This is a genomic window from Vibrio sp. Scap24 (assembly GCF_013394185.1).
GTDB classification, from domain to species: Bacteria; Pseudomonadota; Gammaproteobacteria; order Enterobacterales; family Vibrionaceae; genus Vibrio; species Vibrio pomeroyi.
On sequence record NZ_CP041332.1, the window covers coordinates 3400793 to 3485889 of the forward strand.

Here is an 85097-nt window from a genome sequence, read left to right on the forward strand (position 1 = left end):
TTCGTTTTCATGTGCGAGGTTTTCTAGATTCAGCATGTACTCTTCTAAGCGACTCTCGTAAAACTCACGACAATGGTTCGCCCATTTCAGCTGCTCAGCTTCATCAAGTGTCCATGGGAAATGACGAGCGCGGTAACGGAACAACAGCGGCTTAATACGCTCGTCACTGAAAGTGATGTCCAAAGCAGCCAAGTTGTTCGGGTCAGTTTCACGAATGATGTTCATCGCGGTCTTATCTGCTGGAGAGAAGAAGCCATCGTAAAGGTGTGTGTCTACATCATCACTTTTTTCGTATTCACGTTCTTGTGAGTACAAGCCAATCAGCTTTTCACGAATCTCTGGGTGTTCACGTAATAGTGCAAGGTTCTTTAAGCACTGCTGACGGTCGATACCGATCGTTTCCGCGTTTTCAGCCGTGAGTGTTTTTGCTGGTGCGAGAATAGGGCACTTGTTGAGTTGTACCAGTTTAATCGGCACTGGCAACTCATCTTCATTTAGCTCGCTACGCTTGGTATAGAGTCTGTCTCTTAGCTCGTCGGTATCTAACTCAAGCAGTGGGCTAGGATCTTTCGCTAAGTCCACCACGATAACGGCGTTTTGGTTGGTCGGATGCCAAGCCATAGGAACAATCCAGCTTGTGTAATTGCAATCACGACCAAACATGCCTGACACGTGCATAAGAGGTGTCATGTTTACGATGTCGACTAATTCGTTCAACTTGCGCTTGTGGCGCATGTTGTAGAGGTAATCAAACATCTTAGGTTGTGCGGCTTTCAGCTTTTTCGCTAATTCGATAGTCGCAATAACATCGGCCATCGCGTCGTGCGCGTTTTCGTGTTCAATGCCATTTGCCACAGATAGGTGTTCCAGTTTGAAACTTGGGTAACCTTCTTCATTCTCTGGCCAAACAATACCTTCAGGGCGAAGTGCGTGTACGGCGCGCATCACGTCAAGTAGATCCCAGCGTGAGTTACCGTTTTGCCAGCTCCATGCGTACGGGTCTATGAAGTTGCGATAACAAGTGTATCGCGTTACTTCGTCATCGAATCGAATGCTATTGTAGCCAAGGCTTGTGGTGTTTGGCTTTGCAAGCTCTGCATGAATCTTGGCGATAAACTCAGGCTCAGGTAGGCCTTGAGACATGGCTTTTTGCGGTGTGATGCGAGTGATTAGCGCAGCTTCAGGTGCAGGAAGATAATCAGCAGGAGGTTGGCAGTAGATAACTAAAGGCTCTCCGATAACATTGAAATCTTGGTCGGTACGAACACCTGCGAATTGACTCGGACGATCTTTCGCTGGGCTCACGCCCCATGTTTCGTAATCGAAAAAGAAGTAGGTAGGCTGATTATCTGAACTCATTGAATTTCCTGAACAGTAAGCGGATTACGTTTACTGTGGCTGAAGGTTAGTTTTGTTCAGTATCTGATAGTATGCGGTACGCGTGCAACCCAGATCACAAATAAATTGCCGGAAAACGGTGCTTTACTATTCAATCGAGTCGACAAGGAAGCTTTTGAATCGAATTGTGGCGATTTCTTCGTAACGGTTCTACCTGTTTACGGTTTACATGAGCGGCGGTGGTGGAGAGTCAGGGTCACTATCAAGGTGCAGATGTTTAAGCTATCAGACGACCGTTTAAACCGTCATATCCTAATGTCTAATGCTCTCCCCAAATTAGTCGTCTTTCGGCAATATAATTCACTTAGTTTTGATGAGTCATTGGGTATTTATGATTGCAGGGGGAATTAAGTTGGATAGATCTACGTGTCTCATTTTTAATACTGTTTAAAGGCTATGTTTTAAACCCATGTTTAAATCTTAGGTTTAAAATTCTTAATACGAAAATCTATTATTTCACTTTTATTACAACTTAACATTAATACTGGTTTGTTTCATTTTTGAGACTATATTGCAACACGGTGATCTATATAGTGATTAATTTAAATGAAATGCTTGGTTGTTACTTTGGTTTATTTTACAGATATTTTAATAAAGCGGGTTTTATAAAAATAATGACGTATAAAATTAAAGGGATTAAGTGTAAAACCAGTTTTATATCTAATTAATAAAAACACCTAAATACCACTATTTTTGTTAGTGTTATTTATATCAATTTGCGTGATCTTATTCTCACTGCGCCTCATTTCTTTATAAATAAGTGTCAATATATATATTTTCTAAATAGGATTGTTGTTACTTAATTGTTAACTCTGATTGACTATTAGGTAACCCTAATAATAAAGCCGAATTTATATAAAGGATTAAAGAAATGAACAAAGTCTTTAAGGTTGTTGCGGTATCTGCACTTTCTATCTCTTCAGCGAACGTTTTCGCTGTGAGTGACACTTTTGATGCAACACTAGAAGTAAAACAAGCAATTACAATGACAAAAACCAGTGATTTGGACTTCGGTATCATCACTTCAGATAACACAACTGATGTTGTTATCGCTCAAGGTGATGCGGGAGCTGCGGCGTTTACGCTTTCTGGAGAGTCTGGTGATGCAGTAACAGTAAGTATTTCTAACACTAACTTAGTTAACGGTGCAAATACGATTGCGGCTGAATTCGACTTTAATAGCGCTATAACCCTAACGGGTGGTAATGCGAATCTTAATATTGGCGGCACTGCACGTACTTCAAGTGCAACATTAGTTGCTGGTACTTATACTGCAAACGTTGCAGTAGATGTGACTTACCAGTAATCAAATGAAACCAGTATAATATTATGGCTGTTGTAGAGCAGCCATTTTTACGATGAAGTTTCTATTCAAATACGCGATTTATATCGGTCTGACTTTTTATTCAAGCCCGTTTCATGCTCTGGAAATTATTCCTGAAAATATGGAGGTGAAATTTCCGGGTATGTATATCTCTGGATCGGGGCAAAATGCTGATGCTAATCCGGCTAATAGTCAGATTTACGTAGTTCGCTTTTATGTTGAAGGCGAACCGGGTAAAAAGATCGTGGTTTCGCTCCCCTCTAAGCAGTACCTCAACCATTCTCGTAAATCCAAACGTCTTCGTATTAAAAAGTTCTATTTTGGTTGCGGCTTATCAAAGCGAGGCAGAGCCAAGATCAAAGGCAATGGAAGAAGCAAATTACTGTGCATTGGTGCAAGAGTGAAAATCGGCGCTAATCATCCCGCTGGCGTTTATACCAGTACAATTCCTTTTGAGGTTAATTATAAATGAAGTTGTTTATCTCATGTGTTCTCGGCTTACTTTTCACGGCACAAGCCTCTGCTCAACTCCTAATCGCTCCAACTCGTTTTGTCTTAGATGCTGATACCTCTGTGACGGAAAAAATCGTGGTGGAGAACAATTCGGACGAACCGATTCGATTGGAGATCAAACCTATCTATCGACCAGTCAAGGCCAGTGGATTAGTTCGTACTGACGCAAACATCGCTGAGTCTGAAAATATAGCCGACTGGATTAAAGTGTCACCACCGATTATTCGTGAATTGAAACCCAACCAAAGACGCACCGTTCGCTTACGCATGAACGCATTGCCAGACGACATGCCAGATGGTGAATACCGAGCTTACCTATGGTTTTCACCTATTGCGAAGGCTGCTGAAGCTTCCCCGCCAGACTTATCCAGAAAGGTTCGTTCTAACAACGGTTCAGCGTTTCAACTCAACTTTCATATCAACAGTTATGTACCGGTTTACGTACAAAAAGGTGAGCAGGTACAAGATGTGAAGTTTCAATGTGATGAGCAGAACCTCAAGATCACGAATGACGGTAATTTCCAATTCAGCGCTAAATTGAATGTCGACGAACACAGCGAAAAGGTGGTGTTACTTCGCAATGCAGAGTTAACCAAACCGTTACCGAAGGGTTCAAAGATTTCATTGGTGCAAAACGACCAGCCTTTGTACGAATGTGTTCTGTAGCTTGAACTGTGTGTTAACAGTGATTGCGCACTCGACTGAGTGACGACAACATCCATGTTTCAACATTTGGTTTGTCGAGTTGCCTTGCTCTGTTCCTTGTTTCCATTTGTCGCTCATTCGCAGCCAGAAAGGGAAGACGAGGCGACTGAACTTTATCCAGCTCATATCGAAGTTCGAGTCGGGCAAGTTGGCGATAGTTTCTATCGTGTCATGATGGATGATTACGAAGAGCCGTTTATTTCGATATCAAATGCCGCGTTTTCTCTGTTAGAGATGAATGGGCAATGCGATGACAACGGCTATTGTGAGATCTACTTGCCGCAAGATGTTGGGCGAGAGTCTCCTCCTTATATTGTCGATACCGAGCAAGCCGTCTGTTATCGCGATGACAACAATATCCAGTTAATCAAATTTGAAGTGATTGACTCGGAAACCTACATTCATTGGTACAGCTTGCAAGCCTGTATTCCCGCCAAAGTCCGATGGGACATTGATGACTATCGGCTAACCGTTTCTCCTGAGTTCAGCTCGTTAACCGAGTTGGAAGCGGTGATCTCTAAGATCAAAAATGAATCCCGTAAAAAAGCAGAAGAGTTGAAGCGAGCCAGTAATACTCCGGCCATAGAGCCACTTGCGACCGTGGGTTTGGCAACAAGAGTCGCGGCTTCTGTTTACCACGACAGTGAAACCGGCGGCGATGTTTACGCCATTTCCGACACCATCCTAAGCACCGAACACTCCTTATCTCGCTTGTCTATTGATTCGCGAGAAGATCAGCCCATTGTCTATTACAACATTGCGGTTGAAGCACATGATAGAGAAGGTTCACTAGAAATTGGGCACGTGCTGTTAGATGGCAGCGTATTTACCGTCAATCAAACACTCGAAGATGGGCTTTATTACACCAACCGAAAACGTCAGCCAGAGTTTGGCAACTTACAACTGGAACGTACTACTCAGCCCAATATCAGCATCGATGTATTGGTTAATGGCATCTATCAAACTACGTATCGTTCTGATGAGTTTGGACGCTTTGTTGTTGAAGAAGACAACATTTCACCCGGTGACACCATTAAGTTTCGCTACTACCTATCGAAAGGTGTTTGGCAGGAAGAAGAGATTACCGTCGCCGGTTTAGAAGATGCTTTTTTGCCACGAAACGAGTGGGGCGTTGAGGTGGTTGGGAATGAAGGTGCAGACAGAGCGGGCGCTGTGTCTCTGGAGTATGGACTTGCTGATTACTTTACTGTGGGTAGCGCTTTTAGGAGGCAACATGGCAAGGACTTGGTTGGCTTTCAGGGACGATATTTACCGACACATTGGTTTGCAGGTCATATCGGTTGGTTGCCCGACTTTAATCGGTTTCCAATGGAATTTGATATCTTACTCGGCGGCGACCAATCTGCGTCAATCGAGCTCAATAAAACTGATGAACTGGATTCAGAGTCGATGGAGTATGACGTATTCAAATACAACTTGTCGCTTGCAAATCTCACGGCCTTTTTAACGGTGAGAGACGATGAAGACGAGCTTAGTGTCGAGCCAAAAGTGAACGCCAAAGTGTCGAGCAATCTGTTTCTCTCTTATGCAGGCGATTATCAATACGCAAAGGACAGCCATGAAGATACCTACTTACACACAGTCGAGCTCGCCAAAAGTGGTTTTTCTGATACCTCGTGGAACATCTCTGGCACGGTTAATGGCTCTGGTCATCATGAACGCACAGAGCTCTCTTTAAGAAATGCATGTAAAGAGTGTGTACTTGATCCTCTTAATGTATTCCAAGAACTCACCACCAACGTATCTGCTCGCTACCAGAAACAAGATGTATCTTTTACTGCCTCTTTAGAGGCGCGTGTGAATCCTTATCTGTTGTTTAAGTTGGAAGGAACAGAGGACCAATACGGCGTGGAAATGACGACGGAATTTGGGGCTAAAACCTACTTCGATGAGGACATCGGTGAGTTTGTCGAATGGAACCGATACAATCATTCTAAGTTGACTGGGGTTGTTTATGATCACCACAAGCAACCCATATCTGGAGTGAGCCTGCAGATACTCGACCAACGTGCGGTGAGTGATGCAAAAGGGCGTTTTGAATTTTCGAGTGTTCCCGCTCGAAGCAATCTGCCTATCTATATTGATGAAGGGGCACTAGACCTGAATCTCACACCGATTCAAAACCCTGTGTTTGTTAATACCAAGCAGGTTGGATTAACTCATGCGAACATCGAAATGGTGGTGTCATTTGGGGTCGATGGCACAGTGGAGGGCGCTATCGAGAGCAATGCGTATCTGCACTTCAAACATATTCAGAAAGGAACGGAATATTCGAGCGAAATCGAGAGTGACGGTTTTTACATGGTAGAGGGGCTGATCGCTGGAAAGTACATTATCACCTTAGAGATGGGCGACAAAAGATACGTTCAAGGTGCCGACTTGGATGGGGACTTTTGGGTAAGCGATCTCACCTTTAATTTTATCGACTTCCATAAAGTGTACTAGGATGAACAATCTATTTTATGTAGGCTATTTAGTCAGAAGGTGGTGAGAGCATTAATTTCACTTTCTGCTTCATGGTTAGCGTTTGGTTTCGCAGATCTTTGAATATGGTTTTCCACTCTTGAAAGGTCACCGTTATCGGGTTGAAACTCTCCACAGGCTTAGTGACGCCGTAACGCACTGTTTCCACTTCCGGTTCAAACGTCCCAAATAACTTGTCCCAGATAATAAGAACGCCCGCGTAATTTTTGTCAATGTATTGCGGGTTTCTGCCGTGATGAACACGGTGGTGGGATGGGGTATTAAAAAGGTATTCCAGAGGACCTAGGCTTCGTACCCACTGAGTATGCACAAAGAATTGTAACCCCAAATTCAGAAGTACCACAAAGATCACCCATTTAGGGTCGAAACCTATGATGACGAGTGGCACCCAAAATAGCCACATCCCTGCAAGTGGGTACATTAGGCTTTGGCGAAATGCGGTACTGAAGTTCATGCGTTCCGAACTGTGGTGGGCTACGTGCGCTGCCCACATCCAGCGTACTCGGTGGCTTGCTCTATGGAACCAGTAGTAGAAAAAGTCCTGTAGAACCATTAATACAATGAAGCTCAACACGCCCATTTCAATATCCATTAAGCGCCAACCAAACAACCACAGATAGAGCTGAACGATCAGCAGCCCGGTTAACAAATCGGAGAGTTGATGCATGCCTGCTAGCGTGAAGTTACACATGACTTCCGATAGCTTGTAACTTGAATTGTCTGGCAATTGGCCTTGCTTCTGACCAATGAAATATTCGGCCAACATACAGATCATGAACAACGGAGCCAAGACCAATAGTAGCCATTCTGGGTGATTGATTAATGCGTCGATGTTCATTTGTTGTTCCTATCTCCACTATCTGTATTTAAGAGCCAGCTGCATTTGAGAACCAGCACTGGAATGTATTACCAACGAGCGAAATGATCTTCGGTCAGGCCGAGAACATTATCGAGTTGGTGAGTGATGCCATTGTTGTCTTGAATCGAACCTGAAAAGTGACCGACAAACTGACGGAAGTTACTCTTCAGCAGCCATAAATTGAGTTTTTCACTGCGCTTGTTGAGAGGGGTGAAAGTCAGGTTAATACGACCATCTTGCGAGGTTATCTTCCAAGGTAGATTCGTGTCTTGGCGACTAAACGTAAACTGCACCGTATTGAGCAAGTGTCTGGTGCCATTTATCCACAATACGTTTTCACATCCTCCGGTTTCATTGACACCCGCTGCGAGATTGAGGCCAATATCGGTCTTATTGGATTGTGTGTTGATGCTTGCCCAGCGCCAGCTAGTTTCACGTCTCATGTATCCCGCTGAGAAATCATACCCAGCACGAGCTTGGTCTAAGGAAATAGGTTGTTGGTTAATCTCAATGCTGCCCGTTACTTTTAACGCGTTATGCTTTTGTGTGTAGGTCCACCCCGAGTAACCCGTTGGGCTGCACATCGCCATGGGTAAGCTGTCGCTTTCTGGCTCCAGGCAAACCTTGGCTTTGATAAGTTTCGTGTTGAGTGACACTTTCCATTTTCCGTCCTCAATATCAAACACAATGCTTTGCCCTGCGATGTGTGTGATGCCTTCTAACGGGGAGTTCGTTGCTTGTTTGTCAAACCCCAGTGGGCGTAACCATGAGCTCTCTTCTAACTCGTTATTCTCGATGTCGTAGACGTAACAAAACGCCGAACTCAGGTAACGAATGTCAGCAATGGCTACGCCGATTATGTGAGTCTCGGTAACAATGCTGACAAATTGAAATTGCTTGTAATGGAAGTGTTTTTGCCACGGGTTGGCTTTGGTATCCATGGTGTTTCGATAGTCGAACTTTTCTATGTTGAGATGTTTTGGGATGCCATCGAAATGCCCAATCGTCGGTTGACCATTAGAATTAATCAAACTGTGTGGAGACGGGATGGTTTTTATCATTGCGATGGTTCACATAAATTTAACAACTAGCAGCATTGTGCGACGAGTAGCGTAGAATTGGGAGGTCATAATCGGACAGGAGCAGGTTATCAATCACGATTTTGTTAGCTTGGGCTGTTGAAGCTGTATGGTCATGAATGTGGGAATAGGTTCAGTATAGGGGAATTTAATTGGAAGTTATCGCGGAGTACATGCCAACGGAGCATCGCCACCAATTGGGCACATTGGATGTCGCGTTGTTACTGAATACACTGGCGCAAAGAGGCGTGGATATTGAAACACTGCTTGCTGGTGCCGGGTTAGAAAGCTTAGATTGGCAAAACCCAAATGGGAAGCTAACTTACGCGGATAAACTGTCCATCTTCAGTGCGGCTAACCAGAGCTTTCCACACGATGGTTTGGGCTTATGGTTGGGAGAGCATGCCAGCTTGAGCCACTTCGGTGTTTTGGGTTACGCACTGTCGACCAGTCAGAATGTAGGCGAGGCTATTAAATCGGGCTTTAAATACCTGCGTTTAAACGGGCCTATCTTCTCGGTTAAGCTGATTGTTGATGATAAACACGCGGTAATTCAAATTGAAAACACCTTGGAGGTGGGGGATCTACTTCCGTTCTGCAACGAATATTTCTTAAGCTCAATCCTCTCTTTGTTCCAAGAATTAACTGGCGATGCATTGGCAATTAAAGCGTTGTCTTTCCCTTATGCTGAACCAAGTTATGCCAAGCTCTATGATGAACGCTTTCAGTGTCCGGTGACGTTCGGAGACAACGCTTGTGAGCTGCGATTTGACGCCTCGGTTTTATCACAAACATTAGCCACCCATGATGCCGCAACGCTAAAACGTTACCTCACTTCTTGTCAGTCGATAGTGGAGACGTTGGACTCTGAGCATCTAATAATGAATCAGATCAAAACGATCTTTTATCAAACTGCAGGTCGCTTCCCGACTATAGAGCAACTCGCAGTAGAGTTCGGTTGCAGTTCTCGCACACTCAGACGAGAACTGGTTTCTCATAATTCCAGTTATCAAGCATTACTTACTGAAGTTCGGGTCGAATTAGCCAAAGAGTTATTACTCGGCACAAGCATGAGTATTGATGACATCGGTGAAAGGCTTGGCTATAGCGATCCTGCAAATTTCAGAAGGGCTTTTAAAGGGTGGCTGAGTAAAACGCCCGCGCAGTTTCGTGACGGTCTAACTTAGGTTGATTGTCTGAACCTATATTATTCAAAGAACTGCTCACGAAATTCTGTTATTTGCTGTTGGTAGTAGTCGTTCCATTGTTGTGTATCCCAATTAGCATGATTTGCAGAACGTTGAGAGTCTAAGGTCGATTTCAATTGAGCCAGTAGTTCGTGATACGTCATCACAGTCTTCTGTTGTTGCGCCACTTGTTGTTCACGCGCGGCGATATTATCGGCCTGTGCTGCATCCAAATATGTTTCTTGAAGTTCAGCTTTGATAGTCGCTAATTCAGTAGAGCTATAGCTGTTAGGCAGCAGCGAGACAGCAAGCTCGTATTGTTGAGCTGGAGTTTCTGCGTTTAACGTTCCCGATTTACTTTCCCATTCCGAGAGCAAATCTTGGAAATGTAAGACAAACTCGGTGGGTTCGATTTCCTCAAGCGTGTTTGCGCTAAGCGTAAAATCCAAATGCGCAAATTGGTCGGCAAACAGCTGGTGGGCTAACTCTCCCCATACCTCTTGTGCAGACTGCTTAAACATCTCAACACGCGCTTCTAAAGAGTCTACAGATTCGAGTGGGATTGTGCTTTCCCTTGCTCGCCAATCGGCAGAAAGCTTTGGGTAATCACTTAATAGTTCAAACCATTCCATCGGTAACTCAGTTTTCAACTGCGCGAGTTGTTCAGTGCAATTGCCCACTTGTTGGCAAAGCATCCAAAACTCATTGAGCTCATCTAACAGCGCTTTACCTTCAAGGTCAATTAGGTTTTCTGCATACGCTTTTCCATGCAGGTTGTCAGCTTGGACTTGTTTGCTTTGCGAAACGCGATTGCCTGAAAAGCTTGCCGTATTTGGTGTGGGACTATCTTCATCAATCGTTTTAGAAACCCGCTGTTTTGCTTCTGTGTGTTGGACAGAAGATTGCGGTGTTTCAATCGATTTTGATGACCATGAGTAGCCAACAATGCTCGTCACAGCGACGAGCATTAGGATTAATATAACTCGATGCATTATCCGTTCACCGCGCTACTTGATGACAGCACTAACAGGGAAGTGGTCTGAAAGGTTGTAGTGCTTCCATAATTCACTGCTGGTAGAGCGAGGAACATCAACACGGTTATTGTTGTGAGCTTTTTGCGCGTATTCCGAGCTCACCACCACGTAATCTAAGTATTCGACGTTTTCCCCGCCAGACATAGGTTCACCAGCAAAGTTATTGATGCGAGGATCAAAGGTCGAAGCGGTATAACCTGAGTATTCAGGCTCAGTGGCTTGCAGGTTGGCGAACATCTGTTGGTAGTCACCTGGGAACTTAAGCTTGTTCACGTTGAAATCGCCGCTGTAAATCACCGTTTCAGAGGATGGTATGTTCAGCGATTGAGCGAGCTCACGCATCTGTTTAAATTGACGCTGACGGTAGTCGCGCGCCGTGTCCGTATCGAATGAGGCGGTGTGCGTACCAAACACATGGTAAGCCTGACCATTTTTGATGACCTCAGCGTAATTCACGCCTTTATCGGCAAAACAATCTGTGCCCGTACAATCAGGGAATACGTACTGTGCCTCGTTGACGATAGGGTAGCGGCTCACAATGATCACGCCGCCGTCATAGATGTTGATGCCATCTTTATCGAGCATTTTAGTTTGGTAAGGATACTCTTTTGCGAGTTCACGTAAGAACTCATCTCGCCCGTTGGCAAACACTTCTTGAAGCGCTAACACATCGTAGCCCTTAACGTATTGAGGGATGAGGTCGTAACGATCACCAATGTGAGAAGCGATAGCGGGGAGGGCCCAGATGTTGTAGGTCATGACTTTCAGTGTGTTGGCGTCTGGCTCTGGCTGTTCATCTACTTTTTGTGGAGTGATGGTGTAGTAAATATCATCGTAGCGAGCGGTGTTGTCAGCTTTGAAGGCAAGCTCAGTGTTTACATCAAAAGCATTGGTCGAGCTACGATGAATATTACGATCATCATGCAGTGTTAAGTCGACGTCTGCCGCGCTCAAACCGTGTTGTAGTGTTGAGTTGTACCAGTGCCCCTTCATGGTTTGATTGAGCGTGATGCTTTCGCCAATAGAGTTCGATATTACGGTGTCAAACTCGTACGTCTTGCCGGATTTTACGCCTGTCCAACGATTAAAACTGATCAGCTTCTTCGTTTCCCACGGGCCAATCTGCTCAACATGTTGTTGCCACTCGTCGCCAAGTTGAAGTAGATCAGTTCCAGTATGGTTGGCTTGAATCGTCATCACTTGGTTGGTGTTATTGGTCAGGTACACATCGGTATCTGCAATTGCCGAGGTTGAAATGAATGAAGCTGATGCAAGTAATGCACTCAGGCAAGTCCATTGAGTTTTCATTTTCACGTTATCCTTACTGATTGATTTAAAGAATAACGTAGTAAAGAGTTATGACATTGGAGTTATAACTCTATCAGAATTATCCAAATATTAGATATATGCCATGGTTTTATAAATTCCATTAATCATTGAAAACTAACATATTGCTTTGTCGGAATGATAAGTGATACGCGCGCACGCAAACAAAGGAGGAACACTTTCAAGCTTTAGGTTGGTTATTGGTGGTGTGTTCTTTGTGAAATCATAGGTCGGAAAGTAGTCACATGTGGATACTGTGATTTACGATAAGAGATAACGCTGGCAGCCTAGCTTTATCAATAGAAATTTTGCCATTGTTCAGTAAACAGATACCTCAAAAAAAGGTATGATGGTGCCGTTTTTAATCCTGAACTGGGAAAGTCATGGCAAAGTTAACACTCCAAGAGCAGATGCTTAAAGCTGGCTTGGTAAATGAGAAAAAATTAAAGAAGGCGAAGAAAGGCTCGAAAAAGTCTCGCGTTCAAGCTCGTGAAGCAAAAGCGGCAGCAGAAGAAACCAAACTGGCGCAGCAAGCGAAAGATAAAGAGTTAAACCAACAGCTGAAAGACCAACAGTTGAGCAAAGAAATCAAAGCTCAAGTGAAACAGCTGATTGAGATGAACAAAATCGAATCAAAAGATGGCGATATCAAATATAACTTCACCGATGGTACTTTGGTGAAATACCTATACGTAGAAGAGCTGACTCAAAAGCAACTAAGTAAAGGTATCTTAAGTATTGCACGTCAAGGCGAGAGCTATGTTGTTATCCCAACATCTGTAGCGAACAAGATTGCGATGCGCGATGAAGAGTCAATCGTTGATACTCAAGCAGCAACATCTGATGAAGTAGACGAAGATGACCCGTACAAAGATTTCGTGATCCCAGATGATCTAATGTGGTAATGGTTAACTAATTACTTCTGGATCCGCTGTACTTTATGGCGTAGAAAGATCATAAAAGGCCCTGATGGTAGTACCATCAGGGCCTTTTAATTTTAGCCGACATGTCAGTGTGCTTACGCTCTTTAATTGAGATGTGTTTTAAATTTTCTCTCGTATTAAGCGTTAATCAGCAATAATCTCGGCAGTATCGAACGCTGAATCTTGTGGGTAGTCTTTGAGCTGATGATATTCAATATGAGATTGCTCATACCCGTCAAAATAGCAGTCACCGATTTCGTTACGTGGACAAATGTGTACATCATCTCGTGAGATGAGCTCTGTTGAGCAACATGGACAGTATTTCATAGCTCCTCCTGTTAGGGATCTCTGTCTTTAGCCGGCTTCATTAACTCAAACTTTTGTGTCGTTGTGATTTCACTTTTAAGTCAGTGTTAACCCATTCGAGAACGTGATGATTAGACGCATGTTAGCCATTATTGAGTCATCAAGAGGAATCTAAAGCTTAATCCAACTATTGCTGAACAGGGTTAATCATCAGTTGAGCATCTTGGTACCCAAGTTGTGCTAAAGCTTCTGGGTCGAAGTCAGTCACGACCTCAATCTCACCAGCGTGGTAGGTTGTGTGGTCACCAAGCGTTGCTATAACATCAAATGAATCCACTGGGTGCTGCTCGCCAATATCGATCATACCTGAATATTGAGACTCAGCGCTAAACTGGCCTGTTACGTGAGTGCAGAAGGGGCGCACACTTGCTCCCGCGGCATATTGCATGCTGTTTAAGCCATTCGCGTTAATCGCCCAGCTCCAATCCCACCATTTCATTTCACCAGGAATATAACGGTGATCCCATTGATAGCGAATGTTCGCTTGTTCTTCGCTGTTAGCACCCATGGTGAAGGTGTGTGAGATTGTTGGGCGGTTTGTTGGGTGTGAACTTAGTGCATTGCCGCTATAGCGTAAGAAGCCGGTGAAATTGACGTCGTAGCTCACGTTCGCTTTGATGCGGTACGGGTAAGAGATACTTGAGCGATAAAACTCGACTCTAAACGGCAAAACAGAATTAGCAGGCACTGTAATGATGGCTTGTCGCTCTGTGGGTTCAGAGCGAGAACCATTGTTGGTGTCAGAGAAACGTTGGTCTTGTTCAAGCACTACCGTTACATCTGTTTTCCCAACCTGAGGCCAAGTAAAGTTCTCGTTGATCGTTACTGATTCTGAGAGGTCAAAGTTGTTGGTTTTGCGCCACTGGGTGGATTGCTCGAAATGAAGGTCAACGATGATCTGCTTTGGTTCATCGCCGTCATTAATCGCGTAAGCCGACACGGTATTAATCAGCGCTTGTTCTGGTTCGTTAACCTCACCATGCGAGAATGCTGTGCTATCAAGTGTGTAAGAGAAGTTATCCACCCTGATTGTTGTTTTTTCGTCACAGCGTTCGCCAGAGCATGAACCATCGCTGTTGCCCTTTATCTCCCAGCCATCGTTAAGTTGTTTGATTCCCATATCTTGGCCGACGTAGCGTCCGTTGTCGCCGCCAACCCAAGCGTAACCAAGGTTATGTGCTAAGTAACTTAATGGGCGAATAAAGCTCGCATTATCGCTGACTAAGGATCGTTGAACCTCAACGTTGTTGTGCTCTTCAATGGCCTGTTCTTGATAGTAAGGCAAACCTGCGTCTGGGTGGTTGGGATAACACCATGTGTCGTCGCTGTCTTGGTCTTGTTTAATGAGGCCGTGATAGCCTGAGCCCATGATTACCCAGTTATCTTGAAGGCCTGCTATATCCCACACGTTCATGCGAGAGATAAGCGCTGTTTTGTGCTCTTGTGCTTCGGTATGTGTTAGTGGGCGATAGTCGGAGCGACACACATCCTCCCCAAGTTTGTCTAAGACAATTTGGTCTGAATATATTTTTGAATGAGCCGTCAAAGGTATTAACGATAGGGCAGTGCTAAATAGAATGGTTTTACTGACGTTGAGCATGAATAAATTCCTAGGTGCCATTATTTGGCTATTGTTTTTAGATGCGATTTATATGTGTTGTTATGAGTATTGTTTAAAGCCGAGGATCTCTAGCGGGGTGTACTCTGTCATATAAAACAAAGCCAAAAGTACTGAAATGAATTGAAAATAAATACTTATATATATCAGAGGGTTGTACTGATCAACTTGTCGTTTGATAAAGACTTATCTTGATTGATTTCAATTACTTTCAACCATCCAATTAATGGGTGGTTAATTGTTGAACGTTTGTGTTTCTGTAACTTTGTTATTAAGTGTATGGCTTGGAAAAATAGGTCAGCAAGATTTATTAGAAAGAATTATTGTTTACGGGATGGAGAGTGGAGGCGTAAGCCTAAATAAGAAAGGATGTTGTGATAGGCAGGATCAAAAAATGCAGCAAACAACCTTTCGATTGTTGCTGCATTTTTATGTATCGATCGAGTTAAGTTAATTGGACGCGATTAAGCATCCCCTGGCTTTTCACGTTTGCTATTCCAGCCCATAAAGTTGTAGATGTTGTAGCGAGCAAACCCGATTTGTTCGTGCAGAGCAAAGTCTGTTACCGCAAAGTTATACCACAGTGGCAGCCATGAAATTTGAGCTGCCATGTAATCGGCTCTTACCGGAATCACGTTCAATCCAAAGTGGTTGAAGTAAAGTTCACTACGGCGAATGTGCAGGCCAGATGAAACCAGCACAATGTTGTCGAATTGGTGATGTTTCATCAGGTCGCTGGTCAGTTGCGCATTTTTCCAAGTGTTGACGCTGTTTGGCTCTTGGATAAGATCGTCCATTGGGACGCCAAGTCTAAGCAGTTGTTGCTCGTAAACTTCAGCCTCTGTGACACCGTTATTCTGAGCGTCACCACCACTGATGATCACTTTGCATGCATTTTGTGTTTTTGCACACTCTTTATATTGGCTTGCCGTTTCACTGATTCGGCCATAAGAGAAAAAGGCTGGCTCGAACTCTTGTGTACTTTTAATTAACTGCGTTCCTGCACCCAGAAGAACAATCGCATTATTATCTGACCATTGGATATTTGGCTTACTTTCGTAATTCGCTTGCAGGTCATCTAATAAATAGCGAGGGATAAAACCTGAACCAATCAACACAAATGACGATATGAGAACAAGAGACAAAAAAGTGGAAGTTGCTCGCCATTGAAGTAAGCGTGTTATGAAAACGAAGAGTAGAAGAAGTAAAAGTATAATAAAGCTCATGGTGATCCCGTTACCGAACTGGTGTCAATTTGATGCAGCATATTGAGGTGTTGCATCATATATCAATCATGATGATGCTTCATAGTTAACTCATTGTATTATTGAACAAATGCACGATTTATTACGATTAAATAAGATAACTAATCGGAGCACGACTAAAAGCGCTTTATTATTGTTCAATAATTCCACTTAAAATATAGGTATATAAACCGAAGATATTATTTAAACCCTATTTCGTGTTATTTAAATCACTTACTTTCGCTTGCCTTCAATCGCTACCCATCATTTATCGATTCAAATTTTCAAAGTAATTCTGAACAAACTTAATAAACACTTGATGCTTTTTAGCAGGGTAAATGACTTGAGGATAGAACAGATAAATACTGTTCCCTTGTTGTAGGCACTCGTCAGATAATACTCGCTCTAACTCACCACGCTTTACTTCTTTGTCAACGTAATAACTTGCGATACGAATAATACCGCTTCCTACCATGGCTTGTTGCTTGAGTAAGTGATTGTCATTGCTTGAGAGCCAGCCTGACACATCGATATTCGCCGATTTTAAAGGCCACTCGGTTTGATGCAGTGTCGCTAAACATTGATGGTTGCTTAAATCATTCACGCTGGTGGGGCGACCAAATTGGTCAAGATATCCGGGAGTTGCAACCAAATCGTGCTGATAGGTAATCAATCGTTTCGCGATCATGTTATCTGGTGGGGTATTGGTGGCACGAAAGGCGATATCGATATCATCTTGGTTGAGATTAAAGTTGGTGTAACTGCTATTAATGTCAAAGCGAACCTCAGGGTATTGCTGTCTAAATTGCTGGCAGATATCGAACAGGAACACCTCTGTAAACATCTTTGGTGCGGTAAGGCGTAAAGTGCCTTTTACGATGTCATGTTGCTCGGAAACGCTGCGCTCAAGCTGCAATACTTGCGAACGAATCGTTAAGCCTTGTTGTAGTGCGCGTTCGCCTTCTTGGGTTAGTCGAACACTGCGCGTGGTTCTTACAAGCAGTGGGCACTGTAAATCGCTTTCTAGTCGTTTGATTTGCTCTGAAAGGTAGCTCTTGGATATGCCAAGCTTTTCCGCTGCCTTGGTAAAGTTAAGTTGTTGAGCAAGTTCTACAAATAGGATCAAACGTTCTATTCTTTTGTGCTCGTTCATTCGCGTATTCCTTCAAAGCTGTTAATTTTATTGTTCGCTATACCAAACAATCATTTCGTAAATAGCATATTCTGTTTTTTAAAAAGAACAATATGATAGAGGCATATTTATTGGCTTCAAACCTTCTAAGCGAGATCAGGTATGACGAACAGCATTGATTCAACAAACAAAAACGATAATCAAAAGAACATCCCACTATCAAACCATCTAGAAGGTGTTGGGCAAATCGCCTATGGATGCATGGGACTTGGAGGTGGCTGGAACGACAACCCAGTAACGACTGCGGATGTAGCTCAAACACGCAGCGTAATTGACACAGCACTGGAGTCGGGAATCAACTTGTTTGATCATGCTGACATTTATACTTTCAGTAAGGCAGAGCAAGCTTTTGGTCAAGCGTTACAACAAGCCCCTGAATTACGCGATCAGATGTTCATTCAATCCAAGTGTGGTATCCGCTTTGAGGGTGAAGGTAACGTGGGCCGTTATGACTTCTCTGCAAATTGGGTTGGGCAATCAGTAGAAGGCATTCTGAACCGTCTGAATACAGAAAAGCTCGACGTGTTGCTTTTGCATCGCCCTGATCCGTTAATGGAGTTGGATGAACTGGCAAGAACGCTTGAGAACCTGAAAGCTCAGGGTAAGGTGGATTTCTTCGGTGTGTCTAACATGAACAGTCACCAAATTCAGTACCTACAATCGGCGCTTGGCCAGCCTATTGTCGCGAACCAAATTGAAATGAGCTTGGCAAAGCTTGATTGGCTTAATGACGGCGTGATGATTAACTCGCAAGGGCATCATCAATCTGATTTTGCTGCAGGCACGCTTGAGCATTGCCAAATGAAGGGCATTCAATTGCAAGCTTGGGGCTGTTTGGCACAAGGTCGTTTTGCAGAGCAAGGCTTGTATTCAGAACACGAGAACGTGAAAAAGACCGCGCATTATGTCGCGCAGTTAGCCAATCAATATGGCTTAGAAAGTGAAGCGATTGTGTTGGCGTTTTTACTTCGTCACCCTGCTGGTATTCAACCTGTTATTGGCACCACTAACCTAGATCGAATTAAGGCGTCTGCGGTTGCGACTCAGATTAATCTCACTCGTGAAGAGTGGTACAACTTATACGTGTACTCACGTGGTCAGGCGTTGCCATAGGGGATGAATATGTTGAATCAAAAAATCGTACAGCAACTCGTGTACAGCGCACTCGACATCGCAGGGCACAACAACCAAGCCATCGCTGTGAGTGTATGTGATACACATGGTGAACTGCTGGCGTTCTCCCGAATGGACAACGTTAGCGTGCAAGCGGGTTTGTTGGCACAAAATAAAGCTTATACCTCTGCTAGAGACAGACAACCGAGTGGTAACTTGGGCGCTTGGGCAAGAGAAACAGGCAAAGACCTCAGTTACTGGACCGATTCAAAGATCACTGGCTTCAAAGGTGGTGTTCCAATTGAACATCAAGGGCAGGTGATTGGCGCTATTGGTATCAGCGGATTGAGTGAAGACGACGATGAAGCATTAGCTGAGAAAGTAATTCGATTAGTGCTTTAAGTTCTACTGTTTACACAGTGGCTCTGACATAAGCCAGATAATAAAAAACCGATGCACAGGCATCGGTTTTTTGTTGGTCGAGCTGTTTGATTCAGAACTAAGCGTTCGCTTGTTCCAGATCTTGTTGCTTGTCTTTCTTACCTAATAGGCGACTTGTGATTGTACCGGCTGTCATCGCACCAGATACGTTAAGCGCTGTACGAGCCATATCGATAAGTGGCTCGATAGAGATAAGCAGTGCTGCAATCGTTACAGGAAGACCCATCGCTGGAAGTACGATAAGTGCCGCGAACGTTGCACCGCCACCCACGCCTGCGATACCGAATGAGCTTACTGTGATAATTGCAATCAGAGAAAGAATGAAGTTGATGTCCATTGGGTCGATACCAACCGTAGGTGCAACCATCACTGCTAGCATTGCAGGGTAGATACCCGCACAACCGTTTTGACCAATTGTCGCACCGAAAGATGCAGATAGGTTAGCAATTGCTGGTGGCACGTTTAGCTTCGTGATTTGAGCTTCAACGTTCAGTGGAATCGTTGCTGCAGAACTACGCGAAGTGAAAGCGAACGTTAGAACAGGCCAGATTTTTTGGAAGTACTCTTTCGGGTTTACACCAACAAAAGAAACCAACACACCGTGAACAACGAACATCAGTAGAATTGCAACGTAAGACGCTACGATGAAACCGAGTAGGCTTAAGATGTCAGAAGCGCTTGATGTTGCTACTACTTTCGCCATTAATGCTGCGATGCCGTATGGCGTTAGTGCCATGATCATCTTAACCAAGCGCATCACGATAGATTGAGCCGCTTCAACGAACGTACGAATTGGAGATTCTAGCTCTTCTTTCTCTGCCATTACTTTACGAGCAGCAATACCCGTTAGCACACCAAAGATAACAACCGCGATGATAGACGTAGAGCGAGCGCCCGTTAGGTCTGCAAATGGGTTGGTTGGAATGAAGCTAACCAGCATTTGTGGAATCGTTAAGTCAGAAACCGTACCAATGCGGCTTTCTAGTGTTGCGATACGTGCTGTTTCACGAGCACCTTCTGTCAAACCTTCAGCAGATAGACCAAATGCCTGAGTTACGACAATACCAACAATCGCAGAAATCGCTGTGGTTGCTAACAATACAGAGATTGTGATGCCAGAGATTTTGCCCAGTGAACCGCCTTTTTCAAGCTTCACTACCGCAGCAATCATTGAAACCAATACTAATGGCATGATCACCATTTTCAGTAGGCCAACGTAACCACGACCAACAATGTTTACCCAGTCTAGCGTTTCTTTAATAACCGGGTTGCCTTCACCAAATAGCAGCTGAAGACCTAGGCCGAAAGCACTACCAAAAACTAAACCTAATAGAACTAAGCGCGATAATGTGTTTTCTTTTTTCTGCTGTCCGTAGAGAAAGAAGAGGATACCAGTAAATACCGCTAAGGCAGCGATAGCTGAAAATGACATTTGTTTTCCTTATGAATTTCTTTAAATCGATAGGGCGCTTAGATATATGGGCGCAAATACTGTTAGCTACAGTAGCGACCTGTAACAAAACGTAAAATAAGGAAAAGTAATTAAATAGAACGATAGGTAATATCCACTGAATAGAATGAGTGGATATCCAACATTGTGGTGAATAGATGAGCTTTTTAGCGATATTTTGCCAATAAATTAAGCATGTCGCTTGACGAGTAAATTTCGATATTTTGGAAATTATTTTCGAACAATCGGAACAACATGGCTTGTGCTACGTCTTTCGACTGAATCGGACGCAGGTTTTTGAATTTGCCAAACATAAATGGCGACAGCAGAGGAAAGATGCTTTGTAGCAGTTTTTCGTCGGCTCTTGGTTCTTCTCGCTCGCCAACTAATGGCCCAGGACGCGCAATGAACAGTTGCTTAAAACCAATACGTTTTAAGTTCTGCTCCATCTGCCCTTTACACTTGAGGTAGTGCGAATAGGAATCAACGGACGCGCCGTAACTGGACACAACCGCAACGCGCTGAACCCCAAGAAACTTCATCGATTGAGCCACATGGCTAACCAACTCTACATCGACTTTACGCAATGCTTCTTTCGACCCTGCCTTTTTCTTGGTCGTTCCTAAACAGATAACTCCGAGGTTAGGAGTGGCTTGGGTATCGTCCCAACTGGTGACTTGCAGATCACTGTGAATGAGCGTGTGGAGTTTGTCGGAATGAAACTGTGAATCTAATGCTCTTCGTGATAAGGCATAAATATGATCAACTGCGGGTTCATCGATGAGTAGGCTCATCACATGACGACCAATTAGCCCAGTAGCACCAGCCACTACAACTGATGTTTTGTCTCCAGAAATGCTCATAGCTGTCCTTAACCCGTTTGCAAGTGCTTGTTTAATATAAACAGTGTTTGAATTTTAAGCTAATAAAAGTTTGATAAATGAGGGGCTAAGACTTGGTCGTTAATGGTGTGGTTGGAGAGTAGAGTTCTGAGTCCGGTATTAATTTAGCTCCAAACATAACAAAGCCCGCTGGGCGACGGGCTTGTTATTTGCTTTGTTACTTTTCAGGTAAAGGACAGTGGGATTTTCCTTACCTTTTTGCTAGCTTTCTTACCGGATTTATTTGGCTTTCTTTTACTTGAATTTGGAATCATTACACCTCCTAAATCTTTCTTTTGTTCTTACTAGTAGTCGACTATTTGTTGCTAAGTGAGGGCAATCACTTTGTGTCACGTCTTACTGAACTTACTTTGTTTCTAACTTTACAATGGAGAGAGATTGAAAAGCTTATTGCTTAACTCACTAAGGAGAGGTTAGTCAGTTACATTATATAAAGCATAAACGATGCCAAAACGTAAGTTGTTGATCTTTCGTCCTAGCAGGGATTTGGAATTGAACTCGTGTCTTTTTGATTCTCAATTTGAGAAAAAACGGTCAGGAACTGTTTAAATTAAGAACACTCTCTGAGGTTTCTGTTACTTAGGCATAGATACAGCTTTGCTTAACACGTAAACTGAGTCGTAATTCACATAGACCAAGGACGTGCTATGAACCTCAAGTTTGATACTCTCGCTCCCACTCAGATTTATCACCTGATGACACAAACCGTCGTTCCTCGCCCGATTGCGTGGGCATTGACGGAATCTTCAGAACAAGAGTATAACCTAGCGCCTTTCTCTTATTTCACGCCTGTTTCCAGCAATCCGCCGCTACTGATGTTATCGGTCGGGAAGAAGCCATCGGGCGAAATCAAAGACACCACTCGTAATGCCCTTGAAACCGGTAAGTTGGTCATTCATATTGCGTCAGCCAGTTCTGCAGAAGTGATGACAGCGACAGCAGCCACGCTCGAGCATGGTGAGTCTGAAGTAACCGCGAATAATATCGAGTTGGTTGAGTTTGAAGGTTTTTCTTTACCTAGAGTGAAGGAGTGCGCTGTGGCTTTTGGTTGCACATTGTATGAAGTTAAAGAAGTCGGTGAAGTACCGCAAAGCCTTGTCTTTGCTCAAGTTGAACAGGTGTATATCTCTGAAAGTGTGATCGATAAAGAGAGCGAACGCTTGAAGATTGATGCACTAGCACTTGATCCTTTATCTCGACTGGGCGGAGGCGAATACGCCACGCTGTCCAATGTGTTCTCTGTCGCTCGTCCTAAGTAAGCGTTAACTAATTAGCTCCAGCGGATAAGATCGTTAAAACCCGTTCCTCAATCTAAGTGCCACTAATATTATGTTAGATACAAAATACTCGCAGTACATCCAACATCGCATTGACCAAAAAACTAAGCCGTTAGGCGCTCTTGGTTTACTGGAAAAGGTTGCCCATCAACTGGCTCTGATTCAAAGCCAAGGTAAAGAGTCTGCGGTTGAACATATCGAATTGCACAAGCCGAGCATCATCATTTTTGCAGGTGATCATGGTATTGCTGATGAAGGTGTGAGTATTGCCCCGAGTGCCGTCACACAACAGATGGTATTGAACTTTTTAAGCGGCGGCGCGGCGATTAACTGTTTTTGTGCGGTGAACAACATCGATATTACGGTTGTGGATACTGGGATTTTGTTACCAATCGAATCTGATAACCCAATGTTGATCTCCCAGCGTTTGGGTAGACGAACCAATAACTTTGCCAACGAAGCTGCGATGAGCATAGAAACAGTTGAACGTGGGATTGAATTGGGCGCAGAGCTTGTATCTAGATCCATTTCAAATGGCACCAATATCATCATGTTTGGTGAAATGGGCATCGGTAATACTAGCAGCGCATCAGCAATTTTAAGTGCATTAACAAACCGAACTGCAGCGGAGTGTGTTGGTTTAGGTACAGGCATCAATAACGAACAACTAGCTCATAAAGTGGCTGTGGTTGAGCAGGGAGTAGCTCGCTGCAAAGGACTTGATCCTAAATCGGTTTTGGCTCAAGTCGGCGGTTACGAGATCGTGCAAATGGTGGGTGGTTTCCTTGGTGCTTATCAAAACAGAACTCCTGTATTGGTCGATGGTTTTATCGTGTCAGTCGCTGCGTATGTCGCGACCTTAATTGAACCGAATTGCCGTGACTACATGATCTTCGCACATCGCTCTGAAGAGTCAGGGCACAAAATCTTATTAGAGTTGCTAGACGCTGAACCGTTGCTCGACCTTGGCTTGAGATTAGGCGAGGGCACGGGCGCAGCTTTAGCTATGCCGATCATCCGAGCGGCAGCTGAGTTCTATAACAACATGGCGAGCTTCGAGAGCGCCGGAGTTACAGTTTAATGAGTGATACGCCACGAAAATCTTGGAAAGATCGCGCTGCTTATCAATGGGAGCTTTTTTCGTTGGCAATGGGCTTCTTTTCTCGCTTGCCGATGCCGAAGAATACGCCTTATTCAGAAGAGCGTATGAACCGTTCTGGTCGTTATTTCTCAACAGTCGGTTTGTTGCTTGGTGCCTTGTGTGGTGGTTTGTTCTTACTGCTTGATACTGTGTTACCAAGCTCGATTGCCATCTTTTTGATGATGAGTTTCAGCTTAATGCTCACTGGCGCTTTCCATGAAGATGGCTTAACTGATATGGCGGATGGTATTGGTGGCGGCATGACACTTGAACGCCGCTTGACCATCATGAAAGACAGTCGCATAGGCACATACGGCGCGTCTGCGCTGATCATGGCTTTGTTAGGTAAATGGGTTCTGCTTAATGAACTCGTTAGCATGACTGGATTGTTCATGGTCATCGTGACGAGTTACACCTTTAGCCGAGCGATTGCGGCATCCCTTATTTACGACATGCCTTATGTCAGCGACTTAGACACGAGCAAGAGTAAGCCTTTAGCTAACAAACAAACCAAGGGTGAACTTGTCTTCCTTATGTTGGTTGGCCTGTTACCAAGCTTGTGGTTTGGGTTAGCGTTTACGTGTGTTTTAGCTGTGATTGCTTACCTGTTTAGAGTGAGCTTCAAAAAGTGGCTAATTGCACGCATTGGTGGCTTTACTGGTGATTGTTTAGGCGCGGCTCAACAGTTGATGGAACTACTGATCTACGTTGTGTTTGCCGTTGCTTTTTATAACGGCTTGATGTGACTCATTCAGGATTTCAGAGGCAACATATGACAACCAATAATCAAACGTATCAGAGTCATCGCCACCTTGTTTTAGGTGGCGCGCGCTCAGGTAAGTCGAGTTTTGCAGAACAACAAGCATTATGTGCAATTGAAGCATGTTCAAATGGGCGTCTGCATTACATAGCGACTGCGACCTATTTAGACGATGAAATGCGTGAACGAATCGCGCACCATCAACAACGTCGTGGCGAGCAATGGATTGAGCATGAAGTACCCGTCGAATTAGCCGAAAAATTGCAGTCTTTTGAGAAAGAAGATGTGGTGCTGATTGATTGCCTCACACTCTGGCTCAACAACATTATCTTTGAACTGGGTGACGACGCAACCAATGAACAGGTTGAAGCCGTGGTTGAAGTATTGGCCAAAAGCGTCAAGCAAAGCCCTGCACACATCATCATGGTCTCTAACGAAGTGGGTTTAGGCGTTGTTCCTCTGGGTAAAGTATCGCGCTTGTTTGTCGACAATGCAGGACGAATGAACCAAGCGCTTGCTCGCGTTGTCGAACGAGTTACGCTGATAGCGGCAGGCTTACCACTGAATTTAAAACCCTCAAATCATTCGTTTGATGCTCAAGGCTAGGTTACATACATGGTCAATGGAACAACCAAAAATATCTATTTGCTAAGACACGGCAAGGTGGAAGGGAAGGCGGCGCTGAATGGTGTATCTGACGTGTTGGTCAACCCAGAGCTTCAACAACAAATATGTGAAGCCTTGGTGCAGCATAATGTGGCTTTTGATGGTGTGGTTGCCTCGCCATTAAGGCGCTGCAGCGACCTAGCAAACTTATATTCAGAGCGCGTGTCTGTACCTTTGTCGATTGCACCAGAATTTCAAGAAATGAACTTTGGTGAGGTGGACGGCATCGCATTTGATGAGCTTGAAGATAAGTGGGCGATGCTAGACACCTTCTGGCAAGACCCTGCAAATCATCAACTGACTGGTGCAGAAAGTTTACAGAGCTTCCACGACAGAGTAACTCAAGCTTGGTCGCAACTTTTGAATAACCCAAGTGACAATCTATTGCTGGTTACTCATGGTGGCGTAATTCGAATGTTATTGGCGCATTGCCTTGATATTGATTGGAAAAATCCGAGCTTGTACTCGAAGTTATCGATAGAGAATGCATCGATAACCCATATTCAAGTCACTCAGTTTGCACAGAGCTTTATCAGCGTTAAAGCGATAGGGCTGCCTATTCTCTGAGTGTTCAAAAACACAGTTTTAAGAATTAACATCTAATTAGAACTGTAAGCAGAAAAATTATTAGAAGTATAAAGCGGTGTCGATAACCGCTGTGCCAGATTGGCACTACTACCTACGTGAAAGGAATTTAGTCATGACAACACCGAGTTGGGATCTAAGCATTGCTTATCGCGATCTTGATGATGCAAAAATTGAACAGGATATTGAACTCATTCAACAGTGTATCGAACTCTTGTACCTGCATGTTGAAAAGCGTCACATCATTCTGGCAATGCAAAACGCAATCCAGACCTCAGAAGCGGCAGGCACGTTACTGAGCACAATTAACACCTTTGCTAACTGCCACGCTTCGGTAGACGCGACCCACACAGAAGCTAAAGCGCTGCTTGGCCGCGTCGCAAAGCTGAACTCTGAAATGTCTCAAGCATTCAGCCCTTATGAAGACACCCTGATTCACGCTGAACCAGAGTTTATTGACGCGGTTTTGGAACACGAGAGTGCAGATGTTGCAGGCCAACGTTTCGCGATTGAAAGCTCACGTAAGTTATCAAGCAGCCGACTTAGTGTTGCTGAAGAGCAGCTTTTAGCAGCAATGAAAGTCGATGGCCGTTATGCGTGGGGGCGTTTATACGATAACCTAACCGGCTCTTTGAAACTGTCGCTAAAACTTGATGGTGAAGAAGAAGCGCTTGGTTTCTCACAGGCTGCGAGCTTGTTGTACGGCAGCGAATTCGACAAACAAGAGCCTGCATGGCGCGCGGTTCAAGGTGCTATGAAAACGCATCAAGAGTCATTCGCTTCGATTCTAAATGCGCTTGCAGGTTGGCGTTTGACTGAAAACAAAAAGCGCTCGAAAATCGCAGATGTGCATTTCTTAGATCCAAGCCTGCACGGCAGCCGAATTATGCCTGAAACACTAGACACCATGATGTCTGTGGCGAAAGCCAATCGCGCAGTAGGCCAGAAAGCGGGTCTGTTGATGGCAAGAGTTCACGGCTTAGATGAAATGAAGCCATGGAATCACTTAGCTGCAATGCCGCCACTTGGTGACGCTGAATCTAAGGTTTACCCATTTGATGAAGCGATTGAAGTGATCAAAACCGCCTTCGCTGAAGTGAATCCAGAGATGGCTGACTTCGTTGCTTTGATGGTTGAGAATGGTTGGATTGATGCCGCACCAGCAGCCAACAAACGTTTAGGTGCTTACTGCACTAAGTTTGCCGCGACACGCACACCGCTTGTATTTATGACTTGGAGTGGCAGCCGCTCTGACCTAATGACACTGGCACACGAACTGGGCCACGCGTTCCACAACTGGGTAATGAAAGACATGCCGTTGTGTAAGACACGCTACCCAATGACGCTAGCAGAAACGGCTTCGATTTTTGCGGAAAACATCGTTCGTGATCACTTGTTAACGCAAGCCCAAACACGTAACGAGAAACTTGAAATGCTGTGGGAAGAGTTGTCTTCTTCATTGGCTCTGATGGTCAACATCCCAGTGCGTTTCGAATTCGAAAAAGCATTTTACGAGCAGCGTGAAAAAGGTGAACTGACGGCTCAACAGTTGTGTGACCTGATGGAAAGCACTTGGAAAGAGTGGTACGGCGATGCAATGACAGAAGCTGACCCTTACTTCTGGGCGAGCAAATTGCACTTCAGTATTTCGCAGGTGAGCTTCTACAACTACCCATACCTGTTCGGCTACCTGTTCAGCAAAGGTGTTTACGCTCAGCGTGACGCGAAAGGCGAGCAGCTCTACGGTGATTATGTTTCTCTACTGCGTGATACGGGCAGCATGATGGCGGAAGAAGTGGTTCAAAAGCACTTAGGAATGGATCTGACTCAGGCTGATTTCTGGCAACAAAGCATCGACATGGTCAAAGTTCAAATCGATGAATTTGAAAGATTGCTCGATCAGGAAGATTAATTGATCTCAATCTGTTCATGGCAGGTAAGAGCTGTGTTAGCTTACGTGGCTCTTATCTTGCTGACATAACCTGAGAAAAGCCGAAACAGCCAAAAGTCTCTTTAAATAGAGAAAGTTATTTGGAACAGATGTCGGTTAGTAAAGTCAGCAGGTAATATAAAAAATATATGGGTAGTATTTGTGAGTGATAACGGAGTTTCTGTTGATAAGTGCGATCCTAGCAACACAATTTCTATGTACAATTTATTAACATACGGCCGTGCAATTAAGGAGTAGCGCATGACGAAGACCCTCTTTCGCCAATCATTTCTTTTTGACAGCCTAGATCTTGAGCAAGAAGTGTTTGCAGGACAGACCGTACTGAGTAACGGTGTTCAAATTAAGCTTCATCAACGCGGTGTCTTGGAAGTGATTCCCGCGGATTTTAATTCTGAAACCAAGAACATCATTTTTTCAACCGGTGTTCATGGCGACGAAACTTCACCAATGGAGCTGATCGATAAGCTCATTGAGGATATTGAAACAGGCTTCCAAGTAGTAAACGCGAGATGCTTGTTTATCGTCGCTCACCCAGAAGCCACCAACGCGCATACTCGTTTTCTTGATGTGAACATGAATCGTCTGTTTGATGAAAAGCAGTACGAGAGCAATCGAGAAGTGGATATCGCGAAGAATTTAAAGTTCTTGGTGACTGAGTTTTACAAAGAAACGGAACCTGCCACTCGTTGGCATCTAGATCTGCACTGTGCAATCCGTTTATCTAAGCATTACTCGTTCGCAGTGAGCCCTAAGGTTCGCCATGAAGTGCGCAGCAAAGAGCTGTTTGATTTCATTAACAGTGCACACGTTGAAGCAGTGTTGTTGTCAAATGCGCCAACCAGCACATTCAGTTGGTACAGCGCTGAAAACTTCGAAGCGCAAGCACTGACAATGGAGCTAGGGCAGGTCGCGAGAATTGGTGAGAACCAACTTGATAAGCTAACGGCTTTTGACTTGGCGATGCGTAACTTGATTGCTGAAGTTGAACCAGAGCATTTACCTAAGCGAACCATTACTTATCGTGTGAGCCGAACCATTGTTCGTTTACATGATGATTTCGATTTCATGTTCTCAGATTCAGTAGAGAACTTTACCGCGTTCAAGCACGGTGAAGTATTCGGTCATGACGGTGATAAACCGTTAATGGCGAAGAATGAAAACGAAGCGGTGGTGTTCCCAAATCGTAATGTTGCTATCGGTCAACGAGCGGCCTTAATGGTGTGTGAAGTTGAAACGCGATTCGACCATGGTCAGCTTGTGTACGATTAATATCGACTCGGGTTTAAACGACGAAAACAACCGCTCAACTGGTTGAAATATCAAGGTTCACATTACGGTGTGAGCCTTGAGTTTATTTGGGGATACAGGTAAGGTTACGCGAACATTTTCAAAGTAGCTTGATATGGATTTCCAACAACTTCTTCACCAAAAACAGCGCAAATGGGCGAGAGCCATTTATCTGATGGCAGCACTGCTTGTCGCGCTGAGTGCAATTTACCTAATGGTTGGCGATCTCTTCATTTCCCCTCTGGGCACCTTGTCCACGTTAGAACAAAAACTACTGATTGATTTACGCTTACCTCGATTATTGGCCGCTATTGCTATCGGGGCAGGGCTAGCAGTATCTGGCGCAAGCTTACAGGTCTTATTAGGTAACGTATTGGCAGAGCCAGGTGTGCTCGGCATTTCTGGCGGTGCAAGCTTAGCCATGGTGATTGTGCTGTTCTTCTTGCCGTTTGCGCCGACTCCAGAACTCTTCATGATTGCCGCCGTTTTAGGTTCGCTCTGTTTTACCGTGATTTTGGTGAGCATGGTAAAAGCGATGCGACTGACCACTGCCAAACTGCTGCTGGTGGGTGTTGCGTTAGGCATTCTTTCTGGCGCGATGGTGACATGGGCCTTCTATTTTAGTGACGACCTTAGCCTTCGTTTATTGATGTATTGGCTAATGGGCAGTTTGGGTGGCGTGACTTGGTATCAACACTCGCTCACGTTAGTTATGATCCCGGTGATTATTTGGTTGTGCTTGCAAGGCAGTAAGCTAGACAAAATGATGATAGGTGAGACACACGCTGCGCAACTGGGCGTGAATGTGCCCAAGTTACGTTGGCGCTTGATCTTCGCTGTGTCTATTTTGGTCGGCTGTGCCGTGGCATTAGGCGGCGTGATCAGCTTTGTGGGCTTGGTTGTGCCACACTTACTTCGTTTAGCGATTGGTACTGATAACAAATACCTGCTTCCTTTGTCTGCTGTTGCGGGTGCTGCATTGTTGGTGTTTGCTGATATTTGCGCGCGTACCTTATTGGATTCTGCCGAGTTACCTTTGGGTGTGATGACCACAAGTATTGGTGCGCCTATCTTCATTTGGATGTTAATTAAAAATCATGATTCAAATTAAGAGCCTGAGCGTCGGCGCTCGTTTATTACCACTCTCATTTGAGCTCAAGCAAGGGCAGGTGACTCACGTTATCGGCCCCAATGGCAGTGGTAAAAGTACCTTACTTGAGGCTATTTCGGGTATTGGTGATGGTTACAAGGGCGATATTAAGCTTGATGAACAAGACTTATCAGAGTTATCGCTGCAAGACTTGTCACTGCATCGCGCTTATTTGTGTCAAAGCGCGAGACCGGCTTTCAACTTAGAAGTGTTCCAATACCTTGCGTTGTCTCTGCCAAGTTCTTCACAAGGTCTTGATACTGAAATCAACGCTGCTTTGGAAGAAATCAGCCAGATGCTCGACATTGCGGATAAGCTTCATCGTTCTATTCAAGCTTTGTCTGGCGGTGAGTGGCAACGCGTTCGCTTGGCGGGCATGTGTTTGCAAATTTGGCCGACACTTAACCCATACGCGAAGTTGTTGATTCTCGATGAACCAGCAGCGCCATTGGATATTGCTCAAGAAGCCTTACTTTACAAGCTCATTGAACGAGTGGCAGAGAAGGGCATTGCGGTGATCATGGCAAATCACGATCTTAACCGAACCCTAAGACATGCTGACCAAGTGCTGCTGCTCGACAAGGGCGTTTTACAAGCTTCTGGTGCTGCGGCTCAAGTGTTGACTCCAGAGCAACTTGAGTCTGTGTTTAACACACAGGTGAAAAGCATCTCTGTAGATGGTCAAACCTATCTAGTCTTCGAGTAACTCCTGTTGTATTCGCTCGAATACTCTTCTATCCCATATCACTAATTTATAAATGATTAGAATCATTTACGTTGATTTTGGTTTGTCATTGCTCTCATTTTATATAGTGATGAGAATGATTTCGATTAGTGATATTACTTTGATCTAGATACATAAATGGCATGTTTATCGGTGGTAGTCTCCTTAGCACTACCTCGATAGGGCCTAAACTCTGAACCTTTTCTCTCGCACTGCGAAACGCACATTGTTGATTTTGTCGTTATTCATGCTTCCTTTAAGCTTGAACATATCGTCGATCGTGCACGAATTGGAAATGGGAGAAGAGGTACATGCTCAGCATCATTGCGGTATTTATGACGCGGTGCAAAGTGCCGTTCATAGCAGCAGTTTCCCCATCACAACTAAGACTCAAGCGCCGACTTATCAAAAGTTAACGCGCTTTGCGGTATCACTTTCCCTATTCGAACTGCCTCGTACACGTTCACCTCCACTCGCTTAACCCCTGAATATCGTTAACTTTTCATCTGTTTGCGTACGCGTCTATAGGCTACCAATTGGCTAAATGATTGCGTGTGGCAACGGATACTAATGTGTTTTTGGCAAAGAAGGGAGGTACACACCTCTTACTGTCATACGCCCGCTTAGTCGATTGAACGATCTTCACTGACCTCTTTTTCAACATCATTCTTATTGTTGAAACAAACAATAACAAAAATGAATATATCGCTAACTCTTGATGATATTTATCGTTATAGTACTATTTAACCAGTAAATCATAATAATTATCATTACCATTAAGGTTTGTTTATGCCGTTTAAAAAACTTATCGCTACTGTAGCCGTTGCTGCTTCTGCTGCTTCTGCTGTTATTCCTGTCCAAAGCGCGTTTGCTGAGGAGAGTACACTTACTTTTGCGAACTATCGTGATATCCGTGACCTAAACCCACACCTTTACGGTGGTGAGATCTTTGCACAAAACCTTATTTTTGAAGGGTTGGTGCACCTTGGTGAGAGCGGTGTTCTTGAACCTTGGCTTGCGAAAAGTTGGAGCACTTCAGAGGATGGTAAAACTTATACATTCAAATTACGTGATGACGTCACGTTCTCTGATGGTAAGCCGTTTGACGCTAATGTCGTGAAAGCGAACTTCGATGCATTGCTGGATAACGCGAACCGTCACACATGGTTGGAATCTATCCGCTTGATGGTGGAAATTGAAAAGGCAGGCAAAGAGAGTGTGACAGTTGTGGATAGCCACACGGTTCAAGTTGAGTTTGCTGAATCTTACTACCCGTTCCTTGTTGAGCTTGGTGTAACACGTCCGTTTCGTTTCCTTTCTCCTGAATGTTTTAAAGACGGAACAACCAAGAATGGTGCGAACTGTTACGTAGGTACCGGCAGTTATGTTCTGACTGATAACGTGGTTGATCAACGTGCGACGTTTGAGCGCAATGAAAGCTACTGGGGTGAGCAACCTCAAGTCGACAAAATTGTGGCAAAAGTAATTCCAGACAATCAATCGCGTCTGCTTTCACTACGTAGTGGCGAAATCGATATGGTTTATGGTCTGCAACTAGTGAGCGCGCAGTCATACAAACAGTTTGAAAAAGATCCGCGTTTTGGCACTGAGCTATCTGAGCCAGTATCGACACGTATGTTGATTTTGAACTCGACCAGCGAAAACCTAAGTGATACTCGTGTTCGTCAGGCTCTGAGTCACCTAACTAACAAATCAATCATCGCAGACCGCATCATGTTGGGCTTAGAAAAGCCGGCAGATACTTTGCTTGCGAAGAATGTCCCTTACGCTGATATCGAATTGACGCCATACCAATATGACGTTGCTCAAGCTGAAAAACTGTTGGATGAAGCAGGTTGGAAGAAGGATGGTAAGACTCGTAAATTAGACGGCAAACCATTTGAAATTACTCTTTCTTACGACAGTGACAAGGTCGTAGAGCGCACTATCGCACAGTATCTACAAAGTGAATGGTCGAAGGTTGGCCTGAAGATGAACATCGTTGGTGAAGAAGAACAAGCACACCGAGATCGTCTGAAACAAGGTGAGTTTGATCTGTCGTTCAATATCTCTTGGGGTACACCTTACGATCCTCAATCGTTCCTTGGCGGTATGCGTAAGCCAGTATATGGCGATTACGCTGCGCAACAAGGCATTCCACAAAAGGCTGAGATTGATAATCACATCCTAGAAGCGTTGGAAGCCATTGATGAGACTAAGCGCCAAGAGCATTACACGTATGTTCTGAAAACACTGCACGAGCAAGCGATCTACATTCCGATCAGCTACGAGCAAAACCGTGCGGTATTCAACAAGCGTGTAGAAGGTGTTGGTTTTAACCCGTCTCAGTTTGAAATCCCGCTACAACGTATGTCTGTAAAGTAAGAAATAGATAACCCTTGTCTGTTTCCTTTACTACTGACTAGCTTACTGACTGACACTCTTTTTGGGGTGTCAGTCTTTTTGCTTACTGTTTTACATTAAGAAAGTAACCGAATGGCTAAATACATCCTAAAGCGATTACTGAGTGCGAGTGTGACACTGTTTTTTGTCTCTTTTATCGCGTTCGCCTTAGTTAATATTATTCCAGCAGACCCTGCTGAAGTGGCACTGCGTGTCAATGACACGACACCGAGCCCTGAAGCCATTGAAGAAATTCGCTTAGAGCTTGGGTTAGACCGTCCGTTTTTAGTCCGTTATACCGATTGGCTAGTATCGTCGGTACAAGGCGACTTTGGCATCTCGTACACCAATACCAATCGTCTAGTTTCTGAAGAACTTGCACGAAGCTTCCCATACACGCTGAAACTTGCAGGGTTATCACTCATCTTGTTGGTGTGTGTCAGTATCCCGATGGGTGTGCTCAGCGCTGTGTATAAAGATCATTGGTTTGATCGCATTGTCCGAGTGTTCATTTTCGCCAGTACCGCAATGCCTAACTTCTGGTTGGCCTTTATTTTGATTTGGGTGTTTTCAATCAATCTATATTGGTTGCCAAGCAGCGGTGCGACCACTTTTAGCCATTTCATATTGCCGTCAGTAACTCTGTGTATGGCTTACGTTGCTACCTACATTCGTCTTATTCGTAACTCTATGTTGGATTCAATGAATCACAACTATGTGAATTACGCGCGCGCTCGTGGTATTTCAGAGCACAGTGTCGTTTGGAAGCATCTTCTTAAAAACTCACTGCAAACCTCAATGACAGCACTAGGCATCGGCATCGTCCGTTTGATTGCGGGCACCGTTGTTATAGAAAGCATATTCGCGATACCTGGTTTAGGTCGACTCGCTTTGGCTGCGATTTTCAATCGTGATTACCCAATTATCCAAGCTTATATCTTGGTGATGGGTAGCTTGTTTGTTGTGTCTAATTTACTGATTGATATTTTACATACGGTGGTCGATCCCCGTCTCAAGTCAGGAGCGAAGAACTCATGATAAGACGTCTACTTTCCAATAAGACCGTTGTTGTTTGCCTGTTTATCTTAACGGCTATCTGCTTAATGGGGGCTTTTGCGCCTTATCTTGCGCCGCACGATCCTAACTTGGCGGATGTGATTAACTCTATGATGCCGATGTCGATGGAGTACCCACTCGGCACTGACCATTTGGGTCGATGCATCTATTCTCGTTTGTTGTTTGGTATTCGTACCACGCTGTATTACTCACTATTAACCATGGTGATTACGGCAGTTGTTGGCGGCTTCATTGGTGTGGTTTCTGGCTACATGCGAGGCAAGGTCGATTCATTGATCATGCGTGGTTGCGAAGTCATGCTGTCATTCCCATATGAAATCATTGTTTTGAGTATTGTGGGCATTATGGGGCCGGGTATTTTCAACATCATTATTGCGAACTTTATCGCGAAAATCGCATGGTATGTGCGTATTGTTCGAAGCTCCGTGATTTCGTTCAATCACCAAAACTACATCCTGTACTCACGAACGGTTAAAACACCTCAAAGTTTTATCTTTCGTAAGCACTTAGCACCGAACATCGCTGCTGAGGTCATCATTCTTGCAACCCTAGATTTAGGTTGGATTATATTGAGCATCTCAACACTGTCTTTCCTTGGCTTAGGCGTACAACCGCCAACAGCAGAGTGGGGCGCTATGTTGAGTGATGCTAAAGAAGTTCTCTTCTCTAATCCTGAACAGATGATCATCCCCGGGATCGCAATCATGGTAGTGGTGGCGTGTTGTAACTTACTTGGCGACTCTTTACGTGATGTATTAGACCCAAGAACGGAGCAAAGATGATGTTAGAAGTTAAAAATCTTAGCGTCACGCTACATAAACCGACACACAGAGAGCTGGTCTCTGATGTGAACTTTACACTCAAAGAAGATCAATGTTTGGGTATTTTGGGTGAGTCAGGTAGCGGTAAAAGCCTGACCTGCAATGCGATTAATGGGTTGTTGAACGACTCTTTCTCTATTTCGGGTGATGCGCTGTTTGAAGGCAAGAATCTATTTGATATGCCCCAAAAGCAGCGTCGTCAATTGCGGGGAGAAAAGATCTCGATGATCATGCAAAGCCCAATGACGGCGTTCAATCCACTGTTCACCATCGGCAATCAAGCCGTGGAAACAATAAAGCAACACCAGTCAATGAGCACTAAAGAGGCTGTTGACTTGTTCTGCGACGTACTGACTCGCGTTAATCTGAAATCAGTCCGCGATTTAATTAAGAAATACCCGCATGAGCTTAGTGGGGGCATGCTGCAACGAATTATGGTCGCCTTGGCGTTGGTACTGAAACCCAAGCTGATTATCGCAGACGAGCCTACAACAGCGATTGATTATATCTCGCAACGAGAAGTGGTTAAGGAACTGCAGTTTGTTCGAGAGCAGTTTGGTACCAGTTTGATTTTCGTTAGCCACGATCTGAGTTTGGTTTCTCTCATCGCAGACAACGTTATGGTTATGAATCAAGGCAAAGTCGTTGAGTATGGTGCAACTCGCAAGGTGTTCACTCAGCCAGAAAGCAAACACACGCGTTACTTAGTGGATACTCGTATGGCATTAGTAAATCGATTTAAATCTGTCATGGAGAGCCGCTAATGTTGATTGAAGTAAAGAACGTCACTAAGGCATTCAAAAACGACGATAGTTGGTTATTCCCTAGCTACCAAAACGTACTCAATGGAGTCTCTATCACGGTTAATGAAGGTGAGTGTGTCGGCGTAGTTGGCGAATCGGGCAGTGGCAAAAGCACACTAGGGAAAGTCATACTCGGTCTAGAAGCGGCTGACAGTGGTGAGGTGGTACTTGGTAACGCCATTTCAAACCTACCAATGCACCAAGTAATGAGTGTGGTATTTCAAGACTACAACACCTCGGTAAACCCGCGACTGACGATTCGAGAGATCATCAATGAGCCTTTGATTAACGATAAGGTCGGTAAGGCAGAGCGAGAGTCCCATTTAGTTCTGTTGCTTGAAGAAGTGGGCTTAGATGCAGACATGCTTGATCGATATCCACATCAACTCAGTGGCGGACAATTACAGCGTGTGTGTATTGCCAGAGCAGTAGCGCCAAATCCTAAGTTTATCTTGCTTGATGAAGCGGTGAGCTCGTTAGATGTCTCCGTTCAGGTACAAGTTCTCGACCTCTTGCAAAAACTCAAACAAGAGCGTCAGATTTCGTATTTGTTTATCACTCACGATATTGCTGTTGCGAGTTTTCTTTGTGATCGTTTAATGTTTTTCAAAGACGGCCAAATCGTCGAGCAAGTCGATGATATGCGAAATCTGAAACACGTACGTGACCCTTACACCAAGAGTTTGTTAGAAGCGGCTAGTTATCTAGAAATACCGTTTGAAACTGAGTTTGACCCACAATGAAACTGACTCATAACGATTACTTTAAAATAGCGTTTCCATTTATTGTTTCTACAGTCACTCAACCTTTATTGGGTGCTGTAGATACCGCCGTTATTGGTAAGCTTGGCGTTGCTGAGCTTATTGGTGGTGTGGCGATTGGCGCTGTTATCATGAATACCCTGTATTGGTTATTCGGTTTTTTCCGCGTAAGCACAACAGGGCAAAGTGCTATTGCATTGGGAAGAAACAACCATGCAGAGCAGGCAAGCAGTTTAATTCGACCACTGTTACTCGCGTTATGTGTTGGCGTTATTTTTATCCTTCTGCAGTCATTGATTTGGCAAGGTGCGGAGTGGCTTATAGAGCCGGAAGCCGCGGTGGGTGCTAACGCCAAGATATACTTCGATATTATGATCTTTGGTGCGCCTTTTGTTCTGATTAACTACACCATCATTGGTTGGTTAATGGGGCAGGCGAAAGCGAAAGCGACCCTGTTTACTCAAGTGGTCGGTAATGTGCTGAACATCGTGCTCGATATCGTGTTTGTTATGTATCTTGATATGGGGATTGCAGGTGTTGCCATTGCGACCTTAATCGCTCAGATCACCACGTTCGCTATCGGTCTCTATTTTGTCTTCCATACTTGTCAGTTTTCTCTGTGGGAACATGCACGCTCACTTAAAATCTCGTCTAAAGATTTTAAGGTCATCGTGTCATCGAACATGGACTTGCTACTGCGTACGATTTGTATCCTTGTGTTCTTCAACATGATGGCACGTGTGGGATCTCAATTGGGTTCGGACGTACTTGCGACAAACGCAATCTTAATGCAAGTGACCTTTATCATTAGCTACATGTTTGATGGTATTGCGAATGCATCGAGTGTGTTTGCGGGTAAAGCGGTAGGGCAGAAAAACCCAAGCTTGCTTAATAATGTCATTAGGTTAAACACGCAGTGGACAACGGCATTCATTCTCGTGATGACGCTGCTTACCGTGATGTTTAAGCATCAAGTCGTCATGATTTTCACCTCACTGCCAGAACTGATCGAGATTTACTTATCAATGAGTCCGTGGCTGTTGGTGTTCCCATTGGTTGCGGGCTACGGCTTAACCTTCTACGGTATTTTTACCGGAACGGGAACCACTCGCCCTGTGAGAAACTCAAGTTTCATTACGCTGGTGGTGTTCTTAGTGGTACAGTTTTTTGCTGTGCAGTCGTGGGGCAATCACGGTTTGTGGTTAGCATTCACGTTGTTTTATGTTGGGCGCTTTATCTTCCTTGTTCCATTTATTGGGCAGGTAAAACGAAAGTGCTTCTAGTGCATGTGGATTAGATAACCTTCGAAAACAACGTTGAAGTCAGCAATTTTATTGCTGACTTTTTTATTGAGCGCGTAAGCAAAGAATGACATCCTAACCACCTGCCATATCTTATAAATATGTCACGTGACTTTTGTAGATTAGAAAAGGAATCAAGGTGTTAAGGTACATTCAGCGTCGAAGAATCAAAAAGGTAATCAAACTCCTGTCTGCAAAGATGGTTAAGAGTTACGGGAGCCGTGATTTCTTCTCTATTGGACAAGTCGAAACCAGTTCTAAGGAGCTGAGTAAGCGCCAACAACAAATTGCATTGGCTTTGTTTGCTGATCCACAAGATCTCGATGCTGAATTGGCATCCACTATTCAATTACTGAGAAATGATGTGTCTAACGATTTCTTTGGTGGTGAAAGCTACAACGCACGCGACGTTCTAAACCTTTTAGGTGGTAGCGGTTGGAAGGGCGGTCGCATGGACGACGACATGTCACATCGCATGGGTATGAATAGCCGCTATTAGTCCGCTAATCACTATTTATCTGAGTACATCTTCTACTGTACATCTAATGTACCTCCCAAAAGCGGCTTACTCATTAAGCCGCTTTTTATTCACTTTGGATATTGTTTCCTCAATCAAGATGGAATACTGAGATCCAATAATTCGAAGCAACATCATCTATCGACAACGCATTTCTATGAGTTGTGTGACTCTGATTCCTATCAATATAAAACCCGCTGTTATTGATAAAATTGACGTATATATTTTTCGTTGTTCTTTAAACAAAAACTATAAACCCTCGAAGTGCAATATTGATTGGTAAGTGAGTAATTAAAGTTGTGCACAGGGTAAAATAATAGAGAGTGGGAAAGTGACAACAATAAATAATAATATTCTAAAAGTAGCAGTAGGTATGGCTATGCTATCGAGTGTGCCGTCAGTGGCAAACGCTCATGGTTGGTCTGAATTTCCAAGCGCACGTCAGAACACGTGTTACGAGCAAGGTGGTATTTGGTCGGGTACACCACCAAATGCGGCATGTGCTCAAGCGAAAGATATTTCTGGCTCGTACCCGTTTGTTCAACGTAACGAATATGCAAAAAACATTCAGGATTTCAACAACATCAACGCAGTGAAAGCAGCGATTCCTGATGGCACGCTCTGTTATGCCAACGATTCGCAAAAGCGCGGTATGGGGGCGCCTCATACTGGTTGGACTCGTACCGAGCTAAGTACAGGCACGTTTGAATATGTATTCAACGCGACTGCACCACACAATCCTTCATTTTGGGAGTTCTACCTAACGAAACCAAACGCAGACTTGAGCAAAGGCCTAGCGTGGGGTGACTTAGATCTTATCCAAGAAGTGGGCAATGTTCCTGTAAGCGGTGGTAAATACCGTATCAATGTGACGATTCCATCTGACCGTTCTGGTGACGCGATCCTATATGTACGCTGGCAGCGTAACGATGCAGCGGGTGAAGGCTTCTACAACTGTTCAGACATCACTATTACAGGTGGTACAACACCTCCGCCTGAGCCTACACCACAACCTGATCTAGTACGTGGCGACTTGTTTGTATCTGACCAGTTTGGTACACCAGAAATTGGCGACACCGTTAAGTACGACATCATCAACAAGTATGGTGAAATCGCACGTAGCTTCGACATCGTGATTGATGCGAGCAACGTGAACGATTGGGCTCGCTTGTTAGCGTCGGAAATTAATGGTTGGCACGAAGAGTTTAAAGACGGTGCGATCTTCATTGGTGACTGGCACGCTGAAATGCAGCACTACATGTACTTCCAAAACGATCCATCACGCAACTTCTTTAACTCAAAAGATAGCCGTGCATCTGGTCAGTTAACGTTGATTGAAGGTGGCGACGGCGGTGTTGAGCCATTAAAAGGCGACATCTACGAATTAGTGAAAAGTGACAATGTCGTTAATGCTGGCGACAAAGTTGTGATTGCGACGAGCGAAGCAGCAAACCTAACTCAGACTCAAGGTTCTGCCGTTAGCATTCAAAACAACGGAACGGCTTCAATTGTTGTCGATACGACTGCGATTACAGCGAACGAAACTTTGTCGTTCATTGCTAGCTCAATTGAAAGCGAAAGTGTAGAAACCTTCACGTTCGAAGTGATTGCTGAAGATGGTGGTGTAACTCCTGACCCAGATCCAACGCCGGATCCTGATCCTACACCTGACCCAGACCTAGGCTCGTGGGACTCGTCTAAGGTTTACCTTGGTGGTGAAATCGTGACTTACTCTAACCAGTCATGGAAAGCACAATGGTGGGTTCAGGGCGGTGAAAATCCTAAGACGACATACGACAACGACAAATGGGGCGTTTGGCGTCCAGCTAACTAGTCTTTGTTTTAAAGATACTAATTAGCTTAGTCAAAACTACACAGTAACATCAGCACCATGCTTTATAAGTGTGGTGCTTTTTTGTGGGGTATAAGTAAAGCATGATGCGATATCGCCATGAAAATAATAGTACTGGGTCGACTGTGAAGTGAATTGTGTTTATCTTTATTAGTTCAAGTCTGACTAAAGAGTACATTGGGTTAACGGCTGGTTTTTTCGATGTTCCCATTTACTACTCAATCGAGTGTATCCAAGCCTCAGCTTTTGCGTTTTGTAATGTGTTAGCGAATTATTCCAGAATAAGGTTTTCTTTAATCTCATCGTTAAGATACCCCTGACCAAAATCTGGTGTCATGAATTCGAAGAAGGAGGAGTCTAGAAATCTGGTTTCTAGATAACTCGATTCTAGATAATGGACATCTAAGTGATCAGCACTCGCGTAGGTGGGAATCGCGGAAAACAAAACGATACTGATCGCTGCAGCGATATTAATGACTTTGTTACGTTGAGGAGTCATTTTCATAGTAGTGCCCTCGAAAGGTGGGCAAATCCATCTGCCTATGAGAATTGAATCTGAGATGTTTAGAAGTCGTAAGACAAACCAAGTGTGATGATGCTGTCGTTGTCGATCGGGCCCATCGATTGGCCGTTCAAGTAAAGGTCACCTTCGTTGGTGTTGAAATAGGTGTATTTCACGTAGGGTGTCCAGTCGTCGATGCTCTTAGAGAGAACGACTTCGTGTTCATTGGTACGGTAGTCACCTTGATGAAAATAGACATTGTCACCGTCATGGGTAAATCCGCCGTTGGAGCCATCACTGTTTTCGTGAGTGTATTGGTAAGCTAAATCCCAACCGGCGAGTGAGTACCCCGCACCGGCGATGAACTTATTGGTATTAATCGTGGTGTCGCTTACATTCTCGAGTACTTGGCCTGACTGGTTATATCCCAATCCACTGAATACATTGAAATTATCGTTCACTTGGTAATCGATAATACCTTCGATTAGTAACTCTTCACCTTTGTCCCATTTACCAAGCTCACCGTATAGGTTGAACGTGAAGGATTCGCTGATGTGAAAGTCGTGGCCGTAACCCGCTGCCAACCAACCCTGGTCATCAAAACCTATATAGACTTGTCCATTTTCTGAGGTGTCGATTAATGCGCCAGCTTCGGTGGTATAGACACCGTTATCAGCAGCATTAGAGGCAACGTTTTGTTCGATGTAAACTTGAGTCGAAGTCGCAAACGCTGCACTGCTGAGTAATGTAAGTGGTAGTGCAATAAGGTTAAGTTTGTTCATGTATTCTCCAGTGTTGTTCTATTGAATTAACTTGCTGGAGAGTATGTGATGAAACCAAATTTATATTAATAGGGTTAACTTTAGTTAAAACCTCAGTTTCATTTATGTTTTCTTAATGCCGATTTGATTGCTTCACGGGTTTTGATGTGTTGCTCGTCGTTAGCATAACGGCGGTGATAGAGCATTCGAAACGTGAGCGGTTTTAATTTGATGGGGATAGGGTGAACGCGTAAGCCAAGCGCTGGTGCGAGCATTTCTGCAAAAGAACGAGTAGAAGCGGCGATGTAATCTGTCGTGCTTGCCAAAATCAGCATGCTTGAAATTGAGCTGGTTTCAATTCTGACTTTTCTTGGCTCGATATCGCTCTCTGATAAAAACTCGACCGTGTTCATGTTGGCGCGTTTGATCTTGAGTGCAATATGTTCCTCTTGGAAATACTCCTCTTTACTCAGTGTCTCACCAATTCGAGGGTGGTTGATTCGAGTCAGACACACGGGCTCCTCATCGACGATGGTTTCTTCAATCAATGAGTGTTTCTTACTCGAAAGTACATCAATGACGATATCCACTTTTTGTGCAGTAAGCGCATCAAACAGTTCTTCCTCTTCGAGCGGCGCTTCCGTAAAGCTTACGCCTTCAACCTGGCTAACGAAATGAAGCAAGCTCTCTGTGCAATAGACTTTAAGGTCATTCTTTTGCTGCTCAACCGTTCCAATGATGTTCAATGGGTCTTCTATCTTGTTAGCGAGTGATACCGCAGCTCCAGTGGGCGCGATACCTCGTCCTTCTCTCACAAATAAAGCTTTGCCCACGACCCCTTCGAGTCTCTTAATAGCCGCGCTTACCGCGGGTTGAGAAATATCGAGCTGCTCTGATGCCACGGTGATAGAGCTGTGTTTGTAAACGGCCAAAAATGTCGTCAGTAGATTAAGGTCCAAATTCAGTTCCCTCTATTCTTATTGCCACTCATCCAAATCATGGTGGAATCGTTATTAACTCATAAATGAAATGGAGGTTTTAAGTAAAGTTTACACTATATATCAAGGTTCTGTTTATTAATAAACTTGTTTGCATCGGAGTGAGGAAGGAACTTCATTCATTTACTAAATACTCAGACCGATAGGTGAAACTATGAGAACTTTTGCAAAATTATCAATCATCTCGACAGCAATGATCATCACGACAACCGCTTTTGCTGCTGACCCAATGATGCAATACAACACCAAGCAGACCAACTCTGATATTCAAAAACTCGAGAAATTTGAATATCACGAGGGTGAAACCCTTGAAGAGTATCTGAGCACTCAACCTAAGGGGAACTTGTACTCTTCAGAAGAAGAGGTCCTTTCTGTGTTAATGGGCGGTGTAAACAATGGTGACTATCGCAAAGAAACCAATTCAGGTTGGAAAGAAGGCCTGATGTTTGAGGGCATTGCACCTTATGGCGATCACATGGTGTCGGGCGCCAACTGGTTCCCACGAACTGAAGAAGTTCAACCGGATGAAATGCGTGTCACGTTCATGGGGACATCACCAATGATTCGCCCGGGGCAAGCAAACACCTCAATATACGTAGAATTGGGTAACGGCTCTAACTTTGTCTTTGATTTAGGTGAAGGGTCAATTGCGAACTACGTAGCGGCGGGTGTCGCGATGAATGAACTCGACCATATCTTCATTACTCACTTACACGTAGACCATTACGGCTCGTTACCTTACCTGTATCAATTTGGTGGTTGGAATGGTCGCTGGGAAAAGCCGCTTAACATTTATGGCCCGAGTGGTGCGACTCCAGAATATGGCACTCGTCATATGATTGAAGGCATGCAGCAAATGTTGAACTGGCACACCGATGCATTTGATGTGTTCCCATCAGGCAACGACATAGTGGTACACGAGTTTGATTTCCGCGACGACGGTGGCGTTATCTATGACCAAGACAATGTGGAAGTGATTCACTGGCGACGCAGTCACGCAAAAGATGGCGCGTCTGGTTACCGCTTGAATTGGACTCAAGATGACGGTCGAGTGCTTTCGTTTGTTTGGACAGGAGACGGTCGCCCAACCGAGTTGGATTTGAAATACGCAAAAGGCGCAGACTTGTTCATTACTGAACTGCAAACCGAAACGTTTGGTGTGTCTTCGATTATTCAAGGTGTGCCGCCATTCTTAGCACGTTACACCGTTGATACTCACCATACACCAGCGTACGCGGCGGGTTATGTGGCGAATGAAGTACAACCGCGCTTGTTCATGACAACGCACATGACATTCGACCCATATCTCAATGAGGAAACCGTTGCTGAGGTTCGCCACCATTGGCAAGGGCCTTACCACTTCGGTGCGCCAGATGGCATTGTCGTTAACATGACTAAAGATAATGCGTGGGTTCGTGAAGGTATTTTACCTGATTTCCCGAATGCGCGAGCGCCACAATTTGATATGGCAGATGGGTCTGACTTTAGAATCCCGTTGCCGAAAAACAGCCGTGAAGACATACAAGAACAAGAGATTCGTGATTTAGAGTTGGATCCAAAACTGTACTACCCAGAAGGCTACCACCCAGAGCTGTTAACAGAGTGGCCAGTCGACCGTGACATCGTGATCCCAGCTGAACAAGTACCAGAAGCAATGAAGCAAGGTATGAACACCAAGCAAGAATACATGGATAGAGTGCGTGCTCACCACAATCTTGAGCGCAAGTCGGTAAGTCGTCCAACTGAGCCTGGTGAAGGAGCAGGAACCGATAACAAATAGGGTATTTGCAGTGAGGGCTGATATTGCCCTCACATCCTAAAAAGTTAGGTAAACAAACCCATTCTCTTACTCAATCATAAAGCTATTGCTTACAACTTCTTTGCTTAGAATATCTGGAGTTCATTATGAAAAAATCAATTTTAGCGGTCGTTATCCTTTCTTTAGTGGCAGGGTCTGTTTTCGCTAACGGACAGTCAAATGCTCACAACTATCAACCTGGTGCGACGAATAACTCAGAACGATTAGCGGACATTGATCCTAACTACGAACTGACCTTACCTTCAGAAAAAGAAGGCTACACCATGTACGATAACCAATACATGTCAGATGGCGGCACCTACACAACGTACGTCAAACCGAACCCTTCCGATGCAATGCATGTTGCCGATGAAGGCTCACTAAAAATAACGCACGGTGAAGGTGGAGGCATTATGACGGAATACACAATAAAGGATGGCCAACACGCTTTTTCTGTTATGTGTGGATATACCTCGGGTCCTTCATTCTGGGCTGATGGAAAACCAGCGAAGGTATGTCAAGAGGCGCAAGCATTAGCGGTTGCCTTGGAAACAAAAGGGGAATGGGAGATGAAGCAGATGGCTTACACTAGCGCGCCAGCAAGAATCGTGGTTGATAAGTGATTCTTGTCTTCAGAACGCTTGTTATATCGAGCCTCGTTATCTAATCATATTGATTATTTGTCGTGAGATGAAGAGGCGCTCAGGCTGAAATAGTCCTGACGTTCCCATCCGCTCATCTCACCAGAAGTTAAGCCAAGCAACTAATCAAATTGTTCTCTCAAATTTAGAAGGTCTATCCATGAATAACACTATTAAACTACTGGCTATTGCATGTGTTTTACTTACTCCAATGCTTGTAGCCGCTGCTGAACATAATCACAGTCACAATCATTTCAACCCTGCACTAGAACAACTTGGTGATGACATTATTGGTCTAACTGTGTGTTACAAAAATGGTCATCTCTCTGATGAAAACCAAGAACCTGCTTTCATGAACCTTATCAACCACGCCAATGTGGAAGGAGAGGAGTTAGGGATGTTCTACATGGACAAGTTGGGCCCTAAAGCCGAGCAAATCATGAGTGATGATGAGGCTCGCCGTTTATGGACCGAAGATTATTGTGCTGATTTGACTGATACCTATTTGGACTCAGACAAGTTAGCTCAGAGAGTAAATGAACATCAAGGTCATTCCCAAGGTCACGATCATGGGCATCACCATAATCATGACCACCATGGACATGGCGATTTGACACCAGAGGTGCTTGAGCAAGATATCGAACGAGGGCGTTTACTCAGTATCAACTAAGCAAAGTAAAATAAGTGTACTTACTTTGTTAGCTCTTGGCACAAAATGGTAAGACTCGAACCGAGTGAATGAATAGAATTATCTCAAACGAAACAAGTGAACTAGGGCTGAAGCTAGTCACGTTATCTAATTCGAATGGATATTTTGAAAGCTCGAAAGAGGATTAATCAATGTACGAACTAACACTACTTTTAAGCCTAATGATGGGTGGCGCTGACAGCACGGCTGAAATGGAAATTAATACCCAATTTACGACTCTTGAACAATGTAATGAAGAAGGCGCGGCATTAGCCGAGAAGCTAAATGCGACCGACCTTAAAGTGCTCCAAGTTCAATGTGAGCGTGACTAATCAAGAGAGCTAGTTTAACAATATGGGCACATATCTTTGTGTCCATATCACACCAACATAATAACTTATCCCTTGGTCTCTCCATCTGAAACTCTTTTGTTAGCCACTACAAGTAACACCATACTATTAACACGCCTTCGTCAAAATACTATTTCCCTTCCACTTGCTAATTATATATTTTGAAACATTTTCATCTAACCTATTGTTAAATATTTACTATTTGATAGTGTGTCTAGATGCACATTGAGGATGTGCATCACAATTAGTGAAGAATAATAGTAGGAGTTGCGATGAGTATTATAGTGAGACGGTCTGAACCGTCAGATGCAAAGGGAATCAAAGAAGTTTACGAATGCACTAATGCTTATACTGGTACGCTGCAACTCCCAAATCCATCACTGGAAAGTTGGCAGAAACGAATCTCCAATATTCCTGATAACGTGTACTCCTATGTCGCGTTAATTGATGGAGAAATTGTCGGCAATTTAGGAATGGAAGTGTGTGTAAACCCGAGAAGGCGTCATGTTGCTTCATTCGGTATGGGTGTTAAAGACGATGTATTAGGCAAAGGCGTCGGCAGCCAACTACTCGCGACCGCGATCGACTTGTGCGATAACTGGATTAACATCAAGCGACTGGAATTAACGGTCTATACGGATAACGAACGAGCGATTAGTCTGTATAAGAAGTTTGGTTTCGTTATTGAAGGGGAGTCAGCAGGGTTCGCTTTCAGAAATGGCGAATATGTGGCGGCTTATCACATGGCTCGACTGGTATAGCGCTCGGTTTGTAACATACGGCTATAGCTAACACAGCTAGAGTTCTTTAATAGATAATAAAACGCCACGTTACAGAACGTGGCGTTTTCTATTTCAGTTAACTGATGCTTTGCAGCGCTTCAGCTTTAACCTTACTTAAGCCGTAAGAGGCTCAAGGTTCGCAGGGCGGTAGTGTACTGATTTTAGTACCTTACCTTGGCGAACGGTTTTGCCTTCAGATACGAAATCTTCCGCACACTTAGCGATGATGTATTCGCCTTTTTGAACAGCCATCAGCTTGATGTTTTGTTCAGCATAGAAAGCTTCAGTTTCTGCGTATTCTGTTTCGTTACGGCACACTTTGCTCATGTTGCTTGAGTGTACTTCGTCCCAGCAAGGCAGAAAGTCGATTGAACGGTTTTTAGAAACATTTAACAGTAGGTCAATCAGGTAGCTGATTGCTAGGTTGTCTTCTACCTTAGCTTGGCCAAGGTGAACCAAACGTCCCATCAAAACATAAACGCTGTCTACAATAGCGTCCGCTTGTTCGATTTTAGAGTCAGCTTCTGCAAGTTCTGTCAGTTCTTCGATCGCTAGAGAGGTATGTAGCGTATCGCCTTTTTCGTCCATTGTTTCGGGAGCAGCAACAGGCAGATCAAAAGTACTGCGGAACTCTTCAATGTCGCGGTAAAGGTGATCGTAGATTTCTTGGCTTAGTTGAGAAAGGTTCATTTTCCTATCCATTCTGTTTCGTTAATGGATTATTTTATCAAAGCTGGGAATAGGGTGCTAACGCAAAGTGGAGGAAGTCGACTTTTATTCATTGGATCAATGAGGTATTTTGCACATAAACTAATTGATTATTATGTTTATTTACACTTTACTCTTTTAAATATACCAAATATTGATGTTGTCACTAACTTCGGCAGCAGTGGGATCCCAAGTATGCACCAAGCTAGTGAAAGTGAAATTGTTATACGACGCTTGTACCAAATCACCAATGATTATCGAAAGGGTTTCGATATTCAGATCGCTCAGCTGCTTATCATGGGGCTTGAGCGCTTCGATTTAGATATTGGTATTCTGTCTAAAGTAGATGGCAACACTTATCTAGTTGAACATTGTGTGACTCCAGAAGGTGTCGACTTAAAAAGCGGTGACATGTTTGACTACCGTTCGACCTATTGCGAAATTACCTGCAAATCGAGTAGCCCTATCTGCATTGAACACTGCGGTAAACACAAAATCTACGCGAGACATCCTGCTTACCAATCCTTTGGCTTAGAATCTTACATTGGCATTCCCATTTTCGTCGACGACGAGCTCTATGGCACTCTAAATTTTTCGAGTGGTAACCCGTATTATCGCGAGTTTAAAGAGTTTGATATTGATGTAATGAAGTTGATGGCGTCATGGATCGAAGTGGAATTGGTTCGAAGACAACAAGAGCACAAGCTGAAAGAGCTGAACGAGAAGCTAGAATACCAAGCTTTATATGACCCTCTCACACATCTACCGAATAGACGTTGTTTGTTCAAAACGCTAAATGCAGAAGTCGAGCAACTTAAAGGCTCTTTAGGACAGGGAACTTTGGCGGTTGTTGATATCGATTTCTTTAAACAGGTTAATGATACTTACGGTCACCAAATGGGTGATGTTGTGTTGAAGAAAGTTGCCAATGTTCTGAGCAACAACACTCAAGAGGATGACTTTGTCGCACGCTTCGGCGGAGAGGAGTTCATTCTTTGGTACCCAAATAGTAATCCAAGTGGTATTGAAGACAAGTTCAGGTCGCTTTTGGAAGATATGAAGAAAATTACACTCGATAGAAAGCCTGTCACGGTATCAATCGGGGCGTGTCATTTTGAATTGAGTACGGGTGATAGCAAAGGGGAAAGGATGTCTGCACTCGATTCTCTGATTAAAGTGGCTGACGAGTGTTTATATATCGCCAAACAAAATGGACGAGATCAGTTTGTATCTCGTCCATATCATCAAGAACGTGCAAGTTCGTAAATACGGAAAACGTATTGCATTTTCCGATTCGGAATCACTTAACTAAATAGGTAAGGGAACAGCTTACGACGCTCTTCAGGCGTTAAGGATTCAACTCTTGCGATGTTGGTATCTGGGATCGCTTCAGGGTTAGGGTAGTGCTTGAGTACCTTTTCCATGCTTGCTTCACGAATCAAATGGTAAACCGGATATGGAGATCGATTGGTTAGGTTTTCATCGTCTTCTGGATCCGCACCACCAAAGCAATAGTCAGGGTGGAACGTCGCCACTTGGTAAACGCCTTCCCAGTCTTGCTGTTTGATCAACGCTTCAACCCAATCAATGAACATGTTGTAGTCGAAGAAATCTTGCAGCATGTTAGGAACTACCACCAAGGTCGTCTCTAATTCAGCAACTGGCGTGTTATCTAGCTCTACGAAATGCGTCATGATGTCTTCCAGTAACGCTTCTTCCGTATTCGCTTCACTCACAAAGATCTTAATCTGTTTATTACGTTGTGGTTTGGCTGCGAATGGACACAGGTTCAGGCCAATAACAACATCGTCTAACCATTGCTTTACTTGGTCGTGGATGGTTTGAAGATCTGTGCTTTGAGTGTTCGACATAACAGGTTCCGAAATGAAATTTTGCGTAGGATATCAGAACGGACGTTAATCAAAAGCAATAATTCATTGGATACCTTGCTTAGTTAAGCTTCGGCTAGTTTAGAAGTCGATACTTGCAACTGTTTTAAATGATAGACCCATGCAAATATCGCGACATAGAAGATAGAACCGCCCGCTATCACACCGTTCCAACCAAACAACTGCCAGCAGTACAAGAGCAAGAATCCACCTAAACTACCACCAATATAATAGTGAACCAGATAGAGCGCGGTCGCTGTAGCCTTAGCAATCGGGGCTTTTTGACTCACCCAAGAGTAGGCAAGGGTGTGTGCGAAGAAGGCTCCGCCACTAATCAGTAATAAACCAGCGAGCATGAACGGAACCTTATCAACAGCAGAAACCAACATTCCGATTAAGCTGATACACACGCCCATTAAAATTCCGTTTAAAGGATCAAAGCGAAGTGTCCACTTGTTGGATAGCTTAGAACTTACCGTACCAGCCAAGTAACATAGGAATATGAGTGAGGCCAAACCAACAGGTACTGAGTGTGGTTCGGATACCAGTCTAAAGCCCATTACAGAGTACAGGTTAACAAACAGGGCGAAGTTAGCGCCGCCAATCAACATGGCAAGCCACAAGGTACGGTTTCTTAAGTGCATTACAACTGAGCGGTTGTGATGAAAGAACAGCCCTTTTTGAGGTTTGAAGTTCTGTTGGTCAGGCAGGCGATAGGCAATAAAGAGTGCACCAAGCAATGAACCGACAACGAAAAACAACACGGTTGCATGCCAATCGAAATAGTCTGTGATTAAGCCGCCTAATACACGCCCGAAGATACCACCTAATGAGTTGGCCGCAATGTAGCCACCAATCGCGACAGCAAAGGCTTTGGGTGTTAACTCTTCGACCATATAAGCAACTGCCACTCCAGCAAAGGCCGCGACAGCGATGCCCATAAATGCGCGGGCAATAACCAGTTGCAGCAAGGTAGTCGTGAACACCATGCTTAACCCTATTAATGGGATAGCGAATAGGCTGAACAGAATAATGGGTTTTCGACCAAAGGTTTCCGAGGCAATTGCCCAAGGTACCAAGCTAATCGAAAGGCCGAGTGTTGTAGCAGCAAACAACCAGTTGATTTGGGTTTCTGATACTTGGAAGTGTTCTGCCATGTGCGGCAAGATAGGTTGGAAAAGGTAGAGGTTACAAAAAATGATAAACGAACCAATCGCCAATGATTGGGTGATTCGTTTGTATTGAGAACTGCCTTTATCAAACATTTACGTAGCGCCTGTACGAGTAATTAAGCTATTTGTGAACAAGTTATCAGTACAATGACGATTAAAGAAATATATTAAAAATATCACCTCTATATATTTAATATATTGATATGCTTGAATCAAAACCCCTTCGACATTTTCTAGCCGTTGCTCAATTTGGCAACTTCACGCAGGCGGCTAAAGCGTTGCATATTGCACAGCCTGCATTGAGTATCTCCATAAAAAAACTCGAACAAACGTTGGAGTTAGTTCTATTTCGTCGCGGAGACAAATCTGTCACCTTAACCGAAGAGGGAAAGGTGTTGTTTGAGCATGCCAAGCGAATCGCCCAACAGTTTGATGATGCGCAGCTTGCGATGAACGAGTTAAAGGGGTTAGAGAAAGGAGAAGTGCGGTTAGGTGCGCCAAGCATGATGGGGAGTTACTTCTTCCCACAAGTCGTTATGGCCTTTAAAAGCCAATACCCCAACCTCAAACTAACGCTGATTGATGCGGGTACGGCGTCGATAAGGGAGATGCTATTAAACGGTGAACTCGATATTGGGGTTATCAATCATGAAAATGTGCCAGATGATCTCGAAACCGACCATCTACTCAGTTCTGAGATGTTAGCCGTTGTAGGCAAAGAACATCCATTAGCATCACAACCATCCATCACCTTTGAAGAGTTTTTCACTCAAGAGCTGATCATGTTCAAGTCGGGTTACTTTCACCGAGACTTTATTGATGCGACCTGTAAGAAATACAATCTAGATATGACCATCGCATTCGAGACCAACTTGCTACCGATGATTTTATCTATCGTGAAACGAGAATTCGCGATTACCGCACTGCTTAGCTTGGTGACAGAGTATGAAGAAGACGTGGTCGGTGTACCATTCAAAGATCCTGTTAAACTTAATCTCTCTCTAGCTTGGAGAAAGGAAGGGTATCTATCGAAGGCAGACCGAACCTTTATTGATTTCGTAAAGCAGTATGTGTGATGAATTCTTATCAAATGAGTCAGTAATTTGAACCAGTATCACATTTTAATGAGTGAGTTGCGACTGATGTCACGATTTAAGTCCTAAATATTAACGGCTTATAATTTACTAGGTACGCGTAATACTCAATAATCACAATACCTTTTGAGTATGGTATACTGATTTTATGAAATGTGAATGTAAAGAGCAAAAACTGGTTAGGATTCATCGAACGTTTATGGATCGTTTCTTCGGTATTAAGGGGCGATACCAATGTGTCAATTGTGGTACGGTCTTCAAAATTAAAGGCTAATACTTAATCCGATTTAAAGCTAGTACACATCAGTCTTTATCTTCGCTTTGTCATATAGGCCTGTATCTAACGGGTCTGGTGTTTTCCGTTGTCGAACAGTCCCGCATTTGTCGTCTAAAGTGTGTTTGGTTGTCGATTAGTCGATTTATATTCAAATCTAATTCAAACCCTTCAAATTACATTCATCCTATTTCACCTGTTGTCCTCATCGATTTGTCATTAGTCTATCGTCTAACCTAATGTTTTTTTTAAGGTAAGTAGCTCCAAGATTTGTTTCACGTAATAGCTCTAATGTTAGTTATATTATTTACAGAAAAACGTGTGTCCTGCGATATGGTTATCTGAGATTTACTAAGACATATTGTTTACCAATCAGTTATTAATTTGGTAATCACAGAACAATGAAATGTACGTGTAAAGATCAAAGGCTCGTTAGAGTTCACCGAACAATATTGGACAGGTTTTTGGGCATTAAAGAAAGGTACAAGTGCGCTGCTTGCGGTGCGTGTTTAAGAGTAAAAGGTTAACGTTGCTCAAGGTTGGTAACTGGCTTTTATAAGAGTATAAAACAAAGCCCGCAGATCCATATTGGGACCTGCGGGCTTTGTCGTATAGAAGTATGACTGATTCAGAACATGTTAGGTGTTCTTAGAGTTATACATCTTATCGAAGTTCTTCTGATTCCATCCGACCATCACTTGGTCGCCGATTTTCAGTACAGGGATAGAGCGAGCACCCATTGCCTGTAACTCTTTACGGCCACGTTGCATTTTTGCATTCGTTAGGCGGTAAACAATTTTCTTAGAGTCCAAATAGCGTTGGGCATCTTTACAGTGTGGGCATTTGTCTGCGACGTACAATACAACACGTTTCATTTTTTCATTCTCTTGGTGAATCCCGCTAAAGTGTAACGAATCCTAGGTGATTAGAAAAGTGTGATCAGTTACACTATGCGGCTCAATTTTCAAGACCACAACGTATTGTCGTGGCGTAACTTGTACGGTCTTTCAGAATGCATCCTTCTTTGCGCTATATTCAAGGCTATCCTAAGCATATTATCGACCCTGTGACTCAACTTGTAGAGTCAGGTAAATTGGTGCCTTGGTTTGAAGCTCGCTATCCAAATAATCATGAAATAAAAAGCGAGAAGGCCCTGTTTGATTATGCGATTGAGATTAAAAATCGCTACATGAAGAAAACACCACCGATCAGCAAGGTAATTTACGACGGGAAGATACACCTAATCAATAATGCATTAGGCCTTCACTCTTACGTTGCCAAGAATCACGGTGGCAAGATTAAATCGAAGAATGAGATTCGTATCGCCAGTGTCTTTAGAAATGCACCAGAACCTTTGCTTCGAATGCTGGTCGTGCATGAACTGGCGCATATCAAAGAGAAAGAGCACGACAAAGCCTTTTACCAACTATGCTGTCACATGGAACCGGAATATCACCAACTTGAGTTGGATGCCCGTTTATTCATGATGTATTTAGATTTAAAGAAGTAGCCCAATGAGCCAATCACAAAATAGAACCACGCTAAGCCTGTCGAAAAACAGCGCCTCTGATAAAAACCGTAACAATGGGGATTCAAAAGCTGCTGGACAGAATAAAGCCAAGCGAGTTTCTGGTAAGCCAACCAGTAATAAAGGCGGAGCGGGTAAAGCACCGTTTAAGAAAGGCACTTCGAATAAGAGCGCACCAAAAAGATCGAGCGGTTCGCAAAAGCCTTCTGGCTCGAAGCGAACGGGCGGTTCACAACGTAACAAGAATAATGCTAAACCTGCGGGTGGGTTGCACCCTAGAAATCAACACACAGGTCGCTACGACTTCGAGTTACTAGTTGTTGCGTTACCTGAATTGAAAGAGCACTTGATTAAGAACCCTGTTGGTGAAGATACGATCAACTTCTCGGACCCATTGGCGGTTAAGCTACTTAACAAGGCATTGCTAGCACATCACTATGGCGTTAAGCATTGGGACATTCCCGCGGGTTACCTGTGTCCGCCAATTCCAGGCCGAGCAGATTACATCCATAGAGTGGCAGACATTCTTAATAGCGATGGTCAAGGCGAACCTTATAATCACGCTTCTGTGAAGGCGTTGGATATTGGTGTCGGCGCAAACTGTATCTACCCAATCATTGGTACCACAGAATACAAATGGCGTTGTACGGGGACAGATGTTGACCCTGTATCCATCAAAACTGCAAACTTCATTGCAGAAAGTAATGCGAACCTAAAAGGTAAGATCCGAGCGCGCTTGCAAGCAGACTCTGAAGCTATCTTTAAAGGCGTGATTAAGGATAATGAACGTTACGATGTCACTATTTGTAACCCTCCATTCCACGGTTCTTTAGAAGAAGCGGAAAAAGGGTCACAGCGTAAGCTTGATAATCTAGCAGCAAACCGAGCTAAGAAAGCAGGCAAGTCATTCAAGCCAGAATCTAAAAAATCGCAGGCGAAGCAAGACAAGCCAACCTTAAACTTTGGCGGTCAAAAAGCGGAACTATGGTGTCCAGGTGGTGAAGCGGCTTTCATTATGAAAATGGCGAGAGAGAGCCAGCAGTTTGCAACGCAAGTGCTGTGGTTTACGACACTGATTTCTAAGAAAGACAACGTAGACATGATTCGTTCAGAGCTTGGTAAGCTGAGAGCGAAACAAGTGAAAGTGGTAGAGATGTCGCAAGGCCAAAAGGTGAGTCGCTTTGTAGCGTGGACCTTTATGGATGATGAGCAAAGACAAGAGTGGATTGCACTTAAATAACTCTCCAATACGAAAGTACCTAATAGCTTAACTAAGAAAACGGGCTTGTTGTTCATTCAACAAGCCCGTTTTTTATGTTCTAGTGATTCTAAGTAGAGAGCAACTCATCTAACTTGGTTTGGTACTTCTTCTCAAGTGCACTGTTTCCGGCTTTATTTTCCAGTTCTACCAATATTAGAAGCGATGGAATTTGATAGCCATAGCGCTGGTGGAACTTGAACAGACGAAGTCTCGCGTCGTTATAATCTGCTTCACTTACTTCAATCTTTGATAGCTGTAATATCGACTTTGCTCGATTCGGGTCGTGGTCAATAGCACGTGTGAAGTAATACTTTGCTTGGTCAGTATTCCCAGCTTTAAACGCGCAAAAGGCCGCATTCTCATAACTGGCAGAGACTAAATAATAATAGGGTTGGTCGATGGCTCGGTTGAAGTATTTGTCAGCCTGCTCATACTCGCCTTGTTTACACAAAAACGTACCGTAGTTATTCAATACATTTCCGTTTCTTGAATCGAGACTCAGCGCCTTTCGGTAAGTGGATCTTGCTTCATCGACTTCGCCAACTTTTTCATAGTAATGTGCCATGGAGAGTCGTGCACGGTAATAGCTGGGTGCGTGTTGGATGGCAAGCTCGAGGTTCTCGCGCGCTCTGACCATATTTCCTTGCCCCATGTAGCCTAAACCTAATTCAATACGAGATTCAGACATCGCGATAGGGTCACTTTCTATTTTGGGCGGGCCTTCGGTGACAGAAACACAGCCAACTATTGCTAGAGAGGCAAGTAGTGCAACACTTGTTGATAATCGGGAATATGAAAACAATGACTTGGCAGGCATGTGAAGCTCCTTATGAACACCAGACAATCATATGAAATTGGCTAACATAAGGTGGTAAATCAATGGTGGAATGCGACCCACTCACCATAAAAAAGCTGCGCCCGATAGGCTATTGTTATAGTTAAACTAATCAATAGCTTACCGAGCGCAGCTTTAAGAGACGGATTAAAAAGCTTGTTATCAATCGTCTTTAGTGAAGTTCTCTTCGCTGAAGTGATCCAAATCGTAAGGCGTTTGTTGGTAAACGCAGTAGTTTAGCCAATTTGAGAACAGCAAGTGTCCATGGCTTCGCCAGCTCGCAACTGGTTTGTTGTCTGGATTGTTGTTTGGATAGTAATTAATTGGAATCACAGGCTCCATGCCTTCACCCAAATCACGAATGTATTCATTGTGAAGCGTATGAGCATCGTATTCAGGGTGACCCGTCACAAACACATTCCGCTTGTCTTTGGTTGCCGCCAGATATACACCAGCCACGTCTGAAGTCGCAAGCACATCAAGGTCGGTATGCTCTGCTAGATACTCTGGTGAGAAATCTGCATATCGAGAGTGTGGCGCTAAGAAGGTATCATCAAAACCACGCAAAATAGGGTGGTAAGGGTTATGAATTTCGTGGTTGTAAACACCAGACAGCTTCTCTTTGCGAGTGCGCTTTGGCAAATCATACAACAGCTTTAAGCCCGCTTGAGCAGCCCAACACACATAGAGTGTGGAAGTAACGTGCTTGTTAGCCCATTCCATGATGGTTTTCAGGTGATCCCAGTAGATAACATCTTCAAATTGAACCAAACCTAATGGCGCACCCGTGATGATCAGTCCATCAAAGTTACGGTTTTTTACCATCTCAAATTGGCGGTAAAAGTTATCTAGGTGTTCAGTCGGTGTGTTTTTACTTGGTCGATCATCAATGCGTAACAGCTCAACATCCACTTGCAATGGGCTGTTTGATAGTAGGCGTAAGAATTGAGTTTCGGTTTCAATCTTCTTCGGCATTAGGTTGAGGATCAAGACTCGAAGTGGACGAATTTCCTGTGTCGATGCTCTTGATAGCGGCATAACAAAGATGTTTTCTTCACGAAGAACATCGGACGCTGGCAATTGGTCTGGAATGCGAATAGGCAAAGCTTTCTCCCTAAGCTAGATATGTAGACGTCTATACATCTAAATCTATAGTAGTTTAATACGCTTGTCGATATACAAAATGGATAGTTGTAAATTATTTGTGTTTTTTATCAGAAGCAACACATCGATTTTCAAGGCATATCATCACGTTATTTGTCGATTTGGTTCAAGCCCAGAGAGTTGCTATGTGGTTGGGATAGTGGCAGTTTTCAGAGCAACCCGTTACTAATTAAGATAAACTCATGTTTTCAAATTAGCCTGTAAAGTGATTGATGAAGTTAATACTCATTCGAGGGTTGCCCGGTTCGGGTAAGTCCACAAAAGCGAAAACCTACGATGCATTGCATGTCGAGGCGGACATGTATTATGTGAATGAACAAGGTGAGTACCGTTTCGATCCTAGGCAGTTGCAGCAGGCTCATGAGTGGTGTCAGAACACGGCTGAAAATGGTTTGAAGCAAGGTCTTGATGTTGTGGTCTCAAATACCTTTATCAAACATTGGGAAATGAAAGCCTATCGCCAACTTGCGCTGAAATACAAAGCGGATTTGGTTATAGAAGTATGCCGAGAGCAATATGGCACTATTCACGACCTTGAACCTTCAGTGATTAAGCGAATGGCGAAAGATTGGCAAGAATAGCCTCGTGCTTGCGTGGCTTAATGGCGTATAGATTAAATTAATAGAACAACTCCAAGGTAACGATTCAAATGGCAAAGCGCTCTGTTGTGGTTGATATGACTTCTTATGGTATCTACTCCACATGGGATTCTAAATCTAAAGACCTCCCAAAAATCCAAGAATTTACCACTACCGTTGATGCTGAAATTGACGTTGAGTTTGGCTATATCCTGAATATCAAAAAAGCAAAAGGCGAAAAGATCCGTTACTGCATCTACCATCCGAACATCACCACCGACAAAGGCGAAGTACTTGAACCGTTCGATGGCGAAGAATACGTTGGCAATAACGACTGGGATTTCTACCTAGGTGACACCATTTGGGCACCTGTCTCAAACAAGCTCGGTAAATGGCGTATGACCGTCGAGCTAAAAGGCAACATCATTGCCGACAAGACATTCGACTTAGTAGCGAAAGACGAAGGCCAGTTTTGGAAACGTAGAGGTTTCTAGGCTCGAACTTCTGGTTAAATTCAGATAATAAAAAGCCGAGTCACATGTGGACTCGGCTTTTTGATATCAGCTAGATGATGTTCACCATCTAGCTTACAAGTAAGGTTATTGAGTTACGTAAGCCACAACAAACTCAGTGATAGCGACCATGTCTTTCACTGCGATGTACTCTTCAGTGGTATGAACTTTTGCCATACCAGTCGATAGGTTAACGGTTGTTAGACCTTTAGCATTGAAGTTGTTTGCATCGCTACCGCCGCCAGTGCGTTTGGTGTTTGCAGTCACACCAAGCTTCTCGAATGCTGATTTGATCGAAAGAATATGCGGGTGATCGTCTGCAATGACGAATGCATCGTAAGCACGAGTGGATTCGATTTCTACTTCAGCACCGAATTGCTTCGCGCTTTCTTCGAAAGTCGAGATCATGTGTTCAACTTGTGCAGTTAGCTTTTCGCCGTTTAGGGAACGCGCTTCAGCAACCACTTTAAGTTCAGGCATTACGATGTTAGTCGCTTGACCGCCTTCAACAATACCCACGTTTGCTGTTGTTTCTTCATCGATACGGAGCAGGTTCATCTTAGTGATAGCGTCTGCTGCCACTTGAATTGCGCTGATGCCTTCTTCTGGTGCTAGACCAGCGTGAGCAGGGCGACCTTTGATCTTCGCAACGATTTTCTGTTGGCCAGGTGCTGCATTTACGATAGTGCCGATCGGGCCGCCTGTATCTAGTACGATAGCGTGCTCAGATTGGATGTAAGACATATCGAAGTTCAAAGAGCCGAATAGACCGCCTTCTTCGAATACGGTGAACGCGATCTCAATGGTTTTGTGCGCTTGGTCTTCAGCTTGGATTACGCGAACCGCTTCCATGATAGCCGCAATACCAGACTTATCGTCACCGCCTAGGATTGTGTTGCCTTTTGAGCGAATGATGCCGTCTTCGATGATTGGCTCAATACCGATACCTGGCGTTACTGTGTCCATGTGGCAGCTGAATACTGTGCTACCTGGAAGTGTGCCATCTAAGCGCGCGTAGATGTTGAAACCGTTTGATACTTCTTCTGGAACAGCCAGTTTATGTACGTCAAAGCCTAGTTCGCCTAGCTGCTCAGCCAGCGCTTCAGCGATAGCTTTTTCGTTGCGTGATTCACTATCGATTTTCACAAGATCGCAGAAATGGTCGACAAGACGTTGTTCATTAATTTGGGTCATTGTTAATTCTCATTATGGTTCCGCTCTTTCCTTAGAAGTCACGGCTATAGGAACAGGAAAATCACTATAACGCCTTTTTGTAGGATGATTGTCTGAGTTAAATCAAGAAAGTCGCCTGATTATTCCAATTAATGAGAAAAACACGACTCAGTTCGACCAATAGACAACATTTTAATCTGTATATTGCTCGGGTATACTGCATAACCAATTTCAATAAGTGAGCCTTAAGATAAGCATGCAATCTATGACGGCATTGATAAATGAATAAAAACAACGTTTTAGGATCGTTTCTGCTCGTTGTTACAATGAGTGCCGTGCTTGGTCTTTATCTTTTGTATCCTTTAAACGAGGTTGATTTGAGCAAGCCTCAAGTCCATGACACCTCTGTCTACACCCCTGAGAAAGAGCTTTCCCAAACAGAATATGGGAAAAAGCTGATTCATCTCCTCGAGTTGTCACGCAGTGACCCTCTTTTTGCCTCAAAAGAGCTTAACAAGCTGCCAAAGTTAAGCGCTGCTGAAGACTTAGCCATTTATCAAGCCTACCGACTCATGATCTTGTCCAATGTGGCGCAACATCAACAAGATGCTAAAGCTGTAATGACATACCTAAATCAAATCAGAACGCTGGCAGATCAGGAAGGAATGCAGTGGTTGAAATCACAATCATTGGTTGAATCTGCGATTGAATATCTGAAAGAAGGGCAGCTCGCAGCCGCTGAAATCCAGATTCGATCAGCGATAGGGATAGCAGAATCGATTCGTTACGATGAGCTGCTGGTTAAAGCTTATAACACGGCTGGTGCGATTAACAATGTGCGCAACGACCTACAGGATGCACAGTACTTTTTCCATAAAGGCCTACAACTAGGTAAGCAGTATCCCAAGCATATTTATAACAGCAAGCTGATGTCGAATATGGCTTTGCTCTACATCTATTTGGAAGATTGGCCTAAGGCTTTGCGCCTTATAGAGAAAGCTAAAAAGCTTTATTTCGACAGTGGCTTACTTGAAGATGAAGCGATTGGAATACTCTATATCAATGAGTCATTCAGTCATCTCAGTAGTGGGGATGTCGTAAAAGGGCGTATTGCTTATGAGAAAGCAGAAGCGCTCAATAGTGAAAGAGTCAGCAATCGCTATAAAATCCTCTTGCTCAGAGCCTATAGTGATGTGTTGCTTTCGGAAGGGAACTTCAATACCGCATTAGCAATAACGAATAAGTGCCTTCATTCGACGGGCATTGAAAAGTACACACTTCAAAATGGTCAGTGTTATCTGAACCGTGCATTGACGAAAATGAGGCTGAATCAAGGTGAACTTCTACTCAATGATCTTGAGCGAGCGTTTGCGATGTTTGAAGTTGTTGGTAGCCGGAGTTGGAAAGTGTTGGGCTTAAGAACACTCGGTGAATACTACGAATCTCAAGGTGATCTAGAAACCGCTCTGTATTACTTCAAACAATATTACCATGGTAACAAAGCGTTGCTTTTCGACAAGCGCCAGAGCGATATTTTCCTATTAGAGCAAGACTTCGCAAAAGCTACCCTTGAGCAAGAAAATGAGCTACTCAATACAGAAAAAGACCTTAATAAGTTAGTGCTAGAAAAGCAGCAACTCAGAAACCGTATTGTAGTGGCATTGATCATTATGATCGGTATTAGCGCTGCGTTGTTGATGGTTAGGCTGCGGTCGATACAGAGGGCAAACAAGGCGTTGTTGGCTCAATCGACGACATGTGAGTTAACCGGGTTATACAATAGACGCTACTTGGAGCAATTGCTGGCCGACCCCATGCCTTTTAACGAGACATCGTTTGGCATCAGCCTAGCTATTCTCGACCTTGATTACTTTAAGCAAGTTAATGATACCTATGGGCACGATGTTGGTGACCAAGTATTGGTTGAGGTTGCAAGGCGTATTCAACAACATTTGTTCCCCAATGATGTTGTCGCTCGTTGGGGCGGAGAAGAGTTTGTTTTACTGCTGTCGGGAGCGCTAGATCCTGAACAGCAGCTAGAAATCATTCGTTCAGCGATTGCTCAAACGCTGGTGGATACGTCCTCTAAACCCCTAAGCATTACTACCTCGATAGGGGCTTCGATTAGTATCACTCCTGAGCAACTCAATAGTGATACCTATAAAAAGCACTTGAAAGCCGCAGATGATGCGCTTTATGAAGCGAAGGAATCAGGTCGAAACCAAGTCGTGTCTTTTAAGAATTAACGAATAGTGCGAGTAAGAGCTAACTCATCAGAATAAAAAAGGCAGTTAGCTTCTAGAATGCGATGTTAGCTCAATAGCAGAGAGTCAATTTGTTCTGTATTAGACGTTGTCTGGCGTGCCTTCTGTGCTAACAGTGGTGCTCTGATTAGTTATGTGGACGAGGCTAACACCCAATAGATGTTCTACTTGTCTGTGCGCACTCTCCCCAAGATGAAGAGCGACAACGTTACTGAGATTGGTCATCAATCGCTGAGAGAAAAAGCAGTGCTCAGAGCGAATCACAGAGTGATGAAAAACCAATTTGAGAATTGCACTGAACTCACTATTCAGAAGCGCTTTATGCCACGACTGTTCTAACTGGCTGCTCCCTTCATTTATGATCAAACGATCAATTAACTGTTTTAAAAAACGTCCCTCTAAAGCGGTTAGAAAGTCCGTTTTCTTTGGGAAATGGTGGCTTATCCCTGTTCTCGATAATTCAGTTGCGAGGCTAAGAGTTGTGTATGACATGTTTTCATAGCCGACAGTCAATAACTGTTGGTTGGCGTTATCGAGGATGAATTGGATAGTGCGATTGGTGTCGACCTTACTGCGCTTAGCCATGAGTAGGAAAGTCTTTGTTAGAAAGTGAAGAAAAAACTATACGCTTATATGGGGCGTCATTCCATATGTCGATGCTAGAATTCTCTTAAATCTTAGTTTTATATTTTGATACTGGTACTCCGTTTTATATTTAGCACTGTCATACGTTTAGCTTTCAGTATAATTCGTTGCGTTTTACAAAATGAGAGACTATGTAGCGGGTATAAAAAAGCCATTCTGATCATGGGGAAGATAAGAATGGCTTCTATGTGTTTTGGAATCGCAATTATCAAAGTTTGAGTAAAATAAGGGGCTAATTTGCGATGTCTCTTAGTCTTTACGTACTTGTTGAGTTGAATTACTTAGCAATACCTTGCAACAATTCAACCAGTTCACCTTCTGTTGTTGGCTCTTTCGCGAGTTCAATCACCGCAGAAGATCCGCCTTTTAACATATAAGCTTGGGTACCACAGTGGTCATAGTGGAACCACTTACCATCTACACATACGTCGGTATAACATCTTGGGTCTTGTTTGAGTTCCATATCAATTTCCTTATTAACATTTGGCTAACGTTTTTCAGGCTAATTGATTACAAATTGACGTAATTTGATCTAAATCAATTTGGTAGTTGAATCATCGAAGAATGTTCAAATTGGAGAGCTACGTCTAGATCTCAAAACTTACAATCAAGCACTTAGTGAATTGGTATTGTTCAAAGGGCGTGATTAGCGTTAACAACTGATTCTCTTTTTCTTGCCACTTGGTCGTTTTCTACTTAGGCTACAAACTCTTTTTATCTCCCTATTTACGTGACCGTGTTCAGAAATGACTAATATTTTTATCGTTGTAGTGGTGCTTGTTGTCTTCTTTTACTTCATCCAGAAGTACGTATTCAAACATGACGACACTAAAGACCATGCTTATCAAAAGAAAGGGGCGTTGCTCAATATGCAGCAAGCCACTTTTTACAATGCGTTGACTTCGGCCGTAGGTCATCATGGTGTTGTGTTTGCTAAGGTGAATATGGCGAATGTACTCGCGCCAGCCAAGACAAACACCAAGAAGAACTGGTTTATTGCCAATAACAAGATATCACGGAGCTATTTTGATTTTGTGGTCTGCGATCCAAGAACATTAGAACCACGAGTGATCATCGAACTGGATAACGGCAAAGAGTTAAGCAAAGGCAAAGTTGACCGCGAAAAACTACTTATTCATGTGTGTAAGTCTGCAGGTTTGCCGCTCATTGGTGCGTCAGTAAAACACAGCTACCAAGTGAGCCGTTTGAAGAGACTGCTCGCGACGCACATTGATCTGATCGAGCCTGCCAAAGAGGTTCGATTCTGTAAGAAGTGTGGCAGTCCGATGATCATTAAGCTCGCAAGCCAGGGTGACTATAAAGGCCGACGCTTCTTTACGTGTAGCCGCCAACCTAACTGTACTTATACCGAAAACTATAACGTTGTATTCGATGTGGATGACGAATAGCGCAAAGTAGGGCGCATCTCTGAGTGTGATGTAACTCAACTTTATTTACGTTTCACGTCTAAAAATTCAACGTATTGATGCGAATAAGAGCAAACGGTTGATTCAAGTGTAATTTCTACTTGCGCCACAATAAATCAGTCGTTAATATCTTCCTCATTCTAAAGGAATGCGTCCGTAGCTCAGTTGGTTAGAGTACCGCCTTGACATGGCGGGGGTCGGTGATTCGAGTTCACTCGGACGCACCATTCCTTCTTTAGTTTTTATTGCATAACTATTGAGTTTGTCACAATGGTAGTAATAAGAAATTAGAACATCGCCCGCTTAGCTCAGTTGGTTAGAGTACTTGCATGACATGCAAGGTGTCACTGGTTCGAGTCCAGTAGCGGGCACCAAATTCGTTCTTCATGAACAAACAAAAAAGCCCACCTAGCGTGGGCTTTTTTGTGTCTGAAATTCCTCTCATATTCTATATACAGCCTTCCAGTTCTTATAAGCCCCTGTGTATCTGCATCAAGGGGGGGAATGTAGTCAATAACCATCAGCCTAGTTTTACTCGTCTATATCGCTTGTATGAGGTTAGGCGAAAGCTAAGTCACCTCAGGTGACTAGAGACGGATATTCACCTAAGTAACCCACTAGTGAGCTTGTAGATGACTAATCGACAATCCCGACTCATTTCCTCGAATTACTACCAAGCTCTTATCCCCCCCAGATTTCGCGATCAGCAAATGACGAATAAGCGGATAAATACTCTGAAGTTATTTTTATCAATTAAATCGAAGCAATGAGAGGTTATAGCTGTCGTTAAGTTTTAATTGGTGAGCTATAGAATAAACAAAATATAACGACGTTAATTATACTTATTATCTATATATCGTTTCGGAACTATATCAAGATGTATGGCTTTATTAGTATCAATCCCGAAGTTGGTTAATGTGCCAAACGTGATTTCCAGATTTTAAGAGAGCGTTATTGAGCTAAATCAGCAACAAATGTTTGTTTATATTGAGTACTGGTTTGTAGCTCCTTTTTGATCCACTGATTAAACAAGCTAAAGTCAGAATGTATTTGCCAGAAAAGGGATGCAATAACTCGTTTACCAAAAAAGTCAGGGTGATCGGTAATAACCTTAAGTTTATGTTCTTTGATATTACCTTCAATAAGAAACCCCGGTACAAAAGCGATGCCTTTTTGAGCTTTACATAAATCGATGATGGTTCCTAAATCATCCAGTCGCCATAGGTTATATGCTGCGATGTTAGACAAGTTAAGTAGCTCTTCACAACCGTCCATTAATAGCACTCGCTGTGACGGTGCTTGAGACTTTAAGGTCACTAAGTCTTCATGAGCCACCCACCAGCAGTTAACGTGGAATAGCTCCTCGATGTTGAAGTCGTAATTGGTCTTGTGGTACGGATTACCCAACGCTAGGTCTATCTTCCCTTCATTTATATAGTTACCTAACACGAAGCTGGGTTTCGTTACGACAAGTAAGTCTACATTCGGGAATGCTTCCGAGAATGCTAATAGTGTCTTCTTTACGTTTTTATTGAACACCAATGGATCAATACCCACGCGGTAAACTATCTGGTCAGATATATTCATCTGCTGGGCAACGGTGATTAATTCCCGATATTTTGATACCACAGGTAAAGATAATTGGAATAGGCGTTCCCCTTTCTCTGTTAACCAGACTTTAGAGTGCTCTCTATTAAATACGTTGAAACCTAAGTCTGACTCGAGGTTTTGAACAGCTGTGCTAACTGTTGACTGTGATTTTCCAAGCTTGCGTGCAGCAGAGCTAAATGAACCTTCTTCAACTACTGCTATGAACGAAACAATATTTTCGAAATGTAGCTTCATGATTCGACTAACCTTTGACACAAAGAAATTATATTTATTATTGTTTGTTGATTCGAAGAACAATAGCGTGATGATACTTGTATTTCAACAGGTTTTATAATGAATAATAAAGCCTAATAAATTATCAATTTGGTTATATCTAAAGGTTATATAAGTTGTATATAACAAAAAATATTGAGCTACATCTTACTTTTTCAAGTTTATAAATTTAAATTAATATAGATTTTTGATGGCGTTTCTCGCTGTAACTATTTGTTTTGAAAGAATTTATTGCGTTTTCTTTTGATTTTATTGTTTTTATTTTGAACAATTTTCGCTCTACCTATTGATAAAGTAGATAGGGGGTATTTTCCCCGAAGTGGGAGGGCTAATTATAATGGCGACGAATTTTCAACAGCCCTTATAGGAACAAATAATGATTACTAAGCTATACGTGAAAACAAGCATGTTTTTATCACAATTCAAGAACGATGAGCGCGGCGTAACTGCAATTGAATATGGTCTTATTGGCGTCGCTATGGCTGTGTTGTTAGCTGCGGCATTAAATAGTACTGGTTTCATTGGTGAGCTTAAAGCAGCATTTGCAAAAATTGCTACTACGATTAATACCTCTACTGGTGCTTAATTAAACGCACTAAAACCAACTTCGTATATAAATATTATCGAAAGATATTTGCGCCAGACCTATGGTTACATTGGTCTGGCTTGATTAATTTACGGAGTGAAATAAGATTTTTGTAATAAATTTTAGGTGGTATCTCCAATTTTTAGTCATGAATTGTATTTGGTGACTCTGTTAGCGTTGAGTATATATGTATCGGCTACCGATTTTCTCTATCGAAAGATAAAAAATCACACCTTGTTGATATTGCTTTTTTTACAATGCTTTTTGTCACCGTTTGACATTCAAATTATGAGCTTTCTGCTGGTGTTAGGGGGAGGGTTGATTGTTTTCGCCCTGATTTGGTTTGGAGCTGGCGATATTAAATATGCCGCGGTTCTATCATTTACCATACCTCTCAATGATCTACCTTGGGCGTTTGTTATGACGGCTTTCGCCGGTGGATTTCTAGCCGTTATTTATCTCGTATACAACAAGCTGATAAGTAAAAGGCTAGTAAGAAAAACGTCGAACGGTCAACAAGGTATTCCATATGGGATAGCGATTAGCGTTGGATTCTACTTGGTAATTTTAACTCAAAACACGCCACATATATAAACCTACAAGAATGAGAACATTATGAGATCTCGACTGGTATTACTTGTTGCCATTGCTGCCTTAATAGTTGGCGCGCTAGGCGTTGTCGATTTGTTGAAGAGTGAACCTCAACCTACAACGACCGCTGAAGTGGTGGAACAAAAGAACGAAGAGCATGTTGCCGTTTGGACGACCACGGAACCTTATGAAAAAGGACGTGCGATCGATGCGCAAGGTGTCGTCAAACAACAACTACCCCTTAGTGAAGCATTAACGCTTGGTGTCAGAGAAGACGCACAAATCAGCTTTTCACCCTCCATTTTGCTAAATCGAAGCCTCAACGCAGGTGAGGTTATACTGCCTGAATATCAAGTGACCCCCGGCCAACCCGGATACATCGACCTTTTAGTCACGGAAGGCATGACGTTATACCCACTAAAAGTGAGTGACAAAAACCTGATCAACGATTACATCCGACCAGGTTCGCACATCGATATCCTCACAGTGAGTTCTCCTAATGCCAATTTGGCTGGAAATATCGATAAGCCGAAGCGCTTTCGAGGAGTGAAGGCCTCGATGTTTCTAAAAAATGTCAAAGTCCTCAACATCGGAAATGACGAAACTGGCGATAGTTCAATTACCGCCCGAGCGCCGAGCAAAGAGGACGGTCTGACTACGGTGGTCATCGAAGTTAAGCCTGATGAATTACCAAAACTCGCGCTAGCACAACGCACAATGCATATAGAAATTTATCGAAGCCAAACCTATACGCAACCTGAGGTCGCGGAGGTACGCAACATTATCGATAACTATACCGGTATTGCTGAGCTACGTGGTAATGAGAATAACTCTAGAGAGGCTTTGTAATGATGCTCCATCATCGAATCAAGCAAGCACTGCGTGTTTCCATCTTAGCAGCGTTGATTGGCTTACTTTCTATAACAAACACTTTTGCCGCCGATCGTTCCATCACGCTCAACGACGGACAGCACATCAAATTCAAAAGCCCGATTGGCCAAGTGTTCATTAATAACCCTGATATCGTTGACTACAAAGTAATTAACGACAACACCCTGGTCGTCTTCGCCAATAGCATTGGGCAATCACGTCTGATCGTTTACGGAATTGATGACGAGGTGTTGCTTTCCGAGCGCATCATTGTTGATTTGAATCTTACGGATATTAGGCGTCAACTCAAATTTCATTTCCCTGATGCCAAGGTCAAGGTTCAGTCAGTGGGTGAGCAAGTTGCCGTCAGTGGCCTTGTCGATTCGGAAGCGACGCGTGACGACATCTATCGTTTAGTTGCCACTCTGCTAGGACGAGAAAAAACCGAGAAATGGGATGAAACTCAGAAGCTAGAGTTTAAATCCGACAACTCTGATTATGAAGAGCCGGAAAGTATGGTCTTTGCGCGCAATATGACGTGGGAAGGGATCATCGAACGTATTGAAGTCGCGACTACCCAGCAGGTGAACGTCAAAATATCTGTGGCTCAAGTAACTGAATCGTTTGGCCAAACCGTTGGTGTCGATTGGAGCTCAGTGGGCTCAAGTGTTGGCGAGTTTGTTTTCGACCAGTTCGATGCGGCTAACCTAAGCACACTAATCACTGCATTAGGCAACGATCAGATTGCAGAAGTGTTGGCTGAGCCTAACTTAACCGTGCTATCCGGTGAATCTGCAAGCTTTCTTGTGGGTGGTGAAGTGCCGGTTATTGTGTCTACTAATAACAACGTGAACATTTCATTTAAAGAGTTCGGCATCAAACTCGACCTGACTGCCAAAGTGCTTAGCCAAGACAAGATCCGCATGCAGTTAGCGCCAGAAGTGAGCGAAGTCGAGGGTTATGTCGAAGCCGCAGGCATCAAAGTCCCACAATTGGCTTCACGACGTGCCATGACAACCGTTGAACTTGCCGATGGCGACAGCTTCGTTCTTGGTGGCTTGATGAGCAGTAATGATTTGGAAAAAATGCAAAAGATCCCTTTCGTTGGCGATATTCCAGTACTTGGCGCTGCATTCCGAAAAGCAACTACTGAGAGAAAGCGAACCGAGTTGATCATCGTTGCAACGGTGAATCTTGTTGAACCGATTAAACCGAAAGACATCCAACTGCCTTACATCAAAAAGACCTCTACATTAGCGCGTTGGCTTAACGTCGATTGGGATAGCAAATCAGTGACGTCTTCTGATGCAACGATTCGCCTGTTGTCGCAAGGAGGGTTTATCCAATGAAGAAATTATTATTGATGGCGTTATTTACCACGTCACTTTTCGGCTGTGCCTCTGAGCAATACTTTGTCGGACAGGGTTCTGAAGCCTTGGTGTACAAAGAGCACCACAGTTTTGAGTTTGCGATGAAAAACCGTGCTGAAACGCTCAAGCAGATTACGGCCTTGATTCAAGATATTGAGTCGATGGACAAAGAAGCGACCTATGTTGTGGATTACAAATCATCTCGCAGCAAACAGATGTTGCAGGCGATCTTCGAACAATATCCTTCACACCTTATTGCACCACAAAGAGTGACGTATCGAAACGCTCAATTGTTGCCTAGCGATCTAAATATTCACGTGACGTTAACGCGTTTGAAGACTCAAGAATGCAAACCCGCGCAGATTCATGTGCGGTTAAGACAGCAAGATTGTTTTGTTGAATCGATGCGTTTGAAGCAAGTGGCTTACAAGTCTCGTTTGGTAGGAGAACAATAATGTTTGATCTGACGAAAGCGTTAACAACCAAAGCCAAGCCAGTTCAGACCGGAACTACTGGGGTTGCAGGATGTACATTGTTCTATCAATCTCAAGAGTGTTTAGACCTTGTTCAAGAAGTCTTTCGATTTGAAGGATGGAATGATCCTGCTTGTGTTAAAGCCAAAGCGGGTTTGACCAAACTCACAGAGCAACAAAGCAGTCATATTGTGATTCTAGAGCTAAACGAATCAACCAATGTGGTTGAAGATGCTAAATCCTTCGCTAGCAAACTGCCCACACACAAAGGGGTAGTGGTGATTGGCAAAGAGGACGCAATTTCTACGCTGCGTTCACTTAAAGATATGGGTTTTTACTACGTTTTCTGGCCGGTGAACAAGCAGGAATTTGCGGACTTCTTAACTCACGTGAGCAAGAACCTAAAGACTTTCTCTGGCGTGAGCCAAAAACGTAAAGCTAAGCGAGTCGCGATCGTAGGTTCAAAAGGTGGCGTAGGCGCATCATTTCTAGCAACCGAAGTGAGCTCACTGCTATCGACACAAGGTTCAGACACGATTCTCGTCGACCATCAATATGCCGATACCAACATTGATGTTTTGCTCGGGCTAAAAGACTTTAAGCCACGAACCATTGATGAGTTCACTGCACCATTGCATGAAATGGATGAAGAAGGGGCGTTGAGCTATCTATTCAACGCACGTAAAAACTTACGTCTGTTGGCTATCGATGGCGACATGAGCCAAAACGATGTTTTGAATTATAACCAAACATTGTGTGAGTTATTGGCGCGAAACACCAACTTCATTATTGAAGATTTTTCCGGTGGTGTGGATTTCAAAGTTGAACCTCAACTCTTGGTAGAAAACTTTGATGTGGTTGTGTTGGTGCTGGATGCGTCGGTGTCATCCGTTAGAAGTGCGAAGAGACTGTTTGAAAAGATCTCGAGCTTACAGCTTACGTTATCCTCTCGTACGCGCGTGATCACTGTGGTGAATTACCACCGTCCGGAAAATGCTTACGTTTTACAAAAGCCCGACCTGACTAAGTATTTAGGTGCCAATGTCGATCTAGAAGTGGATTACTGCAAAGCGTTAGCGCACATCATTATAGATGGTAAACGCGGGCACAAGCATGACCGCCATATCAGTCGTTCAATGGAACAACTGGTGAAGCTGATTAATGGTCAACCTATGGATCAGAAGGGCATGAATTCTTGGCTGAAAAAGGTGCGTGCTAAATGAGTTCTAATAAAGACTTATACCTCGCGTTTCGTGGTCAGATATTTGAAGCCCTAGACGCAGAAGCGGTTCAGAAAATGAGTCGCCGAGACCTAGAATCCCAGATACAAGCAGCGGTTGATCTGCTGGCGAACAGCTACCAAAGACCTATCACTTCGATGATGAAGTCAGGTTTGGTGAAAAGCCTTATCGATGAGCTGTTTGGTTTGGGTCCTTTACAGCCTTTGGTTGAAGACCAGTCTATCTCCGACATTATGGTGAATGGGCCAAACAACATCTTTTTCGAACGACACGGCAAGGTCAAAAAATCCGAAGTATCGTTTGTGAATGAAGAGCAGCTGCTCGCTATTGCCAAGCGTATCGCATCACGCGTCGGGAGACGTGTTGATGAACTCTCTCCAACGGTCGATGCTAGGTTGGAAGACGGCAGCCGTGTGAACATCGTGATTCCTCCGATTTCTTTGGATGGTACATCGATCTCCATTCGTAAGTTCAGAGAGCAAAACATCGGCTTTGAAGATTTGATTGGCTTTGGGTCTATGTCTCCAGACATGGCGCGAGTGCTGATGATAGCTTCGCGCTGTCGTATCAATGTACTGATCTCTGGCGGTACCGGCTCAGGTAAAACTACGTTGCTCAACGCTTTGTCTCAATACATCGCTGAAGACGAACGTATCGTCACGATTGAAGATGCGGCCGAGCTGCGTCTCCAGCAACCCAACTTAGTTCGACTGGAAACACGTACTTCAAGTGTTGAACAGACCGGAGCGGTCACCCAGCGAGAGTTGGTGATCAATGCGCTGCGTATGCGTCCAGACCGAATCATCTTGGGTGAGTGTCGTGGCGCTGAAGCGTTCGAAATGCTGCAAGCCATGAATACCGGTCACGATGGCTCAATGTCGACATTGCACGCCAATACACCGCGTGACGCGATTGCCCGTGTTGAATCCATGGTGATGATGGCGAACTTGAATCAGCCTCTAGATGCGATTCGAAGAACGATCGTCAGTGCCGTTCAAATGATTGTTCAGGTTAACAGACTCCGTGATGGGTCTCGTAAGATCACGAGCATCTCTGAAATCGTTGGTTTGGAAGGTGAGAGCGTAGTGATGGAAGAGATCTATCGCTTTCGTTATGACGACGCGCATTACGGAGAAAACGTTAAAGGCGAGTTTGTTACTGACGGCATCATGCAACGTTCTGAGCTAGTCAAAAAAGCGCAATTCTTTGGGCTCTATGACGAGCTTATCGCATCGTTTAAGGGGGCATAACATGCTTTGGGTTTCATTAATCCTGTTTGCGTTTGTGCTGCTTTTGGTCCGAGATTCAAAGGTCAAAAATGTTCACCAGTTTTTCAATATTGAAGAAGCGGAAGCGGAAAACTTTAACGCTATCAATGTTAAATCTTTAGTGCGAAAGCAGGGCTGGCAAAAGTTCAAAGACTCCATTTCACCGACATTGATGGTGTTGGGCCCGCGTTCGACGTTATACATCGCGTTATATATTACGGGTAGCCTGATTGCATCGTGGTATATCGTTACCGATCTACTCTCAATCACTAATTCTTGGTTGGTGCTTGGTTCTTCTTTGATGTTTACCTTGTTTGGGTATCGTTTTCTGGTGACCAGAAGACGACGTGATTTTGAAAACACCTTCCCTGATGCGCTGAATATTCTGATGAGTGCGGTTACTGCGGGTGACAGCTTAATGCAAGCCATCAGTTATGTTGGCGATGTGATGCACAACCCGATAGGTCGTGAGTTCAAGCTAATGGGAGAGCGACTGAAGCTCGGTGAGTCTCCAGAAGTGGTTCTTCAGCGATCGTGCAAAAACTACCCGTACCCAGAGTTTCTATTCTTTACCGTGACGATCAGGGCGAACATCGCAAGAGGTGGTCAACTAAAGGGTGTATTAGCACGTCTGATTAGGGTTTTGGTCGACTCTCGAACACTCGAAAAAAAGAAGATGGCAATGACGTCGGAGGCACGTATTTCCGCCAAAATCGTTGCGGCCATTCCTCTGATTTTTATGATTATTCTCAACTATGTTAATCCCGCTAATGTGGATTTTGTTCTTTATGACCCAGAGGGAAGAATCATATTGTTTTACGTGCTTGGGAGTGAGCTTTTTGGTTTGTTCATTGTTTGGTTATTAGTAAGAGGAGTACGCGCATGATGTTACTGGCTTCCCTTATTGTGTTGTTTTTCTCGTTACTCTTTCTAATTGTCGACTCGATTCGTAAAGAGCAACGACATAAGAAAGTTGCACTCTACATTGGAGACGACGCTGTTCGCGCACCTTCGCGTGTAAACCGCTTTTTTGTTCGTTTTGGTAAAGAACATCGACACGAGCTTGAGCAAAAAATGATTGAGGCCGGCTATTACAACACCGAGTGGGCGAAATTCTATTTCCCAGCCAAGTTATTGGTATTAGCGTTGATTTCAGGGTTGGTGTTATTAGGGGATATGACATCAACCAACAAACTGCTCGTGGTTATTTTCTCGTTGATTGCCGTCATCGTAGTGCCAGATACCTTGCTACAAATGCGACGCAAGATGTTGATCAGCAGAACCTCAGCTCAACTGCCGTATTTGCTCGATATGATGTCTGTATGTGTTCAAACCGGTATGACTATTGAAGCGGCGCTAGTTTATTTGGGCAAAGAGTTGGCTGAATTTGATTCCGACCTTTGTTACCAGATCAAGCGCACCTCCGACTCTGCGAAAATTCACGGTCTAGAAAAGGCGCTCAATGACCTGAGTGAACGTATTCCTACGCCACCCGTTAGAAGTTTTGTACTGACCATCATTCAAAACTTGCAATACGGTACATCCGTGGCGCATGTGTTAAGTGATCTCGCAGAAGATATGCGAAAAGTCCAAATTCTTACGGTCGAGGAAAAGGTGGGTAAGCTCTCAGCGAAGATGAGCGTGCCTTTGATCCTCTTCATCATGTTCCCGATCGTTATCCTGATTCTTGCGCCGAGCATCATGCAAATGACGCTCAGTATCTAGGGAGAATTACGAATGACTAGAAAACGTATCGGCTTCATTTTGCTAACGCTGAGTGTGTTGGCGGGATGTCAATCGGCACCGTCACAACAAGACTTACAGCTTGGCGACGTCACGAGCATGGAAAAAGTGAAGAACTATGATGGCTTGATTAGTTATTACAAATCCCAGCTAGAACAAGGCTCCGAAGACCCAGAAGTAAAAGAGAAACTGGCTTGGGCATACTTCCATAAAGGGGATATCGAGTCAGCTGACTTTTATGTCCAACACTTGCAAAAAGAGGGGGTCGAAAATCCCAACTTGTACCAGTTAGAAGGGCAAGTGTTTGATGCAAAAAATGACATTGAAAGTGCGATTGCTGCATATGTAACTTCTATCGAGGCAGGAAATAGAACAGGGCAAATTCACGTCTTGCTTGGTGTGTCTTACACCAAAGTTGGGAAATACGATGAAGCACAACAAGAGCTCAACCAAGCACGTTTACGCGGTTATGACGATGTCGTCGTTAAGAACAACATCGCAATGATTCAAATGGCCAATGGCGAGTACCAACAAGCGATTCAAACATTGGCTCCGGTTTTAAAAGAAGACCCAGCGAATAAAACCGTTAAAGCGAATCTGGCTATTGCTCTGATGAAAACTCAGCAAATTGACTCGGCAAAAAAGTTGCTCAAAGGTGACTTCTCAGCAGAAGAGATTCAGAACATCGCTGCTGAATTGACTCAATTGGGAGTTAATGATGAAGCGTCTTAACAAGCAGAAGGGCGTGACGGCGATTGAGTTTGTATTAGGTGCGCTTGTTCTGTTTTTTGCCACCTTTGCGATCTTCGAATCGAGTTACCAAATCTACGTTGTGAACATGACCGAGTATTCGCTGAGAGAAACTATCAGGAATACCAAAATCTATGAAGGTAAAGGGATCAACGAACAGTACGAGAATAAGTTTAGGTCGTTAATTGAAGACGATGACAACCTGTGGAGTTTCTTAATTGATAGCTCTCGTTTTTCTATCGCGGGTCAGTACTTCAAAACCTATGACGACTTTATCGCGAACAGGGGACACTCAGATCAAGGCTTGAACTTCAATTACGACTTAGCCGAGATCACCGTGACCTACCGTTATACCCCAGTTATTAAGTTGGCCGGTGCCGCAGATAGAGATATTTCACGCACCATGGTTTTGAACCTAGAACACGAGGGGTGGGCAGATGATGCTCTGTAATCAAGGGATGTTTTCGAAACGTCGCCAACAAGGTTCTTACACCATTGAACTAGTTTTCATCCTTGTGGCTTTATGGGGCGTTTACCTGTTTGCTGCAGACCTGAGTTATCAGCTGCTCGTACGCGCCAAGCTCGATCGATCCAGCTTTGCTTTAGTCAATGTGATCAAAGAGCGCACTCGCTATTTTGAAGCCGACGTACTGGCAGGGCAAAACCTACCCGTGACCAATACAGAGTTAGAAGATATGGCGAAAGTGGCAAGTCGAATGCTCAATACACCCGTCGATAACGTGGCGATCAAGATAGAGTCACTGACTAATAAAGTTAATGTCGCTGAATTCTCAACCAGCAAGTATCGAAGCTTAAATTGCCAAACCGATTCGATTCTCGATCATGCAGATTTGGCGCCCGTAGAGAAGGGAGTCGTATATCCGTTGTACCGCATCAGTCTTTGTGAAGAGGAGAGCTCTTGGTTCAAACCTTTCTTCAACGGTGGCACGAGTACCACGGTTAAGGTTGCCTCATCTTCAATAATGCCAGGGAGATAGTGAAATGAAAATGCAGCATGAGCGTCAAATCAATCGCCAGCATATCAGTCTCCAAAGACAACAAGGGGTTGCCGCGGTGTGGATGGGCTTATTGCTTGTTCCAATCATGGGCATGACCTTTTGGGCAGTTGAAGGCACACGTTATGTTCAAGAGACCAGTCGATTACGAGATTCAGCAGAGGCCGCTGCGATAGCGGTGACCATTGAAGATCAGCCTGATCAGGCTCGTGGCTTAGCGACTAAATATGTCGAAAACTATGTGCGTGATATCAAATCAACCAACCTTTCTGCAGACCGTTTCCACCAAGCAGAAGATGAGGGCGCAGGGGTTCTTGAATACATCCAATACACGGTGAATGCCAAGACGACACATGACTCTTGGTTTGCGAGTAGCTTTATCCCGTCTTTTGATGAGCAGCAAGATCTCGCAGGGCGTTCATTGGCTCGAAAGTACCCGGTTTACTTAGGTGATAACAACATCGACATTGTTTTTGTGTCGGACTTTTCCGGTTCAATGAACGAAAGGTGGGGTTCAAGTAGACACATAAAAATCGACGATCTGAAAACCGCCATCGATGAAATATCCAGCAAAATTCTTTGTACATCGATTGAACAAGAGAATGTCGATGGAGAATTGAAAGATGTGTGTGACGAGCCGGGAGAAGATACCACAGGAGACAAGCTGCTTAACCGAGTTGGCTTTGTGCCTTTTAATGTTCGAACGAGGGAAATCGTCTCGGGTAATAAAGCCAACGCGACAAGCCAACTTAGCTACAAAGATAACTATAAAACCAACGTGTCGCCTTATTCCTACAACGATGTCGACTGGGATTACTGGCGCACGTATTCGCAAGATTATGTGCTTGATTGTGCGTACTGGAAATCATATTGCCCTAACCCAAAATCGGACAATCAAAAGTACGCCAAACGAATTCAGGATGTGATTTATCAAGATAATTACCGAGTTGCTGACGTATACAACTATGTTGATTTATCGACATCAGTGTCGACCATGTTTTCTGATAAGTCGGGGTTACAGCCTGATTTCTATGGTGTGAGTGGAACAAAGCTATTTAACGCGCATGGTTCTTCAAACTCATCGCAGTTTTCTAACATTCGCCTATCTAACAAACTCTCAGACTTGAATCCGATTAATTCGATGTGGGCAGACGGGGGAACCGCGGCCTTTCAAGGCATATTGAGAGGATCGCAAATCTTGCATGACGGTGACCCGAACAGCGCTGATCAAGAAGAACAGCAAGCCTACAACAAGAAAATCAAGATGCTGCTCATTTTAAGTGATGGGCAAGAAAGCCCTGATAACGGCATCCTCAGAGGGTTAGTCGATAGAGGAATGTGTGACAAAGCAAGAGAAGATATACCGGGCTTATACATAGGTGTTATTGGTATCGATTTCCGAGCATCCCAACAAAGTGGTTTTCAAGACTGCGTGGAAGACCCAAATGAAGACATCATCGATGTATCTAACCTAGATGAATTGATTGAAAAGATAGAAGAACTCATCCGTAAAGGCTCAAAAACAAGCGGAATCACTAAGTTGTATTAGAGGAAAATATGAAAAAGTTAATGATCAGTTCAATCGTCCTATCGACATTGCAACTTAGTTTTATCGCCCATGCGGAAGAAGGTATCAGTGTTTATTGCGACACGGCATTCAGTGAGTACCAACATAGTGTAAGAGTCGATGATATCGTCGGTATTGCACAGCATAGGCAGGGCTTTTTACAAATAGAGCAGTCGTCTGACAGCAGCGAGCTAAAACAAGCGTTAGCAGGCCAGTCCAATTTGGGTATGAGTCAATCAGGTTGTAAGACTTGGATCAGTAACCAAGAGCGTAAAGGGTTGTTGGCACGCCTTCATTTTGGTTTTGACCAACACAACTTAACGCCAATGGGCAGCAAAGCATTGAGCCAATTAGCAGATGAATTACAGACTAATGGCAGTTCAATTACGGTAGATGGTCACACTGACAGCACGGGCGCAGAAGGTTACAACAAAGCGCTCGGGCTACAAAGAGCGCTGGCTACATCGAATGGTTTAATCGCTGATGGTGTCGAGAAAAAACGCCTTGTTATTCGTTCGTTTGGTGAAAGTAAGCCTATAGCTTCTAATGCAACGGCAGAGGGGAGAGCGAAGAATAGACGCTCCGAGATTTGGGCTTCTGAAAACGATAGCGTCGAATTAGAAAATTAAGATGCGCGATTGGGTTTGGTTGTTACTTGGTGCTTGCTTAGTTCTTAGTTCTTAGTTCTTAGTTCTTAGTTCTAGGTAATAACTGCCCTAAATTATCGTTTAAGAATTTTGTTACAACGTACTCTAATGAATATTCAATCAAGTTTAACTGTCTGACACTAAAGAAATATTAATGCTTTTTGATAAAATCTCTTCTGAAGGGATGGAAAAAAATATCGATATAGATACCTGGGTATCTATATTGGATAACATACGAGACATAATGGACGCGTCTAACGCAGGCATCATTATGATCTCTGATTTGAGTTGCTCTGGTTCTGAAAGTGTTTGGAGCTCCTCAAACATATCGTGCAACCAACACAAGAGCCGAATAAGCTGCTTTTGTGAATATGTACATAACGAAAATCGCACAGTCTATTTGAGTGGCCACTCTGATGGAGAATCGACGACTGCAAAGGGAGCGGATGCCTACAAGTCTTTTTGCGGAGTCCCTGTAAGGGATGTCGATGGTGAAGTGTTTGCGGTTCTTTTGGTGTTCGATTTAAGACCAACAACGTATTCGCAAAGCCAAGTTAACTTGATTGAAAACATATCAACCTTGCTGCGTTCTGAGATCCTACTAAAAGAAGAGAGTCGGATTTTATACAAGAACAGTCATTTTGATATCATGACGACGCTTCTCAATCGACGAGGCTTCTTCCATGAATTCAACAAAGCAAACATCAGCGGTAGTGAGATCGTTTGTTTGTATTTCGACTTGGATAATTTGAAGTACATTAACGATACGTATGGCCACTTCAAAGGTGATGATTATATTTCTGGGTTTGCATCGTGCATAAAAAACAACTCAACGTATAACAGTATCTCAGCAAGAGTCGGTGGGGATGAGTTCATTGTCGTCATACACTCAGAAGAGCCGGGTTATGCTTCTGAGTTGGTCAGTAACATTCACGCTGAATTTCATGATTTCATTGAAGGTTTTCGTTGTGATGATGAAGTGCCGCTCGGTTTTTCATATGGTTGTGGTATCGCGGATTCACGAAGCTTCAACATCATTAATCTAATAAAGTCTTCCGATGAGAACATGTACCTCAATAAGAAGAATAAAATTTAGATGTTGATGACAGCTGTAAAAAAGCCCACTGGATGTGGGCTTTGATGTAGAGGATGTCGTAGCTTTCTATACTAAGCTCGAATGATCATTTGCTCGCGCTCAGGACCGACCGACACCATTACAATTGGCACGCCCATTAATTCTTCGATACGAGTTACGTAATCTTGTGCGGCTTGAGGAAGGCTCTCAAATGTGCGGCAACCCGTGATGTCCTCGTCCCAACCTGCCATATCTTCATAAACAGGTTTTAGCTCGGCAGTTTGCGGCCAAATTGGGTTTTCTGTGTGCTTACCTGAATAAGCCGTACAAATCTTAAGTTCAGATAAACCAGACAGGCAATCAATCTTAGTTAGCGCGATTTCAGTCGCGGCTTGCAGGTCAACGCCGTTGCGAGTTGCTACCGCATCAAAGTAGCCCATATCACGCGGGCGACCCGTTGTTGCACCATATTCGTTAGAGCTTTCGCGGAAGCTGTCTTGCTCTTCCATTGCAGTCACTAGCGTGCCAGTACCCACTGACGAGCTGAATGATTTAGCCACGGCAATAACACGTTCAGGGCGAAGGGCGGGTAAACCACTACCGATACCTGCGTAAGCTGCAGTTACATTAGAAGACGTCGTCCAAGGGTATTCACCGTAGACAAGGTCACGACCTGCACCTAGTTGAGCTTCAAACAATAGGTTTGCATCTTGTGATTGCAGTGCTTTAAGTGGTTCAGTCACGTTGCAAATGAACGGACGCCAAGCCTTAGTCACTTCAAGTAGCCACTCTGTCATTTCAGAAGCGGTTTGAGTGAAGTCACATTGAGGGTATAGCGCTCTTAGCTGAGGCATTTTCCAATCAAGCAGGAATTGAATGCGCTGCTCTAAAATCTCAGGCTGATTCAACCAACCGACAAGAATGCCTTTCTTCATCACGCGATCGCCGTACGCTGGTGCAATACCTTGACGTGTTGAACCGTAAGCGCCGTCACCTAAACGTTCTTCTTCAAGTGTATCTTCAAGTGCGTGCAAGGGTAGACATAGTGTCGCGCGGTCTGAAATCGCCATCTTAACTTTGATACCAGCCGCTTGTACTTCTGCAATCTCTTCAGCTAACGCAGCTGGGCTTATCACCATGCCAGGGCCAAGGACCGCCGTACAATCAGGATTAAAAATACCACTAGGCAGTTGATGCAGTTTGAACGTACCGAAGTCGTTTACTACGGTATGGCCAGCATTGTTTCCGCCTTGAAAGCGAATGCTAGCAGAAGCTTGGTCTGCTAAAAAATCAACGATACGGCCTTTGCCTTCGTCGCCCCAGTTTGCGCCTACAACAACAATAGATGGCATAATTTTTCTCCTGACTGATTGAGAAATCATGTTAGTCCTGCAATAAAAATAAGAGAAATTAATTATCTTTATTATCTTGATAAGGATTCCATATACCTTTAAGGTCTTAACCCATAAGCGAGATTCCCTATCACGTTCGTTCCTCACTGTAGGGAATGACGGGGCGGGATATACCTTGTAGTGGAATTCGATGCGATTGTAGTTCCTTGCAGTCGAAAGTGACGAACCTAACGTTGGCACGGTTTCTTGGCGTCATTCCAGAACCGAGGAACGAGGTATCAGGAATCTCAAACCACAAGTGAGGTTCCCTATCACGTTCGTTCCTCACTGTAAGGAATGACGAGCTGGGGGTATCCTTCGCTTTAGAGGGGGATGTAAGTGACAAGAGAGAGGACATGATGCTCGATATTAATTTGCTGAAGACGTTTGTGACGCTCGCGGAGTATAAACATTTCGGGAAAGCAGCGAATGCACTGCACATGACGCAGCCTAATGTGAGTTTGCATTTGAAGCAGTTAGAACAACAAACACGCATTAAGTTGATAGAGAGAAGCCCATTTCAACTGACTCAAGCAGGCGAGCGGTTATTAGAAACAAGCCAAAGAACGTTACTCGAACTTCAGATTTGTCAGGCTGATCTTAATGCGATTAACGACCTTAAAATAGGGACATTAACCATTGCCGTGAGTGACATCATTTCTCGATTCTTGCTGATTCGTCCTTTCCAGAAGTTCAAAGCGCAATATCCGGGTATCGACTTAACTTTGCTGAACACCACATCATCTCAGGCATCGAGTTTAGTTAAGAACGCTCAGGCAGATCTTGGGTTCGTGATTGCGAAAGAACAGCAAAATGAGTCGCTTTATTTTACTAAACTGCAAGAGCTTTCATGGTGTGCACTTGGCGATGGTTTGGATATCCACGACTTTGATCGTTCGTCAGAAAATGATCTAAAAGATGACGGTGTAGAACCCGAACTCACTTTGATTCTACTGGGTCATGATACGAGAACACGTGACTTCATCGATGAAGGTTTACCAAGTTTGAATCTACCGAACCACAGGGTTATGGAAGTAGGGAGCGTGGACGCTCAAATCGACTGGGCAGAAGCGGGATTTGGTGTGGCAATCATTCCTGAGTTTGCGATTTCCACCAAGCAGCACCTCAAATCGAAAGTGACACCATTGACCAACTTCTCTAGCACCAGCCTTGGTTATATTGTTCGACAAAACCAAGTCTTGTCTAAAGCGACCAAGCAACTGTTAGGCTGGGTGAATGATGAGATTACCCTGTTGCAAAACCAATAATTCCATCTTTCAGTTAGATCTATCTAAGCCCACCGCGTGTGGGCTTTTTTGTGTCGGTAAAGCCCCGTTCTTGCTCAGAGCAATAGGCTATAGAAATAACTTAAAGCTCTCACCATCCATTCCTTCTGTAAATCAGAGGCTCAAAATTCATCGTTGACAAAGTTTGATTATCAAACTAAATTTCAAGTAATTACTTTGATTGTCAAATTACTTGTTAGTCAAAGTTATCTTATTAAGAAAGATCGTCTAGCTACTCACACAATCTAAGGACGCCATTTTGAGTTTTCCAACACGTCATCAACACAACTTCTCTGCACACAATCAACAAGGTGAAAAACGCACTTTCTACGTTCTCTTGTTAACTGTCGTCACCATGGTTGTCGAGATTATTGCAGGTACTATTTACGGTTCTATGGCGCTACTTGCTGATGGTTGGCACATGGGAACACATGCAGCAGCGTTCGGTATCACCTTGTTCGCCTACCGTTATGCGAAGAAGCATGCTGACAGTGAACGTTTCTCTTTCGGTACGGGCAAAGTCAGCGTATTAGGCGGGTACACCAGCGCGATTGCATTGGGTGTTGTGGCGTTGTTGATGCTGGTGGAGTCAGTACATCGGTTGCTCAACCCACAGGCTATTCAGTTTAATGAAGCGATTATTGTTGCGTGTATTGGTTTGACAGTGAATGTCGTGAGTATGTTTTTGCTAGGGGATCATCATCATGACCACGGACATGAACACTCTCATTCTGAACATAAGGGACACATCCACAATCATCAACATGATGGGCATCAAGAACACACCGAGCACAAAGGGCACCATCACGATCACAACTTGCGTGCGGCCTACATGCATGTATTGGCCGATACATTGACTTCTCTGTTGGCGATTGTTGCTCTGTTGTTTGGTAAGTTCTACGGTTGGAATTGGTTAGATGCCGCGATGGGTATGGTTGGTGCGGTTGTGATTGCCAAATGGACAATGAACCTCATGAAACAGACAAGTCCAATCTTACTCGATCAGAATATTGACGATGAGTACCGTAACGGTATAACTGAAGCTTTAGCGCCTTATGCCGCCGTAACCGACTTACACATGTGGAAGGTGAGCGGGTATCACTACTCAGCGGCGATTACTCTTGAATCAAACAGCGACAAAAGCGTCTCTGAATATAAACAAATGCTCGCCAAGTTTGATAAGATTAATCATCTTACTCTTGAAGTGCACTCAAACGGCCATGCAAAATATAGAACAGCTTAATCAAATACTGACTGAGTTCTACGATAAAATGTCTTCGTGGGAGCAATCTGTTGTCAAAGAAACGGGTTACTCCCTAGCGCAAGTGCATACCATCGAAGTGCTTGGTATGCATGGTGCGTTAAGAATGAAAGAGCTGGCAGAAAAGCTGGGCATTACTACTGGCACACTAACTGTTCAAATTGAGAAACTGGTTAAGGCAGAACTGATCGAGCGCCATGAGCACCCAACGGATCGTCGTGCGATTGTGGTGGCCTTGACCGATGAAGGTCAGAAGATCCACGTTCATCATAACCAACTTCACTTGAACCTTGTTAATGAGTTAACGCAAGGCATAGAAGAACAAGACAAAGCGGTGCTATTGAAGTGCTTAACCCAAATGGTGAAAGCTTTTTAATGAATTGCAGGTTATAAGCTCGTATTTAAGGGCTTGCGAATTTGTGTGTCACAAGATGAATTTACTAAGCCGACAGTTGATGTCGGCTTTTTGCTATTTGGTGAACGGGTATGGTGATCATTGACTTGCGACTTGCTCTTTAAAATTAAGTACTTATCAATTAGAAGCAATATAAACAAAAGGGGCGGTGAGAAAATAACCCAATCCCTTTATTTAAAGGGTGTCAGGGCAGTTTTTATCGTTTGTATCAAACATGAGAAACCTTTGTATCCCAATTTTATAATCTTGCTAATGTACATCGTATTAATTTGTGTTATTGATAATTTTAACTTTAGTGAGCCCTCCCATTGGCAATTTTTATAAATGTGAAATGGTGAGATTTAGAGGAGCTATTCTCCCTGTAAAGCGCGCATTATTGGTAAATACGATAAAAATAACGAAATAGCATGGGCGAGATAACATAGTTAGTTGCCCTGCCTTAGATACCTAAATTTAGTAAAGACGAGTCACATCTATGGATATAAAGAAAAAGCTCTATTCATTGGGAATGTTTTCCATTTTCGGCATGGTTTCATTGCTGTTCACCACCTCACATTTTGCAGACACTAGCGCTAAAATGAGCGAAGCCAAGTTAGTGACCAAAGAACTAGAGGTTCGCTTGTTAAACCTGCGACGCAATGAGAAGGATTTCTTATTACGTAGTGACATGAAATACCTTGATAAATTTGACCAAAACTACAACAAATTCTTAGTGTCTGAAACTCAGCTCGCCACCATTCTTAGTGACTTGGATTTGGTCAACAGCACGCATTTACGTGAAGACATCGAAACCTACCACACAAGCTTCGTGAATCTAGTAAGAGCCACGGAAGTGTATGGTTTAGCAAGAGATAAGGGCCTACTTGGTCAATTCCACGAGATTTTAGATACCATCAGTACGCAAGTCACTGGCGACCAAAAAGTTGAGTTGTATCTGTTTAACGATCTGATCGAAAAGGGTGAGTTTGATCCGAGTGTTCTTTCTCTTACTTCAAGCGCAATGGCTGCGAACTCTGGCGCTTTAATAGAAGCGGCAAAGCAAGTTGTCGAACAGAAACAGGTTATCGGTTTAAAACACAACGTTGGCTTATTGGGTGAAACACGCTCTGGCTCTCATGCAATTGAAACTCAGTTCAAAGAGTTCTCTGCGGTGCTTGAGCAAGAAACCCAACAGCTGATGGACCGACTTTCTTTAATCAACAACATCTTATGCTTTGCAGTATTGGCATCGATCATCTTGTTTAGCTGGTTAATTGTCCGTTCTATCGTCGGTAAGATTGAGTCGCTACTTTCTGTGATTCGCAATATTGTTGACTCAAACGATGTGTCTATCCGCTCAACTGAAAATGGCAAAGATGAACTGGGTACACTAGGCGAGTACTTCAACCAACTGTTGGATCAGCTTGAAGGTTTGATTGCGGCATCTCAGTCAAAATCTCTGCAGCTAACTCAAAGCACATCGAACATGCATGATGAGCTAGAGTCGGTAATCAAGCAGTTTGAGGTTCAAGCAAACCACACCTCGACTATGACCACATCCGTACAAGAGATGGTGCTAACGATTGGTGAGATCTCGGAAAGCACATCGGTTGCAGCTGAAGGGGTTCATCAAGCGAAAGTGAATGCCGATAAAGGCCGTGAAGTGGTTGTCGACACCATCAACAACATTACTCAGTTGTCTGAACGTCTATCAAGCAGCCAAGACTCAATCAGCTCACTGAACCATCATGTTGATCAAATCGGCGATGCAGTAAACATCATCCAAGGTATTGCAGAACAAACCAACCTGCTGGCATTGAACGCAGCGATCGAAGCAGCGCGTGCGGGTGAGCAAGGCCGAGGCTTTGCCGTTGTAGCAGACGAAGTACGTGCATTGGCGAGCAGAACGCATCAATCAACTACTGAAATCACCAGTGTTGTTACTGCGATCCAAAGCCAAATGAACGCTTCAATGACCGAGATTGGCGAGTGTAACCAACAAGGCCAATTAACTCTGAAAGATTCTGAAGAGCTAGATGCCAGCCTACAGCTGATCCTAAGTGACATGGAGAGCATTCAAGGTAACTCTGAACGTATCGCATCAGCGATTGAAGAGCAGGGTGCCGTAATGGCGCAAGTAAGTGATTCGATTACCGAGCTGAACACCATCTCGAACGACAACAACGCCTCAGCTCAACACTGTTTGATTGAAGTCGATAAAGTTGCAGAGCAAGCGAATGATATGGACCAAGCCGTAGCGCAGTTCAAGACGTCGTAAGTTCCAAAGGACAAACTAATACCAAAGGCGCGGATCATCTGCGCCTTAATTATATGGTCCGCCTCACTCTCAAGCCCTTAAGCTTAGAGTAGGCTCTCAGAATGAGG

83 protein-coding genes and 2 tRNA genes (1 of these 85 cut by a window edge) are annotated in these 85097 nt (G+C 43.8%); 60 read left to right on the plus strand and 25 right to left on the minus strand.

Translation table 11 applies throughout. From position 1 onward, the window contains the following. Positions 1-1359, minus strand: the 5' portion of a protein-coding gene (sbcB, locus tag FLM53_RS15205; RefSeq protein ID WP_176681394.1) for an exodeoxyribonuclease I. 66 nt of this gene lie to the left of the window's left edge; the window shows 1359 of its 1425 coding nt (coding positions 1-1359); it begins with the start codon at positions 1357-1359; its stop codon lies off the left edge, out of view. Positions 1360-2269: 910 nt separating this feature from the next. Between sbcB and FLM53_RS15210 the strand changes: the two genes are divergently transcribed. From FLM53_RS15210 to FLM53_RS15225, 4 genes are read left to right on the plus strand one after another with little or no spacing between them, the layout of a single operon-like run. Continuing rightward, positions 2270-2704, plus strand: a complete 435-nt coding sequence (locus tag FLM53_RS15210; protein WP_176681393.1) for a DUF4402 domain-containing protein — start codon at positions 2270-2272, stop codon at positions 2702-2704. 52 nt (positions 2705-2756) lie between these two features. Further along, a complete protein-coding gene (locus FLM53_RS15215) occupies positions 2757-3194 on the plus strand; it encodes a DUF4402 domain-containing protein (RefSeq protein ID WP_102433211.1) in 438 nt (145 codons plus the stop codon). Continuing rightward, positions 3191-3901, plus strand: a complete 711-nt coding sequence (locus FLM53_RS15220; protein ID WP_176681392.1) for a molecular chaperone — start codon at positions 3191-3193, stop codon at positions 3899-3901. Before FLM53_RS15215 ends, FLM53_RS15220 begins: the two co-directional genes overlap by 4 nt. Positions 3902-3955: 54 nt before the next feature. Further along, positions 3956-6406 (plus strand): carboxypeptidase-like regulatory domain-containing protein, encoded by a 2451-nt coding sequence (locus FLM53_RS15225; protein WP_176681391.1) that lies wholly within the window; start codon positions 3956-3958, stop codon positions 6404-6406. A 28-nt stretch (positions 6407-6434) separates the two neighbouring features. Here FLM53_RS15225 and FLM53_RS15230 read toward each other — a convergent pair whose 3' ends face one another. Then, on the minus strand, positions 6435-7283 hold the full coding sequence (locus FLM53_RS15230) for a sterol desaturase family protein (protein ID WP_176681390.1): 849 nt from the start codon (positions 7281-7283) through the stop codon (positions 6435-6437). A gap of 68 nt (positions 7284-7351) precedes the next feature. After that, positions 7352-8365 (minus strand): DUF2804 domain-containing protein, encoded by a 1014-nt coding sequence (locus tag FLM53_RS15235; RefSeq protein ID WP_176681389.1) that lies wholly within the window; start codon positions 8363-8365, stop codon positions 7352-7354. Positions 8366-8535: 170 nt separating this feature from the next. Here FLM53_RS15235 and FLM53_RS15240 point away from each other — a divergent pair, with 170 nt between their 5' ends. After that, on the plus strand, positions 8536-9570 hold the full coding sequence (locus FLM53_RS15240) for an AraC family transcriptional regulator (protein WP_176681388.1): 1035 nt from the start codon (positions 8536-8538) through the stop codon (positions 9568-9570). Between the two features lie 20 nt (positions 9571-9590). Here FLM53_RS15240 and FLM53_RS15245 read toward each other — a convergent pair whose 3' ends face one another. Both FLM53_RS15245 and FLM53_RS15250 read right to left on the minus strand, forming a co-directional pair. Beyond that, positions 9591-10538 (minus strand): chromosome partitioning protein ParA, encoded by a 948-nt coding sequence (locus tag FLM53_RS15245; RefSeq protein ID WP_176681962.1) that lies wholly within the window; start codon positions 10536-10538, stop codon positions 9591-9593. 39 nt (positions 10539-10577) lie between these two features. Next, complete coding sequence (locus FLM53_RS15250) at positions 10578-11912, minus strand: sphingomyelin phosphodiesterase (protein WP_176681387.1); 1335 nt, start codon at positions 11910-11912, stop codon at positions 10578-10580. 401 nt (positions 11913-12313) lie between these two features. On the opposite strand from FLM53_RS15250, the gene FLM53_RS15255 reads away from it, so the two are divergent. After that, positions 12314-12835: a DUF2058 domain-containing protein gene (locus FLM53_RS15255; RefSeq protein WP_017629753.1), complete on the plus strand. Its 522-nt coding sequence runs from the start codon at positions 12314-12316 to the stop codon at positions 12833-12835. A 162-nt stretch (positions 12836-12997) separates the two neighbouring features. On the opposite strand, the gene FLM53_RS15260 is transcribed toward FLM53_RS15255, so the two are convergent. The 4 genes from FLM53_RS15260 to FLM53_RS15275 all read right to left on the minus strand — a co-directional run bounded on the left by FLM53_RS15260 (position 12998) and on the right by FLM53_RS15275 (position 17234). Next, positions 12998-13180: a hypothetical protein gene (locus tag FLM53_RS15260; protein WP_176681386.1), complete on the minus strand. Its 183-nt coding sequence runs from the start codon at positions 13178-13180 to the stop codon at positions 12998-13000. Positions 13181-13346: 166 nt separating this feature from the next. After that, complete coding sequence (locus FLM53_RS15265; protein WP_176681385.1) at positions 13347-14819, minus strand: aerolysin family beta-barrel pore-forming toxin; 1473 nt, start codon at positions 14817-14819, stop codon at positions 13347-13349. A gap of 482 nt (positions 14820-15301) precedes the next feature. After that, entirely contained in the window at positions 15302-16063 is a 762-nt protein-coding gene (locus FLM53_RS15270) for a YdcF family protein (protein WP_176681384.1), read from the minus strand. A gap of 286 nt (positions 16064-16349) precedes the next feature. Then, a complete protein-coding gene (locus FLM53_RS15275) occupies positions 16350-17234 on the minus strand; it encodes a LysR family transcriptional regulator (RefSeq protein ID WP_176681383.1) in 885 nt (294 codons plus the stop codon). Positions 17235-17375: 141 nt separating this feature from the next. Here FLM53_RS15275 and FLM53_RS15280 point away from each other — a divergent pair, with 141 nt between their 5' ends. After that, positions 17376-18386: an aldo/keto reductase family oxidoreductase gene (locus FLM53_RS15280; protein ID WP_176681382.1), complete on the plus strand. Its 1011-nt coding sequence runs from the start codon at positions 17376-17378 to the stop codon at positions 18384-18386. Positions 18387-18395: 9 nt separating this feature from the next. Continuing rightward, on the plus strand, positions 18396-18788 hold the full coding sequence (locus tag FLM53_RS15285; protein ID WP_017629759.1) for a heme-binding protein: 393 nt from the start codon (positions 18396-18398) through the stop codon (positions 18786-18788). 97 nt (positions 18789-18885) lie between these two features. Here the strand turns inward: FLM53_RS15285 and FLM53_RS15290 are convergent, their stop codons facing one another. Together FLM53_RS15290 and FLM53_RS15295 are read right to left on the minus strand one after the other, a co-directional pair. Then, the gene (locus FLM53_RS15290) at positions 18886-20259 is read right to left on the minus strand and encodes an L-cystine transporter (protein WP_123283162.1); all 1374 of its coding nucleotides are present in this window, start codon (positions 20257-20259) and stop codon (positions 18886-18888) included. A 185-nt stretch (positions 20260-20444) separates the two neighbouring features. Continuing rightward, positions 20445-21140: an NAD-dependent epimerase/dehydratase family protein gene (locus FLM53_RS15295; RefSeq protein ID WP_176681381.1), complete on the minus strand. Its 696-nt coding sequence runs from the start codon at positions 21138-21140 to the stop codon at positions 20445-20447. Positions 21141-21826: 686 nt separating this feature from the next. On the opposite strand from FLM53_RS15295, the gene FLM53_RS15300 reads away from it, so the two are divergent. The 18 genes from FLM53_RS15300 to FLM53_RS15385 all read left to right on the plus strand — a co-directional run bounded on the left by FLM53_RS15300 (position 21827) and on the right by FLM53_RS15385 (position 40237). After that, positions 21827-22438 carry a flavin reductase family protein gene (locus tag FLM53_RS15300; RefSeq protein WP_176681380.1) on the plus strand — a complete coding sequence of 204 codons (612 nt, stop codon included), beginning with the start codon at positions 21827-21829 and terminating at the stop codon, positions 22436-22438. A 70-nt stretch (positions 22439-22508) separates the two neighbouring features. Next, the gene (cobT, locus tag FLM53_RS15305; RefSeq protein WP_176681379.1) at positions 22509-23537 is read left to right on the plus strand and encodes a nicotinate-nucleotide--dimethylbenzimidazole phosphoribosyltransferase; all 1029 of its coding nucleotides are present in this window, start codon (positions 22509-22511) and stop codon (positions 23535-23537) included. Further along, complete coding sequence (locus FLM53_RS15310; RefSeq protein ID WP_176681378.1) at positions 23537-24343, plus strand: adenosylcobinamide-GDP ribazoletransferase; 807 nt, start codon at positions 23537-23539, stop codon at positions 24341-24343. Before cobT ends, FLM53_RS15310 begins: the two co-directional genes overlap by 1 nt. A 26-nt stretch (positions 24344-24369) precedes the next feature. Continuing rightward, on the plus strand, positions 24370-24963 hold the full coding sequence (cobU, locus tag FLM53_RS15315) for a bifunctional adenosylcobinamide kinase/adenosylcobinamide-phosphate guanylyltransferase (protein ID WP_176681377.1): 594 nt from the start codon (positions 24370-24372) through the stop codon (positions 24961-24963). Positions 24964-24972: 9 nt separating this feature from the next. Next, entirely contained in the window at positions 24973-25590 is a 618-nt protein-coding gene (gene cobC / locus FLM53_RS15320) for an alpha-ribazole phosphatase family protein (protein WP_176681376.1), read from the plus strand. Positions 25591-25723: 133 nt separating this feature from the next. Further along, complete coding sequence (locus FLM53_RS15325) at positions 25724-27520, plus strand: M3 family oligoendopeptidase (RefSeq protein ID WP_176681375.1); 1797 nt, start codon at positions 25724-25726, stop codon at positions 27518-27520. 279 nt (positions 27521-27799) lie between these two features. Continuing rightward, entirely contained in the window at positions 27800-28828 is a 1029-nt protein-coding gene (locus tag FLM53_RS15330) for a succinylglutamate desuccinylase (RefSeq protein WP_176681374.1), read from the plus strand. Positions 28829-28961: 133 nt separating this feature from the next. Next, on the plus strand, positions 28962-29957 hold the full coding sequence (gene btuC, locus FLM53_RS15335; protein WP_176681373.1) for a vitamin B12 ABC transporter permease BtuC: 996 nt from the start codon (positions 28962-28964) through the stop codon (positions 29955-29957). After that, the gene (btuD, locus tag FLM53_RS15340) at positions 29944-30702 is read left to right on the plus strand and encodes a vitamin B12 ABC transporter ATP-binding protein BtuD (protein ID WP_176681372.1); all 759 of its coding nucleotides are present in this window, start codon (positions 29944-29946) and stop codon (positions 30700-30702) included. The genes btuC and btuD overlap by 14 nt, the downstream gene beginning before the upstream one ends. Before the next feature lie 211 nt (positions 30703-30913). Next, positions 30914-31201: a DUF2607 family protein gene (locus tag FLM53_RS15345; RefSeq protein WP_256099384.1), complete on the plus strand. Its 288-nt coding sequence runs from the start codon at positions 30914-30916 to the stop codon at positions 31199-31201. Positions 31202-31509: 308 nt separating this feature from the next. Continuing rightward, complete coding sequence (gene nikA / locus FLM53_RS15350) at positions 31510-33105, plus strand: nickel ABC transporter substrate-binding protein (RefSeq protein WP_176681370.1); 1596 nt, start codon at positions 31510-31512, stop codon at positions 33103-33105. A gap of 111 nt (positions 33106-33216) precedes the next feature. Then, positions 33217-34161 (plus strand): nickel/cobalt ABC transporter permease, encoded by a 945-nt coding sequence (gene opp1B, locus FLM53_RS15355; RefSeq protein WP_176681369.1) that lies wholly within the window; start codon positions 33217-33219, stop codon positions 34159-34161. Continuing rightward, positions 34158-34982, plus strand: a complete 825-nt coding sequence (gene opp1C, locus FLM53_RS15360; protein ID WP_176681368.1) for a nickel/cobalt ABC transporter permease — start codon at positions 34158-34160, stop codon at positions 34980-34982. The genes opp1B and opp1C overlap by 4 nt, the downstream gene beginning before the upstream one ends. Beyond that, positions 34979-35785 (plus strand): ABC transporter ATP-binding protein, encoded by an 807-nt coding sequence (locus FLM53_RS15365; RefSeq protein WP_176681367.1) that lies wholly within the window; start codon positions 34979-34981, stop codon positions 35783-35785. The genes opp1C and FLM53_RS15365 overlap by 4 nt, the downstream gene beginning before the upstream one ends. After that, positions 35785-36567: an ABC transporter ATP-binding protein gene (locus FLM53_RS15370; protein ID WP_176681366.1), complete on the plus strand. Its 783-nt coding sequence runs from the start codon at positions 35785-35787 to the stop codon at positions 36565-36567. The genes FLM53_RS15365 and FLM53_RS15370 overlap by 1 nt, the downstream gene beginning before the upstream one ends. Beyond that, complete coding sequence (locus FLM53_RS15375) at positions 36564-37868, plus strand: MATE family efflux transporter (protein WP_176681365.1); 1305 nt, start codon at positions 36564-36566, stop codon at positions 37866-37868. The genes FLM53_RS15370 and FLM53_RS15375 overlap by 4 nt, the downstream gene beginning before the upstream one ends. Before the next feature lie 157 nt (positions 37869-38025). Next, positions 38026-38385 carry a DUF6559 family protein gene (locus tag FLM53_RS15380; RefSeq protein WP_176681364.1) on the plus strand — a complete coding sequence of 120 codons (360 nt, stop codon included), beginning with the start codon at positions 38026-38028 and terminating at the stop codon, positions 38383-38385. 397 nt (positions 38386-38782) lie between these two features. Then, on the plus strand, positions 38783-40237 hold the full coding sequence (locus tag FLM53_RS15385; protein ID WP_176681961.1) for a lytic polysaccharide monooxygenase: 1455 nt from the start codon (positions 38783-38785) through the stop codon (positions 40235-40237). Positions 40238-40526: 289 nt separating this feature from the next. On the opposite strand, the gene FLM53_RS15390 is transcribed toward FLM53_RS15385, so the two are convergent. The 3 genes from FLM53_RS15390 to FLM53_RS15405 form a co-directional block, all read right to left on the minus strand. Then, positions 40527-40760, minus strand: a complete 234-nt coding sequence (locus FLM53_RS15390) for a hypothetical protein (protein WP_171730624.1) — start codon at positions 40758-40760, stop codon at positions 40527-40529. A gap of 59 nt (positions 40761-40819) precedes the next feature. Beyond that, positions 40820-41539, minus strand: coding sequence for a hypothetical protein (locus FLM53_RS15400; protein WP_176681363.1), 720 nt, complete (start codon positions 41537-41539; stop codon positions 40820-40822). A 98-nt stretch (positions 41540-41637) separates the two neighbouring features. After that, positions 41638-42477 carry a LysR family transcriptional regulator gene (locus tag FLM53_RS15405; RefSeq protein WP_017078016.1) on the minus strand — a complete coding sequence of 280 codons (840 nt, stop codon included), beginning with the start codon at positions 42475-42477 and terminating at the stop codon, positions 41638-41640. Between the two features lie 193 nt (positions 42478-42670). Between FLM53_RS15405 and gntH the strand changes: the two genes are divergently transcribed. The 5 genes from gntH (at position 42671) to FLM53_RS15430 (ending at position 46754) form a co-directional block, all read left to right on the plus strand. Further along, positions 42671-44296 carry a guanitoxin biosynthesis MBL fold metallo-hydrolase GntH gene (gene gntH, locus FLM53_RS15410; protein ID WP_017068281.1) on the plus strand — a complete coding sequence of 542 codons (1626 nt, stop codon included), beginning with the start codon at positions 42671-42673 and terminating at the stop codon, positions 44294-44296. A 125-nt stretch (positions 44297-44421) separates the two neighbouring features. Beyond that, entirely contained in the window at positions 44422-44937 is a 516-nt protein-coding gene (locus FLM53_RS15415; protein ID WP_176681362.1) for a hypothetical protein, read from the plus strand. Positions 44938-45115: 178 nt separating this feature from the next. Continuing rightward, positions 45116-45625: a hypothetical protein gene (locus tag FLM53_RS15420; protein ID WP_171730627.1), complete on the plus strand. Its 510-nt coding sequence runs from the start codon at positions 45116-45118 to the stop codon at positions 45623-45625. 170 nt (positions 45626-45795) lie between these two features. Then, complete coding sequence (locus tag FLM53_RS15425) at positions 45796-45975, plus strand: hypothetical protein (protein ID WP_004741638.1); 180 nt, start codon at positions 45796-45798, stop codon at positions 45973-45975. Between the two features lie 290 nt (positions 45976-46265). Then, positions 46266-46754 carry a GNAT family N-acetyltransferase gene (locus tag FLM53_RS15430; RefSeq protein WP_086713244.1) on the plus strand — a complete coding sequence of 163 codons (489 nt, stop codon included), beginning with the start codon at positions 46266-46268 and terminating at the stop codon, positions 46752-46754. A 135-nt stretch (positions 46755-46889) separates the two neighbouring features. Here the strand turns inward: FLM53_RS15430 and FLM53_RS15435 are convergent, their stop codons facing one another. Next, positions 46890-47465 carry a nucleoside triphosphate pyrophosphohydrolase family protein gene (locus tag FLM53_RS15435; RefSeq protein ID WP_017059167.1) on the minus strand — a complete coding sequence of 192 codons (576 nt, stop codon included), beginning with the start codon at positions 47463-47465 and terminating at the stop codon, positions 46890-46892. A gap of 213 nt (positions 47466-47678) precedes the next feature. On the opposite strand from FLM53_RS15435, the gene FLM53_RS15440 reads away from it, so the two are divergent. After that, positions 47679-48749: a sensor domain-containing diguanylate cyclase gene (locus FLM53_RS15440; RefSeq protein WP_176681361.1), complete on the plus strand. Its 1071-nt coding sequence runs from the start codon at positions 47679-47681 to the stop codon at positions 48747-48749. A 38-nt stretch (positions 48750-48787) separates the two neighbouring features. Here the strand turns inward: FLM53_RS15440 and FLM53_RS15445 are convergent, their stop codons facing one another. Both FLM53_RS15445 and FLM53_RS15450 read right to left on the minus strand, forming a co-directional pair. Next, positions 48788-49354, minus strand: a complete 567-nt coding sequence (locus FLM53_RS15445; RefSeq protein WP_065584218.1) for a DUF1415 domain-containing protein — start codon at positions 49352-49354, stop codon at positions 48788-48790. 83 nt (positions 49355-49437) lie between these two features. Beyond that, positions 49438-50637: an MFS transporter gene (locus FLM53_RS15450; RefSeq protein WP_176681360.1), complete on the minus strand. Its 1200-nt coding sequence runs from the start codon at positions 50635-50637 to the stop codon at positions 49438-49440. Positions 50638-50747: 110 nt separating this feature from the next. On the opposite strand from FLM53_RS15450, the gene FLM53_RS15455 reads away from it, so the two are divergent. After that, positions 50748-51620: a LysR family transcriptional regulator gene (locus FLM53_RS15455; RefSeq protein WP_176681359.1), complete on the plus strand. Its 873-nt coding sequence runs from the start codon at positions 50748-50750 to the stop codon at positions 51618-51620. A 930-nt stretch (positions 51621-52550) separates the two neighbouring features. Here the strand turns inward: FLM53_RS15455 and FLM53_RS15460 are convergent. After that, positions 52551-52787 carry a glutaredoxin family protein gene (locus FLM53_RS15460; RefSeq protein WP_016786183.1) on the minus strand — a complete coding sequence of 79 codons (237 nt, stop codon included), beginning with the start codon at positions 52785-52787 and terminating at the stop codon, positions 52551-52553. A gap of 137 nt (positions 52788-52924) precedes the next feature. Between FLM53_RS15460 and FLM53_RS15465 the strand changes: the two genes are divergently transcribed. Both FLM53_RS15465 and rlmF read left to right on the plus strand, forming a co-directional pair. Beyond that, the gene (locus tag FLM53_RS15465; RefSeq protein WP_161680468.1) at positions 52925-53422 is read left to right on the plus strand and encodes a YgjP-like metallopeptidase domain-containing protein; all 498 of its coding nucleotides are present in this window, start codon (positions 52925-52927) and stop codon (positions 53420-53422) included. Between the two features lie 4 nt (positions 53423-53426). Continuing rightward, the gene (gene rlmF / locus FLM53_RS15470) at positions 53427-54680 is read left to right on the plus strand and encodes a 23S rRNA (adenine(1618)-N(6))-methyltransferase RlmF (protein ID WP_176681358.1); all 1254 of its coding nucleotides are present in this window, start codon (positions 53427-53429) and stop codon (positions 54678-54680) included. 88 nt (positions 54681-54768) lie between these two features. On the opposite strand, the gene pilW is transcribed toward rlmF, so the two are convergent. Both pilW and metA read right to left on the minus strand, forming a co-directional pair. Further along, positions 54769-55518, minus strand: coding sequence for a type IV pilus biogenesis/stability protein PilW (gene pilW / locus FLM53_RS15475; protein WP_176681357.1), 750 nt, complete (start codon positions 55516-55518; stop codon positions 54769-54771). Between the two features lie 180 nt (positions 55519-55698). Next, positions 55699-56640 (minus strand): homoserine O-succinyltransferase, encoded by a 942-nt coding sequence (gene metA, locus FLM53_RS15480; RefSeq protein ID WP_004739682.1) that lies wholly within the window; start codon positions 56638-56640, stop codon positions 55699-55701. Positions 56641-56912: 272 nt separating this feature from the next. Here metA and FLM53_RS15485 point away from each other — a divergent pair, with 272 nt between their 5' ends. Further along, positions 56913-57281 carry an ATP-binding protein gene (locus FLM53_RS15485; RefSeq protein ID WP_176681356.1) on the plus strand — a complete coding sequence of 123 codons (369 nt, stop codon included), beginning with the start codon at positions 56913-56915 and terminating at the stop codon, positions 57279-57281. A gap of 68 nt (positions 57282-57349) precedes the next feature. Then, positions 57350-57772 carry a DUF3859 domain-containing protein gene (locus tag FLM53_RS15490; protein WP_019824122.1) on the plus strand — a complete coding sequence of 141 codons (423 nt, stop codon included), beginning with the start codon at positions 57350-57352 and terminating at the stop codon, positions 57770-57772. A 105-nt stretch (positions 57773-57877) separates the two neighbouring features. On the opposite strand, the gene FLM53_RS15495 is transcribed toward FLM53_RS15490, so the two are convergent. Further along, positions 57878-58984 carry a M20/M25/M40 family metallo-hydrolase gene (locus tag FLM53_RS15495; RefSeq protein ID WP_176681355.1) on the minus strand — a complete coding sequence of 369 codons (1107 nt, stop codon included), beginning with the start codon at positions 58982-58984 and terminating at the stop codon, positions 57878-57880. 260 nt (positions 58985-59244) lie between these two features. On the opposite strand from FLM53_RS15495, the gene FLM53_RS15500 reads away from it, so the two are divergent. After that, complete coding sequence (locus FLM53_RS15500; protein WP_176681354.1) at positions 59245-61209, plus strand: GGDEF domain-containing protein; 1965 nt, start codon at positions 59245-59247, stop codon at positions 61207-61209. A 99-nt stretch (positions 61210-61308) separates the two neighbouring features. Here the strand turns inward: FLM53_RS15500 and FLM53_RS15505 are convergent, their stop codons facing one another. Together FLM53_RS15505 and FLM53_RS15510 are read right to left on the minus strand one after the other, a co-directional pair. After that, the gene (locus tag FLM53_RS15505) at positions 61309-61812 is read right to left on the minus strand and encodes a TetR/AcrR family transcriptional regulator (protein WP_176681353.1); all 504 of its coding nucleotides are present in this window, start codon (positions 61810-61812) and stop codon (positions 61309-61311) included. A 337-nt stretch (positions 61813-62149) separates the two neighbouring features. Beyond that, positions 62150-62335, minus strand: coding sequence for a hypothetical protein (locus FLM53_RS15510; protein WP_176681352.1), 186 nt, complete (start codon positions 62333-62335; stop codon positions 62150-62152). A 283-nt stretch (positions 62336-62618) separates the two neighbouring features. Between FLM53_RS15510 and FLM53_RS15515 the strand changes: the two genes are divergently transcribed. The 3 genes from FLM53_RS15515 (at position 62619) to FLM53_RS15525 (ending at position 63673) form a co-directional block, all read left to right on the plus strand. After that, entirely contained in the window at positions 62619-63281 is a 663-nt protein-coding gene (locus FLM53_RS15515; RefSeq protein ID WP_176681351.1) for a DUF2726 domain-containing protein, read from the plus strand. Positions 63282-63449: 168 nt separating this feature from the next. After that, positions 63450-63526: transfer RNA gene (locus tag FLM53_RS15520), tRNA-Val, on the plus strand. A gap of 70 nt (positions 63527-63596) precedes the next feature. Next, a tRNA-Val gene (locus FLM53_RS15525) sits at positions 63597-63673 on the plus strand. 577 nt (positions 63674-64250) lie between these two features. Here the strand turns inward: FLM53_RS15525 and FLM53_RS15530 are convergent. Continuing rightward, complete coding sequence (locus FLM53_RS15530) at positions 64251-65144, minus strand: LysR family transcriptional regulator (protein WP_176681350.1); 894 nt, start codon at positions 65142-65144, stop codon at positions 64251-64253. Positions 65145-65559: 415 nt separating this feature from the next. Between FLM53_RS15530 and FLM53_RS15535 the strand changes: the two genes are divergently transcribed. The 15 genes from FLM53_RS15535 to FLM53_RS15605 all read left to right on the plus strand — a co-directional run bounded on the left by FLM53_RS15535 (position 65560) and on the right by FLM53_RS15605 (position 78401). Then, positions 65560-65769, plus strand: coding sequence for a Flp family type IVb pilin (locus FLM53_RS15535; RefSeq protein WP_176681349.1), 210 nt, complete (start codon positions 65560-65562; stop codon positions 65767-65769). Between the two features lie 153 nt (positions 65770-65922). Beyond that, positions 65923-66363, plus strand: coding sequence for a prepilin peptidase (locus tag FLM53_RS15540; RefSeq protein ID WP_176681960.1), 441 nt, complete (start codon positions 65923-65925; stop codon positions 66361-66363). 21 nt (positions 66364-66384) lie between these two features. Next, positions 66385-67209: a Flp pilus assembly protein CpaB gene (cpaB, locus tag FLM53_RS15545; protein ID WP_176681348.1), complete on the plus strand. Its 825-nt coding sequence runs from the start codon at positions 66385-66387 to the stop codon at positions 67207-67209. Beyond that, the gene (locus FLM53_RS15550) at positions 67209-68579 is read left to right on the plus strand and encodes a type II and III secretion system protein family protein (RefSeq protein WP_176681347.1); all 1371 of its coding nucleotides are present in this window, start codon (positions 67209-67211) and stop codon (positions 68577-68579) included. Before cpaB ends, FLM53_RS15550 begins: the two co-directional genes overlap by 1 nt. Then, positions 68576-69055, plus strand: coding sequence for a hypothetical protein (locus FLM53_RS15555; RefSeq protein WP_176681346.1), 480 nt, complete (start codon positions 68576-68578; stop codon positions 69053-69055). Before FLM53_RS15550 ends, FLM53_RS15555 begins: the two co-directional genes overlap by 4 nt. Beyond that, positions 69055-70296, plus strand: coding sequence for a chromosome partitioning protein ParA (locus FLM53_RS15560; protein ID WP_176681345.1), 1242 nt, complete (start codon positions 69055-69057; stop codon positions 70294-70296). The genes FLM53_RS15555 and FLM53_RS15560 overlap by 1 nt, the downstream gene beginning before the upstream one ends. After that, complete coding sequence (locus tag FLM53_RS15565) at positions 70293-71564, plus strand: CpaF family protein (protein ID WP_176681344.1); 1272 nt, start codon at positions 70293-70295, stop codon at positions 71562-71564. The genes FLM53_RS15560 and FLM53_RS15565 overlap by 4 nt, the downstream gene beginning before the upstream one ends. Before the next feature lies 1 nt (position 71565). Next, entirely contained in the window at positions 71566-72468 is a 903-nt protein-coding gene (locus tag FLM53_RS15570) for a type II secretion system F family protein (RefSeq protein WP_176681343.1), read from the plus strand. After that, complete coding sequence (locus tag FLM53_RS15575) at positions 72465-73307, plus strand: type II secretion system F family protein (protein WP_176681342.1); 843 nt, start codon at positions 72465-72467, stop codon at positions 73305-73307. The genes FLM53_RS15570 and FLM53_RS15575 overlap by 4 nt, the downstream gene beginning before the upstream one ends. A 12-nt stretch (positions 73308-73319) precedes the next feature. Further along, positions 73320-74057: a lipopolysaccharide assembly protein LapB gene (locus tag FLM53_RS15580; protein WP_176681341.1), complete on the plus strand. Its 738-nt coding sequence runs from the start codon at positions 73320-73322 to the stop codon at positions 74055-74057. Continuing rightward, on the plus strand, positions 74044-74526 hold the full coding sequence (locus FLM53_RS15585; protein WP_176681340.1) for a TadE family protein: 483 nt from the start codon (positions 74044-74046) through the stop codon (positions 74524-74526). Before FLM53_RS15580 ends, FLM53_RS15585 begins: the two co-directional genes overlap by 14 nt. Beyond that, entirely contained in the window at positions 74513-75073 is a 561-nt protein-coding gene (tadF, locus tag FLM53_RS15590; RefSeq protein ID WP_370780714.1) for a tight adherence pilus pseudopilin TadF, read from the plus strand. The genes FLM53_RS15585 and tadF overlap by 14 nt, the downstream gene beginning before the upstream one ends. A 10-nt stretch (positions 75074-75083) precedes the next feature. Beyond that, on the plus strand, positions 75084-76640 hold the full coding sequence (locus FLM53_RS15595; RefSeq protein WP_176681958.1) for a TadE/TadG family type IV pilus assembly protein: 1557 nt from the start codon (positions 75084-75086) through the stop codon (positions 76638-76640). An 8-nt stretch (positions 76641-76648) separates the two neighbouring features. Next, complete coding sequence (locus FLM53_RS15600; protein WP_176681339.1) at positions 76649-77287, plus strand: OmpA family protein; 639 nt, start codon at positions 76649-76651, stop codon at positions 77285-77287. A gap of 172 nt (positions 77288-77459) precedes the next feature. Beyond that, positions 77460-78401, plus strand: a complete 942-nt coding sequence (locus tag FLM53_RS15605; protein ID WP_176681338.1) for a sensor domain-containing diguanylate cyclase — start codon at positions 77460-77462, stop codon at positions 78399-78401. A gap of 71 nt (positions 78402-78472) precedes the next feature. Here the strand turns inward: FLM53_RS15605 and FLM53_RS15610 are convergent, their stop codons facing one another. Continuing rightward, complete coding sequence (locus FLM53_RS15610) at positions 78473-79732, minus strand: adenylosuccinate synthase (protein WP_176681337.1); 1260 nt, start codon at positions 79730-79732, stop codon at positions 78473-78475. Between the two features lie 395 nt (positions 79733-80127). Between FLM53_RS15610 and FLM53_RS15615 the strand changes: the two genes are divergently transcribed. From FLM53_RS15615 to FLM53_RS15630, 4 genes are all read left to right on the plus strand, one after another. Next, positions 80128-81039: a LysR family transcriptional regulator gene (locus FLM53_RS15615; protein ID WP_176681336.1), complete on the plus strand. Its 912-nt coding sequence runs from the start codon at positions 80128-80130 to the stop codon at positions 81037-81039. 277 nt (positions 81040-81316) lie between these two features. Further along, positions 81317-82300: a CDF family Co(II)/Ni(II) efflux transporter DmeF gene (gene dmeF, locus FLM53_RS15620; RefSeq protein ID WP_176681335.1), complete on the plus strand. Its 984-nt coding sequence runs from the start codon at positions 81317-81319 to the stop codon at positions 82298-82300. Continuing rightward, the gene (locus tag FLM53_RS15625; protein ID WP_176681334.1) at positions 82278-82694 is read left to right on the plus strand and encodes a MarR family winged helix-turn-helix transcriptional regulator; all 417 of its coding nucleotides are present in this window, start codon (positions 82278-82280) and stop codon (positions 82692-82694) included. The genes dmeF and FLM53_RS15625 overlap by 23 nt, the downstream gene beginning before the upstream one ends. A gap of 565 nt (positions 82695-83259) precedes the next feature. Next, complete coding sequence (locus FLM53_RS15630; protein WP_176681957.1) at positions 83260-84990, plus strand: methyl-accepting chemotaxis protein; 1731 nt, start codon at positions 83260-83262, stop codon at positions 84988-84990. Positions 84991-85097: the final 107 nt, after the last annotated feature.

Coding starts and splice junctions, on each gene's coding strand:
- FLM53_RS15210 (WP_176681393.1), top strand. CDS start 2,270: ATGAACAAAGTCTTTAAGGTTGTTGCGGTATCTGCACTTTCTATCTCT.
- FLM53_RS15215 (WP_102433211.1), top strand. CDS start 2,757: ATGAAGTTTCTATTCAAATACGCGATTTATATCGGTCTGACTTTTTAT.
- FLM53_RS15220 (WP_176681392.1), top strand. CDS start 3,191: ATGAAGTTGTTTATCTCATGTGTTCTCGGCTTACTTTTCACGGCACAA.
- FLM53_RS15225 (WP_176681391.1), top strand. CDS start 3,956: ATGTTTCAACATTTGGTTTGTCGAGTTGCCTTGCTCTGTTCCTTGTTT.
- FLM53_RS15230 (WP_176681390.1), bottom strand. CDS start 7,283: ATGAACATCGACGCATTAATCAATCACCCAGAATGGCTACTATTGGTC.
- FLM53_RS15235 (WP_176681389.1), bottom strand. CDS start 8,365: ATGATAAAAACCATCCCGTCTCCACACAGTTTGATTAATTCTAATGGT.
- FLM53_RS15245 (WP_176681962.1), bottom strand. CDS start 10,538: ATGCTCGTCGCTGTGACGAGCATTGTTGGCTACTCATGGTCATCAAAA.
- FLM53_RS15250 (WP_176681387.1), bottom strand. CDS start 11,912: ATGAAAACTCAATGGACTTGCCTGAGTGCATTACTTGCATCAGCTTCA.
- FLM53_RS15255 (WP_017629753.1), top strand. CDS start 12,314: ATGGCAAAGTTAACACTCCAAGAGCAGATGCTTAAAGCTGGCTTGGTA.
- FLM53_RS15260 (WP_176681386.1), bottom strand. CDS start 13,180: ATGAAATACTGTCCATGTTGCTCAACAGAGCTCATCTCACGAGATGAT.
- FLM53_RS15265 (WP_176681385.1), bottom strand. CDS start 14,819: ATGCTCAACGTCAGTAAAACCATTCTATTTAGCACTGCCCTATCGTTA.
- FLM53_RS15270 (WP_176681384.1), bottom strand. CDS start 16,063: ATGAGCTTTATTATACTTTTACTTCTTCTACTCTTCGTTTTCATAACA.
- FLM53_RS15275 (WP_176681383.1), bottom strand. CDS start 17,234: ATGAACGAGCACAAAAGAATAGAACGTTTGATCCTATTTGTAGAACTT.
- FLM53_RS15280 (WP_176681382.1), top strand. CDS start 17,376: ATGACGAACAGCATTGATTCAACAAACAAAAACGATAATCAAAAGAAC.
- FLM53_RS15285 (WP_017629759.1), top strand. CDS start 18,396: ATGTTGAATCAAAAAATCGTACAGCAACTCGTGTACAGCGCACTCGAC.
- FLM53_RS15290 (WP_123283162.1), bottom strand. CDS start 20,259: ATGTCATTTTCAGCTATCGCTGCCTTAGCGGTATTTACTGGTATCCTC.
- FLM53_RS15295 (WP_176681381.1), bottom strand. CDS start 21,140: ATGAGCATTTCTGGAGACAAAACATCAGTTGTAGTGGCTGGTGCTACT.
- FLM53_RS15300 (WP_176681380.1), top strand. CDS start 21,827: ATGAACCTCAAGTTTGATACTCTCGCTCCCACTCAGATTTATCACCTG.
- cobT (WP_176681379.1), top strand. CDS start 22,509: ATGTTAGATACAAAATACTCGCAGTACATCCAACATCGCATTGACCAA.
- FLM53_RS15310 (WP_176681378.1), top strand. CDS start 23,537: ATGAGTGATACGCCACGAAAATCTTGGAAAGATCGCGCTGCTTATCAA.
- cobU (WP_176681377.1), top strand. CDS start 24,370: ATGACAACCAATAATCAAACGTATCAGAGTCATCGCCACCTTGTTTTA.
- cobC (WP_176681376.1), top strand. CDS start 24,973: ATGGTCAATGGAACAACCAAAAATATCTATTTGCTAAGACACGGCAAG.
- FLM53_RS15325 (WP_176681375.1), top strand. CDS start 25,724: ATGACAACACCGAGTTGGGATCTAAGCATTGCTTATCGCGATCTTGAT.
- FLM53_RS15330 (WP_176681374.1), top strand. CDS start 27,800: ATGACGAAGACCCTCTTTCGCCAATCATTTCTTTTTGACAGCCTAGAT.
- btuC (WP_176681373.1), top strand. CDS start 28,962: ATGGATTTCCAACAACTTCTTCACCAAAAACAGCGCAAATGGGCGAGA.
- btuD (WP_176681372.1), top strand. CDS start 29,944: ATGATTCAAATTAAGAGCCTGAGCGTCGGCGCTCGTTTATTACCACTC.
- nikA (WP_176681370.1), top strand. CDS start 31,510: ATGCCGTTTAAAAAACTTATCGCTACTGTAGCCGTTGCTGCTTCTGCT.
- opp1B (WP_176681369.1), top strand. CDS start 33,217: ATGGCTAAATACATCCTAAAGCGATTACTGAGTGCGAGTGTGACACTG.
- opp1C (WP_176681368.1), top strand. CDS start 34,158: ATGATAAGACGTCTACTTTCCAATAAGACCGTTGTTGTTTGCCTGTTT.
- FLM53_RS15365 (WP_176681367.1), top strand. CDS start 34,979: ATGATGTTAGAAGTTAAAAATCTTAGCGTCACGCTACATAAACCGACA.
- FLM53_RS15370 (WP_176681366.1), top strand. CDS start 35,785: ATGTTGATTGAAGTAAAGAACGTCACTAAGGCATTCAAAAACGACGAT.
- FLM53_RS15375 (WP_176681365.1), top strand. CDS start 36,564: ATGAAACTGACTCATAACGATTACTTTAAAATAGCGTTTCCATTTATT.
- FLM53_RS15385 (WP_176681961.1), top strand. CDS start 38,783: ATGCTATCGAGTGTGCCGTCAGTGGCAAACGCTCATGGTTGGTCTGAA.
- FLM53_RS15390 (WP_171730624.1), bottom strand. CDS start 40,760: ATGAAAATGACTCCTCAACGTAACAAAGTCATTAATATCGCTGCAGCG.
- FLM53_RS15400 (WP_176681363.1), bottom strand. CDS start 41,539: ATGAACAAACTTAACCTTATTGCACTACCACTTACATTACTCAGCAGT.
- gntH (WP_017068281.1), top strand. CDS start 42,671: ATGAGAACTTTTGCAAAATTATCAATCATCTCGACAGCAATGATCATC.
- FLM53_RS15415 (WP_176681362.1), top strand. CDS start 44,422: ATGAAAAAATCAATTTTAGCGGTCGTTATCCTTTCTTTAGTGGCAGGG.
- FLM53_RS15420 (WP_171730627.1), top strand. CDS start 45,116: ATGAATAACACTATTAAACTACTGGCTATTGCATGTGTTTTACTTACT.
- FLM53_RS15425 (WP_004741638.1), top strand. CDS start 45,796: ATGTACGAACTAACACTACTTTTAAGCCTAATGATGGGTGGCGCTGAC.
- FLM53_RS15430 (WP_086713244.1), top strand. CDS start 46,266: ATGAGTATTATAGTGAGACGGTCTGAACCGTCAGATGCAAAGGGAATC.
- FLM53_RS15435 (WP_017059167.1), bottom strand. CDS start 47,465: ATGAACCTTTCTCAACTAAGCCAAGAAATCTACGATCACCTTTACCGC.
- FLM53_RS15440 (WP_176681361.1), top strand. CDS start 47,679: ATGCACCAAGCTAGTGAAAGTGAAATTGTTATACGACGCTTGTACCAA.
- FLM53_RS15445 (WP_065584218.1), bottom strand. CDS start 49,354: ATGTCGAACACTCAAAGCACAGATCTTCAAACCATCCACGACCAAGTA.
- FLM53_RS15450 (WP_176681360.1), bottom strand. CDS start 50,637: ATGTTTGATAAAGGCAGTTCTCAATACAAACGAATCACCCAATCATTG.
- FLM53_RS15455 (WP_176681359.1), top strand. CDS start 50,748: ATGCTTGAATCAAAACCCCTTCGACATTTTCTAGCCGTTGCTCAATTT.
- FLM53_RS15460 (WP_016786183.1), bottom strand. CDS start 52,787: ATGAAACGTGTTGTATTGTACGTCGCAGACAAATGCCCACACTGTAAA.
- FLM53_RS15465 (WP_161680468.1), top strand. CDS start 52,925: ATGCATCCTTCTTTGCGCTATATTCAAGGCTATCCTAAGCATATTATC.
- rlmF (WP_176681358.1), top strand. CDS start 53,427: ATGAGCCAATCACAAAATAGAACCACGCTAAGCCTGTCGAAAAACAGC.
- pilW (WP_176681357.1), bottom strand. CDS start 55,518: ATGCCTGCCAAGTCATTGTTTTCATATTCCCGATTATCAACAAGTGTT.
- FLM53_RS15485 (WP_176681356.1), top strand. CDS start 56,913: ATGAAGTTAATACTCATTCGAGGGTTGCCCGGTTCGGGTAAGTCCACA.
- FLM53_RS15490 (WP_019824122.1), top strand. CDS start 57,350: ATGGCAAAGCGCTCTGTTGTGGTTGATATGACTTCTTATGGTATCTAC.
- FLM53_RS15495 (WP_176681355.1), bottom strand. CDS start 58,984: ATGACCCAAATTAATGAACAACGTCTTGTCGACCATTTCTGCGATCTT.
- FLM53_RS15500 (WP_176681354.1), top strand. CDS start 59,245: ATGAATAAAAACAACGTTTTAGGATCGTTTCTGCTCGTTGTTACAATG.
- FLM53_RS15505 (WP_176681353.1), bottom strand. CDS start 61,812: ATGGCTAAGCGCAGTAAGGTCGACACCAATCGCACTATCCAATTCATC.
- FLM53_RS15510 (WP_176681352.1), bottom strand. CDS start 62,335: ATGGAACTCAAACAAGACCCAAGATGTTATACCGACGTATGTGTAGAT.
- FLM53_RS15515 (WP_176681351.1), top strand. CDS start 62,619: ATGACTAATATTTTTATCGTTGTAGTGGTGCTTGTTGTCTTCTTTTAC.
- FLM53_RS15530 (WP_176681350.1), bottom strand. CDS start 65,144: ATGAAGCTACATTTCGAAAATATTGTTTCGTTCATAGCAGTAGTTGAA.
- FLM53_RS15535 (WP_176681349.1), top strand. CDS start 65,560: ATGATTACTAAGCTATACGTGAAAACAAGCATGTTTTTATCACAATTC.
- cpaB (WP_176681348.1), top strand. CDS start 66,385: ATGAGATCTCGACTGGTATTACTTGTTGCCATTGCTGCCTTAATAGTT.
- FLM53_RS15550 (WP_176681347.1), top strand. CDS start 67,209: ATGATGCTCCATCATCGAATCAAGCAAGCACTGCGTGTTTCCATCTTA.
- FLM53_RS15555 (WP_176681346.1), top strand. CDS start 68,576: ATGAAGAAATTATTATTGATGGCGTTATTTACCACGTCACTTTTCGGC.
- FLM53_RS15560 (WP_176681345.1), top strand. CDS start 69,055: ATGTTTGATCTGACGAAAGCGTTAACAACCAAAGCCAAGCCAGTTCAG.
- FLM53_RS15565 (WP_176681344.1), top strand. CDS start 70,293: ATGAGTTCTAATAAAGACTTATACCTCGCGTTTCGTGGTCAGATATTT.
- FLM53_RS15570 (WP_176681343.1), top strand. CDS start 71,566: ATGCTTTGGGTTTCATTAATCCTGTTTGCGTTTGTGCTGCTTTTGGTC.
- FLM53_RS15575 (WP_176681342.1), top strand. CDS start 72,465: ATGATGTTACTGGCTTCCCTTATTGTGTTGTTTTTCTCGTTACTCTTT.
- FLM53_RS15580 (WP_176681341.1), top strand. CDS start 73,320: ATGACTAGAAAACGTATCGGCTTCATTTTGCTAACGCTGAGTGTGTTG.
- FLM53_RS15585 (WP_176681340.1), top strand. CDS start 74,044: ATGAAGCGTCTTAACAAGCAGAAGGGCGTGACGGCGATTGAGTTTGTA.
- tadF (WP_370780714.1), top strand. CDS start 74,513: ATGATGCTCTGTAATCAAGGGATGTTTTCGAAACGTCGCCAACAAGGT.
- FLM53_RS15595 (WP_176681958.1), top strand. CDS start 75,084: ATGCAGCATGAGCGTCAAATCAATCGCCAGCATATCAGTCTCCAAAGA.
- FLM53_RS15600 (WP_176681339.1), top strand. CDS start 76,649: ATGAAAAAGTTAATGATCAGTTCAATCGTCCTATCGACATTGCAACTT.
- FLM53_RS15605 (WP_176681338.1), top strand. CDS start 77,460: ATGCTTTTTGATAAAATCTCTTCTGAAGGGATGGAAAAAAATATCGAT.
- FLM53_RS15610 (WP_176681337.1), bottom strand. CDS start 79,732: ATGCCATCTATTGTTGTTGTAGGCGCAAACTGGGGCGACGAAGGCAAA.
- FLM53_RS15615 (WP_176681336.1), top strand. CDS start 80,128: ATGATGCTCGATATTAATTTGCTGAAGACGTTTGTGACGCTCGCGGAG.
- FLM53_RS15625 (WP_176681334.1), top strand. CDS start 82,278: ATGCAAAATATAGAACAGCTTAATCAAATACTGACTGAGTTCTACGAT.
- FLM53_RS15630 (WP_176681957.1), top strand. CDS start 83,260: ATGGTTTCATTGCTGTTCACCACCTCACATTTTGCAGACACTAGCGCT.